The sequence below is a fragment of the Acidovorax sp. GW821-FHT10E04 genome, from assembly GCF_059415185.1.
The window spans coordinates 57672-170135 of the sequence record NZ_JBWKMT010000004.1 but is presented as its reverse complement, the minus strand read 5'-3'; the positions used below and the strand labels follow the sequence as shown (position 1 = coordinate 170135).

General features: G+C 67.1%; 102 protein-coding genes, 1 tRNA gene and 1 pseudogene (2 of these 104 running past the window's edge). 43 read left to right on the top strand and 61 right to left on the bottom strand.

Going from position 1 to position 112464, the window contains the following annotated elements; all coding sequences use genetic code 11:
- Together AC07OC_RS14250 and AC07OC_RS14245 are read right to left on the bottom strand one after the other, a co-directional pair.
- Nucleotides 1–611, bottom strand: partial view of a beta strand repeat-containing protein gene (locus AC07OC_RS14250; protein WP_494601561.1) — the beginning only. 2968 nt of this gene lie to the left of the window's left edge; 611 of the gene's 3579 nt are visible here — the first part of the coding sequence; the start codon lies at nucleotides 609–611; the stop codon falls past the left edge of the window.
- An 85-nt stretch (nucleotides 612–696) separates the two neighbouring features.
- Nucleotides 697–1056 (bottom strand): hypothetical protein, encoded by a 360-nt coding sequence (locus AC07OC_RS14245; protein ID WP_218295692.1) that lies wholly within the window; start codon nucleotides 1054–1056, stop codon nucleotides 697–699.
- Nucleotides 1057–1432: 376 nt separating this feature from the next.
- Between AC07OC_RS14245 and AC07OC_RS14240 the strand changes: the two genes are divergently transcribed.
- A complete protein-coding gene (locus tag AC07OC_RS14240) occupies nucleotides 1433–2026 on the top strand; it encodes a hypothetical protein (RefSeq protein ID WP_255591087.1) in 594 nt (197 codons plus the stop codon).
- Here AC07OC_RS14240 and AC07OC_RS14235 read toward each other — a convergent pair.
- Together AC07OC_RS14235 and AC07OC_RS14230 are read right to left on the bottom strand one after the other, a co-directional pair.
- Nucleotides 2023–2568, bottom strand: a complete 546-nt coding sequence (locus tag AC07OC_RS14235) for a P-loop nucleotide/nucleoside kinase family protein (RefSeq protein ID WP_218340034.1) — start codon at nucleotides 2566–2568, stop codon at nucleotides 2023–2025. The two genes, AC07OC_RS14240 and AC07OC_RS14235, sit on opposite strands and share 4 nt — an antisense overlap.
- The gene (locus tag AC07OC_RS14230; RefSeq protein WP_218340033.1) at nucleotides 2569–5019 is read right to left on the bottom strand and encodes a UvrD-helicase domain-containing protein; all 2451 of its coding nucleotides are present in this window, start codon (nucleotides 5017–5019) and stop codon (nucleotides 2569–2571) included.
- Between the two features lie 42 nt (nucleotides 5020–5061).
- Between AC07OC_RS14230 and AC07OC_RS14225 the strand changes: the two genes are divergently transcribed.
- Together AC07OC_RS14225 and AC07OC_RS14220 are read left to right on the top strand one after the other, a co-directional pair.
- The gene (locus AC07OC_RS14225) at nucleotides 5062–5778 is read left to right on the top strand and encodes a hypothetical protein (RefSeq protein WP_218340032.1); all 717 of its coding nucleotides are present in this window, start codon (nucleotides 5062–5064) and stop codon (nucleotides 5776–5778) included.
- Between the two features lie 213 nt (nucleotides 5779–5991).
- The gene (locus AC07OC_RS14220; RefSeq protein ID WP_218340031.1) at nucleotides 5992–6969 is read left to right on the top strand and encodes a GMP reductase; all 978 of its coding nucleotides are present in this window, start codon (nucleotides 5992–5994) and stop codon (nucleotides 6967–6969) included.
- A gap of 143 nt (nucleotides 6970–7112) precedes the next feature.
- Here the strand turns inward: AC07OC_RS14220 and AC07OC_RS14215 are convergent, their stop codons facing one another.
- Nucleotides 7113–7994 (bottom strand): alpha/beta hydrolase, encoded by an 882-nt coding sequence (locus AC07OC_RS14215; protein WP_218295697.1) that lies wholly within the window; start codon nucleotides 7992–7994, stop codon nucleotides 7113–7115.
- A gap of 129 nt (nucleotides 7995–8123) precedes the next feature.
- Between AC07OC_RS14215 and AC07OC_RS14210 the strand changes: the two genes are divergently transcribed.
- Both AC07OC_RS14210 and AC07OC_RS14205 read left to right on the top strand, forming a co-directional pair.
- A complete protein-coding gene (locus AC07OC_RS14210; protein WP_218295698.1) occupies nucleotides 8124–9008 on the top strand; it encodes an NAD(P)-dependent oxidoreductase in 885 nt (294 codons plus the stop codon).
- A gap of 81 nt (nucleotides 9009–9089) precedes the next feature.
- Nucleotides 9090–9165: transfer RNA gene (locus AC07OC_RS14205), tRNA-Lys, on the top strand.
- Between the two features lie 127 nt (nucleotides 9166–9292).
- Here AC07OC_RS14205 and AC07OC_RS14200 read toward each other — a convergent pair.
- From AC07OC_RS14200 to AC07OC_RS14175, 6 genes and pseudogenes are all read right to left on the bottom strand, one after another.
- Nucleotides 9293–9844 (bottom strand): annotated as a pseudogene (locus tag AC07OC_RS14200) (DDE-type integrase/transposase/recombinase); the annotation flags it as partial.
- 298 nt (nucleotides 9845–10142) lie between these two features.
- Entirely contained in the window at nucleotides 10143–10835 is a 693-nt protein-coding gene (locus AC07OC_RS14195) for an SGNH/GDSL hydrolase family protein (RefSeq protein ID WP_218295699.1), read from the bottom strand.
- 474 nt (nucleotides 10836–11309) lie between these two features.
- Nucleotides 11310–12065 carry a hypothetical protein gene (locus AC07OC_RS14190; RefSeq protein ID WP_494595502.1) on the bottom strand — a complete coding sequence of 252 codons (756 nt, stop codon included), beginning with the start codon at nucleotides 12063–12065 and terminating at the stop codon, nucleotides 11310–11312.
- Nucleotides 12066–12844: 779 nt separating this feature from the next.
- The gene (locus AC07OC_RS14185) at nucleotides 12845–13705 is read right to left on the bottom strand and encodes a glycosyltransferase family 2 protein (RefSeq protein WP_218295701.1); all 861 of its coding nucleotides are present in this window, start codon (nucleotides 13703–13705) and stop codon (nucleotides 12845–12847) included.
- Entirely contained in the window at nucleotides 13702–14634 is a 933-nt protein-coding gene (locus AC07OC_RS14180) for a Gfo/Idh/MocA family protein (protein WP_494601555.1), read from the bottom strand. Before AC07OC_RS14180 ends, AC07OC_RS14185 begins: the two co-directional genes overlap by 4 nt.
- Nucleotides 14628–15185 (bottom strand): dTDP-4-dehydrorhamnose 3,5-epimerase family protein, encoded by a 558-nt coding sequence (locus AC07OC_RS14175; protein ID WP_218295703.1) that lies wholly within the window; start codon nucleotides 15183–15185, stop codon nucleotides 14628–14630. The genes AC07OC_RS14180 and AC07OC_RS14175 overlap by 7 nt, the downstream gene beginning before the upstream one ends.
- A 309-nt stretch (nucleotides 15186–15494) precedes the next feature.
- On the opposite strand from AC07OC_RS14175, the gene bcsZ reads away from it, so the two are divergent.
- The 3 genes from bcsZ (at nucleotide 15495) to AC07OC_RS14160 (ending at nucleotide 19211) form a co-directional block, all read left to right on the top strand.
- Nucleotides 15495–16664: a cellulose synthase complex periplasmic endoglucanase BcsZ gene (gene bcsZ / locus AC07OC_RS14170; protein WP_218340029.1), complete on the top strand. Its 1170-nt coding sequence runs from the start codon at nucleotides 15495–15497 to the stop codon at nucleotides 16662–16664.
- Nucleotides 16665–16733: 69 nt separating this feature from the next.
- On the top strand, nucleotides 16734–17966 hold the full coding sequence (locus tag AC07OC_RS14165; RefSeq protein ID WP_218295705.1) for a multidrug effflux MFS transporter: 1233 nt from the start codon (nucleotides 16734–16736) through the stop codon (nucleotides 17964–17966).
- 114 nt (nucleotides 17967–18080) lie between these two features.
- Entirely contained in the window at nucleotides 18081–19211 is a 1131-nt protein-coding gene (locus AC07OC_RS14160) for an HD-GYP domain-containing protein (protein WP_218340028.1), read from the top strand.
- 33 nt (nucleotides 19212–19244) lie between these two features.
- Here the strand turns inward: AC07OC_RS14160 and AC07OC_RS14155 are convergent, their stop codons facing one another.
- The 3 genes from AC07OC_RS14155 to orn all read right to left on the bottom strand — a co-directional run bounded on the left by AC07OC_RS14155 (nucleotide 19245) and on the right by orn (nucleotide 23648).
- On the bottom strand, nucleotides 19245–20672 hold the full coding sequence (locus tag AC07OC_RS14155; protein WP_218295833.1) for a sensor domain-containing diguanylate cyclase: 1428 nt from the start codon (nucleotides 20670–20672) through the stop codon (nucleotides 19245–19247).
- Between the two features lie 177 nt (nucleotides 20673–20849).
- Complete coding sequence (locus AC07OC_RS14150) at nucleotides 20850–22715, bottom strand: DEAD/DEAH box helicase (protein WP_218340027.1); 1866 nt, start codon at nucleotides 22713–22715, stop codon at nucleotides 20850–20852.
- Nucleotides 22716–23069: 354 nt separating this feature from the next.
- On the bottom strand, nucleotides 23070–23648 hold the full coding sequence (orn, locus tag AC07OC_RS14145) for an oligoribonuclease (RefSeq protein WP_218340026.1): 579 nt from the start codon (nucleotides 23646–23648) through the stop codon (nucleotides 23070–23072).
- Nucleotides 23649–23726: 78 nt separating this feature from the next.
- On the opposite strand from orn, the gene AC07OC_RS14140 reads away from it, so the two are divergent.
- From AC07OC_RS14140 to rsgA, 3 genes are read left to right on the top strand one after another with little or no spacing between them, the layout of a single operon-like run.
- The gene (locus AC07OC_RS14140; RefSeq protein WP_494601552.1) at nucleotides 23727–25037 is read left to right on the top strand and encodes a M48 family metallopeptidase; all 1311 of its coding nucleotides are present in this window, start codon (nucleotides 23727–23729) and stop codon (nucleotides 25035–25037) included.
- Complete coding sequence (locus AC07OC_RS14135) at nucleotides 25034–25369, top strand: 4a-hydroxytetrahydrobiopterin dehydratase (protein ID WP_218295710.1); 336 nt, start codon at nucleotides 25034–25036, stop codon at nucleotides 25367–25369. The genes AC07OC_RS14140 and AC07OC_RS14135 overlap by 4 nt, the downstream gene beginning before the upstream one ends.
- Nucleotides 25370–25407: 38 nt before the next feature.
- Entirely contained in the window at nucleotides 25408–26352 is a 945-nt protein-coding gene (gene rsgA, locus AC07OC_RS14130; protein WP_218295711.1) for a ribosome small subunit-dependent GTPase A, read from the top strand.
- 181 nt (nucleotides 26353–26533) lie between these two features.
- Here rsgA and AC07OC_RS14125 read toward each other — a convergent pair whose 3' ends face one another.
- The 6 genes from AC07OC_RS14125 to rpsP form a co-directional block, all read right to left on the bottom strand.
- Entirely contained in the window at nucleotides 26534–27520 is a 987-nt protein-coding gene (locus tag AC07OC_RS14125; protein ID WP_218295712.1) for a CobD/CbiB family protein, read from the bottom strand.
- 178 nt (nucleotides 27521–27698) lie between these two features.
- Nucleotides 27699–28421: a CoA pyrophosphatase gene (locus AC07OC_RS14120; RefSeq protein WP_218295713.1), complete on the bottom strand. Its 723-nt coding sequence runs from the start codon at nucleotides 28419–28421 to the stop codon at nucleotides 27699–27701.
- 81 nt (nucleotides 28422–28502) lie between these two features.
- Nucleotides 28503–28886 carry a 50S ribosomal protein L19 gene (gene rplS / locus AC07OC_RS14115; protein WP_218295714.1) on the bottom strand — a complete coding sequence of 128 codons (384 nt, stop codon included), beginning with the start codon at nucleotides 28884–28886 and terminating at the stop codon, nucleotides 28503–28505.
- A gap of 128 nt (nucleotides 28887–29014) precedes the next feature.
- Complete coding sequence (gene trmD / locus AC07OC_RS14110) at nucleotides 29015–29773, bottom strand: tRNA (guanosine(37)-N1)-methyltransferase TrmD (RefSeq protein ID WP_218340024.1); 759 nt, start codon at nucleotides 29771–29773, stop codon at nucleotides 29015–29017.
- 28 nt (nucleotides 29774–29801) lie between these two features.
- Nucleotides 29802–30371 carry a ribosome maturation factor RimM gene (rimM, locus tag AC07OC_RS14105; protein WP_218295716.1) on the bottom strand — a complete coding sequence of 190 codons (570 nt, stop codon included), beginning with the start codon at nucleotides 30369–30371 and terminating at the stop codon, nucleotides 29802–29804.
- A gap of 74 nt (nucleotides 30372–30445) precedes the next feature.
- A complete protein-coding gene (rpsP, locus tag AC07OC_RS14100) occupies nucleotides 30446–30697 on the bottom strand; it encodes a 30S ribosomal protein S16 (RefSeq protein ID WP_008904984.1) in 252 nt (83 codons plus the stop codon).
- Nucleotides 30698–30843: 146 nt separating this feature from the next.
- On the opposite strand from rpsP, the gene AC07OC_RS14095 reads away from it, so the two are divergent.
- Together AC07OC_RS14095 and AC07OC_RS14090 are read left to right on the top strand one after the other, a co-directional pair.
- Complete coding sequence (locus AC07OC_RS14095) at nucleotides 30844–31365, top strand: GNAT family N-acetyltransferase (protein ID WP_218340023.1); 522 nt, start codon at nucleotides 30844–30846, stop codon at nucleotides 31363–31365.
- Nucleotides 31366–31455: 90 nt separating this feature from the next.
- Nucleotides 31456–31902 (top strand): TM2 domain-containing protein, encoded by a 447-nt coding sequence (locus AC07OC_RS14090; protein ID WP_218295718.1) that lies wholly within the window; start codon nucleotides 31456–31458, stop codon nucleotides 31900–31902.
- Between the two features lie 114 nt (nucleotides 31903–32016).
- Here the strand turns inward: AC07OC_RS14090 and AC07OC_RS14085 are convergent, their stop codons facing one another.
- From AC07OC_RS14085 to AC07OC_RS14050, 8 genes are all read right to left on the bottom strand, one after another.
- Nucleotides 32017–33027, bottom strand: coding sequence for an inorganic phosphate transporter (locus tag AC07OC_RS14085; protein ID WP_218295719.1), 1011 nt, complete (start codon nucleotides 33025–33027; stop codon nucleotides 32017–32019).
- A 19-nt stretch (nucleotides 33028–33046) separates the two neighbouring features.
- Nucleotides 33047–33694, bottom strand: a complete 648-nt coding sequence (locus AC07OC_RS14080; RefSeq protein WP_010463500.1) for a DUF47 domain-containing protein — start codon at nucleotides 33692–33694, stop codon at nucleotides 33047–33049.
- 116 nt (nucleotides 33695–33810) lie between these two features.
- Nucleotides 33811–34173, bottom strand: a complete 363-nt coding sequence (locus AC07OC_RS14075; RefSeq protein WP_218340022.1) for a DMT family protein — start codon at nucleotides 34171–34173, stop codon at nucleotides 33811–33813.
- 225 nt (nucleotides 34174–34398) lie between these two features.
- Nucleotides 34399–35127 carry an ABC transporter ATP-binding protein gene (locus AC07OC_RS14070; protein WP_218295721.1) on the bottom strand — a complete coding sequence of 243 codons (729 nt, stop codon included), beginning with the start codon at nucleotides 35125–35127 and terminating at the stop codon, nucleotides 34399–34401.
- Nucleotides 35128–35129: 2 nt separating this feature from the next.
- Nucleotides 35130–35912 (bottom strand): ABC transporter ATP-binding protein, encoded by a 783-nt coding sequence (locus AC07OC_RS14065; protein ID WP_218295722.1) that lies wholly within the window; start codon nucleotides 35910–35912, stop codon nucleotides 35130–35132.
- A 25-nt stretch (nucleotides 35913–35937) separates the two neighbouring features.
- Nucleotides 35938–37014: an ABC transporter permease subunit gene (locus AC07OC_RS14060; protein WP_218295723.1), complete on the bottom strand. Its 1077-nt coding sequence runs from the start codon at nucleotides 37012–37014 to the stop codon at nucleotides 35938–35940.
- A gap of 13 nt (nucleotides 37015–37027) precedes the next feature.
- A complete protein-coding gene (locus AC07OC_RS14055; RefSeq protein ID WP_218295724.1) occupies nucleotides 37028–37957 on the bottom strand; it encodes a branched-chain amino acid ABC transporter permease in 930 nt (309 codons plus the stop codon).
- Nucleotides 37958–38271: 314 nt separating this feature from the next.
- Complete coding sequence (locus AC07OC_RS14050) at nucleotides 38272–39612, bottom strand: replication-associated recombination protein A (RefSeq protein WP_218340021.1); 1341 nt, start codon at nucleotides 39610–39612, stop codon at nucleotides 38272–38274.
- 386 nt (nucleotides 39613–39998) lie between these two features.
- On the opposite strand from AC07OC_RS14050, the gene AC07OC_RS14045 reads away from it, so the two are divergent.
- Complete coding sequence (locus AC07OC_RS14045) at nucleotides 39999–40355, top strand: DUF1304 domain-containing protein (RefSeq protein ID WP_218340020.1); 357 nt, start codon at nucleotides 39999–40001, stop codon at nucleotides 40353–40355.
- 132 nt (nucleotides 40356–40487) lie between these two features.
- Here the strand turns inward: AC07OC_RS14045 and lolA are convergent, their stop codons facing one another.
- The 3 genes from lolA to AC07OC_RS14030 form a co-directional block, all read right to left on the bottom strand.
- Nucleotides 40488–41120, bottom strand: a complete 633-nt coding sequence (lolA, locus tag AC07OC_RS14040; protein WP_218295727.1) for an outer membrane lipoprotein periplasmic chaperone LolA — start codon at nucleotides 41118–41120, stop codon at nucleotides 40488–40490.
- Nucleotides 41121–41168: 48 nt separating this feature from the next.
- Nucleotides 41169–43502 carry a DNA translocase FtsK gene (locus tag AC07OC_RS14035; RefSeq protein WP_218340019.1) on the bottom strand — a complete coding sequence of 778 codons (2334 nt, stop codon included), beginning with the start codon at nucleotides 43500–43502 and terminating at the stop codon, nucleotides 41169–41171.
- Between the two features lie 72 nt (nucleotides 43503–43574).
- The gene (locus tag AC07OC_RS14030; RefSeq protein ID WP_218295729.1) at nucleotides 43575–44252 is read right to left on the bottom strand and encodes a Crp/Fnr family transcriptional regulator; all 678 of its coding nucleotides are present in this window, start codon (nucleotides 44250–44252) and stop codon (nucleotides 43575–43577) included.
- A 185-nt stretch (nucleotides 44253–44437) separates the two neighbouring features.
- Here AC07OC_RS14030 and trxB point away from each other — a divergent pair, with 185 nt between their 5' ends.
- From trxB to rpmG, 3 genes are all read left to right on the top strand, one after another.
- Nucleotides 44438–45391: a thioredoxin-disulfide reductase gene (gene trxB, locus AC07OC_RS14025; protein ID WP_218340018.1), complete on the top strand. Its 954-nt coding sequence runs from the start codon at nucleotides 44438–44440 to the stop codon at nucleotides 45389–45391.
- A 185-nt stretch (nucleotides 45392–45576) separates the two neighbouring features.
- Nucleotides 45577–45810, top strand: coding sequence for a 50S ribosomal protein L28 (gene rpmB, locus AC07OC_RS14020; protein WP_007859763.1), 234 nt, complete (start codon nucleotides 45577–45579; stop codon nucleotides 45808–45810).
- 11 nt (nucleotides 45811–45821) lie between these two features.
- Nucleotides 45822–45992, top strand: a complete 171-nt coding sequence (rpmG, locus tag AC07OC_RS14015) for a 50S ribosomal protein L33 (RefSeq protein ID WP_008904999.1) — start codon at nucleotides 45822–45824, stop codon at nucleotides 45990–45992.
- 113 nt (nucleotides 45993–46105) lie between these two features.
- Here the strand turns inward: rpmG and AC07OC_RS14010 are convergent, their stop codons facing one another.
- Nucleotides 46106–47614, bottom strand: coding sequence for an aminotransferase-like domain-containing protein (locus AC07OC_RS14010; protein WP_218340017.1), 1509 nt, complete (start codon nucleotides 47612–47614; stop codon nucleotides 46106–46108).
- Nucleotides 47615–47853: 239 nt separating this feature from the next.
- Between AC07OC_RS14010 and AC07OC_RS14005 the strand changes: the two genes are divergently transcribed.
- On the top strand, nucleotides 47854–48264 hold the full coding sequence (locus tag AC07OC_RS14005) for a hypothetical protein (protein WP_218295732.1): 411 nt from the start codon (nucleotides 47854–47856) through the stop codon (nucleotides 48262–48264).
- 92 nt (nucleotides 48265–48356) lie between these two features.
- Here the strand turns inward: AC07OC_RS14005 and AC07OC_RS14000 are convergent, their stop codons facing one another.
- The 3 genes from AC07OC_RS14000 to AC07OC_RS13990 all read right to left on the bottom strand — a co-directional run bounded on the left by AC07OC_RS14000 (nucleotide 48357) and on the right by AC07OC_RS13990 (nucleotide 52936).
- Nucleotides 48357–49571: a DesA family fatty acid desaturase gene (locus AC07OC_RS14000; protein ID WP_218295733.1), complete on the bottom strand. Its 1215-nt coding sequence runs from the start codon at nucleotides 49569–49571 to the stop codon at nucleotides 48357–48359.
- 131 nt (nucleotides 49572–49702) lie between these two features.
- Nucleotides 49703–50977 (bottom strand): RsmB/NOP family class I SAM-dependent RNA methyltransferase, encoded by a 1275-nt coding sequence (locus AC07OC_RS13995; protein WP_218295734.1) that lies wholly within the window; start codon nucleotides 50975–50977, stop codon nucleotides 49703–49705.
- A 105-nt stretch (nucleotides 50978–51082) separates the two neighbouring features.
- Complete coding sequence (locus AC07OC_RS13990; RefSeq protein ID WP_218340015.1) at nucleotides 51083–52936, bottom strand: M48 family metallopeptidase; 1854 nt, start codon at nucleotides 52934–52936, stop codon at nucleotides 51083–51085.
- Between the two features lie 45 nt (nucleotides 52937–52981).
- Between AC07OC_RS13990 and AC07OC_RS13985 the strand changes: the two genes are divergently transcribed.
- A complete protein-coding gene (locus AC07OC_RS13985; RefSeq protein ID WP_218340014.1) occupies nucleotides 52982–53236 on the top strand; it encodes a DUF1653 domain-containing protein in 255 nt (84 codons plus the stop codon).
- Nucleotides 53237–53527: 291 nt separating this feature from the next.
- The gene (locus AC07OC_RS13980; protein ID WP_494601545.1) at nucleotides 53528–54082 is read left to right on the top strand and encodes a hypothetical protein; all 555 of its coding nucleotides are present in this window, start codon (nucleotides 53528–53530) and stop codon (nucleotides 54080–54082) included.
- A 40-nt stretch (nucleotides 54083–54122) separates the two neighbouring features.
- Here the strand turns inward: AC07OC_RS13980 and purN are convergent, their stop codons facing one another.
- A complete protein-coding gene (gene purN / locus AC07OC_RS13975; protein WP_494601543.1) occupies nucleotides 54123–54704 on the bottom strand; it encodes a phosphoribosylglycinamide formyltransferase in 582 nt (193 codons plus the stop codon).
- A 39-nt stretch (nucleotides 54705–54743) separates the two neighbouring features.
- Between purN and AC07OC_RS13970 the strand changes: the two genes are divergently transcribed.
- The 4 genes from AC07OC_RS13970 (at nucleotide 54744) to AC07OC_RS13955 (ending at nucleotide 59286) form a co-directional block, all read left to right on the top strand.
- Complete coding sequence (locus tag AC07OC_RS13970; RefSeq protein ID WP_494601541.1) at nucleotides 54744–55448, top strand: YceH family protein; 705 nt, start codon at nucleotides 54744–54746, stop codon at nucleotides 55446–55448.
- Between the two features lie 46 nt (nucleotides 55449–55494).
- On the top strand, nucleotides 55495–56676 hold the full coding sequence (locus AC07OC_RS13965) for an acyl-CoA dehydrogenase family protein (RefSeq protein WP_494601539.1): 1182 nt from the start codon (nucleotides 55495–55497) through the stop codon (nucleotides 56674–56676).
- A 24-nt stretch (nucleotides 56677–56700) separates the two neighbouring features.
- Entirely contained in the window at nucleotides 56701–57816 is a 1116-nt protein-coding gene (locus AC07OC_RS13960; RefSeq protein ID WP_494601537.1) for an acyl-CoA dehydrogenase family protein, read from the top strand.
- Between the two features lie 75 nt (nucleotides 57817–57891).
- A complete protein-coding gene (locus AC07OC_RS13955; RefSeq protein ID WP_494601535.1) occupies nucleotides 57892–59286 on the top strand; it encodes an alpha/beta fold hydrolase in 1395 nt (464 codons plus the stop codon).
- Between the two features lie 97 nt (nucleotides 59287–59383).
- Here AC07OC_RS13955 and AC07OC_RS13950 read toward each other — a convergent pair whose 3' ends face one another.
- The 3 genes from AC07OC_RS13950 to AC07OC_RS13940 form a co-directional block, all read right to left on the bottom strand.
- The gene (locus tag AC07OC_RS13950) at nucleotides 59384–59917 is read right to left on the bottom strand and encodes a DUF3617 domain-containing protein (protein WP_494601533.1); all 534 of its coding nucleotides are present in this window, start codon (nucleotides 59915–59917) and stop codon (nucleotides 59384–59386) included.
- An 85-nt stretch (nucleotides 59918–60002) separates the two neighbouring features.
- Nucleotides 60003–63101, bottom strand: coding sequence for an IPTL-CTERM sorting domain-containing protein (locus AC07OC_RS13945; RefSeq protein WP_494601531.1), 3099 nt, complete (start codon nucleotides 63099–63101; stop codon nucleotides 60003–60005).
- Between the two features lie 166 nt (nucleotides 63102–63267).
- Nucleotides 63268–63951, bottom strand: coding sequence for a response regulator transcription factor (locus tag AC07OC_RS13940; protein ID WP_218340007.1), 684 nt, complete (start codon nucleotides 63949–63951; stop codon nucleotides 63268–63270).
- A gap of 234 nt (nucleotides 63952–64185) precedes the next feature.
- Here AC07OC_RS13940 and AC07OC_RS13935 point away from each other — a divergent pair, with 234 nt between their 5' ends.
- Nucleotides 64186–66126, top strand: coding sequence for a sensor histidine kinase (locus tag AC07OC_RS13935; protein ID WP_218340006.1), 1941 nt, complete (start codon nucleotides 64186–64188; stop codon nucleotides 66124–66126).
- Between the two features lie 54 nt (nucleotides 66127–66180).
- Here AC07OC_RS13935 and AC07OC_RS13930 read toward each other — a convergent pair whose 3' ends face one another.
- Nucleotides 66181–66738, bottom strand: a complete 558-nt coding sequence (locus tag AC07OC_RS13930) for an HNH endonuclease (RefSeq protein ID WP_218295747.1) — start codon at nucleotides 66736–66738, stop codon at nucleotides 66181–66183.
- Nucleotides 66739–66906: 168 nt separating this feature from the next.
- Here AC07OC_RS13930 and AC07OC_RS13925 point away from each other — a divergent pair, with 168 nt between their 5' ends.
- From AC07OC_RS13925 to AC07OC_RS13910, 4 genes are all read left to right on the top strand, one after another.
- Entirely contained in the window at nucleotides 66907–67965 is a 1059-nt protein-coding gene (locus tag AC07OC_RS13925) for a bifunctional riboflavin kinase/FAD synthetase (protein WP_218340005.1), read from the top strand.
- A 109-nt stretch (nucleotides 67966–68074) separates the two neighbouring features.
- Entirely contained in the window at nucleotides 68075–70948 is a 2874-nt protein-coding gene (gene ileS / locus AC07OC_RS13920) for an isoleucine--tRNA ligase (RefSeq protein WP_218340004.1), read from the top strand.
- Nucleotides 70948–71475 carry a signal peptidase II gene (gene lspA, locus AC07OC_RS13915; RefSeq protein WP_218340276.1) on the top strand — a complete coding sequence of 176 codons (528 nt, stop codon included), beginning with the start codon at nucleotides 70948–70950 and terminating at the stop codon, nucleotides 71473–71475. The genes ileS and lspA overlap by 1 nt, the downstream gene beginning before the upstream one ends.
- 408 nt (nucleotides 71476–71883) lie before the next feature.
- The gene (locus tag AC07OC_RS13910) at nucleotides 71884–73539 is read left to right on the top strand and encodes a Na/Pi cotransporter family protein (protein WP_218295750.1); all 1656 of its coding nucleotides are present in this window, start codon (nucleotides 71884–71886) and stop codon (nucleotides 73537–73539) included.
- 68 nt (nucleotides 73540–73607) lie between these two features.
- Here AC07OC_RS13910 and AC07OC_RS13905 read toward each other — a convergent pair whose 3' ends face one another.
- Entirely contained in the window at nucleotides 73608–74441 is an 834-nt protein-coding gene (locus tag AC07OC_RS13905) for an NUDIX hydrolase (RefSeq protein ID WP_218295751.1), read from the bottom strand.
- Nucleotides 74438–75421 (bottom strand): quinone oxidoreductase family protein, encoded by a 984-nt coding sequence (locus AC07OC_RS13900; RefSeq protein WP_218340003.1) that lies wholly within the window; start codon nucleotides 75419–75421, stop codon nucleotides 74438–74440. Before AC07OC_RS13900 ends, AC07OC_RS13905 begins: the two co-directional genes overlap by 4 nt.
- A 214-nt stretch (nucleotides 75422–75635) precedes the next feature.
- Between AC07OC_RS13900 and AC07OC_RS13895 the strand changes: the two genes are divergently transcribed.
- Nucleotides 75636–76535 carry a DMT family transporter gene (locus AC07OC_RS13895; RefSeq protein ID WP_218295753.1) on the top strand — a complete coding sequence of 300 codons (900 nt, stop codon included), beginning with the start codon at nucleotides 75636–75638 and terminating at the stop codon, nucleotides 76533–76535.
- 16 nt (nucleotides 76536–76551) lie between these two features.
- Here the strand turns inward: AC07OC_RS13895 and AC07OC_RS13890 are convergent, their stop codons facing one another.
- From AC07OC_RS13890 to AC07OC_RS13875, 4 genes are all read right to left on the bottom strand, one after another.
- Complete coding sequence (locus AC07OC_RS13890) at nucleotides 76552–77145, bottom strand: hypothetical protein (RefSeq protein WP_492245902.1); 594 nt, start codon at nucleotides 77143–77145, stop codon at nucleotides 76552–76554.
- 70 nt (nucleotides 77146–77215) lie between these two features.
- Nucleotides 77216–79927 (bottom strand): bifunctional diguanylate cyclase/phosphodiesterase, encoded by a 2712-nt coding sequence (locus AC07OC_RS13885; RefSeq protein WP_255591084.1) that lies wholly within the window; start codon nucleotides 79925–79927, stop codon nucleotides 77216–77218.
- A complete protein-coding gene (locus tag AC07OC_RS13880; protein WP_370627786.1) occupies nucleotides 79924–81030 on the bottom strand; it encodes a TRAP transporter substrate-binding protein in 1107 nt (368 codons plus the stop codon). Before AC07OC_RS13880 ends, AC07OC_RS13885 begins: the two co-directional genes overlap by 4 nt.
- A 406-nt stretch (nucleotides 81031–81436) precedes the next feature.
- Nucleotides 81437–82267: an SDR family oxidoreductase gene (locus AC07OC_RS13875; protein ID WP_492253717.1), complete on the bottom strand. Its 831-nt coding sequence runs from the start codon at nucleotides 82265–82267 to the stop codon at nucleotides 81437–81439.
- 68 nt (nucleotides 82268–82335) lie between these two features.
- Between AC07OC_RS13875 and AC07OC_RS13870 the strand changes: the two genes are divergently transcribed.
- Both AC07OC_RS13870 and AC07OC_RS13865 read left to right on the top strand, forming a co-directional pair.
- Nucleotides 82336–82947 (top strand): SH3 domain-containing protein, encoded by a 612-nt coding sequence (locus AC07OC_RS13870; protein ID WP_494601527.1) that lies wholly within the window; start codon nucleotides 82336–82338, stop codon nucleotides 82945–82947.
- An 11-nt stretch (nucleotides 82948–82958) separates the two neighbouring features.
- A complete protein-coding gene (locus AC07OC_RS13865; RefSeq protein ID WP_494601525.1) occupies nucleotides 82959–84005 on the top strand; it encodes a M48 family metalloprotease in 1047 nt (348 codons plus the stop codon).
- A gap of 152 nt (nucleotides 84006–84157) precedes the next feature.
- Here AC07OC_RS13865 and AC07OC_RS13860 read toward each other — a convergent pair whose 3' ends face one another.
- From AC07OC_RS13860 to AC07OC_RS13820, 9 genes are all read right to left on the bottom strand, one after another.
- Nucleotides 84158–85087: a DMT family transporter gene (locus AC07OC_RS13860; protein ID WP_218339997.1), complete on the bottom strand. Its 930-nt coding sequence runs from the start codon at nucleotides 85085–85087 to the stop codon at nucleotides 84158–84160.
- A gap of 16 nt (nucleotides 85088–85103) precedes the next feature.
- Entirely contained in the window at nucleotides 85104–86726 is a 1623-nt protein-coding gene (locus tag AC07OC_RS13855; protein WP_218339996.1) for a gamma-glutamyltransferase family protein, read from the bottom strand.
- Nucleotides 86727–86777: 51 nt separating this feature from the next.
- Nucleotides 86778–88076, bottom strand: coding sequence for a DUF3422 family protein (locus AC07OC_RS13850; protein ID WP_218295760.1), 1299 nt, complete (start codon nucleotides 88074–88076; stop codon nucleotides 86778–86780).
- 120 nt (nucleotides 88077–88196) lie between these two features.
- Nucleotides 88197–89708: a tripartite tricarboxylate transporter permease gene (locus AC07OC_RS13845; RefSeq protein WP_218339994.1), complete on the bottom strand. Its 1512-nt coding sequence runs from the start codon at nucleotides 89706–89708 to the stop codon at nucleotides 88197–88199.
- A 15-nt stretch (nucleotides 89709–89723) separates the two neighbouring features.
- On the bottom strand, nucleotides 89724–90212 hold the full coding sequence (locus AC07OC_RS13840; protein ID WP_218339992.1) for a tripartite tricarboxylate transporter TctB family protein: 489 nt from the start codon (nucleotides 90210–90212) through the stop codon (nucleotides 89724–89726).
- A 124-nt stretch (nucleotides 90213–90336) separates the two neighbouring features.
- Complete coding sequence (gene tfpB, locus AC07OC_RS13835; RefSeq protein ID WP_494601523.1) at nucleotides 90337–92130, bottom strand: type IV pilus assembly ATPase TfpB; 1794 nt, start codon at nucleotides 92128–92130, stop codon at nucleotides 90337–90339.
- A gap of 39 nt (nucleotides 92131–92169) precedes the next feature.
- Nucleotides 92170–92937, bottom strand: a complete 768-nt coding sequence (locus AC07OC_RS13830) for a class I SAM-dependent methyltransferase (protein ID WP_218339990.1) — start codon at nucleotides 92935–92937, stop codon at nucleotides 92170–92172.
- Nucleotides 92938–92946: 9 nt separating this feature from the next.
- Nucleotides 92947–93519, bottom strand: a complete 573-nt coding sequence (locus AC07OC_RS13825; protein ID WP_255591083.1) for a DNA-deoxyinosine glycosylase — start codon at nucleotides 93517–93519, stop codon at nucleotides 92947–92949.
- Between the two features lie 95 nt (nucleotides 93520–93614).
- The gene (locus tag AC07OC_RS13820; RefSeq protein ID WP_218339989.1) at nucleotides 93615–94460 is read right to left on the bottom strand and encodes a TatD family hydrolase; all 846 of its coding nucleotides are present in this window, start codon (nucleotides 94458–94460) and stop codon (nucleotides 93615–93617) included.
- Between the two features lie 104 nt (nucleotides 94461–94564).
- On the opposite strand from AC07OC_RS13820, the gene AC07OC_RS13815 reads away from it, so the two are divergent.
- From AC07OC_RS13815 to AC07OC_RS13795, 5 genes are all read left to right on the top strand, one after another.
- Nucleotides 94565–95509, top strand: a complete 945-nt coding sequence (locus tag AC07OC_RS13815) for a S1C family serine protease (protein WP_218339988.1) — start codon at nucleotides 94565–94567, stop codon at nucleotides 95507–95509.
- Between the two features lie 121 nt (nucleotides 95510–95630).
- Nucleotides 95631–96626, top strand: coding sequence for an AAA family ATPase (locus AC07OC_RS13810; RefSeq protein ID WP_218339986.1), 996 nt, complete (start codon nucleotides 95631–95633; stop codon nucleotides 96624–96626).
- Nucleotides 96607–97644, top strand: a complete 1038-nt coding sequence (locus AC07OC_RS13805) for a DUF58 domain-containing protein (RefSeq protein WP_494601519.1) — start codon at nucleotides 96607–96609, stop codon at nucleotides 97642–97644. The genes AC07OC_RS13810 and AC07OC_RS13805 overlap by 20 nt, the downstream gene beginning before the upstream one ends.
- A gap of 26 nt (nucleotides 97645–97670) precedes the next feature.
- On the top strand, nucleotides 97671–98717 hold the full coding sequence (locus tag AC07OC_RS13800) for a VWA domain-containing protein (RefSeq protein WP_218295769.1): 1047 nt from the start codon (nucleotides 97671–97673) through the stop codon (nucleotides 98715–98717).
- 124 nt (nucleotides 98718–98841) lie between these two features.
- The gene (locus AC07OC_RS13795; protein WP_218339983.1) at nucleotides 98842–99090 is read left to right on the top strand and encodes a PA2433 domain-containing protein; all 249 of its coding nucleotides are present in this window, start codon (nucleotides 98842–98844) and stop codon (nucleotides 99088–99090) included.
- Nucleotides 99091–99172: 82 nt separating this feature from the next.
- Here AC07OC_RS13795 and lolD read toward each other — a convergent pair whose 3' ends face one another.
- Nucleotides 99173–99928 carry a lipoprotein-releasing ABC transporter ATP-binding protein LolD gene (gene lolD / locus AC07OC_RS13790; protein ID WP_492245911.1) on the bottom strand — a complete coding sequence of 252 codons (756 nt, stop codon included), beginning with the start codon at nucleotides 99926–99928 and terminating at the stop codon, nucleotides 99173–99175.
- Entirely contained in the window at nucleotides 99921–101174 is a 1254-nt protein-coding gene (locus AC07OC_RS13785) for a lipoprotein-releasing ABC transporter permease subunit (RefSeq protein ID WP_218295771.1), read from the bottom strand. The genes lolD and AC07OC_RS13785 overlap by 8 nt, the downstream gene beginning before the upstream one ends.
- 80 nt (nucleotides 101175–101254) lie before the next feature.
- On the opposite strand from AC07OC_RS13785, the gene AC07OC_RS13780 reads away from it, so the two are divergent.
- Nucleotides 101255–102211, top strand: coding sequence for a phosphoglycerate mutase (locus AC07OC_RS13780; protein WP_494601516.1), 957 nt, complete (start codon nucleotides 101255–101257; stop codon nucleotides 102209–102211).
- Nucleotides 102208–104010: a single-stranded-DNA-specific exonuclease RecJ gene (recJ, locus tag AC07OC_RS13775; protein WP_218339979.1), complete on the top strand. Its 1803-nt coding sequence runs from the start codon at nucleotides 102208–102210 to the stop codon at nucleotides 104008–104010. The genes AC07OC_RS13780 and recJ overlap by 4 nt, the downstream gene beginning before the upstream one ends.
- 16 nt (nucleotides 104011–104026) lie before the next feature.
- Here recJ and AC07OC_RS13770 read toward each other — a convergent pair whose 3' ends face one another.
- The 3 genes from AC07OC_RS13770 to AC07OC_RS13760 all read right to left on the bottom strand — a co-directional run bounded on the left by AC07OC_RS13770 (nucleotide 104027) and on the right by AC07OC_RS13760 (nucleotide 108365).
- The gene (locus AC07OC_RS13770) at nucleotides 104027–104236 is read right to left on the bottom strand and encodes a tautomerase family protein (protein WP_218339977.1); all 210 of its coding nucleotides are present in this window, start codon (nucleotides 104234–104236) and stop codon (nucleotides 104027–104029) included.
- 185 nt (nucleotides 104237–104421) lie between these two features.
- Nucleotides 104422–106203, bottom strand: a complete 1782-nt coding sequence (locus AC07OC_RS13765) for a methyl-accepting chemotaxis protein (RefSeq protein WP_218339975.1) — start codon at nucleotides 106201–106203, stop codon at nucleotides 104422–104424.
- A gap of 359 nt (nucleotides 106204–106562) precedes the next feature.
- Nucleotides 106563–108365, bottom strand: coding sequence for a methyl-accepting chemotaxis protein (locus AC07OC_RS13760; protein WP_218339973.1), 1803 nt, complete (start codon nucleotides 108363–108365; stop codon nucleotides 106563–106565).
- 152 nt (nucleotides 108366–108517) lie between these two features.
- Here AC07OC_RS13760 and AC07OC_RS13755 point away from each other — a divergent pair, with 152 nt between their 5' ends.
- Together AC07OC_RS13755 and AC07OC_RS13750 are read left to right on the top strand one after the other, a co-directional pair.
- Nucleotides 108518–109387 carry a 3',5'-nucleoside bisphosphate phosphatase gene (locus AC07OC_RS13755; protein WP_218295777.1) on the top strand — a complete coding sequence of 290 codons (870 nt, stop codon included), beginning with the start codon at nucleotides 108518–108520 and terminating at the stop codon, nucleotides 109385–109387.
- Between the two features lie 13 nt (nucleotides 109388–109400).
- On the top strand, nucleotides 109401–110036 hold the full coding sequence (locus AC07OC_RS13750) for an L-threonylcarbamoyladenylate synthase (RefSeq protein ID WP_218295778.1): 636 nt from the start codon (nucleotides 109401–109403) through the stop codon (nucleotides 110034–110036).
- Nucleotides 110037–110219: 183 nt separating this feature from the next.
- Here the strand turns inward: AC07OC_RS13750 and AC07OC_RS13745 are convergent, their stop codons facing one another.
- Nucleotides 110220–111410, bottom strand: a complete 1191-nt coding sequence (locus tag AC07OC_RS13745) for a methyl-accepting chemotaxis protein (RefSeq protein ID WP_369643118.1) — start codon at nucleotides 111408–111410, stop codon at nucleotides 110220–110222.
- 225 nt (nucleotides 111411–111635) lie between these two features.
- Here AC07OC_RS13745 and AC07OC_RS13740 point away from each other — a divergent pair, with 225 nt between their 5' ends.
- Both AC07OC_RS13740 and AC07OC_RS13735 read left to right on the top strand, forming a co-directional pair.
- Entirely contained in the window at nucleotides 111636–112304 is a 669-nt protein-coding gene (locus AC07OC_RS13740) for a site-2 protease family protein (RefSeq protein WP_218295780.1), read from the top strand.
- Between the two features lie 36 nt (nucleotides 112305–112340).
- Nucleotides 112341–112464, top strand: partial view of a tryptophan--tRNA ligase gene (locus tag AC07OC_RS13735; protein WP_218339971.1) — the beginning only. The gene runs 1181 nt beyond the window's last position; 124 of the gene's 1305 nt are visible here — the first part of the coding sequence; it begins with the start codon at nucleotides 112341–112343; the stop codon falls past the right edge of the window.

Below are 112464 nucleotides of genomic sequence, written 5' to 3'. Positions count from 1 at the left end.
CCACGGGCCTCGTTGCCGACCAGCGCCACCTCGGAATTGCGCACGTCGGTCGCATCCAGCAGCACGCTGTTGGCCGTGGCGCGGCCGGGCATCTGCAGCGAACCGGTGCCCAGCAGCACCTCGGACTTGGCGCCGAAGGCCGCGACGTCGGCCGCGCGGTTGCCTTGCACGATCAGGCGGCTCGCCGTGAGCTGCTTCGTACCCGTGGCGCTGGCCGCCAGCACCATGTTGGCGGTGGCGGCACCGCCCAGGGCGTGCACGAAGCCCGTTACCTGGTTGCCCAGCACCTGCACCTGGGACTGGCGCACATCCATCGCTGCCAGGCCGATGCCGTTGGCCTGCGCGGTGCCCGCCAGGTCCACGCGCATGCCGACATTGGCCAGGGCGGAGCCCTTGCCGCCGGTGGAGATCACCGGTCCCGTGGAGCGGTTGCCGAGCACCTGGATCTGGCTGCCCGCGTCCACCTGCGTGCCGGCACTGTTCTTGTGCCAGCCCACCCCGGCGAGCATGGACTCCTGCGCCTGACCGCGCAGCGGCGCCAGGGCCACGGAAAGACCGAGCAGCCAGAGCGCCGCGGCTTCATGGCGTTGCGTCTTGCGCGTTGTGTGCACTCACAGCCCCTTTTCTGGATGGACAGGATGGTCGGACGGCTTGCGGTCCGGCCGGCGGCTGCCGGACGGACCCGCGGCACGCCGGTCAGTTGATGTTGACGCTGTTCACGTTGGCCGTGCCGCCGATGGCCTTGATGTCGGTGGCTTCGTTGCCGCTCACGGTGATGTCCGAGTTGCGGATCTTGGAGCCGGTGATGTTGACGCTGTTGACGTTGGCCACGCCTTCCATCGAGATCTCGGCCACCTTGATGCCGGCCTTGCCGCCGCCAGCGATGACGTTGGTGGCCTTGTTGTTGGTGACGGTAATGCGGCTGTTGGTCACTTCGGAGCCAGCGGAGCCCTTGCCCGAGATCAGGCCGGGAATCGCGACGTTGCCGCTCTGGGCGAAAGCTGCGCTGCAGGTAAATGCGAGTGCTGCGACGGTGGTAATGGCAAGTTTGCGCATATCAATAATCCTTCGAAGGGTTGAAATTAATTGACGAAGCAGCCGCTTGCGGCCTGCGAACGAATTCTTGAGGCGCGCACCCGTCCACACCGTAAAGAAATGTAGGCCCGGCCCGGGCTGGCATTTTCCGAGTTATCCACAGGTCGTACCTCCCAGGATCCGCGCTCTGAGCCGCACGGGGTTTTGGCATGTAGGACAAGCACTTACTCCGCCAGCGGGTGCATTCCCACATTTGAACGATGCCGCCGCACTTCCATAATCCACCGCAAAAACCAACAAGTCTTTACACTTCAAATCATCATGAAACCCGCAATAACATTCAGAAATCCATACTTTCAAGAAAATGAATGGAATCTCCTGTTTTATTGTCACAAATATGAAATCAATTATCTTTCGTGGCTTTTTGTATATGGGGGCCGTGGGCGCCCTGGCGGCCTGCTCGCCCGCGGCCATCACCTATCCCAGCGATGCGCAGATTTCGGCGGCCCTGGAGACGCAGTTCGCCAGCGACCGCCACAGCGCCGCTGCGCGCGACCTGATCCGCACGCTCGGGGGCGAGAAGGGCAAGCTGCGCTATCAGATCCACCAGGTGATCTACCGCCAGGGCTCGTATGAGGCCCGCTACGACGCGGTGCTGGTGATGGGGCAGCCGGGGACCCAAAGCCTCCTGGGGCTGTACGGCAGCATGATCCCCGAGGCCGAGCGCGCCAAGCTGCCGCAGGCCAGCCTGGAGGCCTATGAAGGCTGGCTCAGGCAGCAGGCCGAAACCCTCCGGAAAACCTCGGCACAGCAGGCGGGTGCGCTGGAGGCGACCCTGGAACTGCTGGGCAAGTGCTACCGGGACCGGCAGGCCGGGGCCGAGGTCACGGTGATGCAGGGCCTGGGGGCGCTGATCTCGCCCGAGCGCAGCGGGCTATACGCTGAAAAGCTGGCGCTGCCGGACACCACGGCGCGCTGCCTCCCCGCCTAGCCGGCCGTGCGTTCGCGCAGCGCGGCCAGGATGTGCCTGGCCGCTTCGCCCGGGCTGCGGTGGGCGGTGTCGACCACCAGCTGGTTGTTGTCCGCCGCCCAGGGCACGTAGTCGTGCCGGCACACGGCATCCCAGAGGGGCGGCACGAGACCGGGTACGTCGCTCACCCGCTGCTCGACCCGCCGGCGGTGCTCGGCGGGATCGCCGCAGACCACCTCCACGGCCAGCATCGGCGCCTGCGCGTCCAGGGCCACGCGGTGCCAGGACGCGCGCGTCTCGGCCCAGGGGTTCACGCAGTCCGCCAGCACGGACAGTCCTTGCGAAAGATGGGTACGCGCCAGGGCATATGCCACCACATAGCCCGCGGCCCCCACGCCACTGCCCCCCAGCGCGCCGCAATCCCGCAGCGCCTGCTCGATGGTGTCGATGCGCAGGTACACCGCCGGCCACTGCCCCAGCAGCGCGCGGGCGATCGTGCTCTTGCCCACGCCCGGCAGCCCGCCGAGCACCACCAGCGCGGGAGCGGCGGGCGATGATTTCAATCAGTCCACCACCGTGAGCTTGGCCACCGACAGCGCCAGCCACTTGGTGCCATGGCGCGGAAAATTGACCTGCGCGCGCGCGTCGTCGCCCGTGCCTTCGATGGCCAGCACCTTGCCTTCGCCGAACTTGGTGTGGAACACCGCGATGCCCACCCGCAAGCCGTGGGCGGGCGCGGTCTTCTGCACGGGCACCGGCGGGCTGGCGAAGGTCTCGGACTTGAAGCCAAATGAGCCTCTAGCGCTTGACCCATAAGCGCCAGAAGCTCCTGAATTAGGAGCAAATGAGCCAAACCCCTGCTGCTTGGGCGTGATCCACTTGAGCGCGCCCTCGGGCAGTTCGTCAAAGAAGCGGCTCTTGATGTTGTAGCGCGTCTGGCCGTGCAGCATGCGCGTCTGCGAATGGCTCAGGTACAGGCGCTTCCTCGCACGGGTGATGGCCACGTACATCAGGCGGCGCTCTTCCTCCAGCCCGTCGCGCTCGCTGGCGGAGTTTTCGTGCGGGAACAGGCCCTCTTCCATGCCGCCGATGAACACGCCGTCGAACTCCAGGCCCTTGCTGGCGTGCACGGTCATCAGCTGTACCGCGTCCTGCCCGGCCTGGGCCTGGTTGTCGCCCGCTTCCAGCGCGGCGTGCGTGAGGAAGGCGGCCAGGGGCGAGAGGGTTTCGCCCGTGTCCGCGTCCACGATGCCCGGCACGGGCTTGAGCGGTTCGTCGACGACCGGGGCATCGGGATCCAGCCCCTGGCTGACCGTGCTCTGCGTGAGCGGCGTGCCATGCTCGTCCAGCGGCAGGGCCACGGCATCGCGGCCAAACCCCTCCTGCGTGACGAAGCTCTCGGCCGCGTTGACCAGTTCTTCCAGGTTCTCGATGCGGTCGGCGCCTTCCTTCTCGGTGCGGTAGTGCTCCACCAGCCCCGAGGATTCGAGCACCTGCTCGATGATGCCGCGCAGGTTCAGGCCCTGCGTCTGCTCGCGCAGCACGTCCACCATGGCGACGAAGGCGCCGAGGTTGGCGCCCGCCTTGCCGGGCACGGCGCTCACGCCGTCGTGCAGCGAGCAGCCGGCGGCGCGCGCCGCGTCCTGCAGCACCTCGATGCTGCGCGCCCCGATGCCGCGCGGCGGAAAGTTGACCACGCGCAGGAAGCTCGTGTCGTCGTGCGGGTTCTCCAAGAGGCGCAGGTAGGCCAGCGCGTGCTTGATTTCGGCGCGCTCGAAGAAGCGCAGGCCGCCGTACACGCGGTAGGGCACGCTGGCGTTGAACAGCGCCGATTCGATCACCCGGCTTTGCGCATTGCTGCGGTAGAGCACGGCGATCTCCTTGCGCTCGAAGCCGTCGCTGCGCACCAGCTGCTTGATCTCGTCGACCATCCACTGCGCCTCGGCCAGGTCGGTGCTGGCCTCGTACACGCGCACGGGCTCGCCGGGCCCCTGCGTGGTGCGCAGGTTCTTGCCCAGGCGCCGGCTGTTGTGGCTGATGAGCGTATTGGCCGAGTCGAGGATGTTGCTGTAGCTGCGGTAGTTCTGCTCCAGCTTGATCTGCTGCTGCACATCGAACTCGCGCACGAAGTCGGCCATGTTGCCCACGCGCGCACCGCGAAAGGCGTAGATGCTCTGGTCGTCGTCGCCCACGGCGATCACGCTGCCGCGCGCCTCGAAGCGCCCGCCCACGTCGTTGCCCGCCAGCTGCTTGAGCCAGGCGTACTGCAGCTTGTTGGTGTCCTGGAACTCGTCCACCAGGATGTGCGCGAAGCGGCGCTGGTAGTGCTCGCGGATCGGGTCGTTGTCGCGCAGCAGCTCGTAGCTGCGCAGCATCAGCTCGCCAAAGTCCACCACGCCTTCGCGCTGGCATTGTTCTTCGTACAGTTGGTAAATCTCGACCTTCTTGCGGGCGTCGCTGTCGTGCGTGGGCACGTCGCCGGGGCGCATGCCCTCTTCCTTGCAGCCGGCGATGAAGTACGACAGCTGCTTGGGCGGAAAGCGCTCGTCGTCCACGTTGTGCTGCTTGCACAGGCGCTTGATGGCCGAAAGCTGGTCCTGCGTGTCCAGGATCTGGAACGACTGCGGCAGGCCGGCCGCCTTGTGGTGCGCCCGCAGCAGCCGGTTGCACAGGCCGTGGAAGGTGCCGATCCACATGCCGCGCACGTTCACCGGCAGCATGGCCGACAGGCGCGCCACCATTTCCTTGGCGGCCTTGTTGGTGAAGGTGACGGCCAGGATGCCGCCGGGCGTGGCGTAGCCGTTTTGCAGCAGCCAGGCGATGCGCGTGGTGAGCACCCGCGTCTTGCCCGAGCCAGCGCCCGCCAGGATGAGCGCATGCCCCGCCGGCAGGGTGACGGCGGCGAGCTGCTCGGGGTTCAGATGGGCCAGGAGGGGCGACGCAGCCGAGGGCGCATCAAGGGAGGTGGGCGCCAGCACATCTGGCCCCCCCGGGAACGGGTCTTGTGGGAACATCCAGCCATTGTAGAAAGCGCCCCGCCGCCCTCCCATTCTTTTATGAAAAACACTGCCCGCACCCTGGCCAGCCTCGTGGCCCTTGTACTCGCCCATGCACCCGCGGCCACCTGGGCCCAGGCCAGCTGCAGCAGCGACGGCACCCCACGGCCCACCGCCCTCTTCGAGCGCTTCCTCAGCGCGGACTGCGAGGCCTGCTGGACGGACCGCGCAACCCCCGCGCCGACCGCCGGCGCCGGCACGGCGGTGCTGGACTGGATCGTGCCCGGCGCGGCGGGCGAGGATGCACCGCTGGCCGCCGCTGCCGCCCGCGACGCCCTGGTCCGGCTGGAGGCGCTGGGCCGCAAGCCGCCCCGGGCCACCGACGTGCACACCGCTGCGGTACAGGCAGCCCGGCCTGCCGGACTGCGGGTAGCCCACGGCATGCCGTTCAACGACTACCTGGGCACGGCGATCGCGTTCACCCCGGGCCGGACCGCCGCGCCTGGCCCCCTGGAGTTCTACCTGCTGCTCGTGGAGGCCGTGCCAGCGGGAACCGATGGCACGGCCGTGCCCCGGAATATCGTCAGGAACATGCTCCACGGCGCATGGGGCAAGCCCGGCCAGCGGCCGGGGTCGGGATTGGGGCCATCGAAATGGATGGAAACACGGTCCATGCGCATCCCCGAAGGGGCGCAGGCCGAGCGGCTGCGCATGGTGGGCTGGGTGCAGGATGCCCGGGGGACGGTCATCGCCGCGGCGCAATCCACCTGCCGGTGATACCGGTAATACCACCATCGTTATAGGGTGGAACGGACAGGCGGGTAGAATCAATCACCGGGCCCAAGTTTCTTGGCGTCCGGTTTTTTTGTGCCCGCGCACCGCGGGGTTCGGAGCGGCCTGAACGGCCCCGCCCACAAAGCCGGTCCCAAGCCAAGCGCCCACCGCCGCTGAAATTGTTTGGCTGCGTCCCTTTATGGAGCTTGGAATCTCATGGAAATCTTCGACTACGACAACGTTCTCTTGCTGCCGCGCAAGTGCCGGGTGGACAGCCGCTCGGAATGCGACGCCAGCGTGGAACTGGGCGGACGCTCGTTCCGGCTGCCCGTGGTGCCCTCCAACATGAAGACGGTGGTGGATGAAAAGATCTGCACCTGGATGGCACAGAACGGCTACTTCTATGTCATGCACCGCTTCGATCTGGACAATGTCCAGTTCGTCAAGGACATGCACGCCCAGGGCTGCTACGCCTCGATCTCGCTGGGCGTGAAGCAGCCCGACTACGACACCGTGGACCAGCTGGTGGCACTGGGGCTCACCCCCGAATACATCACCATCGACATCGCGCACGGCCATGCCGACAGCGTGCGGAACATGATCGGCTACCTCAAGCAGCACCTGCCCAAGGCCTTCGTGATCGCCGGCAACGTGGCCACGCCCGAAGCGGTGATCGACCTGGAAAACTGGGGGGCCGATGCCACCAAGGTCGGCGTGGGCCCGGGCAAGGTGTGCATCACCAAGCTCAAGACGGGTTTTGGCACGGGCGGCTGGCAGCTCTCGGCGCTCAAGTGGTGCGCGCGCGTGGCCACCAAGCCCATCATCGCCGACGGGGGCATCCGCAGCCACGGAGACATCGCCAAGAGCATCCGCTTTGGCGCCAGCATGGTGATGATCGGCTCGCTGTTTGCGGGGCATGAGGAATCGCCGGGCCAGACCGTCGAGGTGGACGGCGCGCTGTACAAGGAATACTACGGTTCCGCGAGCGACTTCAACAAGGGCGAGTACAAGCACGTCGAAGGCAAGCGCATCCTGGAGCCCGTCAAGGGAAAGCTGGCCAGCACCCTGATCGAAATGGAGCAGGACGTGCAAAGCTCCATCAGCTACGCGGGCGGCAAGAAGCTGATGGACATCCGCAAGGTGAACTACGTGATCCTGGGCGGCGACAACGCAGGCGAGCACCTGCTGATGTAGCACGGGCGGCCGGCACGGCAGCGCCGGCCCCTTGCGCCGCCACGGCACATGCAGATGGCGCAGCCCAGGCCAGCGGGCGCCACCCCAGCGCGAAGCCCGAGGGGCGGGAAACACGGGCAGCGCCGCAGGGGATTGCCCCCACTTCAGGCGCGCAGCAGGTTTTGCGCCATGTGGTGCAGGTCATGCCCCGGCCTGGCCAGGCAATCCACGATGCTGAAATGGTGCAGGCCCGGCAGTGCCTGGCTGCGGGGGACGAAATGGCTGCCCCAGGCGTCCTGCATGAGCTGGTTCTGCCGCAGGAACTCCGTACTTTCATCGGCCCCCACCACGCAGTAGAGCGTGCCCGCCGGCGGCTCCAGGAGCCGCGCGGGGCTGCACTGAAGGACCTGCTGCTCCGTCAGGTTCAGCACCGACTGGTACATGGGGGTGTGCATGATGGGCTCCAGATCGTGGATCCCGGAAATCGACAGCGCATTGCGCACCAGCCCATCGGGCAGCCCCTGGCCGACCAGGGGCCACACGCCGGTAAGCAGCATGGCGGCCAGCTGCCCTCCCGCCGAGTGCCCGGCCACCGTGATGCGCCGGGGGTCCCCGCCGTGGCTGGCGATGTGGCGCCACACCCATTCCAGTGCCTTCTCCATCTGCCGCACGATATGGGGAATGGTGACCGGCGCCTCCGGCGTGCCGGGGCACAGCGCGTAGTTCACCACCACCACACAGAAACCGGCCTGCGTGAAGGACGGGGCAATGAACGAATGATCGGACTTGTCCAGCGAGCGCCAGTACCCGCCGTGCACGAACACCAGCACGGGAACACCGTCATCCGAGGCACGTGCGGACGGGAAAATATCCAGCGCCTCTCCCGTCCCGGTACCGTACGCCACGTCCAGCACGCACGGGTGGCTCGTCCGCACCCGGGCGGAATCGTCGGCCCAGCGCTGCAGATAGGCCATGTGGTCGGGCACCAGCGCGCGGTTGTTGTACATGCGCTCGAGCCAGGCGGGGTCGTGCAGGGGCAGGCTCATGGATGAAGTCTCCTGTGGCGGTGCGGCATCATCATTCCAATCCGACCATGCTGCAAGCTCCGTGACAGGGTGACGCACCAAAAAGGCACATGATGCACAGAGAGACAACCTTCCTGGGTGAATGACGCCATGACCACCACACCGCTTCGCATTGCAGTCCTCGGCATCGGAATGATGGGCCTGCCCATCGCGCGGCGCCTGAAGGACGCTGGACATCAGGTGCACGCATGGAACCGCACCCGCGCCAAGGCGGAGCCCCTGGCTGCATCCGGCATCACCGTGCATTCCCTGGCCGCCGATGCCGTCCAGAACGCCGACGTGGTGGTCAGCCTGCTTGAAAACGGCCCCGTGGTCGGCCAGGTGCTGTTCGAGGCCGGCGCGGCCAAGGGCATGCGCAAGGGCGCGCTGTTCATCGACATGGCCTCCATCCAGCCCCGCGAGGCCCGGGACCATGCCGCTCGCCTGGGCGAAATGGGGCTGTCCCACCTGGATGCGCCGGTGTCCGGCGGAACCGTGGGTGCGGAAAACGGCACGCTCGCCATCCTGGTCGGCGGTCGCCCCGAGGATTTTGCGCGGGCCCAGCCTCTCTTCGCCGCCTGCGGCCGCGCCACCCACGTCGGACCGCATGGCGCTGGCCAGCTCACCAAGCTGGCCAACCAGATGATCGTGGGCATCACCATTGGCGCGGTGGCGGAGGCTCTGCTGTTCGCCGCCAAGGGCGGGGCCGACATGGCCAAGGTGCGCGAGGCCATCCAGGGAGGCTTCGCCGACAGCCGCATCCTGCAACTGCACGGCCAGCGCATGGTGGAGCGCGACTTTGCCCCGCGCGGCCGCATGGCGGTGCAGCTCAAGGACATGCGCAACGCCCTGGCCACCGCCGGCGAGATCGGCTTCGATGCCCCCATCACGGCCCTCTTCGAGACCCTCTATGCCGAAGGCGTCGAGCATGGCCTGGGTGAACTGGACCACAGCGGCCTTTTTGTGGAACTCGCAAGCCGCAATGCGATGCAATAATTTTTTGCGGCGCTTGCTAACTCGCAGAAAATTGGTGCATAATTCGAGGCTCTGCAGCAATGCAGACAGATTAACAAGTTTGGGTTCTTAGCTCAGTTGGTAGAGCAGCGGACTCTTAATCCGTAGGTCGAGTGTTCGAGTCACTCAGGACCCACCAAACTAAAAAAGCCGCTACAGCTATCAAGTTGTAGCGGCTTTTTTCATTCATTCCCAACACGGGAGCCGGGTAGATCAACGGATTCCATCATCCACTTTGTGGCTTGAGGCGGTCGACCCGGATCCATGGCTTTGCCATTGGTCTGCGGCCGGCAGGGCCGCGTGAAGCCGTGCTTGATACCCAGGTCGACGCATGCCGCTCGGAAGTCACGCGAGCAGAACGCCAACCCTCTGTCCGTCAGCAGGCGCTTCACGGTGATGCCCAATCGGACGTAGCAGGTCACCGCATTGCGCAGAAACGGTACCGCATGTACCTGCTTTTCGTGCGGGTGAATGGCGGTGAACACCAGCTTCGCGTGACCATCGATGGCCACGAACAGCGCCTCTCAGCCTGCACCGTCAATAGCGTCTTTTCGATTGCCGGTGACGCGGTGGCTGGGCCGCACCATGCACCCGAGCTCCTTGGTGTCGAAATGCAGCAAGTCACCAGGAGCTTTGCGCCCATCGGCCAAGGCGACTTCGCCACCGGCCCGGTAGTGACCGAGCCACTTCCTGGCTGTTGGTGCAGTCAGGCCATACATGGTGGCCGCTCACACGGCACCCCAGCCTCCCTGCGCCATCTGCTTGAGCATCTCGATTCGGCGGGCAAAGGTAAGTCGGGCGTGCCTATGGAGGTTCATCCGGTTGGACATCCTGAGTCGATTGGGTATTTGGCGACTTCCCAATACAAGGCCAACTCGAGCCCACCCCAGCCATCGCGGCTCCGCGCACTGTACTTCAAGGATGCAGCGCCGCTGTGGCAGCGAGTACGACAACAGGCACCACCGCGTTAAATCCAACCTCCAATTCTCCCAACGAGATAAGCCCACCCCCCGATGTCATCGTGCCGCGAGTACCGTTTTAGCCAAACGCACTGGCCAGAGTGCTATCGCACTCCGTGCTCGGCCCCCTTCGCCGTCCGCACTATGTACGGCATTCTTAGTAAGGCAACATGCAAATATAGGCCGCCACATACCGAAGATTTTCAGCAATGCCATTACTACTTGCCTGATCAAGGTGAACTGTGTCTGTCCACCCAAGAGGATTCGTGTCAAAGCTTGCATAGTGAACATTCTTTTCAACAGCAACCTCACGAACCGCCTGCTGAATCGCCACTACCGTGTCATATTGACTTTGAGTGAAATACTGAAGAACTTGCGGATATTGCAAGTCAGTAATTCCAGAAATGACCGGAATTCTATTGATCGACCTGACATAGTCAACCATTTGACGATAATCCTGTTTCACCCCTTGCACCGTAGGCGTACCAAAAGGGCCAGCCTCATACTCTTTTCTGAGATCATTTATGCCCGTTTGAATTACAACGATTAAGCTATGCGGGACACCATAAAATCCTCCGTTTCGAGCCAACTGAAATGTACTCTGCCCATTTATAGCATTATTTGGATTCACCGTATAACCATAATTTCTAAGCCAGGTCGCAGGGGTTGTATATAGAGTCCCTCCAGAATCATACCCAAATCCATGCAAGATGCTATCCCCATTGAACTCAATAGAGCACTGAGCAGGACTGCCAACTTGTTGGCGTTCATAAGAAAAAGCACTACCTGAGCTCAAAAGTGCAGCAATAGCAAAGTTAACCGCAAAAAATGCACCAGACATTCTCTTCATATTCAATCCTCTCGATAATCAAATAGCAATCCCTATAGACCGAGTGTGATCGTAGTGAAAAAAATGCACTATCCTGGATTTTTTACAATCTCTTTCTTTTTACTTCCAATAGCACTCCATCCACGATGAGCGCCAAAGCGTTTTTCTAACCACCCCATCCATCCACAACGACCAGGTCAATCTCACCGTCGCAATTCAACTGACGCAACATGTCCTGACCCGCACACAGCGCCACCTCTCGCCTCCCTGCATGGCGCGATTGAGCACATTACCCAGGATGCAGCATTCGATGTTGACGCCTGTTGCAAAACTCTGGTCGCTCATACGTCTCGCATGGACCGCCGCAACACGCCATCCACCAACAGAAGACGACCAGCTGCACCAACAACCTGAACAAAGAGGCCCGAGCAGTGCGAGCCTTTCCAAGGATTTCAGGAGCGAATAGGATCAGATAGCCGTACGAATAAAGGCCACCTAGAAATAGTCATAACCAAACCATGTGATGTTGGCGCCTGATCCGGGCGCCCGCGCAAAAGTCCCGGAGGCGGAAGAGCTCAAAGGCAGGAAAGCGGATTTTTGAAGCCCAATTTGAGCTCGCTGCACGACCTTAACCGAGGTTGAACTTTCGTGGATCAACTCCGCATAAAGGTTCAACCAGTCTCCGGTGGTTGGCGCAAGAGATATTTTCACCCAATAATGATCACCAGGCACGAAACTCCAATCAGCAGGGAGTGGCTCAACATACGCACCGCCAGCCGAATAAGTACTTCCAACACATACACTTATTGGCGCCGTATTCACCGCCTGCCCACACAAATTAGCAGCATTCCACACATACGCGCTGCCGTTCGTGGCAGTCGTTGGATTAAACCACAACTCCAGATTAAGTCCGTTCGCGGCGACAAATGCTCCTGCTCCATAGGTCCATAAGGGGCTCTTAAAACCGATAGGTGCAGAGTTCATATACGCGGGATTCGCGCCTTGCACATAAGCCACAATTGCATGATCGCTCATTGGGCTAGTGGGCGATCCCCATGTGAAGCGACTTTGAAGTTTTATAGGTGCCGCTCCAGGAGTTGGAATTGGCTTTGTGAATCCACTTGGATAGAAAAAATCGAACCCCGCTGTCCCCCCGGTTGCGGAAAGGATCCCGTTGTCAGAAGCAGCGGATGCTCCCACAACAGCCCCGGACAGAGCAAATGCCGTGACCAATGCTTTCTTAGACCACATTGAAAACTCCTATATTGAAAAAGAATATCGATACACTCAACTGTCGGCCAATCCCAGACCTGTTTGCATACATGTCCGGGGCGCCCAGCATATATCAATCAAAACCCTGATGCCTATCAACGGTTTAAAAGGCTGAGTGCAGTCCATCGGCTACGCGCGGCTTGCTCTTGGCTGAGATGGCTCTGGCGAACGGAACGGAACCGTGGCGCCCAACGAAGAGCCATCCGTGGATGGGTTTCTCGCATCTCCACGGGCTCGCCAAGATTTGCGCGCGCAAATAATGGCCTTTGCGGCTCAACTTCGGGCACCGGGGAACGATAGTCCGGCACATGCAGCGCCCCTCTTGAATTCGAGTGCGCCGGGGTCGTACTTTGGATGGGGGCGAGGGCCCGCCATGGGCTACTGACCTCTCACCGGAGATCGAGGCTTGCCTCAAGAAGCCGTCATTGTCACGCTCGAATCACCGGACCATCTCGAACAGCACCGCTCTAGCGCTCATCTCAGATTGGGACTTGGGCTGCAATCCGACACCGTGCAAGGCATTGATACGAAGCCCCTTGAAGTTCCACAGATTCCATGAGCACGGCGACCGAGGCTTGCAGTAGCCTATCCACCATCGCATTTTATTACCCGGCAGTGCTGCAAGCTCTTTGTCGATTGACCGGAAACGGCATCCAGTCGAGCCGGCGCGTGGGGCGAGAGATACGGTGGAATGTCGAATTTAAATAGCTTCCTGGCTGACCATGCCATGTTAGAAAACCAACAACTTTCCGTCGGTACTACTTCATTCGCCGCGCAAGCGCGCGCAAAGGTGCCGTGATCCGCCAGGACAGGCTGGCCCTGAGTGATTCGATTTCTGCTCGTAGCTTGGGTTGTGCGTAGCAATAGAAATTTACCGGAAACAACACCTTTTTCAGCAACATCAACCGTTGCTCGGCAGTTTGCATGCGTTTCCACCATTCTTCCAATTCGGCCACTCTTTCAGCATTGGACAGCGTTTTGCGCGTGACAGATGAGAAATGAAGGACGGTCGGCCACTTCACCGACGAGTATCGCCCCCCCACTTGTTCAAGCACCTGCAACCAAAAGTGAATATCTGTGTGGATGCCAAGGGGTGCCGGGCTCCACCCCAACGGCAGAGCGCGGTAGGCCCGAAGCGTGTGCGCGCCCGACGCCAAGCCAAAGCCACCAGCCGATTTCCGCATGCGGTCGATTTGGAGATCATCCTCGAAAGCATCAAAAGGCCATGTCGCGGTCTCGCCTGCCGGCGATACGTCGATCTGCATGGTGTGGACCAGGTCATGGTCTTCAAGTGCCGCCGCCAGGATGTCAAGATGGTCTGGAAGCCACAGGTCGTCATCGGATTGGTAGGCGACAAAACGGCCTCGCGCCTCCTGCAAGGCCCGGTGCCTGTGCGCTTCGCCGTGCCGCGCCCCCTTGGGGTTGTCAAAGTAGCGAATCCGGGGATCGCGCTCCGCCAAGGACTGGGCAATCGAGCGGGTGCGCTCAGGCGCACCGTCGCCCACAATGAACACTTCAAAGCTCTGGCAGGTCTGCCACTGCACACTGGCAACCGAATGCCACAGCGTGTCCGCGTGGTCGTGGGTTGGAATCACGACCGTGAAAAGCGGATCGCTCATTCGGGCAGTCCTGCCAGCGCCCGCAGCGACGCGATGCGCTCCACCACCATCAAGCCCTCCGCCGCGCTGCTCTTGGGGGGTGGACCACGATGGCAAAGATAGTCCAGGAACGCCGTCAGTTCCCGCAAAAGGGGCATGGCGGTGTCCACGGAACGCAGCTCGGTGCCGGGCACGGGTCCGTCGGAGAGGCAACTCGAAGTGCGCTGCACGGCGACATGGGCGTCGTAGGCGTCGCTGAGCGATGCAATGCCGTCACGACAGCGCAGTTCGATGGTCCGCCGGTGGGAAGGAGAGCGCACGCCGATTTCAAACTGCATCCACGGTTGACTGCGATCCTTCAGACCCAGCACGCCCGAGAGCGCGACCAGGCCCTCTGCGCTGGTTTCCGCCCAGGCCGCGGCGGGCTCGGGCAAGTCGCCCAGGATTTCGATGGCGATACTGAGATCATGTGGAAGCAGAATCCAGTCCGCGCTCACATCTGCATGGGGATTGCCCCATCCGAGGCGGGTGGTCTTCAGTCCCAGCACCGGGCCCAGTTCTCCGGACCGCGCCAGCGCGGCCAGTGCGAGCACGCCCCCGTGATAGCGCCACTTGTCCATGATGAAGATCCGGTCACCCGCCAGCTGGGCGATGGCCTTTGCCTCCGCAGCGCTGGACGTGAACGGTTTTTCGCAGAACACCGGCTTGCCGGAGGGCACCAGTTGGCGAAGGAAGGCGGCGTGCTGGGCGGTGGGCACGGCCACCACATACCCGTCGACCTCAGGGAGATCTTCCAGGGAGGATGCCACCACGTCGGCATTGCCTTCGCATGCACGGGCCCGGCTGGCCTCTCCCACCGCCAGCACCGCCACGTAGGCCCCCAGTTGCTTGAGATCACGCAGAATCAATCGCCCCCAGCGGCCACACCCCAGAAGTCCTATCCTCACCATGATTTGTCCTTGCTGCCGCGCAACTCCTCCAGCAATCCGTCGAGGGACGTTGCGGCCTGATCCCTTGGGGACAGTACCGGGGCACTGACCGGCCAGTCCAGCCCCAGGCCAGGGTCATCCCAGCGGCAGCCAAGCTCATCCGTCACGGGATCCCAGTAGTGGGTGACGCTGTACAGCATGTCCGCAGCTTCCGGAAAGTAAAAGCCGTGCGCGACCCCCGTAGGAATGCTGACCATGGTGGGTTCGGCACCGGTCAGCTCGATCACCGTGCTCTGCCGGAAATGGTCGGTGCCCTCGCGCAGGTCGATCAGGCCCAGCAGCATGGTGCCCGTCAGCACCAGCAAATGGTCGGTGTGCCGCACGTGCACATGAACCCCTCGCAAGACGTTGGGCCGGGATTTGACATGGTTCCATTGCAACGGCAGGCTGCCCGGGTGCCACTCGTTGCGGAAGACTTCCGTCAGCGTTCCGCGCTCGTCTTTTCTGGGATGCAGTCGCCTGACCTGGACTCCCGGGATATCTTCAACCCGGCCCAATAGATGTTGTTCCATTTTGATCCACGACTTTGAGCGAATTGGCCACGAAAAGGCCTTGTGGCTATATTTCTGGGGTCAGGGCACTCTGCATTTTGTAGCCCTTCAGGCCTTGCACCCAAAGGGCACGGCACCTTCATGCAAACAATGCCGCCAGAACCCGCCCGGGATTTCCTTGGCTAGTATAGGCAACCCTTGCGCCCGCCACGCTGTCCAGGCCCGTGGCAGCCCGTGCTTTCCCCGGGTGCCTCCAATGCGCTGCATTGACAGAACGGCGGAAAGAAGAAGGCGCTCCACCACAGTATGCGAAACGAAAACTCTCCCGACATGACTGCTGCATTGCTCTTACGGCGGACGGCCCTGCTCACGGGGCTGGGTTTCCTCGCACCCACGGCGTTCCTGGGCGCCAACGGACAGGCACGTCCCTCCGCGGGCCTGGCCAGCGGCGGCCAGTGGCCCGCATGGGACCGCTTCAAGGCGCAATTCGTCAGCGACGAAGGCCGTGTGATCTCCGACGATGGCGAAGGCGGGCGTACCTACTCCGAAGGCCAGGCATACGGGCTTTTCTTTGCCCTGGTGGCCAATGACCGCAAGGGGTTCGATGTCCTCCTGCGCTGGACTGAAAACAACCTGAGCGGCGGCGACCTCGGCGCCCGCTTGCCCGCGTGGCTATGGGGCCGCCGGCCTGACGGTACCTGGGGCATCCTCGACAGCAACGCCGCATCGGACGCGGACCTCTGGATTGCCTATGCCTTGGGTGAGGCGGCCCGCTTGTGGCAAGTGCCGCGCTACCACGCACTGGGAGCCCGGCTGGCCGCACGCATCATTGCCGAAGAAACAGCCGACCTGCCAGGCCTGGGCCTGTGCCTGCTGCCCGCGCCACGCGGCTTTGTGGAAGCCGGCGACCGATGGAAGCTCAACCCCAGCTACCTGCCTTTGCAGGCAATGCAACGGCTCGGCGCGCTGTACCCGCAGACCGCCTGGAAGCAGCTGGTACAAAGCTCCGAGAAGGTCATCGTGGGCGCATCCCCCCAAGGCTATGCCCCGGACTGGGCCATCTACGACGCGCGGCAGGGCTTTCTCATCGACGAAAAGGGCAAGGAAAAAGGCCAGGGCACCTACAACGCGATCCGCGTCTACCTGTGGGCCGGCATGCTGCACCCGGCCGCCAGCGGCCGCAAGGCGCTGCTGTCGGCACTGGCCCCCATGGCCCGCTACGTGCGGGAACAGGGGCACCCCCCCGAATCCATCGATGTACGGAGTGGACAAGCCTCCGGGGCAGGCCCGTCAGGCTTCTCTGCCGCGATGCTGCCCTTCCTGCAGGCGCAAGGAGACAGCGCCGCGCTGCAAGCGCAACGCAACCGCCTGGCAGCAAGCCCAGTGCGCACCACGGCCTACTATGAACAGACCCTCTCACTCTTCGGGCTGGGGTGGATGGAGGGCTGGTACCGGTTTTCGCCCGGGGGCCAGCTCCTGCCCAGGCGGCCCAGGCCCTGACGATCCCGCGGCAGCCCCACCGCCCTCCATCCCACGACGCCCCCTTCCACCGCCCTTCGAAATTCATCCATGAACCCTAACGCCCACACGCTCTGGCGCGCTCCCCAATGGGCCCTGGCCGTCCTCCTCGCCGTGCTGGGCATGCTGGGGCCTTTCTCCATCGACACCTACATCCCCGCGTTCACCGGCATTGCGCAGGCACTGGGCGCCACCCCCGTGGAGATGCAGCAGACCCTGTCGGCCTATCTCTTCGGTTTTGCGTTCATGAACCTCTTCCATGGCGCACTGGCGGACAGCTTTGGCCGGCGCCCCGTGGTGCTGTGCGGCATCGCGATGTTCACGCTGGCCTCCGCGGGCTGCGCGCTGTCGCAAAGCATCGGCCAGCTCATTGCATTCAGGGCGCTGCAAGGGCTATCGACGGGCGCCGGCATCGTGGTGTCGCGCGCGGTCATCCGCGACATGTTCCCCCCGGCACGCGCGCAGCAGGTGATGAGCCAGGTGACGATCTACTTTGGCGTGGCCCCGGCCATCGCCCCCATCGTGGGCGGCTGGCTGTTCGTGCACACGGGCTGGCACAGCATCTTCTGGTTCCTGACGCTGGTCGGCGTGGTCCTGTGGATCGCCAACTTCCGCCTGCTGCCCGAAACCCTGCAGCCCGAGCTGCGCCAGCCCTTCAACGTGCCCCACCTGATGCGCGGCTACTGGCAGCTGGGGTCCAGCCCACGCTTCGTGCTGCTGGCGCTGGCCAGCGGCGTGCCCTTCAACGGCATGTTCCTGTATGTGCTGGCGGCGCCGGCCTTCCTGGGCGAGCACCTGGCGCTGGCGCCCACGCAGTTCTTCTGGTTCTTCGTCCTCACCATCTCCGGCATCATGGGCGGCGCCTGGCTCAGCGGCCGCCTGGCCGGCAAGATCGCGCCGAAGCGGCAGATACGCCATGGCTTCGTGATCATGTTCACCGTGGCCATCCTCAACCTGGGGGCCAATCTGCTGTTCCCGGTGCATGCGGCGTGGGCACTCGCGCCGATCGCGGTCTTCGCGTTTGGCTGGGCCCTGATGGTGCCCGTGGTCACCTTGCTGGTGCTGGACCTTCACCCCGAGCGCCGCGGCATGGCCTCGTCCATGCAGGCGTTTGTAGGCTCCACCGCCAATGGCCTGGTGGCAGGGGTCGTGGTGCCGCTGGTGATGCATTCCACCGTCTTGCTGGCACTGGCCTCGCTGTTGATGATGTGCGTGGGCATGGCCGCATGGATCTACCTGCACCATCGCTGGCCCGATATTGGACGGACCGCCACGCCAGGCTGACCCGCCTGTTTGTGGAACCCCACGCATGCTGCAACAATGGGGCGAAATTTCATTCTCGACAGAACCCGTGTGCTCGCGCAGCGGACGAGGAGGCTCAGGCACTGGAGGACGACCATGCAGCTGCTGAAACTGGTTGAATCCAAGGTACGGGTGGGCGTGCCGCTGCCTTGGAATGTGCGCAACCAGGATTGCACCCTGCTGCTCGCCCGTGGGCACGTGATCCGCAACGACAGCCAGCTGGAAGCACTGCTCGAGCGCGGCATGTTTGTCGATATCGAAGAATTCAAGGCGGTGCAGGCGCTGGCGGCCCCTGCGGCAAAACCACTGGAAAGCATCTATACCCGCTGGGCGCTGGCCATTGACGCACTGGAATCGGCGCTGCCGCACCTGGGTGAAACCTCCGACAGCCTGGATGCGATCCAAGCACTGGCGGACGAGATACTGGAGCTTGCCGACGCGGACCCCGACATCGGCCTGTTCATGGCCGTGCGGCAGGACCATGCGAAGCATCTGCGCTACGGATACAGCCATGCGGTCTACACAGCGCTGCTGGGCATATTGATGGCGCGGCAGCTCGGCTGGGCCGCCGTGCGCATCCGGCAGATCGCACTGGCGGCGCTGACGATGAACGCCAGCATCGCCGAGCTGCAGGGCCAGATGGCCGCGCAGGACTATCCGGCCCTGGACCGGCAACGCACCCAGATCCGCGCACACCCTGCCCTGAGTGCCGCGCTGCTGGAGAAAGCCGGCGTTACCGACGCCGAATGGATCGCCGCAGTGATGCAACACCACGAGCAGCCGGATGGCAGCGGCTATCCACACGGCATCTCATCGGTGAGCGACACCGCGCAGGTATTGCGCATGGCGGACCTGTTCATGGCACGCATCAGCCCCCGGCAGTTGCGCCAACCGCTCTCCATCCAGGACGCCGCCCGGCTGATGTTCAGGGATGACAAGGGGGGCCCCTTCTCCACGGCGACCATCAAGGTGCTGGGCATCTATCCACCTGGCGACTTCGTGAAACTCGCGTCCGGAGAAATGGGGGTCGTGATGCGGCGGGGGGCCGAAGCACGCACCCCGCTTGTGGCCGCCGTGACGGACTCCCAAGGCAAGAGCGTGACCAGCACCCTGCAGCGCGACACGTCACAGGCCGCCTACGCCATCACGGGCCCGGCCACGGATCGCAGCCTGCTGGCCAGAGTGCCTCCCGAGCGGCTGTACGGCTACGCGGTGCACACGGGCTGAATCCAGCCAGGGGCGGGCGTTTGCGCGGTGCGGCTAGCTGGCGTGCCGCCTGTCCAGGCCATTGTCCTGGTAGTAGCGGTTCTTTTCGGCATACATGGCCTGGTCGGCGCGGTTGATCGTCGCCTCCACCTGATCGCCGGATCGACACGACGCGACCCCCATGGCCAGGCTGATCGGCTGTCCCGGATAGAACTGGTTGTTCAGGTCCAGCATCGAGAGGATGCGGTCCTGCAACGCAAAGGCACTGCGCTCATCCATGCCCGGCAGCAACACGGTGAACTCGTCGCCGCCAATGCGCGCTGCGCATGCCGGCGGATCCACCGCCTTGGCCAGCACTTCACCCACCCTTCGCAGCATCGAATCGCCCGCGGCATGACCTTGCTCATCGTTCACGGCCTTGAGCCCGTTCAGATCGATCGCAATGATGGACAAGGGCCAGGGCCCCTTGCGCGTGACCCGGTTGAGCTCCTCGGCATAGAAGGCCCGGTTGCGAAGCTGGGTCAGCACGTCATGTTTGCCCAGGTACTCCAGGTAGGCCTCGGCCTTCTTGCGCGCGGTGATGTCCACCAGCGAGAGCAGCACCAGCCCCCAGTCCGCCAAATGGTCCGCCAGCACCGAGAACTGCATGTGGATGTGCACCGCGTCGCCCGACAGGGCGTAGTTGACGACTTCGCGCTGCTGAAAGGTCTTGCCCTCCCACAGATCCAGCAACTGGTCGGCGAAAGACTCGTGCATTTCCCCCCGAAACACCCGGCCGATGTTGTTGAGCAGCATCTCCTTGCTGGATGCTCCGAACATGCGCAAGGTCTGCTGGTTGACATCCACCACCCGGATCTCCTGCATGCAGCGCGTGACGAACTCGGGATGCACCGTGATGAAGGTCTTGAAGTCGTCGATGCCTTGCGCGCGCACGCCATCGAGCAGGTTCTTCACGGCGCTAAAATCCTCCACCCACAGGGAGACGGGCGAATGCTCGAACAGATCCCGGGCATATTGTTCGCTGCGCCGCAGCTGGCGCGCGCCCCGCATCTGGGCCGTTATGTCTTCCAGCGAGAGCAGGACGCGGCTCCAGTCGTCCTCATACCCTGGCAGGATGCGCGCGCGGATCTGCACATCGAGCCGCCGGCCGTCGAGCGCGTAGTTCACGGTCTGGTTCGAAAACTCCAGCTGCCCCGACCAAAGCGCCGCCAACTCATGGGAGACCGCATCGTGCATGTCATCCCTGAAGACCTTGTCCAGATTCGCCTCGAGCACCTGCTGGCTCGGGGCAGCGAACAGCTCCAGCGTGCGGCGGTTCACCTTCAGAACCTGGAGCGCGGCACTGCATTGCCGCACCCGTGCCGGGTCTTGCGCGAGGTGGGCACGGATATCCGTGACTCCGGTGGCGCGCCAGCCGTCCAGAATCTGCTTGAGTGCGCTGTAGTCCTCCAGCCAGAGGGACACAGGGGCCAGCTCGAACATGTGCTCAAAGTCCGCACCCGACGATAACGAAGACGACACTGCAGATTCCTCCCGGAAGGATTATTGTCGAGCCTCTCTCTATATTCTCGCGCCCGGCAGGCGGCGGCAACAAAAAAAGGCTGGCACCTTGCGGTGCCAGCCTTTCAGGGCTCGCGTCGAAACGACGGGGCGGCCGAATCAGCGCGCGGGGCGCGCAGGGCGCTTGCGCGCATCATGGGCCACGAAGGGCTTGCCGCCGCCACCGCCTGCGGGCTTGGCGAAGCCGGGCTTGCGGGGTGCGAACTCGCCACGGGGCGCGCCAGCGTCGCCTCGGGGGGCAAAACCACCCCGGCCTGCATCACCGAAACCGGGCTTGCGGCCATAGCCGTCACCGTCGCGGCGGGGAGCGAAGCCCCGGTCATCACGGGCACCAAAACCACCACCCTCGCCGCCACGGGCAGGGGCTGCTCGCTGGCTGTCGCGGCCGGCGAATCCGCCGCCAAAGCCACCACCAAATCCGCCGCGGTCGTTGTTGCCGCGTGCGGGGCCGCCGAACTTGCGGTCACGGCTGTCGCGGTCGTAACCGCCACCGGGGCGGCCACGGCCACCAAAGTCACCACCGCGCGGTGCCTGGGGAGCACGTTGCGAAGGCTCCATGCCGGGAATCACATCGGCCTTGAACTGCTGGCGGCTGTACGACTCAATGTCGTAGATCTTGCGGCGGTCGCGGAACTCGGCAAACGTGATGGCCAGGCCATCGCGGCCCGCACGGCCGGTGCGGCCGATGCGGTGGGTGTAGTCCTCGGCCTTCATGGGCAGGCCGAAGTTGAACACGTGGGTGATCGTGGGCACGTCGATGCCGCGCGCAGCCACATCGGTGGCCACCAGGATCTGCACCTGGCCGGCACGCAACGCCATCAAGCGGCGGTTGCGCAGGCCCTGGCTCAGCGCGCCGTGCAGCGCCACGGCCGAGAATCCTTCCTGCTGCAGGTCGTTGGCCAAACCATCGCACTCCACCTGGGTGCTGGCGAAAACGATGGCCTGATTGATCGTGGTGTCGCGCAGCCAGTGGTCCAGCAGCTTGCGCTTGTGCTGGGCGTTGTCGGCCCAGTACAGCATCTGCTTGATGTTGGCGTGCTTCTCTTGCGGAGAATCGATGGTCACCTTCTGCACCGACGAACCGCCGTCGTGCATCACGCGCATCGCCAGTTGCTGGATGCGCGGCGCGAACGTGGCGCTGAACATCATGGTCTGCTTGCGCTGGGCGGTCAGCTGGTTCAGTTCGGCCAGGTCGTCCGAGAAGCCCAGGTCCAGCATGCGGTCGGCTTCGTCGACGACCAGGAACTGCACCTTGTCGAGCTTGATCTGCATCGAGCGCTGCAGGTCCAGCAGGCGGCCGGGGGTGGCGACCACGAGGTCGGCGTTCTGCAGCTTGGCGATCTGCAACTGGTAGGGCATGCCGCCCACCACGTTGGCCACGCGCAGACCACGGCAGTGCTTGACCAAGTCGATGGCGTCGTGCGCCACCTGCTGGGCCAGTTCACGCGTGGGGCACAGGATCAGGGCGCCCGGGGTGGCGGCCTTGAAGTTGCGCGAGCTGGTGGGGTCCTTGCGCTTGGCTCGCTTGGGAGCGGGTTCGCCACGCGCAGCGGCTTCGGCCACGGCGCGCTCGAAAGCGGCGCGTTCCTCGGCTTCGGCGGCGGCTTGCTGGTTGATCAGCGTGTGCAGCACGGGCAGCAGGAAGGCGGCGGTCTTGCCGGAGCCGGTCTGGCTCGAGACCATCAGGTCGATGAACTTGGTGGAGTCGTTGCCACCGCCCATGGCCAGGGGAATGGCCTTGAGCTGCACGCTGGTGGGCTGGGTGTAGCCCAGGTCAGCCACGGCTTGCACCAGTTCGGGCGCCAGGCCCAGTTCGACGAAGCCATTGGGTTCGGCGGTGACGGCGGCATCGCCTTCAGCGGCGGCCACCACGGCGTCCAGGGGGGAAGACTGCACGGAAAGGTCGGCAGCAAAGGAAGTTTCTGCAGGCGCGAATTCGCCCTGCACCAAAGAGGTGTCGGTCATGATTTTTCTCTCACGAAGACGATCGCAGGCGCAGCCTGCGAGTGGCTTCGTCAATGGTTAAAAAACATCAACCATCAAACGAAACCTGCATTGCTCTGGGCGAATGCTGGTGGGCGTTGTTCGCTAGTCCTGCACTGCACGAAGCAGTCGGCTGGCAAGCCCGGTGTGTGAGGGGAGATGCACAATCTGCGAGGAACCGTTTCCTGCGCAGCCGCTGATTATGGCATGAATAGGGGTTTCCCCGCAAGCCCCTTCACCTTGCAGCACGCTTCATGCCTCAGCGCGGCCACGGTCTCGAAGGGATCGCAAGCCGGTCTCGCACAGGTGCAGCCCGGCCCGGCCCCGCGCAACGGATCACACCGACAGCAGATGCCTGCGGTAGTGCGCCAACTCGTCGATGGACTCATGCACGTCGGCCAGGGCCGTGTGCTTCTGGGCCTTCTTGAAGCTCGTGTAGGCCTCGGGTTTCCAGCGCTTGGCCAGCTCCTTGAGGGTGCTCACGTCCACATTGCGGTAGTGAAAGAACCGCTCCAGCTTGGGCATGTAGCGCACCAGAAAGCGACGGTCCTGCCCGATGCTGTTGCCGCACATGGGTGCCGTGCCCTTGGGAACATACTGGCTCAGGAAGGCAATGATCTGCTGCTCGGCCTCCGCTTCGGTCACGGTGGAGGCCTTGACCTTGTCGATCAGGCCGCTGCGGCCATGGGTGCCCTTGTTCCAGGCATCCATCTTGTTGAGGAGTTCGTCAGGCTGGTGGATCGCAAACACCGGGCCTTCAATGCGCGGCTCCAGGCTGGGGCCGGTCACGATGACGGCGATTTCGAGCAGACGGTCGGTATCGGGCTCCAGGCCGGTCATTTCGCAGTCGAGCCAGACGAGGTTCTGGTCGGACTTGGCAAGCGCCTGGGGGGTGGGATGGTTGGCTTCTGGCATGGCGCGCATTGTCGCCGATGGCCCGCAGCCCTTGCACCACAGTCCCAGGGGCTTCCCCATTAAACTCCCCCCACCACCATGCCCACCTCCTCCGACGCCCTCTCTCCTTCCTCGGTGCTGACGTTCGCCTTCGCAGCGGCACTCCTGCTGGGCCTGGCCCTCAAGCTCTGGCTGGCCACGCGCCAGATGCGGCACGTGGCCCGCCACCGTGGCGCGGTGCCGGCGCCGTTTGCCGAGCGCATTGCGCTGGCAGCCCACCAGAAGGCCGCCGACTACACCATCGCCAAGGGGCGCCTGGGCCTGCTGGAGATGGCGCTGAGCGCCGCCGTGCTGCTGGGGTGGACGCTGCTGGGCGGCCTGGATGCCCTGAATCAGCTCCTGCTGGACGCACTCGGAGGCGGCATGTGGCAGCAGTTGGCGCTGCTGGCGGTGTTTGCGGCGATCAGCGGGCTGATCAACCTGCCCCTGTCGCTGTACCAGACCTTCGTGGTGGAGGAGCGCTTCGGTTTCAACAAGATGACCTGGCGCCTGTGGCTTGCGGATGCCGCCAAGGGCTTGCTGGTCGGTGCGGCCATCGGCCTTCCGATCGCCGCGCTGATCCTGTGGATCATGGGCGCTGCCGGCCCGCTGTGGTGGCTGTGGGCCTGGTGCTTCTGGATGGGGTTCAACCTGCTGCTGATGGTGGTCTACCCCACCTTCATCGCACCGCTGTTCAACAAATTCCAGCCACTCGAGGACGAATCCCTCAAGACCCGCGTGACGGCCCTCATGCAGCGCTGCGGCTTCTCGGCCAAGGGGCTGTTCGTGATGGACGGCAGCCGCCGCAGCGCCCACGCCAACGCCTACTTCACGGGCTTTGGCGCCGCCAAGCGCGTGGTGTTCTACGACACGCTGCTGCGCCAGCTGTCGCCGGGCGAGGTGGAGGCGGTGCTGGCCCATGAGCTCGGGCACTTCCGGCATCGCCACATCATCCAGCGCATCGTGGCCATGTTCGCGCTGAGCCTGGCCGGATTCGCGTTGCTCGGCTGGCTCTCCACCCAGGTATGGTTCTACACAGGCCTGGGAGTGCGCCCCAACATCTCCTTCGACCCGGCAATGGCCGCCGCGCCGAACGACGCGCTGGCGTTGCTGCTGTTCATGCTGGCGGTGCCGGTGTTCACGTTCTTCATCTCGCCCGTGTTCTCCCGGCAATCGCGCCGCCACGAGTTCCAGGCCGATGCCTATGCCGTTGCCCAGGCCAGTGGCGCCGACCTCTCCTCGGCCCTGCTCAAGCTCTACGAAGACAATGCCTCCACGCTCACCCCCGACCCGGTGTACGTGAAGTTCTACTACTCGCACCCACCCGCCACCGAGCGGCTGGCGCGCATGCACACCCCCGCCCACCCATGACGACTATGCTGAAGAAAAAAGACTGGTCCACGCAGACCCGCCGTGCGCTGACAGCTACTGAAGTTGTAGCAAACCTGGCCAAACTCGAAGGCTGGAGCCTGACCGGAGATGGCGCCGACGTGGCCATCGAGAAGACCTACCGGTTCGCGAACTACTACGAAACCATCTCGTTCGTGAATGCACTGGCCTTCATCGCCAACGCGCAGGACCACCACCCCGACCTGTCGGTGCACTACAACCGCTGCGTGGTGCGGCTGAACACGCACGACGTGCACGGCATCTCGTCCACCGATTTCGAATGCGCGACCCAGTTCGATGCGCTGGTGGCGTGACCCCATGACGCCGCGCACCACCACCAACACAACATCCCATGGCTGAACGCAGCGCGCTCATGGAAGGCACCGTGGTGGCCAGCCATGGGCGCCACTGCATGGTGGAGACGCCCGACGGCGAACGCCGCATCTGCCATCCGCGCGGCAAGAAGAGCCAGGCCGTGGTGGGTGACCACGTGCTGTGGCAGGCGCCCCCGCCTGGCCAGGGCGAAGAGGGCACCATCGAAAAGGTCCAGGAGCGGCGCAACCTCTTTTACCGCCAGGACGAGATCCGCACCAAATCGTTTGCGGCCAACCTCGACCAGGTGCTGATCCTCATCGCGGCGGAACCCGTGTTCTCGGAAAGCCAGCTCTCCCGCGCGCTGATCGCCGCCGAGGCCGAAGGCATCACGCCCCTCATCGCGCTCAACAAGAGCGACCTGGTGGAACCCTTCGCCCGGGCCTGGGAGCGCCTGCTCCCCTACCGCCACATGGGCTCTGGCAAGCACTACGGCGTGCTGCCGCTGTCCCTGGCGCTATCGAGCGATGTGGACCGCGCGCTGCTGATGGAGCACCTGCAGGGCAAGACCACGCTGGTGCTGGGGCCCTCGGGCTCGGGCAAGAGCACCCTCATCAACCTGCTGGTGCCGGGCGCCTCGGTGCTGACCGGCGAAATTTCGCAGGCCCTCAACTCAGGCAAGCACACCACCACCAGCACCCACTGGTACTGGATGGACAAGGCCCGCACCACGGCCCTCATCGATTCGCCGGGTTTCCAGGAATTCGGGCTGCACCACATCGCCCCGATGCAGCTGGCCGCCTGCATGCCCGACATCGCCCAACACGCGACCCACTGCAAGTTCTACAACTGCACCCACCTGCACGAGCCGGGCTGCGGCGTGCTGGACGCAGTGAAACTGGGCCCTTCCGCAGGCGGGATCAGCCCTACACGCTACAAAATATATAGCGATTTATTCGAAGAGCTGAGCCATACGCGGTATTGACCGGTGTTGATCAGTGCTGATCAGTGCTGATCAGTATCGATGCATGCGCAGCGCCGACGGCCGCGAACCGCCCTCCGCATGGCATGTACCACGCCAGCGCACCCGTGGAACTGGCTTTGCATGGCCACCGGGTGCGCCCCCTCCGGGGGAAGGCGCCGAAGGCTACTAGGGGGATTTCCAGCTACCCCAGCAAACGCGCCAGCGTGAGCAGCGCCAGCAGCAGCATCCACACCACCACCGAGCGCCACACCAGCCCCACCACGCTGCGCAGGTGGCCCACCTCGGGCTCCCGGCCCGGCGTGGAATCGCTGTCGCCCATGTCGGCGTCGATCTCCAGGCCCTGCGGCGCATGCAGCTCGGTGCGCGCCTTCAGCGCCTCGCCCCCCAGGCGCACATTGATCGCGCCCGCGGTCGCCGCCAGCACCACGCCGTCGTTGTCATTGGGAAAACGCTGCGCATGGAATCGCCAGCCCTCGATGGCTTCCTCAAAGCTGCCCACCACGGCAAAGCTCAGCGCGGTGAGCCGGGCCGGAAGCCAGTCGATGGCCGTCCACGCCTGGGCAGAAGCCTGCTGCAGCGAGGCACTGGCGGGCTGGGCGCCCGTGCGCTGCTTGTAGTGCCAGTAGCGCGATACGAATTCGGCCAGCCGGTACAGCACGGCACCCGTGGGCCCCAGGCCCAGCGCGGCCAGCACCGAGAACCAGGCCAGCACCCCGAACACATGCCGGTGGGCCGCCAGCACCGAGTACTCGATCACGTGGCGCACGATCTCGCTGCGTGGAAGCGCACCCACGTCCACCTGCTGCCAGTGGGCCAGGCGCTCCCGGGCGCCATCTTCATCGCCCTCTTCCAGCGCATCGCGGATGCCGGTGAAATGGTGGCTGAACTGCCGAAAGCCCAGGGTGATGTAGAGCACCGCCACGCTCCAGAGCACCGCGAAGGGCCAGCCCAGGCCCCACAGCAACAGCCAGTGGATGGCCAGCGTGAGGAGCGCGGGCACGACGACTGCGAGGCCCCAGGCCACCCAGCCATGGTGCGGCTTGCCCGCATCGAAATTGCGGCTGACGGACAAGGCCCACGCACGCAGACCTGCATGGATGGGATTGCTGCGTGCCAGCGGGCGGGCCTGCTCGATCAGCAGAGCGAACAGGATGGCGAAGAAACTCATGGGGGGCAATGATACTGGCGCCAAGCCGCAGGAGCGCGTGTTTGCGCCGAACCTCAGCGATACATCCACCATGAACAGCGCGACACACCCGCAGCCCGCGGAACTAGCGCGACCCAGGCCTGCCCTCCCGCGCAAGGTCCGCCCGCCGCACCGGGGACAGCCCCCGGCCGGGGAGGCCTCACTCGGCCATCATGAAGCGGTAGAAGTTGCGCAGCATGCCCGCCGTGGCACCCCAGATGTAGTGGTTCTTGCCACCATCCTGGTACGGCATCGAGAACCACTCGCGGTGCACGCCATCGCGGTCGAACACATGGCGCCGGTGGTTGGCGGGGTTCAGCAGGAAATCCAGCGGCACCTCGAAGAGGTCCGCCACCTCGTAGGGATTGGGCTGCAGGACACAGTCGGGCCGCACCAGCGCCACCACGGGGGTGATGATGAAGGACGACCCCGTGACATAGGTCGGCAGGGTTCCGAGCACTTCCACGAACTCGCGGCCGAGCCCCACCTCTTCCTGCGCTTCGCGCAAGGCCGTGTCGGCGGGGGAGGCATCGCCAGCGTCTGCCCGCCCTCCTGGAAAGGCCACCTGCCCCGAATGTGTGGACAGATGGGCCGTGCGCTCGGTCAGCAGCACCATGGGCTCTTCGCGCAGCACGATGGCGAGCAGGACCGACGCGTGGGCCGGCTCGCGGTTCATGAACTTCTTCTCCAGCAGCACCTCGGGCTCCCAGCGGGGCGGGTGCGCGAAGCGCGCGCGCAGCGCCTGCGGCGTCTGCGCGGCCGCCGGCACCGCGGGCAGGTGCGCATCCACCCCCACCACCGGCACGAGGCGGGGGTCGAAGTCGGGCAGGCTCGACAGCGGCGCAATGACCGACGAAACGGCAGGGATGGAAGATGGGTTCACGAAAGGGGGTTCAACGGACCAGAAAACAAAAAGCCGCTACAGGCAGATGCTGTAGCGGCCTTGTCAGGACGAGCCCGCGCCTTATGCGGCGGTGGCTGCAACCTTGACGCGCGAAGGCAGCTTTTCCTTGATACGTGCCGACTTGCCGCTGCGGTCACGCAGGTAGTACAGCTTGGCACGGCGCACGTCGCCGCGGCGCTTGACTTCGATGCTGGCGATCAGCGGGCTGTAGGTCTGGAACGTACGCTCCACGCCTTCGCCGCTGGAGATCTTGCGCACGGTGAAGCCGCTGTTCAGGCCGCGATTGCGCTTGGCGATCACCACGCCTTCGTAGGCCTGCACGCGCTTGCGGGTACCTTCCACCACGTTCACGCTCACGATGACGGTGTCACCAGGGGCGAATTCGGGGATGGTCTTGTTCAAGCGGGCGATTTCTTCCGCTTCCAGGGTCTGGATCAGGTTCATGTGAGTTTCCTAGCGATCTTGTCCGCGCCAAAAATGGCTGCGTCGGGATTGACGTCTCAGTGTTTCGCGGGAGAACTCCCTGTCAAAACGGCCGGCCAGAGGATCGAAAAGCCTTTGATTATAGCAATTCAGGCGAGCTTGGCCAATACCGCCTCGTCAGCGGGCGCCAGCCGCCCCGCCTTTCGCGCGGCGTCGATGAGGTCGGGCCGGTGCCGGGCCGTGATGGCCAGGCGCTGGTCGCGCCGCCAGCGCTCGATGTGCGCGTGGTGGCCGGACATCAGCGCGGCCGGCACCTGCTGCCCTGCCCATTCCTCGGGGCGCGTGTAGTGGGGGCAGTCCAGCAGGCCATCGAGCGCCGGATTGAAGCTGTCGAGCTGGTGGCTACCCTCGTCATTGAGCACGCCGGGCTGCAGGCGCGCCACGGCGTCCAGCAAGGCCATGGCTGCGATTTCGCCCCCTGACAGCACGAAGTCGCCCAGGCTCATCTGCACATCGACATGGGCGTCGATGAATCGCTGGTCGATGCCCTCATAGCGCCCGCACAGCAGGATGGCCCCCGCGCTGGCCGACCAGCGCTCCACGGCCGCATGGTTGAGCGACTCGCCAATGGGCGAAAAAAGGACCAGCGGCGCCTGGCTGCCCTGGAGCTCGCCGCGCTCGGCCCGGATGGCCGAGAGGCACCGCGCGAGGGGCTCCGCCATCATCACCATGCCCGGGCCGCCGCCAAAGGGGCGGTCGTCCACACGGCGGTAGTTGCCGTCGGCATGGTCCCGCGGGTTCCACAGGCGCACATCGACCTGGCCGCTGGCGTAGGCGCGCCGGGTCACGCCGCTGGCCAGGAAGGGCGCGAACAGCTCGGGAAACAGGGTGATGAGGTCAAAGCGCATGGTGCGCGGCGCGGTCCGTCAAGGCCGATCAGTAATCAGGCTGCCAGTCCACCGTGATGCGCTTTTCCGGCAGGTCCACCTTGTCGACGAAGGCCGAGACAAAGGGAATCATGCGCTCCAGCGCCTTGCCGTCCTGCTCGTAGGCCAGCACCAGCACCGTCTGCGGACCGGTGGACATGAGCTCCCGCACCTCGCCGAGCGCCACGCCTTCGCGGTTGAGGACCGCAAGGCCGATCAGGTCGACCCAGTAGTACTCGTCGTCCGTGGTGGACGGAAAGCTCGATCGCGGCACGAAGATGCGCGCGCCGCGCAAGGCCTCCGCGGCATTGCGGTCGTCAATGCCCTGCGCCCAGGCCACCACGGTGTCGGAATGGTCCTTGGCCTGCCGGATGGGCAACAGCACGGTCCCGGTGAACGTCCTGGCCCCGCGCTCGGACGGCTGCAGGTACCAGCGCTTGGAGGAAAACAGTGCCTCGGGGCTGCTGCTGTGGGGCAGCACCTTGAACCAGCCCTTGACCCCCCAGGCGTCGGCGATGCGGCCCACTTCGATGGCATCGGGGGGCAGCTCGGCGGGTTCGAGGGTCAGGGTGGCGGCCATGGTGGTGATTCCAGAATAGGAAAAGGGCGGGTTCCGCGCGGCAAGCCGACGGAACCCGCCCTTTTCAGGGAGCTTTAAGCAGCCTTCTTGGCGGCTTGCTTGATCAGGCGGTCCACGGTAGGCGAGGACTGGGCGCCCACGCTCTTCCAGTACGTCAGACGGTCTTGCACGATGCGCAGGCCTTCTTCGGATTCCTTGGCGGTGGGGTTGTAGAAGCCGATGCGCTCGATGAAGCGGCCGTCACGGCGCACGCGCTTGTCAGCAACGACGATATTGAAGAAAGGACGGCCCTTGGAGCCGCCGCGGGAGAGTCGAATGACGACCATGATTTATCCTTCGGGTGGTGAACTCCGGCAACATTTGCCTTGAGCCACAGTGTTCGCAACCATATTCGCAACGCTTGAGACACGCGACATGGCCACCCGGCCAGCGACACGCTGCAAAGCCCACGATTATATCCACTTCCCCGCAAATGCCTACCATCCGCCCCAGCCGCGACGAAGATATCGCGGCCATCACCGCCATTTATGCCCACCACGTCCTGACCGGGACAGGCACTTTCGAGATCGATCCGCCCACCGAAACCGACATGGCGGGCCGCCGGGCCGACGTGCTGGCGCGCAATCTGCCGTACATCGTGGCCGAAAAGGACGGGCGGGTGATGGGCTTTGCCTATGCCAACTGGTTCAAGCCACGCCCGGCCTACCGCTTTTCGGCCGAGGACTCGATCTACGTGGCCGACGACGCCCGCGGCATGGGCGTGGGCCGCAAGCTGCTCGCCGAGCTGGCTGTCCAGGCCGAGGCGGCCGGGGTGCGCAAGTTGCTGGCGGTGATTGGCGATTCGGCCAACCTGGGCTCGATCGGCGTGCACCGGTCGCTGGGGTTCACCGACGTGGGCGTCATGCGCTCGGTGGGCTGGAAATTCGGCGCCTGGCGCGACATCGTGCTCATGGAAAAGACCCTGGGTGCGGGCGATACCAGTTCGCCTGAATAATCGGGGCATGGAACATACCCCCCACGCTCTCCCGCTTCGTGTGACCACGGCCCCCGAGGCAGCCGCATTTTTTCCCGGGACGGCCCGGCGATGAAGAACAAGACCCTGGCCGCCTGGCTGGCCTTCCTCGGCGGCCCTCTGGGCCTGCACCGCTTTTATCTTCACGGCCTGGGCGACCTGCTCGGCTGGCTGCTGCCGATTCCCACGGCGCTGGGCATCTACGGCATCCAGCGCGTGCAGCAGCTCGGCCAGGACGACCACTACAGTTGGATGCTGATTCCCCTGCTGGGCTTCACGATCGCCGGCTGCGCATTGCAGGCCATCCTGTTCGCGCTGAAAACACCCGAGGCGTGGAACGCGCGCTACAACCCAGCCGCCGCACCCGACGCCCCGGCCGGCAGGACGCAATGGATCACCATCGGCGCCATCGTGGTCTCGCTGATGGTCGGCACCGCCGTGCTGATGGCCAGCCTCGCGTTCAGCTTTCAACGGTATTTCGAGTACCAGATCGAGGAAGCCCGCAAGATCTCGCAGTGATCCCGCTGGCACCAGGACAAACGCCCCATTGAATTTGCATTCAATTGGGGCGTTAGCGCTTATCTGAATTGCCTTGTTAGCTACATATCCAATAGCAAATCAAGGATTCCAGGCTCAGAACATCTGCAGGCTGATCCAGTACGCCACGGCCGCGACGAACGCGCTGGCCGGGATGGTCAGTATCCAGGCCCAGACGATGTTGCCCGCCACACCCCAGCGCACAGCGCTGGCGCGCTGGGTGGAGCCCACGCCGACAATCGCACCCGTGATGGTGTGCGTGGTCGAGACCGGGATGCCCAGCGTGGTGGCAAGAAACAGCGTCATCGCCCCACCCGTCTCCGCGCAGAAGCCGCCCACGGGCTTGAGCTTGGTGATCTTCTGGCCCATGGTCTTGACGATGCGCCAGCCGCCGAACATGGTGCCCAGGCCGATGGCCACATAGCAGCTCACGATGGCCCAGGTCGGTGGTGATGCGTCGGACGCCGAAGAATACCCCGTCGCAATCAGCAGCAGCCAGATGATGCCGATGGTCTTTTGCGCATCGTTGCCGCCGTGGCCCAGGCTGTAAGCGCCCGCAGACACCAGCTGCAGCCGGCGGAACCATTTGTCCACCTTGCTCGGCCGCGTTCGCCGGAAGATCCAGGCCACCGCCACCATCATGATCGAGCCCAGGGTGAAGCCCAGCAGCGGCGAGACGAAGATGAACGCCACGGTCTTGAGGATGCCGGCGGAGATCAGCGCACTGGCGCCCGCCTTGGCGATCACCGCGCCCACGATGCCGCCGATGAGCGCATGCGAGGAACTGCTGGGAATACCGTAGTACCAGGTGATCACGTTCCAGGTGATGGCGCCCACCAGGGCGCCAAACACCACGTGCGTATCCACCACGCCGGGCTGCACGATGCCCTTGCCCACCGTGGCGGCCACGCTCAGGTGAAAGACGAAGATCGCCACGAAGTTGAAGAATGCCGCGAACAGCACCGCCTGCGCGGGCTTGAGCACGCCGGTGGAGACCACCGTGGCAATGGAGTTGGCGGCGTCGTGGAACCCGTTCATGAAGTCGAACAGGATCGCCAGCGCCACGAGCAGGACCACAACCCAGAGGGCCGTTTGTACGGTTTCCATGCTGGTCAGCCCGCGGGGATCAGGAGTTCTCGAGGACGATGCCCTCGATGCAGTTGGCCACATCCTCGCACTTGTCGGTGATCGTCTCGAGCAGCTCGTAGATCGCCTTGAGCTTGATCACCTCGCGCACATCGGGCTCCTCGCGAAAGAGCTTGCTCATGGCGCTGCGCATCACGCGGTCGGCGTCGGACTCGAGCTTGTCGATCTCCTCGCAGGTCTTGAGCGCGGCCTCGGCCACGGCCGGGTCGGCGATCTTGTCGAGCAGCTTGACGGCGTCGCGCAGGCGTTCGCAGCACTTGAGGCTCAGGTCCGTGAGGCGCGTGATCTCCTCGGTCATGTGGCGCACGTCGTAGAGCGCCATGGTTTCGGCGGAATCCTGGATCAGGTCGGCCACATCGTCCATGGTGTTGATGAGCGTGTGGATCTGCTCACGGTCGATGGGGGTGATGAAGGTCTTGTGGATGGCCTTGTTCACCTCGTGCGTCACGCGGTCGGCGGCACGCTCGGCGTTGTCCACGTCCTGGTTGTACTTGTCGCGCAGGTGCGGGTCGTTGTAATTGGCCACCAGTTGCGAAAAAGCGCGGGCCGCTTCCACGATGCGGTCCGCATGCTGGTTGAACATTTCAAAAAAATTGCCTTCGCGTGGCAACAGCTTGGCAAACAGCATGGGGGCTCCTGGAGGGGGATCGGATTTCTGAAAAGAGGGACGGCGTCATGACAGAAACATGACTGTTCCGTGACCCGGGGAGTTTAACCGTCCGCCCCGCCGGGGCGCGGGCGGGCTCAGGCGCTTCGGAAGATGAAGTACACCGCACCCACCAGGCACAGGCCCGCCCACAGGTAGTCCCACTTCAGCGGCTGGCCCATGTAGAACACCGCGAACGGCACGAACACGGCCAGCGTGATCACCTCCTGCATGATCTTGAGCTGGCCCACATTGAACTGCGTGAAGCCGATGCGGTTGGCCGGCACCTGCAGCAGGTACTCGAACAGGGCGATGCCCCAGCTCACCAGCGCGGCGGTGTACCAGGGCGACGTGGCCAGGTTCTTGAGGTGCCCGTACCAGGCAAAGGTCATGAAGACATTGCTGGCGATCAGGAGCAGGACGGTCTGGAGCGAGATCGGCAGGGATTGCAGGGCGTTCATGGCGGTGCAGCGTGGACGGCAGAAAGACGGCAAGGGGCCAGATTATGGACAAAACAAGCCCATGGCGCCTGACGCATCACCCCTTTTGGCTACGAAATAGATAGCATATCAAGCACAGATGCCTTCCTGCCGCAGGCGGTTCGTGCCGCCATGAAAAAAGGCACTGCGGCTGGGCAGTGCCTTTTTTCCGGTGGCGCCCACGGCGCCCAATGCGCGGCAGGCGGGTTATTCGCCCAGGTAGGCCGCCCGCACTTTGGGGTCGCTCAGCAGTTCCTGGCCGGGGCCCGTCATCGTGATGAGGCCCGACTCCATCACGTAGCCGCGGTCGGCAATGGCCAGCGCGCGGCTCGCGTTCTGCTCCACCAGCAGGATGGTCACGCCCAGGGCGTACACGTCGCGCACCACCTCGAAGATCTTGTCCACCATGATGGGCGACAGGCCCATGGAGGGCTCGTCCAGCAGCAGCACCTTGGGCTGGCTCATGAGCGCGCGGCCCATGGCCAGCATCTGCTGCTCGCCGCCCGACATGGTGCCGGCCAGTTGGTCCTTGCGCTCGCGCAGGCGCGGGAAGATGGTGAACATCTTCTCGATGTCGGCCAGGATGCCCGCCTTGTCCCTGCGCGTGTAGGCGCCCATCTGCAGGTTCTCGGTGATGGTCATGCGCGCGAACACGCCACGGCCTTCGGGCACCATCACCAGACCCTTCTTCACCAGGTCCCAGGCGCCCTTGCCCTTGATGCTTTCACCCAGGTACAGGATGTCGCCATCGTTCATGCCCAGGGTGCCGGTGATGGCCTTCATGGTGGTGGTCTTGCCGGCGCCGTTGGAGCCGATCAGCGAGACCAGCTCGCCTTCGCGCACTTCGAAGTCCACGCCCTTGACGGCCTGGATACCGCCGTAGGCCACTTTCAGGCCCTTGACCTGCAGCAGTACCTTGTTGGATTTTTCGGCCATTCTCAATGTCCTCCGGTGCCCAGATAGGCCTCAATCACTTTTTCGTTCTTCTGCACTTCGGCGGGGTTGCCTTCGGCGATCTGCTTGCCGTAGTCAAGCACCGTCACGCGGTCGCACAGGCCCATCACCAGCTTCACGTCGTGCTCGATGAGCAGGATGGTGCGGTTGTCGTTGCGGATGCGGTCGATCAGCTCGCGCAGCAGCACCTTCTCGGTGGCGTTCATGCCGGCGGCGGGCTCGTCCAGGGCGATCAGCTGCGGGTCGGTGGCCAGGGCGCGGGCGATTTCCAGGCGGCGCTGGTCACCGTAGCTCAGGGTGCGCGCCTTGTAGTCGGCGAACTTGCCGATGCCCACGTAGTCAAGCAGCTCCTGCGCGCGCTTGGCGATGGCGGCTTCTTCTTCCTTGAAGCCCTTGGTGCGCAGCACGGCGCCGAGCAACCCGGACTTGGTCCGGATGTGGCGGCCGACCATCACGTTCTCCAGCGCCGTCATCTCGGCGAACAGGCGAATGTTCTGGAAGGTGCGGGCGATGCCTGCCTTGGCCACTTCATGCACGGCGGTGGGCTCGTAGGCCTTGCCGGCCAGCTCGAACGTGCCGCTGTCGGGGGTGTACAGGCCCGTGATCACATTGAAGAACGTGGTCTTGCCCGCTCCGTTGGGGCCGATCAGGCCATAGACCTGGCCGCGCTGGATGGTGATCCCGACGTCGGACAGGGCCTGCAGGCCGCCAAAGCGCTTGGAAATGCCGGCGACCTTCAGCACCACTTCATTGGATTTCTCTGTCATTGCTAACTTTCGGTGGTGTTCTGCTTCAGGTCTTCTGCGTCAGGCTCTTGCCGTGCTCAGGCGAGGGCCACAGGCCGCGGGGGCGAATCAGCATGATGACGATCATGGCCAGCGCGATCAGCAGCTGGCGCAGGATGGCGGAGTCCAGGCGGCCGTCCGTCATGGCCTGCAGCGGACCGGCGACGTAGCGCAGCACCTCGGGCAGGGCCGACAGCAGCACGGCCCCCAAGATCACGCCAGGGATGTGGCCGATGCCGCCCAGCACCACCATGGCGACGATCATGACCGACTCCATCAGGCTGAACGACTCGGGCGACACGAAGCCCTGGAACGCACCGAACATCGCACCCGACACGCCGCCGAACGAAGCGCCCATGCCGAAGGCCAGCAGCTTCATGTTGCGGGTGTTGATGCCCATGGCCTTGGCGGCGATCTCGTCCTCGCGGATGGCCATCCAGGCGCGGCCGATGCGCGAATCCTGCAGGCGGTAGCAGATCACGATGGAGATCACCACCAGGATCAGGAACAGGTAGTAATACAGCGTGACCGAGTTGATGTCGTAGCCGAACAGCTCCAGCCGCTTGCCCAGGTCCAGGCCAAAGACCTTGACCGAGTCGATCTGGCCCAGGCCCTTGGGGCCGTTGGTCAGGTTGACGGGGTGGTCCAGGTTGTTCAGGAAGATCCGGATGATTTCGCCGAAGCCCAGCGTGACGATGGCCAGGTAGTCACCCCGCAGCTTGAGCGTGGGGGCTCCCAACAGCGCCCCGAAGAACGCCGCGAGCAATGCCGCCAACGGTATGACCAGCCACAGCGAGGTGTGCAGGCCGGTGGGGAACATGGCGGCAAAGGCCGCAAAGTTGTCCGCGAGGTGCGGCGAAGCCATCAAGGCAAACAGGTAGGCGCCCACGGCGTAGAACGCCACGTAGCCCAGGTCCAGCAGGCCGGCGTAGCCCACCACGATGTTCAGGCCCAGGGCCAGCAGCACATACAGCAGGGCCAGGTCGGCGATGCGCACCCAGGCGTTGCCGAAGGATTGCAGGATCAGCGGCAGCACCAGCAGCGCGACGGCGCCGATGATCCAGTTGGTTTTGGTGTTCTTCATGGTCCTAGGCTCCTCAGGCGCGATCCGCCACACGCTCACCCAGCAGGCCCGAGGGGCGCAGCGTCAGGATGATGATGAGCACGATGAACGCAAAGATGTCGGTGTAGTGGCTGCCCAGCAGGCCGCCCGTGAGCGTGCCGATGTAGCCCGAGCCGATGGCTTCGATGAGGCCCAGCAGGATGCCGCCGACCACCGCGCCGGCCAGGTTGCCGATGCCGCCGAACACGGCTGCCGTGAAGGCCTTGAGCCCGGGCAGGAAGCCCATGGTGTGCTGCGCCGTGCCGTAGTTGGAGGCATACATGATGCCGGCCACGGCCGCCAGGATGGCGCCGATGATGAAGGTGGCGGAGATCACCATGTCGGGCTTGACGCCCATGAGCGAGGCCACGCGGGGGTTCTCGGCCGTGGCGCGCATGGCGCGGCCCAGGTTGGTGTGGTTCACCAGGTACACGAGGGAAGCGAGGGCCACGGCCGTCACGCCCAGGATCAGTATCTGCGTGGGGGTGATGAAGGCGCCGCCGACCTGGAACGGCGTGCTAGGCAGCATCGTGGGATAGGGCTTGTAGTTGGGCTTCCAGATGATCATCGCCAGCGTCTGCAGCAGGATCGACATGCCGATGGCGGTGATCAGGGGTGCCAGGCGCGGACTGTTGCGCAGGGGCCGGTAGGCCACCTTCTCGATCACGAAATTGAGCGTCGCGGCGACCACGCAGGCAATGAGGGTCGCCAGCAGCAGGATCAGCCAGCCAGGCGCGCCCGGCATCGCGGCCTGCATCATTCCTATGCAGCTCCAACTGGTCAGAGCCCCGATCATCAGCACCTCGCCGTGGGCGAAATTGATCAGCTGAATAATGCCGTACACCATGGTGTAGCCCAAGGCTATCAAGGCGTACATGCTGCCGAGTACCAGACCGTTGATGATCTGTTGCAGCAAAATGTCCATAAGAGAAGTCCTTCGTTTGTAACGTACCCACCGCTTTGGCACCGGAATCGGTACAGCCTTGTGGGCCCGACTGCCATCTAGCAAAAAACCCGCCAGAAGTGCAGCTGTGCGGGTTTGTGGACGGGATTGTAGCGAGTAGTCACAAGCGGCCCCCGCCAAGCCGGGCGGGGTTTTCCCTCGGGTTGGGGCCACATCAGCGGGCAACGCAATTCATAAGCGCACATGATGCAAGCAGGAAAATTGATGTGCGAACTTATTACCCAATTCATGCCAAATCGGCATGAAGGGGGCGCGCCCCCGCCCCTGCCGGCCGATCAGGTGCCGCCCTGCCCGTCCCCGGAATCGGCCGACACATTGCGGTCCCGCAGTTCACGCAACTTCTGTGCGATCTTGATTTCGAGCCCGCGCTCCACCGGCGCGTAGAAACCGGGCTCCGGCATGCCTTCGGGCAGGTAGTTCTCGCCCGCCGCGAAGCCGCCCTCCTCGTCGTGCGCGTAGCGGTAGCCCTTGCCGTAGTCCAGCTGCTTCATGAGCTGGGTTGGTGCATTGCGCAGGTGCATGGGCACGGGGCGGGTCCCGTCCTTCTTCACCCAGGCGCGGGCCGCGTTGTAGGCCTTGTAGACCGCGTTCGACTTGGGCGCGACGGCCAGGTACACCACGCATTCGGCCAGGGCCAGTTCGCCCTCGGGGCTGCCCAGGCGCTCGTACACCTCGGTCGCATCCAGCGCCAGGCGCAGCGCGCGCGGGTCGGCCAGGCCGATGTCCTCGCTGGCCATGCGCACCAGGCGGCGGGCCATGTAGCGCGGATCGGCACCACCGTCGAGCATGCGCACCAGCCAGTACAGCGCGGCGTCGGGGTCGGAGCCCCGCACCGACTTGTGCAGCGCGCTGATGGTGTCGTAGAACTGCTCGCCGCCCTTGTCGTAGCGGCGCATGCGCTCGCCCAGCACCTTGAGCAGCCAGGCATCGGTGATCTCGGGCAGCTTCTCCTGGGCCGCCGCCATCGCCAGGGTTTCGAGCGTATTGAGCAGGCGGCGGGCATCGCCGTCGGCGTAGGCCACCAGGCGCTCGATTGCTACATCTTCAATAGCTGGAAGCGCCTGTTCCGCCTGGGCCAGGGCCACAATCTGCTTCAAATCCTGCTCGGACAGCGGCTGCAGCACATAGACGGCGGCGCGCGACAGCAGCGCGGAGTTCACCTCGAACGAGGGGTTTTCGGTGGTCGCGCCGATGAAGGTGAACAGCCCGCTCTCCACATGCGGCAGGAAGGCATCCTGCTGGCTCTTGTTGAAGCGGTGCACCTCGTCGACGAAGACGATGGTGCGCTGCTGCATCAGCCCGTCGCGCGCTGCCTCGGCGCGTTCCACGGCCTCGCGGATGTCCTTGACCCCGCCCAGCACGGCGCTGATGCTGATGAACTGCGCATCGAACGCATCGGCCATCAGGCGCGCGATGGTGGTCTTGCCCACGCCGGGCGGCCCCCAGAGGATGCAGCTGTGCGGGCGGCCCGACTCGAACGCGAGCCGCAGCGGCATGCCCGGGCCCAGCACATGCTGCTGGCCGATCACCTCGCCCAGCGTGCGGGGCCGCAGGCGCTCGGCCAGGGGGCGGTGGAGCGCCTGCGAGGTTTCTGGGGGGGCGTTGCGGGCGGCCATCTCAGCCCTCCGCGGCGCGGGCGCCACAACGGGCGGCCGGGGCGCGCGGCCCGGTGGCGAGGGCATGCAGAGAGGGCAGTTGGCGCGACAGGGCGCCAGGAACGCAAGGATCGGCTGGCTGCGCGGCCCGGGTGCGCAGGCGGAAAACGGTCTTCATGCCGCCATTCCAACACAACCGGCCGCCGCGCTCCGGCAAGGGCACCGTCGGGAACCAGGCCGCTGGCAGCACTCCTTCTTTCTTCGCCGCGCGCGCAAGGGGAGGCACGCCCACCACCTGGCGCGCCCAGGTGACTGTGCCGGGAAACACCCGCGGCCTGAAATGGATTACCGTGGTGCCCTCGCACCGCACCCGCGGCCCTTGCCTGCCACCACCCCATGGAGTTTTCATGTCCCTTGCCGCCAATATCGTCGTCGGTCTGATCGGCCTCCTGCACGTGTACATCCTGGTGCTGGAGATGTTCCTCTGGGAAAAGCCCGCCGGACGGCGCGCCTTTGGCCAGTCCCGCGAGCAGGCCGCCGCGACCAAGGTGCTGGCGGCGAACCAGGGGCTCTACAACGGATTCCTGGCGGCAGGCCTGTTCTGGGGGCTGACGCTGGGAGACGCCGGTCTGGGCGTGAAGGTGTTCTTCCTGCTGTGCGTGCTGATCGCCGGCCTGTATGGGGCGGCCACGGCCAGCCGCAAGATCCTGTTCATCCAGTCCGTGCCGGCCGCCATCGGCCTTGCCTTGCTGCTGCTGGGGTGAGCCGCGCCCGGGCAGCCAGCGCCACCCTTGCGGTCCCTTGCGGCCGCTGGCGTCCTGCCAGAAAGCGCCAATAGCTATCTATTCAATAGCAGGTCGGCAATCCAGGCACCGGCAACCGGCCGCCGCAGAACGTTACTGCTTGACCACGTCCGCCCCGGCCGGGGGCTTGAACTGGAACGTGCCGGCGGGCAGCGCGGCATTGGCCTGCATGCCGGTAAAACGGATCAGCGAGCGCTGGCCGAAACTGTCCAGGATGTCCAGCGCCGCGAGCTGCTCGCCGGCAAAGCCCACGCGCACGCTCCTGAGCTGGCCGTCCTTGGCCTTGGGGCTGGCGAGCACCCACTGCAGGCCATCCTGATCCGGCGCGGACTCCAGCGTGAATTCGGCCTTCAGCGCCGACAGATCGGGCGCCGAGGCCAGCAGCGCCGCCGGGGTGGTGCCCAGGGCCTGCGCCTGTGCGCGCTGGGTGACCTGGTTCAGGTCCACGTCGTAGAGCCACAGGGTCTGGCCGTCGGCCACGATGGTCTGCTCGAAAGGTTTCTTGTAGACGAACTTGAAGCGCCCGGGGCGCTGGAACTCGAAGCTGCCGCTGGAATTCTTGGTGCGCGCGGTCTGCCCGTCCTTGGGCGGCGAGGTCACCGTCTGGCTGAAATCCGCCCGGCCGGTCTGCGTGCCCTTCATGAAGGACTCAAGGCTTTTCAGGCCATCAGCGCTTGCCAGTGTTGCGCTGGCAGCTATCAAAATTGCAGTGGCGATCTTTTTCAACAAAAACTCCTGTAAGGGGCATGGGCCGGGCTTGGCGCCCCGCCCGGGTCACTCGCTGCGCGCCGGCACCAAAACCTCGCGCTGGCCGCTGGTGGTCAGGCCACTGACGAGGCCCGCCTTTTCCATGTCTTCCAGCAAACGCGCAGAGCGGTTGTAGCCAATGCGCAGCTTGCGCTGCACGTACGAGATGCTCGCCTTGCGGTCCTTGAGCACCACTTCGACGGCCTGGTCGTACATGGGGTCCTTCTCACCCCCGTCGCCGCCGCCCTCCCCTGACAGATCCCCCTCGCCATCCACAGTTCCGCCTTCGAGCACGCCATCTATGTAGTCCGGCTCCCCTTGTTCCTTGAGGTAGCTGACGACACGGTGTACTTCCTCGTCCGACACGAAGGCGCCATGCACCCGGATCGGCAGGCCGGTGCCGCTCGCCATGTAGAGCATGTCGCCCATGCCCAGCAGGGCTTCTGCGCCCATCTGGTCCAGGATGGTGCGGCTGTCGATCTTGGAGCCCACCGAGAACGCGATGCGGGTCGGGATATTGGCCTTGATCAGGCCGGTGATCACATCCACGCTGGGCCGCTGCGTGGCCAAAATCAGATGGATGCCGGCCGCCCGCGCCTTCTGCGCCAGGCGGGCGATCAGCTCCTCGATCTTCTTGCCCACCACCATCATCAGGTCGGCCAGCTCGTCGATGATGACCACGATGTGCGGCAGGCGCTGCAGGGGCTCGGGCTCTTCGGGCGTCAGGCTGAAGGGGTTGTAGATGAACTCCTCGCGCGCCTTGGCTTCGTCGATCTTGACGTTGTAGCCCGCCAGGTTGCGCACGCCCAGTTTGGACATGAGCTTGTAGCGCCGCTCCATCTCGGCCACGCACCAGTTCAGGCCGTGCGCCGCCTGCTTCATGTCGGTCACCACGGGCGCCAGCAGGTGCGGAATGCCTTCGTAGACCGACATTTCCAGCATCTTGGGGTCGATCATCAACAGGCGCACATCGCGCGCCTCGGCCTTGTACAGCAGCGAGAGGATCATGGCGTTGATCCCCACCGACTTGCCCGAGCCCGTGGTACCAGCCACCAGCACGTGCGGCATCTTGGCGAGGTCTGCCACCACCGGATTGCCCACGATGTCCTTGCCCAGGCCCATGGTGAGCATGCTCTTGGCCTCGTGGTAGACCTGCGAGCCGAGGATCTCGGACAGGCGGATGGACTGGCGCTTGGCGTTGGGCAGCTCCAGCGCCATGTAGTTCTTGCCCGGGATGGTCTCCACCACGCGGATGGACACCAGGCTGAGCGAACGCGCCAGGTCCTTGGCCAGGCCCACGATCTGCGAGCCCTTCACGCCCGTGGCGGGCTCGATCTCGTAGCGCGTGATCACCGGACCGGGCATGGCGGCTACCACGCGCACCTCCACGCCGAAATCCTTGAGCTTCTTCTCGATGAGGCGGCTGGTCATCTCCAGCGTCTCGGGCGCCACGGTCTCCTGGCGCTGCAGCGGGCCGTCGAGCAGGTCCACCAGCGGCAGCTTGCTGTCGGGCATCTCGGTGAACAGGGGCTTCTGGCGCTCCTTCACCACGCGGGTGCTCTGCGGCACCTCCACCAGCACGGGTTCGATGATCTGGATGGGCTCGGGATGGTGCACCTCGCTCTCGGTGCGCTCCTCCAGCACCACCACCTCGCGCTCGCGCGCGGCCTTGCGGCCCACGGCCACGTCCTTGGCCACCTCGCGCTGGGCCAGGCGCGACTGCACCAGCGCGTCGATGCGGCCGCCCACGAACTCCGCGACGTGGCCCCACGAGAAGCGGAACACCAGCGCCGCGCCCAGCACCGCCAGCACGATGGCCAGCAGGCCCGAGCCCGTGAAGCCCAGCCACTTCACGCTGGCGGGCCCCATGATGTAGCCCAGCACGCCACCGGCATGCCCGGGCAGGAAGGATTCAAACCGGTACAGGCGCGACCATTCCAGCGCGGTGCTGGAGCACATCAGCACCACCAGGCCGGCCCAGAAAAGTGCCCGCCGCCGCATCGGGCCCGCGGCCCCCGCAACGGACTCTCCGCCGCGCATCCAGCGCGCCAGCGACGAAAGCCAGGCGCGCACGCCGGCCGCCACGCACCACCACACCGAAAACCCCAGCGCGAAGTAGCTGCCATCGGCCAGCCACGCGCCGAACCGGCCCGCCCAGTTGGCGACCATGCGCCCGCCCCGGGCGCCCGAGGTGGACCAGGCGGCATCCTGCGCCGAATAGCTGAACAGGGCCAGAAGCCAGAAAACCAGGGCCAGCAGCCCCACCATGAGGCCGATTTCATGGCCAAAACGGGCAGCGCCCGTGCGGGGCGGCGACTTGGCCGCCGCCGATGCATTCAGGGTATTGAGGGAATAGGTCATATGCGTGCCGGGCGAGCTTACCCCAAGCACCGCAGAGGGTGTGTGCCGAAAGGCAGCCACACCGCGGCGCCGTCAACCCAGGGCGTTCAGCCGCTCCTTGAGCAGGGTGGCGCCGCTGGGCAGGACCTCGACGAAGCCACGCTCTTCCAGGTCCTTCATCACGCGGCTGACCATCTCGCGCGAGGCGCCCACCATCTTGGCCAGGTCCTGGCGCGAGATCTTGTCCTTGATCACGAGCTGGCCCTGGGCATCCGGCAGCGCGAAGTCCAGCAGTGCATGGGCCACCCGGCCGTACACGTCCAGCAGAGCCAGCGACTCGATCTTGCGGTCGGCATGGCGCAGGCGCTTGACCAGGCCGCGCATCACGACCAGCGACATCGAGGCGTTCTCGGTCAGGCAGCGGGCGAACTCGGCGCGGCCGAGCATGAGCACGTCGGTCTGCACCTCGGCACGCACCGTGGCCGAATGGGGTTCGTTGTCGATGATGCTCATCTCGCCCAGGTAGTCGCCCTGCGAGAGCGTGGCCAGGATCACCTCGCGCCCCCGGCTGTCGGAGGTCATCACCCGGGCGCGTCCCGTGAGCAGGATGAACAGCGCATTGGACTTCTGCCCCTGCTCCACCAGCGCCTCGCCCCGCTTGAAGCGGCGCTTGATCACCGCGCCACTGATCACCTCGGCCTGCGTCACCGTCAGCAGCGAGAACAGCGGAACCCGGCGCAGCAGGTCCAGGTTGGACAACATCGTCGACATGAAAACTTCTCCTCTCAGGTGCGCGACCCAACCGGAGTCGCAACGGGTCATCAATGGGTTCTTACAATCGCCGTGATTGAAAAAGGGGCCGCTTGCACCCACGGCCGCCGGTTGATACTCGGCGGCTCAGCCCCAGCTTTCCCAACAGCGCCCCATGTAGCGGGCGCAAAACACAGGCTTTTACCATGTCCACCACCCAACACGCGAAAGTTCTGATCCTTGGCTCTGGCCCTGCGGGCTACACCGCTGCGGTTTATGCCGCCCGCGCCAACCTGAACCCGGTGCTCATCACCGGCATGGCCCAGGGCGGCCAGCTGATGACCACGACCGAGGTGGACAACTGGCCCGCCGACGTGCACGGCGTGCAAGGCCCCGAACTGATGCAGCGCTTCCTGGAGCACGCCGAGCGCTTCAAGACCCAGATCATCTTTGACCACATCAATAAGGTCGATTTCAGCCAGCGCCCCTTCACGCTCACCGGCGACAGCGGCACCTACACCTGCGACGCGCTGATCCTGGCCACGGGCGCCTCCGCCAAGTACCTGGGCCTGCCTTCGGAAGAGGCCTTCATGGGCAAGGGCGTGTCCGGCTGCGCGACCTGCGACGGTTTCTTCTACCGCGAGCAGGACGTCTGCGTGGTCGGCGGCGGCAATACGGCGGTGGAAGAAGCGCTGTACCTGTCGAACATCGCCCGCAAGGTCACCCTGGTGCACCGCCGGGACAAGTTCAAGGCAGAGCCCATCCTGGTGGACAAGCTCAACGAGAAGGTCGCGGCGGGCAAGATCGAGCTCAAGCTGTTCCACACGCTCGACGAAGTGCTGGGCGACAACACCGGCGTGACCGGCATCCGCGTCAAGAGCACCAAGGACGGCAGCACGCAAGACATCCAGCTGCAAGGCTGCTTCATCGCCATCGGGCATGCGCCCAACACCGAGATCTTCCAGGGCCAGCTGGAGATGGAAAACGGCTACATCATCACCCAGGGCGGCCTCAAGGGTTTTGCCACCCAGACCAGCGTGCCGGGCGTCTTCGCCGCGGGCGACGTGCAGGACCACGTGTACCGCCAGGCCATCACCAGCGCCGGCACGGGCTGCATGGCCGCGCTGGACGCCCAGCGCTTCCTGGAACAGGAGAGTTGATCAAAAACTGGGCATCAGGCTATAATCTGCGGCTTTGCTGAATTCGGCCCGTTTTTGCGGTCCTTTCGAAACAGGCAAATCGGGTTACCGCCACCCTTTATTCTGGCGAGGTGAGGCCGCAAGCCAACCTGGGGAAACAACCCCAGGGCCCAGCGAACGGCCGTTAAAAGTATCGGAGTGTCCTCATGGCACGCGTCTGCGACGTAACGGGCAAGAAGCCCATGGTCGGAAACAATGTTTCCCACGCCAACAACAAAACCAAGCGCCGGTTCCTGCCGAACCTGCAATACCGCCGTTTCTGGGTCGAGACCGAAAACCGCTGGGTTCGCCTGCGTGTTTCGAGCGCTGCCCTGCGTTTGATCGACAAGAACGGTATCGACTCGGTGCTCGCAGACCTGCGCGCACGTGGTCAGGCTTAAGGAGAAGCACCATGGCAAGCAAAGGCGGACGCGACAAGATCAAGCTGGAATCCACTGCGGGTACCGGCCACTTCTACACCACGACCAAGAACAAGAAGACCATGCCCGAGAAAATGCTGATCATGAAATTTGATCCAAAAGCTCGCAAGCATGTGGAATACAAGGAAATGAAGCTGAAGTAATCGTTCAGCCTCGTTTTCTCCCCAAAGAACCGCCCGGACCCAGGGCGGTTTTTTTATGCCTGTTTCCGCCTGCGCCTGCCCAGAGCCGGGCGGAGGGCAGCGCTGGTGGCCCCCTAGGCAACCTTGCGCGAGGCGGGCGCCCGCACGGCCAGCTGGTCCGCCATCAAGGCACCCAGCGTGCGGTAGCCCTCCTCCACCTGCGCGGTGAAGGGCATGCCGCAGCTCAGGCGCAGGAAATGTTCATAGCGCCCCGTGTTGGTGAACATGGGCCCGGGGGCGATGCGGATGCCGTTTTGCAGCGCCTGGTCGTACAGCAGCGTGGACGAAATGCCGGCCGGCAGCTCCAGCCACAGGCTCAAACCTCCCGGAGGCAGGCTCAGCCGCGTGCCGGTCGGAAAGTAGCGGGCCACGGCCCGCGCGGACTGCTCCCGCTGCAGGCGCAGCTGCACACGCATGCGGCGCATGTGGCGTTCATAGGCCGGGGAATCCACGCTGCGCGCGGCCAGCAGCTGCGACCACGTCTGCATGTTGCGCGTGCGGGCGAACTTGAGCATCTGCACCCGGGCCTGCCAGCGCCCCGCGCTCATCCATCCCTGGCGCAGGCCGGGGGCGAAGCTCTTGCTGAGCGAGGCGCAATAGATCACCTGCCCTGCATCGCCCGGCCGGTCCCAGGCCTTGGCGGGGCGCAGCATATGCGGCGACTCCACGAATTCGCGGTAGATATCGTCCTCGATGAGGGCCAGGCCATGCTCCACGCACAGCGCCACCAGGCGCTCCTTGTGCGCGTCGGGCATCACGCTGCCCTGCGGCATCTGCAGATGAGGAACCACCACCACGCCCTTGAGCCGCGGCTCGTTGCGCGCGGCCAGTTCCAGCGCCTCCAGCGATATGCCGGTGTGGGGGCTGCAGGGAATCTCCAGCGCGCGCAGCCCGCGCACCTCGATGGCCTGGAGGATGCCGAAGAAGGTGGGCGATTCGACGGCAATCACATCGCCCGGCTCGGCCACCGCATCCAGGGCCAGGTTGACCGCCTCGGAGTTTCCGTGGGTGGCGCCGATGTCCGCCGGGGCCACGCACACGCCAAAGGTGAGCGCATGCCGCGCCATGGCCTGCTGGAACTCGGGATGCGTCGTGGGTGCCGAAGGGCCATACACCAGGATGTCCGGCTGCTCCCGCAGCAGGCCATGGGCAAGCCGGTTGAGCGCCTTCGCATCGAACAGGCTGGGCGCCGGCATCGCGCTGCCCAGGTCCAGCGGCAGAGGGCCTGCACGGCGGGCCTTGTCCAGAAAAACCGAAATGCGCTCATTGATACCCGCAAAGGCTTGGGGGTCGCTGGCCAGCGGTTCATGCACCTCGGGTTCGCGCGCCTCCGGGAGCGCCACGCCGCCCAGTTCGCGCACGAAGTAGCCCACGCGCTCGCGCGCCTCCACGCACCCCTGGGATTCGAGGTGGCGCAGCACCTGCAGCGCCGTGGTCAGGCTCACCTGATGGCGCTGGCACAGTTCGCGCACGGACGGCATGCGCATGCCGGGCTTAAGGCTGCCCGCGGCGATCGCCTGCTCGTACAAGGCCGCCAGTTGGCGGTAGAGGGGAGGTTCCCGGGTGTCGGAGGAGCGTGGCATGGCTGGAGAACGAAGGATGCCGCTGCGCCATGGGATGGGCGCCGCAGCCGGTCTGTGGATGGTGCCTGAACGCCATCCACGGGTACAGATACAGGAAAGGGCAGAAGCAACCATAACAGCATGCCCGCTATCGCTGCTGTTCTACCTCCTCACGGGGGAGCGTGTACCTGTTGCGGCGGGGCGGCATTTCCTACGCTCAAGCCCTCGCTACAGCCTTTTGTCCCCGGAGGACCCGCACCATGAAACCGCGCCCCCAGCCCACCGCCATCCCCACCCCTTTCCTCACCCTGCATATCGCGCCCGGCCAGAGCCTTTGGGCCTGCCTCGCACCCGGCAGCCGGGTGCACGCGACCCGGGGGGACGTGGCCATCCGCCTTGCGCCCCGCTCTCTCGGGCACGCGCTGCACTCGCCACCATTGGCGCGGTTGAAGGCGGGCGACCACCTGCCGTGGGTGGTGGAGCACCGCCAGGCCACCTGGGTGCAGCTTGGCAGCGCCACGCAGGGCCCGGCGGAAGTCAGGATCGTGGAAGGCACACCCGTGTCCGGACTGGGCCAGAAAGCCTGGAGACGCCTGCTCAGGGCTTTCTCGGCGGGCGGGAAGGCCCGCAAGGAGGGGACACTTGGCGGCGCCTTGCACGCCGCACGGTGAAGCGGCAAGGCGGCAGAAAAGACAAAGGCCTTGCCGGACGGCAAGGCCTTTTTCCTTCGCATCCGGGCGCCGCGGCAGGCGGCCGGCTGTCTCTAGGCCTGGGCCGCACGCAACCGCAGCGAGAACTCGCGCAGCGCCGCAATGCCGCTTTCCTCGGCGCGGCGGCACCATGCCTGCAGATCGGCCGTCAACTGCTCGCGGGAGTGCGAGGTATTGAGCCACAGTTGGCGCAATTCTTCCCGCATGGTCACCATCTTGTCGAGGGCCGGGTGCGCGGCGCGCGCCTGGGCCAGTTGCGGCAGGGCCACGGCAGGCACCTTCTCCGCATCGCGGTGAAGCCAGCGCTTGGCGGCCTTGAGCACCGACGCATCGGCCTGGCGCGCCTGCAATGCGGCAATCTCCTCCTTGCAGGCCTGGCGCACACCGCGCGCATAACCGGCCATCACCTCGTAGCGGTTGGCGATGAGGGCCTCCAGCGTCTTTTCGTCCGCCACGGGCTTCACATCGCCCAACTGCAGCTTGGGTGGAACCTTCTTGACGGTGGCCCAGCCGATCTTCTTCATCAAACTGATGTAGACCCAGCCGATATCGAACTCATAGGGCTTGACCGAGAACTTGGCCGAGGTGGGGTAGGTATGGTGGTTGTTGTGCAGTTCCTCGCCGCCAATGATGATCCCCCAGGGCGCCAGGTTGGTGCTGGCATCCTGCGCCTCGAAGTTGCGGTAGCCCCAGTAGTGGCCCACGCCATTGACCACGCCCGCCGCCCAGAAGGGAATCCAGAGCATCTGAACCGCCCACACGGCAGCGCCCAGGGCACCGAACAGGGCGAGGTTCAGGATCAGCATGAGGCCCACGCCCTGCCAGCCGTAGCGGGTATAGACGTTGCGCTCCATCCAGTCATCCGGCGTGCCGTGGCCGAACTTCTTCATGGTCTCCATGTTCTTCGACTCGGCGCGGTACAGCTCGGCACCACGCCACATCACGGTATCGAGGCCCCGTGTCTGGGGACTGTGCGGGTCGTCCACCGTTTCGCACTTGGCGTGGTGCTTGCGGTGGATCGCCACCCATTCCTTGGTGACCATGCCCGTGCCGATCCACAGCCAGAAGCGGAAGAAGTGCGAGGGGATGGCATGCAAATCCAACGCGCGGTGCGCCTGGGCGCGGTGCAGGAAAATCGTGACCGCCGCGATGGTGATGTGGGTCGTCGCCAGGGTGTACAGGATGATCTGCCACCAGGCCAGGTTCCACAAACCATGGCCGAGCCAGTCAATGGCGGCGTTCAGCACAGCCCAATCGGGTAACAGCATATTCGGGAAGCCTTACTACAGAGAACCCGCTCGCCAGCGGAGCGGGTACCTGATTTTAGAGGGAGTACCCCGTGCAGAGTTCAGGGGTATCCACAGTATTTACGCGTATTTAGAAACTTTAGAGCGGTAACTCAGCTCTTTTTGGACCAGATGGCGGCGAAAAAGCCGTCCGTCTGGTGCAGGTGGGGCCACAGGCGCAGAAAGCCACTGCCTGTCTCGCCGCCACTGCACAGGCCCTTGGCCCCCTCGACCTTGAGCTGCTCCAGCAGTTCGCCGGCGTCTAGCAGTTCGAAATCAGGGTGCGAGGCGCTGAACGCGTCCGCGATGGCCTCGTTTTCCTGCGGCAGGATGCTGCAGGTGGCATACACGAGGCGGCCGCCGGGTTTGAGCAGGCGCGCCGCGCTGTCCAGGATGGCGGTCTGCTTGGCCACCAGCTCCTCGACGGCCTTGGGCGACTGGCGCCATTTGAGGTCAGGATTGCGGCGCAAGGTACCCAGGCCCGAACAGGGGGCGTCCACCAGCACGCGGTCGATCTTGCCCGCCAGCCGCTTGACCCGGTCATCGCGCTCATGGGCGATGGCGGCGGGGTGCACGTTCGACAGGCCGCTGCGTGCCAGGCGCGGCTTCAGCGCATCCAGGCGATGCGCCGACACGTCGAACGCATAGAGGCGCCCCGTGCTGCGCATGCCCGCGCCGATGGCCAGCGTCTTGCCGCCCGCCCCGGCACAGAAATCCACCACCATCTCGCCGCGCTTGGCGTCAAGCAGCAGGGCCAGCAGCTGCGAGCCTTCGTCCTGCACCTCGATGGCGCCGCGCGTGAACGCATCGAGCTTGGTCAGCGCAGGCTTGTCGTCAATGCGCAGGCCCCAGGGCGAATACGGCGTGGGGCTGGCCTTGATGCCGGCCTTGGCGAGCTCCTTTTGCACATCGGCGCGCTTGTCCTTGAGCGCGTTGACGCGCAAATCCAGCGGCGCGCTCTGGGCCAGGCTTTCCACCAGCGGCCAGAAGCCTTCGCCCAGCTGGTCCTTCAAGGGCTTGACGAGCCATTCGGGCAGGTTGTGGCGGTGGCGCTCCATCAGGTCATCGACCGTGACGGCGTCGCACTGGTCGAGCCAGTTCTTCTCCTGGTCGGTCAGTGCGCTCTTGAGGAAATCGCGCGGGCCGTAGAAACCCAGGATGGCCAGGCGGCGTTCCTTGGGGCCCGAGCCGGAAGGCGCCATGTGGTCGAACAGCAGCTTCTTGCGCAGCACGGTGTAGACCGTTTCGGCCAGCGTGGCCCGCTCGCGGGGCCCCAGGCCCCGGTTGTCGCGGAAGAACCGTGACACCACCGCGTCGGCGGGGTGTTCAAACGTGAGGGTGAGCCTGACCAGTTCGGCGCAGGCGTCGAGAAGAACTTTGGGATGCATCCCCGTATTGTCCACCCCCTGAGCTGCTTCCCGTCACCCCCCGGAGGGGTACGCCGTGTGCAACTCACCGTGCAGACGAGAAAGGGACGAGCAAAAAGTTGGCCATCAACGGGTATAGATCGGATCGAACGCATGGCGCTCGATTTCCTTGAGCGAAGGAGATTCGCCCGCCCACAGCGCCAGCGCGGGGCCCGGAAGGCTCAGATTGCGCTCCAGGGCGCGGCACAGGTGGTAGCGGCTTTCGTCGTCCATGCCTGGCAGCTCCAGGAACACCAGGTACGCACGACGCTGCGGATGCTCGCGCAGGTTTTTGCGCACCAGCCAGCAACGGGCGAGGGGCGCACAACGGGCCAGCTCCGATTGCAGCTCGGCCAGCTCGAAGGAGCTCAGGTCGTGCCGCACGATCTGGCTGAAGAACGAGGTGCCCGACAGCTCTTCCCAGGCCCGCTCCTCCGACTCCTGGGCGCGCTCCAGCCGTTTGCGCCACTGCTTGAAGGCGGCGGCATCGTGGTCCAGACCCAGGCGGGGTGTCTCCAGCTCGGCCAGGGCGGTGCGTGCCGCCCAGTAGCGGTCGCTGCTGCCCGCCTCCCACACCCGGTGCAGCAGCTGGAGCTTGCTCTCGCGGTCATCGTCGGGCAGGCAAGGCACCAGCCCGCGCAGGGCGGCGGGGTATTCGGGACTGCGTTCCAGCGCCAGCTCGTAGAGGGCACGCACATCGGCACGGGGGTCCAGATGGCGCTGGAGGCGCGCCAGCTCCACCAGGTCGGCGGCGCTGCTCTGGGCGGTCGATGCACCCAGGGCCTCGGCACGTGCGCGCACGCGCCCCAGCCACGCATGGTGCTGCTTCCACTCCGTGGCGTTGTCGCGGCACCACTGCTTGTCGAAGTGGGCCACCCAGCGCCTGGCCTCCGTGCCCAGCAGGGCCAGCGCGTTGCCGCGCGACCAGTCCGGCAGCGTGGGCGTTGCGTCCAGCGCCTCGATGCGGTCGCGCAGGCCAGGGTGGGTGTCGTCCACGCTGCTCAGGCGCTTGAGCGCCTGGCGCAGCGCGTCGTTGGCGAACGCCGGGTCGGGGGCTTTCGCCAGGCAGCGGCGCATGGCGCGATAGGGGCCCACGGGAAGCGGGTTGCCCGCGGCCTCGCACCAGTGGTTTCCCCAGAATTCCGCCTGCAGCCACGCGCCACGGATCTCGATTTCAGCCAGCGCGGCGGCCGCCACCTCTCGGCCCAGCAGCTTGCCCGCGATGCGATCGGCCTCGTACTCGTCCTGGCGCGCCAGCGCGAAGGTCTTGGCGGAAAAGCGCGGAAAGTACCACCGCATGAAGGCCTGCGTGGCGGCGGCCACCGGGCCTTCGTCGTCCGCCAGGCTGTGGTTCAGGCGCATCCAGGACAGCCGCGTGCGGTAGATCCACGCCGCAAACCGGCCATGGTCGCCGCGCAGATGCCCGTATTCATGCGCCAGCACGGCCAGGAAACGCGGCCGATCCAGTGCCATGAGCAGGGGCAGCCCGATGCTCAGATGGTTGACCGCGCCCCCCAGCAGGCCAAAGCGGGGCAGCTGCTGGATGCTCGCGTTGAACTCGTCGTTCAGCGTGACCTTGTGGATGGGCGGGCCCTTGATCTTGCGGCGGATGCGGTCGAGCGCCTCGAACAGTTCGGGCGCTTCCAGCACCGTGATCTCCACGCCGGCGGGTGCGTCAAAGCGCACCCACAGGGCCCGCAGGCTCACCCACAGCAGGCCGCCAGCCCCCAGCAGCAGCCACACCATGGCAAAACGAAAGCGACCGTGCAGGAGCTGCGGCACCACCCACGCCAGGATGCCCACGGCCAGGGCCAGGCAGCCGAGCACCCACGCATAGCCCAGCGCCGCGAACGCGGCCACGCTGCGGCGGTACGCTCGGCTGTTGTCGGCACTGGCATGCTCGCTCATGCGCACCATGTGCACAAAATCTGCCTGATCCACTGGCGTCCCCCCACTCTTGGTTGATTTTCAGCCGCCATCCTAACCATGAACGACAACGACCTCCCCGCGCTCATCCGCACCCCGCCGGGCCTGTACCGCCACTACAAGGGCATGCTCTACGAGGTGATCGACACCGTGCGCCACAGCGAGACCCTGGAGCCCATGACGCTGTACCGCGCACTCTATGGCCAGCGGGGGCTGTGGGTACGCCCCGCCGCCATGTTCGAGGAGCAGGTGCTCATCGATGGCGTGGCGCGGCCCCGGTTCGAGAAATGCGGCGACGAGGCCGGTCCCGGCTGAACCCGGTCCGGCCACGCCACGGCACGGCACGCGCGAAGGCGGTATCGGCCAGCTGGAACGCGTTGCGCTGGCGCCACGGGTTTCTGGTCGCGCAGGGCGACATGCCCCCGAACGCAGGGCACCTACCCCGACGGCCCGCCGCGTCCTACAGCGCCCCGGCCAGATGCGGCCTACCGTGGGCTCTGGGCCCGCATGCCCTGGCACCCGGTGGGAGGCTGCCAGCTCCCTGCAGCATTCCTCCCACCCCCACCGCCGGGCACGGAGGGCCCGGCTTGATCCCAGGAGGTTCCCATGGGCTATCTACTCCAAGGGCTGTTCGGAGAACGCTCACTCACCAAGGTCGCCGGCCTGTTTGCCCAGCAAAGCCAGGCCGAGACCTCCATGGCGCAGATGCTGCGCATCGGCGGCCTGCAGGCCGGACAGGTCCGGCTGCTGGGCCCGCAGGATGCGCGCGCATCGCGCCGCGACCTGTTCGCGCGCTCGCTCGAGCCGGAACCGCGCGGCATTGCCCGCACCTTCTTCCAGACCCACATCGTGGTGGGCGCCGTCGGGGCCGTGGCAGGCCTGGCGCTCTTTGCATGGTTCTATAACGCAGGCCACCCCATGATCGTGAGCAGCTCCCTGCTGGCCTTCATCGCCCTGGTGGGTTTTGGCACCACGTTCGGCATGCTGGGCGGGGGGCTCCTGTCGATGCGGCCCGACCACGTCCTGTTCATCACCAAGGTGCGCTCGGCGTTGCGCCACAACCACTGGGCTGTGGTCGCCCACCCCACCAGCGCGGAGCAGGCGGCCAGGGTCAAGGAGGTGCTGCAGGGCCACTCGGCCGAGGTGGTCAGCACCCTCTAGCCCGCTCACCACGGCGCATCCCCGCGCAACGGCGGGTGCGCTACAGGGCCCGCACCAGCGCCCGCACGGCGCGGGGGTAGATCACGTGTTCCTGCGTGAGCACGCGGGCAGCCAGGGTGTCTGCCGTGTCGCCCGGCAGGACTGGCACCACCGCCTGGTCCAGGATGGGCCCGACGTCCAGCTCCGCCGTCACCTGGTGCACCGTCACCCCCGCAAACCTGCAGCCCGCGTCGATGGCGCGCTGGTGCGTGTGCAGCCCCGTGAAAGCCGGCAGCAAAGAGGGGTGGATGTTGATCAGCCGCCCCGCATAGTGCGCCACGATGCCGGGCGTGAGGATGCGCATGAACCCGGCCAGCACCACCAGCGCCGGGGCGTGGCGGTCGATGGTGGCGGCCAGTGCGGTGTCAAATGCCTCGCGGCTCGCGAACGCCCTGTGGTCCAGCGCCTCGGCGGCGATGCCCTGCTCGCGCGCGAAGGCCAGGCCGGCGGCCTCCGGCTTGTTGCTGACCACGGCGGCCACACGGGCGCCATGGCGCTGCTCCCAGTTCTCCTGCTGCGCGGTCCGCACGATGGCGGCCATGTTGGAGCCGCTGCCGGAGATCAAAATCACGATGTTCTTCATAAATTGCACTGCGACGCTCAACCCCGGATTATCCCTGCCATGCCATTCGACCCCGCAAACCACCCCCTGACCCCGAACGAGGCCCGCGTGCTGGCCACGCTGATGGAAAAAGCCCGCACCGTGCCCGACAGCTACCCCATGTCGCTCAACGGCCTGCTCACGGGCTGCAACCAGAAGACCAGCCGCGACCCGGTGATGCACCTGAGCGACGCCGACGCCCAGGAGGCCTTGGACTCGCTCAAGCTCCTCACGCTGGCCTTCGAGACCACCGGCAACCGCACCACGCGCTGGGAGCACAACTTCCAGCGCGGCGTGGGCGTGCCCGAGCAGTCGGCCGTGCTGCTGGGCCTGTTGATGCTGCGCGGGCCGCAGACGGCGGGCGAGCTGCGCATCAACGCCGAGCGCTGGTACCGGTTCGCCGACATCTCCTCGGTGGAGGCCTTCCTCGACGAGCTGCAGGAGCGCAGCCCCGAAAAAGGCGGCCCGCTGGTGGTGCTGCTGCCCCGCGCGCCTGGCGCGCGCGAGCAGCGCTGGGCGCACCTGCTGTGCGGGCCGGTCGATACCCACAGCGCCGCCGTTCCCGCCCCGGGCAGCGGCGGTGGCGGCACGCCGGCCGCACTGCAGGCGCGGGTGGAGGCGCTGGAAGCCCAGGTGGCGGGCCTGCGCGCCACCGTGGAACGGCTGTGCGCCGAGCTGGGCATCGCCCCCGCGCCGGATGGAATGTCGCCACCCGGACAGGAATAAAACGAACGACCGTGCTACAAACAGGACTTCTCAGGAGACAAGCCGCATGGATCTCGCATTCACCCCCGAAGAACAGGCCTTCCGCGAAGAAGTTCGCGCATGGGTCCACGCCAACCTACCCCAGGAAATTTCCCACAAGGTCCACAACGCCTTGCGCCTGACCCGTGCAGACATGCAGGGCTGGGCCAAGATACTGGGCAAGAAGGGCTGGCTCGGCTTCGGCTGGCCCAAGGAATTCGGCGGCCCTGGCTGGACCGCCGTGCAAAAGCACCTGTTCGAAGAAGAGTGCGCGCTCGCCGGCGCGCCGCGCATCATCCCCTTCGGCCCCGTGATGGTGGCCCCGGTGATCATGGCCTTCGGCAATGCCGAGCAGCAAAAGCGCTTCTTGCCCGGCATCGCCAGCGGCGAAGTCTGGTGGAGCCAGGGCTACAGCGAACCGGGCTCGGGCTCGGACCTGGCCTCGGTCAAGACCCGCGCCGAGCGCGTGGGCGACAAGTACATCGTCAACGGCCAGAAGACCTGGACCACGCTCGGCCAGCACGGCGACTGGATGTTCAACCTGGTGCGCACCAGCACCGAGGGCAAGCCCCAGACGGGCATCTCCTTCCTGCTGCTGGACATGAAGTCCAAGGGCGTGACCGTGCGCCCCATCAAGCTGCTGGACGGCGAGTGCGAGGTCAACGAGGTGTTCTTCGACAACGTCGAAGTGCCCGCCGAGAACCTGATCGGCGAAGAGAACAAGGGCTGGACCTACGCCAAGCACCTGCTCTCCCACGAGCGCACCAACATCGCCGACGTGAACCGCAGCAAGCGCGAGCTGGAGCGCCTGAAGCGCATCGCCAAGACCGAGGGCATGTGGGACGACCAGCGCTTCCGCGACCAGATCGCCTTGCTGGAAGTGGACGTCGTGGCCCTCGAAATGCTGGTGCTGCGCGTGCTCTCGGCGGAAAAATCGGGCAAGAACTCGCTCGACATCGCCGGCCTGCTCAAGATCAAGGGCAGCGAGATCCAGCAGCGCTACGCCGAACTGATGATGCTGGCCGCCGGCCCGTTCAGCCTGCCCTTCATCGAAGAAGCGATGGAAGCCGGCTGGCAAGGCGACTTCCCCGGCGGCGTCATCGCCAACGCGCCCCTGGCGTCCACCTACTTCAACCTGCGCAAGACCACCATCTACGGCGGCAGCAATGAAGTCCAACGCAACATCGTGGCTCAGACCGTCCTCGGCTGAACCCAAGTTCCAGGAGACAAGAACATGGATTTCGATTTTTCTGACGACCAGGAACAACTGCGCGATGCGGTGCGCAAGTGGGTGGACAAGGGCTACACCTTCGAGCGCCGCCGCGCCGCCGTGGCCGCTGGCGGTTTTGACCGCGCAGCGTGGGGCGAGCTGGCCGAGCTGGGCCTGACCGCACTCACCGTGCCCGAAGCCCACGACGGCATGGGCCATGGCGCCATCGACGCCATGGTGGTGGCCGAGGAACTGGGCCGCGGCATGGTGCTCGAGCCCATCGCGCAGGCCTTCATCGCCAGCAGCGTGCTGTCGCAATACGGCACTGCCGCCGTGCAAGCCGCCTGGCTGCCCCGCGTGGCCAGCGGCGAGGCGCTGGTGGTACTGGCCTACCAGGAGCGCAAGGCGCGCTACCGCCTGGACGTTTGTGAAGCAAAAGCCACTCAAGCGCAATCAGGACATGCGGTAACAGCTACAAAAAGCATAGTAGCCGCCGGTGACCAGGCCGATGCCTTCATCGTGCCGGCGCAGCTGGACGGCAAGATCGCCCTCTTCCTCGTGGAACGTTCGGCCGCTGGCGTGAGCACGCGGGGCTACGTCACGCAGGACGGCAGCCGCGCGGCGGAAGTGCAGCTGGCCAACGCCCCCGCCACGCTCATCACCACCGACGGCCTGGCCGCGCTGGAGCTGGCCGTGGACACCGGCATCGCCGCCACCTGCGCCGAGGCCGTGGGCGTGATGGACAAGACGGTGTCGCTGACCGTCGAATACATGAACCAGCGCAAGCAGTTCGGTGTGTTCATCGCCAGCTTCCAGGCGCTGCGCCACCGCGTGGCCGACATGAAGATGCAGCTGGAGCTGGCCCGTTCGATGAGCTACTACGCCAGCCTCAAGCTGGGCGCCCCGGCCGCCGAACGCCGCGCCGCCATGGCGCGCGCCAAGGTGCAGCTGGGCCAATCGATGCGCTTCGTGGGCCAGCAATCGGTGCAGCTGCACGGCGGCATCGGCGTGACCGACGAGTACATCGGCAGCCACTACTTCAAGAAGCTCACGCAGCTGGAAATGACCTTTGGCGATACGCTGCACCACCTGGGCGAGGTGTCGAGCCGCATGCAGGACACCGCAGGCGTGTTTGCCTGAAGAGGACTGTCACGCAACCATGCAATGCTCGTGGGCCCACCGGTCCACGGGCATTTTTTCTTTCTGGAGCCCCCCATGAACAACACGCACTTGCTGCCACGCCGCTCCCTTCTGGTGGCCGCCGCTGCCGCCGCCAGCCTGGCCCTGGCGGGCTGCGCCACCCGCAGCCCCAGCCTGGCGGAGGCGCCGCCCATCGTCTTCGTGCATGGCAACGGCGACACCGCCGCGCTGTGGCAGACCACCGTGTGGCGGTTCGAGTCGAACGGCTGGCCGCGCGAACGCCTGCACGCCATCGACGTGCCCTACCCGCTCTCGCGCGACGAGGACGGCAAGCCCCAGCCCGGCCGCACCTCGGCGGCGGAGCACATGGCCTACCTGAAGGCCGAGGTGGACAAGGTGCTCCAGGCCACCGGCGCCCGGCAGGTCGTGCTGGTGGGCAACTCGCGCGGCGGCAATGCCATCCGCAACTACGTCTACAACGGCGGCGGCGACCAGACCGTGAGCCACGCCATCCTCGGCGGTACGCCCAACCACGGCGTGTGGGCGGTTCCAGGCTTTCGGGAAGGCAACGAGTTCTCGGGCACCGGCCCGTTCCTCAAGGCCCTGAATGCCGCCAAGAACGCCGCAGGGGACGAGGTGAGCGGCCCGGTGAAATGGCTGACCGTCCGCTCGGACAACAACGACAAGTTCGCCCAGCCCGACGGCGTGTGGATCGGCGCCAAGGGCACGGCCACCAACGTCACGGCCGCAGGCCCCGAGCTCAAGGGAGCCACCAACGTGATCATCCCGCGCATCGACCACCGCGAGACATCCTATTCACCCGCCGCGTTCGAGGCCACCTACCGCTTCATCACCGGCAAGGCCCCGGCACGCACCGAGATCGCCGCCGAGAAGGCCGTGGTGCTGAATGGCAAGGTCACCGGCCTGGGCGTGGATTCCACCGACCCCAGGACCGGCAATTTCAGCAACAACCTGCCCCTGCCGGGGGCGCAGTTGGAGGTGTACACGACCGACCCCGCCACCGGCGCCCGCACCGGCGGCGCCTTGCTGCGCAAGGCCGTGGGCGCGGATGGCCAGTGGGGCCCGCTCGCCGTCCCCACCGGCTCGCCCATCGAGTTCGTGATCACCGCGCCCGGCTACGCCACCACCCACATCTACCGCAGCGGCTTCCCGCGCGGCAGCGACCTGATCCACCTGCGCCCTGAACGCATGGCCGACGCGGACAAGGGCGCGGACAGCATCATCACCCTGGCCCGCCCCCGCGGCTACCTGGACCCGGCGCGCGACAGGATGCTGCTGGACGGCGCCCCGCCCGCTGGCGTGCCCCCCGGAGCGGGCGTGGCATCCGCCAAGGTCAAGCCCGCTGGCGGCGTGCGCAGCATCGCGGCCGAATTCAACGGCGAACGGGTAACGGGCCAGACCTGGCCGGCGGCGCAAGGGCATGTGGTGATGCTGGAAATCAGCCAGTAAGCAAGGCGCCGGCAGCGGCATGCATGAAAAAACCCCACGGGCGGCAAGCGCCCGTGGGGTTGTTTTTTTGTCCTGGGAGGGAAAGCACGCACGGGCGTCAGTGCGAGTGCCCCCCATGGCCTTCGCGCTGCTTGAGGCTGTCGACGATGTTGACGGTCACGCCGTTGGGCAACACCATGTCCGAGGGCTTCATGCCCGGCCTGCAGTCTCCCAGGCGGCGCCCGCTGAACTGCGTCACGCCGGCGTTGCCGTGGGGAACGGGCGGGGAATAGGACACCTCGAACTGCCCTTGGTAGGACTCCTGGAAGTCGCCCGACAGCTGGATGCGCGCGGTGACCCGGTTGTCGTGCACGAAACACACCGTCTGGACGTCGAACCGGATGCCGTTCTCTCCCTTCTTCACGCGTGTTTCATGGCAATGCTCCTGCCCCGGAACCACGGCAAGCAGGGTCACCGCGTCCACCTGGGGCGTCGTGCACTGCAGCACCTTCTGCTGGCGCATCACCGACTGGCCGGCAGCGGCGATGGAGACCTCCCACAGGCCCGGCTTGCGCGCCGGCAGGGTGTCGGCCTGGGCCAGCGGCAGGCCCAGCGAGAGGGACAAAGAGGCGGCTACAACGAGAGGTTTCATGGATTCAGGGGGGTAACGGTGGAGCGCCAGGCTCCGCGGGGGCCTGGCGCATCCCGGTTGCCGTATCTGTCTATCTGTCAGCGCATCAGCGGCCCAGCCGGCGGCGGTGCATCCACACCATGGCGGCGAGCAGGGCCGACAGGAGGACCATGCCCCACTCCGACAGCGTGGGAATGGCATTGGCGTCCACCGGGGCGGGTGCGAACCGGAACACGGCCGCGCAGTCCGCCGCCACGGACGGGATGGTGTAGGCGGTGAAGTTCGCGTTGAAGCTGCCGCCACCGCAGGTGCTGGAGGCATCCCATGCAGCGCGCATGCCCTTGACAGGCGACAGCACGATCACCGCGTTCGTCCCCGGCATGACGGACTGCGTCGCAGGGCTGACGGTTCCGCCGCCGGAAAGGACGGAGGCCGCCACCACCGGGTTCGGCACGAAGGCAAATACCGCGGAGCAGTTGGCCGCCACGCCGGGGACGGTGTACACCGTGCTGTCGGCATTGAAGCTGCCGCCCGTGCAGGTGCTGGAGCCATGCAGCGTCGCATGCAAACCCGCGGCGGGAGACAGCGTGACCACCGCGCTGGCGCCGGGTGGCACGGACTGCGCACCGGGACTGACGGTACCGCTGCCAGAAAGCACGGAGGCCGTCACCACCGGGTTCGGAACGAAGGCGAACGACACGGAACAGGCTGCCGCCACGCCCGGGACGGTGAACACCGTGCTGTCGGCATTGAAGCTGCCGCCCGTGCAGGTGCTGCCTGCCGCCAGGGTGGCGCGCTGGCCGGCGCCTGGAGTGAGCGTGACGACGGCCGTGCCCCCCACTGCCACCGATTGCGACGCAGGCGTGACGCTGCCGCTTCCGGATGCCACGGAAGCCGTCACCGCCACGGGCGCCAGGAAACCGAAGTTCACCGTGCAGTCGGCAGGCACCGGGGCAATGGTATAGGTGGTGCCGGACCAGGTGCCTGCGGGGCAGGAGCCCGTGGGCGGGGCGCTGGTGTAGCCGGTGGTCGGCGTCACCACGTAGGACACGGAGCCCCCGTTCAGCACCGTCTTCGGCGCATTCGGCGTGATGGCGCCGCCGGTGCCCACCGACGGCGTGACCGTGGCCACGCCGGAGTTCACGAAGCTGAAGTTGACCACGCAGTTTTGGGCAATCGCGTTGGTCGTGTAGGTGCTGCCCACCAGCGCGCCGCCAGTCTGTGCGCCGCCGGCGGCGCAGTTGTCGGTGATGACCGGTGCGTAGCCCGCATTCGGCATGACCATGAACGAGGTGGTGCCGCCCGGTGCGACAGGCTGCGTCACGGCAGGGGTCACGGAGCCGTTGGCGCCCACCACGGGCGTCACATCCAGGGGGATGGTGAAGCTCGCGGTCACGGTCTTGGAAGCATCCATGGACACGGTGCAGCTGGTGGCCGCGCCCGAGCAGCCGCCGCCGCTCCAGCCCGTGAAGATGGAGCCGGCCGGCGCCGTGGCGTAGAGGATGACCTCGGCGCCGCCAGGCTGGTCGGAGGCGCAGCTGGCTCCGCAGGAGATGCCCAAGGGCACCGAAGTGACCGTGCCCGTGCCGATCGTGTGAACCTGCAGGTTGAACAGCCCCGCCCCCACGGGATCGGAGTCGGTGGCCGTGTTGTTGGAGCTTTCACGGTCCCGCACGCCAGCCGGTGCCGTCACCGTGGCCGTGTGCCGGATCGTGCCTGCGCCGCTGGCGGACGGGTCGGCCTGGGCCGCGATGGTGTAGGTGAGCGTTCCACCCACCGGCACCGGGTCCGGCAGGGTCTGGCTCACGGGCCCCGTGCCCGAGGCCAGCGGGCACACGGCCCCGCCCGATGCCGCGCAGGTCCATGCGATGCCGGTCAGCGATGCCGGGGCCAGCTCCTGGACCATGGCGCCAGCCGGCACCGCGGTCGGGCCGAGGTTGGTCACCGTCATGGCGTAGGTGAGGGCCTGCCCCCAGATCACGGCGTTCTGTCCGTCGGACAGGGCCACGCTCAGGTCGACCAGGGGGTCCGTGGTGATCTGGCTCTGGACCAGCGGCCCGAGCAACGGCGATATCGCATCGCCCACGATGGAATAGTTGCCGTGGTTGATGGGGCCGGTGGTGAGCGCCGGCGCCACGAACGACAGCTGGAGCATGCCGCTGCTGCCCGGGTTCAGGGTTCCCAGGGGGCAGGAGATGCTATCGATCTCGTTGCCCGCGGTGCCGGACACACTGGTCGTGCACGCGGCGGGCACGGAGCCCGGATCGATGCGCAGATTCCTGGGTGTTCCCGGCGTGTTGTCTTGCGGGGACACGATGGTCACCACGGTGCTCGTGAGAGGTACGTCACCCTGGTTCGAGTACGAATAGGTGTAGTCCACGCTGCCGTTGGCAGCCGCGTACTCCGGCGCATCGGCCTTGATGCCAGGGCCCGGCAGGTTGGTCAGGCCGGCCCCCGAATCCACGTAGATGTGGCCCGAGTGCCCGCTCTGGCTGCAGCCCGCCGCGATCACGGTGACCTTGACCTGATCGCCCACATCCAGCACGCCCTCCCCGGGCGCGATATCGATGGTCTGCCAGTTGGTGTACTGGAAGCCCCCCACGGTCTGCCAGGGCACGCCGGACTGGCCCGAAAAGTTGAACGTGTAGAACAGCTGCTTGTTCTTGGTGACGTTGTACACCTCGACAAAGAAGTAGGGCTGCTCGTGCCCGGAGTGTCCGGGGTTCTGCAGCACCGGGGCGATGGCGAAACGCACGTGCGCCTTGCCGTCCGTCGGGTCCACGTCGGCCAGCGTCATCACGGCCGTCTGGTCGATGGCGGCGGCGCGGTTCTGGGCGCCCAGGTAGTTGACGCGCGCGCTCTTGGCCCCATAGAGCGGGAAACGCACTTGCCCACTGACGTTGATGTCGGAGTCATTGCCCACGGCATCGGTCGGCGCGGGCGTGGAGGTGGTGTTGGGCGTCAGCCCCAGATCACTCTCCGAGCCGGGCGGGAAATTGGCCAGCGCAATGCCGGCACCGGGCACACGCAGGTGCCGGATGTTCCAGCTGTCCAGGTCGCTCTCGAAGCCGCCATTCACGAACGCCGCGTGCGCGGAGCCTGCGGCGGCGAGCAGGGCGAGCCCCCCCAGCCACAGCAGCGCCAGGCGGCGCAGGAAGCGGGACATGCTGCCGCGCAGCCCGCCCAGGAAAATCTCAGTGGTCAATTTGCCGTCTCCTCTTGAATCAGATCTCTGTCGTCGAAACCTGCGGGCCGAGTTCGGCCCAGGCTGCGCCCTGCCGGGACGGCATGCGCAACCATGAAATGGGTGGGGTGGTGGTGGACCGAGGCTCGGGGCACCCGGTCAGCGGGCTTGCGCCAGGGGGGTCAGCTCATGGTGCGAACACGAGCCCTTTTCCAAAGACCGCCCTGACCGGCAGGGCCAGGCCGGTGTCGTCCAGCGTCTTGCGGCGCAGCCGGGTCAGTGCCGATTCGATGCGGTGGAAGTCATCGTCGAGATTGCGTCCGCCCACGGCCTGCGCGAGCGCCTGCTTGCTCACGACCACGCCGGGGTTCTCCAGCAGGCAGGACAGCAGCTCCAGCTCCCGCGTGGTCAGCGAGACGACCTGCTGGTTGGGGGCCCGCAGCGCGCCGCCCACGGTGTCCAGTTGCCACGGCACCGCCGCCAGCGCATCCCCGCCGCCCTGCAGCCGCTTGTTGCGCAGCTGCGAACGGATGCCGGCCACCAGCTCCTGCATGTCGACGGGCTTGACGAAATACTGCAGCGCGCCAGCCTCCAGCCCTTCGATCCGGCTGTCCAGGTCTGCGCGCGCCGTCATCAGCACGGTGGGCACCCCTTGCGCCGCCAGGCGGGTGAGCAGGCTCAGCCCATCCTCGCCAGGCAGGCCGATATCCACGACCACGAGATCGGCGCGGGCGCGCAGCAGGCGCACGTAGAAATCCTCCGCCGACTCGGCCCCCCAGGACTGCAGGCCCGAGCGCGCCAGATAGCTGCATACATTGCTGCGGATGTCCTCGTCGTCTTCGACGACTGCGATGGTGGGTTGAGCGGACATTGAGACGGTCAATTGGGGTGCGAAACAGTTTGATACGTACTATTGTGTCAGTGCCTTTTGCACCGAGCCATGCACGAATACTCACGAATACTCACAAGCCCCAGGCGCCGCACGGCGGTGCCTTGGCACGCCAGGGCGCTTGCCGCGTGCCTTCTCCTGTTTTTCTCCTGCGTGCTGGCGCGCGCGGGCGAGCTGCCGCCGGATTTCCGCTTCCAGCTGGGATGGGACATCCCCATGGACCGGATCGACGATCCGCTCGGCCGGATGGGGCCGGGCGATGCGGCCGCGGCACCCGTCGGCGAAGGGTCGTCGCGGCTGCACCATTCGTTGAATGCGGGCTACCTCGGCCATCCGGTGTGGCTGCGTTTCCAGGTGCCGTCCCTGCCCCCGGATGCCGAACCCGGGGCACTGTGGCTGCTGGCGCAGCCCACCTATCTCGACACGGTCACGCTCTACCAGCGCAGCGCCACGGGGGACTGGTCGGCGCAGGAGAGCGGCGACCATGTGCCGGCCCCCCGGAAAGCCGGCGTCCGCCAGCACCTGTTTCGCCTGGCACCCGGTGCCATGGCGCTCATCCGCATCCAGACCAGCAGCGCCATGCAGTTCCAGGGCAGCGTGCTCGGCGCGCAGGCGCTGGGCGCCAGCCTGGCGGATGCGGAACGCGGCATGGGCCTGCACTTTGGCGCCGTGGCGGCCTTGCTGCTGGGCATCTGGGCCGCGGCGGCCATCTTTCGCACCCGCGCGCTCTTTGCCCTCGCCGTTCTGGGCTCCGTCAGCGTGATCCACATCTTCAACGTGCGCGGCTACTCCAGCCTCTGGGTTCCTGCGCCGTGGACGCTGTGGGCCAGCCATTCGGTCGGGATCGGTGCATTTGCCCTGGCGGCCACGCTGGCCTGGCAGATCAGGGAGCAGCTGGCGAACACCGGCCGCCACCGCCGCACCGGCAGGTGGCTGATGGCGCTCGCAGCCCTGAACCTGGCGGGCATGGCCAGCGTTCCGCTGGGCTTCTACGGGTCCGTGGCATGGGTCAACCTGCTGTCCCTGCTGGCCAGCGACGTGATCGCCATCGTCCTGTGCGTGCTTGCCCTGCGCACGCGCGAGCGGCGGGCCCTGCACGCGCTGCTGCTCTCGGCCTATGGCCTGCACGCGATGGCCGGAGTGCCCATCGCCATCATCATGACCGGCGCGCTGCACTGGAACATCGACGCGACGGCACTGTGGCAATGGGAGGTGATCCTCTTTACCGCGATGATCGCGTGCGCCGTCTTCGTGGGCATGGTCCTGCGCTACCGCGACATCCAGCGCACCAAGGACCTGGCCATCGAACGGCTGGCCCAGTCCGAGCAGTCGCTCGAAGAGCGCATCGGACAGCGCACGGCGGAGCTGTCGCAGGCGCAGGACGCCCTGGGCCAGGCCCTGGAAAACGAACGCGCCCTGCGGCTGGAGCAGCGGCAGTTCTTCCACATGATCAGCCACGAGTTCCGGACCCCGCTCGCGGTGGTGGACAGCGCTGCCGCGGAACAGCAGGCCTTCCCCTCCGCGGATATCAACGCGCAGAAGGACCGGGCAGCGCAGATACGGCGCGCCTGCCGGCGCCTCGCCTCGCTGGTGGACAGCTGCCTGATCAGCGAACGGATGGACACGGCGGGTTTCTCTCTCCAGGCGTCGCCGGTCAACACGGCCGACCTTCTGGAGCATGCGGCGCAGCTGGTCCACTGGTCTCCGCGCCACCACCTTCGCCTCTTCACCGACCTCGCTCCGCCGGAGTGGGTCTGCGACGGGACACTGGTGCGCATCGCGCTGTCCAACCTCGTGGACAACGCGGTGAAGTACGCATCCGCAGGGGAAATCTTCATTGCGGCGCGCAAGGGCGAATCCGGGCTGCTGGAAATCTCCGTGGCGGACGAAGGCTCGGGCATGTCGCTGGAGGTCATGAACCGCATCTTCCAGCGCTTCGAACGCGGAGACCGCACCGACCAAAGCAAGGGTTTCGGCCTGGGCCTGTGGGTGACCCGCCGCATCGCACGGCTGCACGGGGGCGACATCACCGTGGAATCGCGGCTGGGCGAGGGGACCTGCTTCACGCTGACCCTGGCCACACAGCCCATGGCCTCCGGCAGCGCCCACCACCAGCGGCAGGTCCGGGCCCGGGGCGAATCATCCTGGGCAACCTGACCCCCGCAGGCGAGCCGCGCCCGGGCGGCCCCCGCAAAGACCTGGAGCTGGTTCTCAGGCCAGCAGGCGCGAGGACTTGGGCACGTGCGCCATCAGGAACTCCATCTGGTCGGCCAGGATCCGCCGGTTGCGCAGGATGAAGTCCTCCCACAGGCTGGGCACGTAGGGCGCGTACAGCAGTGGCATATGCGCCTGTTCGGGGGTGCGCGGCCCCTTGCGGTGGTTGCAGGGACGGCAGGCCGTGACCACGTTCATCCAGTGGTCCTGCCCGTTGCGCGCGAAGGGCACGATGTGCTCGCGCGTGAGGTTGTCTTCGTGGAAATGCCCGCCGCAGTAGGCGCACACATTGCGGTCGCGGATGAAAAGCTTGCTGTTGGTCAGGCCGGGCTTGAGGTCGAACGGGTTGATCGTGGGCACGCCCTTGGTGCCGATGATGCTGTTGACGGCAATCACCGACTGTTCACCCGTCACGGCGTTGTGCCCGCCGCGGAACCGGGCGATCTGGCCGCCGGATTCCCAGCGCACCTCACCGGCGGCGTAATGAATCACCGCCTGCTCGAGCGAAATCCACGATTGGGGCAGCCCTTGGGCCGACAGCTTCAAGACCTTCAAAACACGCCTCCTGGAACGGTAAGTACACAAGGATTCGGAACGCTGATGTCTCGCGGGCAGCCCCGTAGCGGGCCGTCCGTGGGTCACAATATACTCCGTTTTCATGACAAATTGGCGTCTTGCGCTTGATGCACCTGCGCATGCTGCTATCAAAAAGATAACAAACCGATGAAGATCTTTCGCGGATTCCACCATCCTGGCATCGCCCGCTCGTGCGCGCTGACCATCGGCAATTTCGATGGCGTGCACCGGGGCCACCAGGCCATGCTCGCCCTGCTCAACAGCGAGGCCGCCCACCGGCAAGTGGACAGCTGCGTGCTGACCTTCGAGCCCCATCCGCGCGACTACTTTGCCGGGACGCTGCACAAGCCCGAGCTGGCGCCCGCGCGCGTCGGCACGCTGCGCGACAAGCTCACGGAGCTGGCGCGCTGCGGCGTGCAGCAGACGGTGGTGCTGCCTTTCGACGCGGCGCTGGCCGCGCAGTCGCCCGAGGCCTTCATCGACGAGGTGCTGGTGCAGGGGCTGGGCGCCCGCTACGTGCTGGTGGGCGATGACTTCCGGTTCGGGCGCCAGCGCGCGGGCGACTACGCCATGCTGGACGCGGCCGGCCAGGCCCGGGGCTTTGACGTGGCGCGCATGAACAGCTACGAGGTGCACGGTTTGCGCGTCTCCAGCTCCGCCGTGCGGCAAGCGCTGGCCCAGGGCGACATGGACGCGGCCGCGCGCCTGCTGGGACGGCCATACACCATCTCGGGCCATGTGGTGCATGGCCGCAAGCTCGGGCGCGAGCTGGGCGCCACGGCCGAGGGCGCGGGCGACGGCTTTCGCACGCTGAACCTGCGCTTTGCCCACTGGAAGCCCGCCGCCAGCGGCATCTTCGCCGTGCTGGTGCACGGCCTGGGGCGCGAGGGCGATGCCCCGCTGCAGGGCGTGGCCAACCTGGGCGTGCGCCCTTCGCTCGACCCCGACGACGTCAACGGCGGGCGAGTGCTGCTGGAGACACATTGCCTGCAATGGCCCGCCGAGCTGGGGGCCGAAGGGGCGTACGGTAAAATCGTGCGCGTGGAACTGCTGCACAAACTGCACGACGAGCTCAAGTACGACGGTCTGGCTGCCCTGACGGCGGGCATCGCCAAGGACTGTGCGGATGCGCGCGCCTACTTCGCGTCGGCCCAGGCACCCAATCACACCGAGACCCGGCGCCAGACCACGCGCGACCGAATTTGAGGGGGCTGCCTGCGCAGCGCCTGCCCGGCAGGCCCGACACCTCTTCACGCCTCCTCTTTTCCCGTTTTCTCCGGGCCTGCCCCGGAATGCCCCGTTTTAAGGCTCCCTCATGTCCGACAACGCCAGTACCACCGAATCCACCGCCACGGACTACCGCAGCACCCTGAACCTGCCCGACACCCCCTTCCCCATGCGCGGCGACCTGCCCAAGCGCGAGCCGGGCTGGGTCAAGGAATGGGAAGACAAGGGCCTGTACAAGCGCCTGCGCGACGCTCGCTGCGGCGCGCCCAAGTTCATCCTGCACGACGGCCCGCCCTACGCCAACGGCCAGATCCACATGGGCCACGCGGTCAACAAGATTCTCAAGGACATGATCACCAAGGCGCGCCAGCTCGAGGGCTTCGACGCGCTGTACGTGCCCGGCTGGGACTGCCACGGCCTGCCGATCGAGAACGCCATCGAGAAGAAACACGGCCGCAACCTGAGCCGCGACGACATGCAGGCCAAGAGCCGCGCGTTTGCCACCGAGCAGATCGCGCAGCAGATGGTGGACTTCAAGCGCCTGGGCGTGCTGGGCGAATGGGACAACCCCTACAAGACCATGAACCCCGCCAACGAGGCGGGCGAAATCCGAGCGTTCAAGCGTGTGATGGAGCGTGGTTTTGTCTACCGCGGCTTGAAGCCCGTGTACTGGTGTTTTGACTGCGGTTCGTCGCTGGCCGAGTTCGAGATCGAATACCAGGACAAGAAGAGCACCACGCTGGACGTGGCCTTCAAGGCGCACGAGCCCGCCAGGCTGGCGTCCGCGTTTGGCCTGCCCGCGTTGACCAAAGACGCCTTCGTCGTCATCTGGACCACCACCGCCTGGACCATCCCCGCCAACCAGGCGCTGAACCTGAACCCCGAGATCAGCTACGCGCTGGTGGACACCGGCGAACGCATCCTGCTGGTGGCCGAGCCGCTGGTGGCCTCGTGCCTGGAGCGCTATGGCCTCACGGGCAGCGTGCTGGCCACCACCCTGGGCAAGAACCTGGGTGGGCTGGAGTTCGAGCACCCGCTGTACGACGTGAAAAGCGAGGACGGCAGCCAAGGCTACCAGCGCCTGTCCCCCGTGTACCTGGCCGACTACGCCACGGCCGACGACGGCACCGGTATCGTGCATTCCTCGCCCGCCTACGGGCTGGAGGATTTCAACTCCTGCGTGTCCCACGGCCTGGCGCTGGACGACATCCTGAACCCCGTGCAGGGCAACGGTACCTATGCGCCGGACTTCCCGCTGTTCGGCGGCCAGCACATCTGGAAGGCCGTGCCCGTCATCATCGAAGCACTGCGCGATGCCGGCCGCCTGATGGCCACCAAGGAGATCACGCACAGCTACCCCCACTGCTGGCGCCACAAGACGCCGGTGATCTACCGCGCGGCCGCGCAATGGTTCATCCGCATGGACGAAGGCGAAGGCGTCTTCACCCAGCCCGGCATGAAGCCTGCCAAGACGCTGCGCCAGATCGCGCTGGACGCCATCGAACACACCAGCTTCTACCCCGAGAACGGCAAGACCCGCCTGCACGACATGATCGCCGGGCGGCCCGACTGGTGCATCTCGCGCCAGCGCAGCTGGGGGGTGCCCATCCCGTTCTTTTTGCACAAGGATTCGGGCGAACTGCACCCGCGCACCATGGAAATCATGGACCAGGCGGCCGACATCGTGGAAAAGGGCGGCATCGAGGCCTGGAGCCGCGTGACGCCCGAGGAAATCCTGGGCGCCGAGGACGCGGCCCGCTACACCAAGAGCACCGACATCCTGGAGGTGTGGTTCGACTCGGGCTCCACGTTCAGCCATGTGCTGCGCGGCACGCACCCCGACGTGCACCACGACACGGGCCCCGAGGCCGACCTGTACCTGGAAGGCCACGACCAGCACCGCGGCTGGTTCCACAGCTCCCTGCTCTTGGCATCGGCGCTGGAAGGCCGCGCGCCCTACCGGGGCCTGCTGACCCACGGCTTCACCGTGGACAGCCAGGGCCGCAAGATGAGCAAGTCGCTGGGCAACGGCATCGATCCGCAGGAGATCAACAAGAAGCTGGGCGCCGAGATCATCCGCCTGTGGGTGGCCGCCAGCGACTACTCCGGCGACATCGCGGGGGACGAAAAGATCCTGGCCCGTGTGGTGGATGCCTACCGCCGCATCCGCAACACGCTGCGCTTCCTGCTGGCCAACGTGAGCGACTTCGACCCGGCCAAGGACGCCGTGCCGTTCGACCAGATGCTGGAGATCGACCGTTACGCCCTCACCCGCGCATCCGAGTTCCAGGCCGAGGTGCTGGCGCACTACAAGGTGTATGAGTTCCACCCCGTGGTCGCCAAGCTGCAGCTGTACTGCTCGGAAGACCTGGGCGGGTTCTACCTGGACGTGCTCAAGGACCGCCTGTACACCACCGCGCCCAAGAGCCTGGCGCGCCGCAGCGCGCAGACCGCGCTCTACCAGATCACGCATGCCATGCTGCGCTGGATGGCGCCGTTCCTGTCCTTCACGGCCGAAGAGGCCTGGAAGTTGTTCGGCCAGTCCGACTCCATCTTCGTGGAAACCTATGGCTCCATCGCCGGGGCCGACGAGGGCCTGCTGGCCAAGTGGGGGCGCCTGCGCGAGATCCGCGATGCGGTGAACAAGGAGATCGAGGCGCTGCGCGCCGCCGGCCAGGTGGGCTCTTCGCTGCAGGCCGTGGTCACCCTCACGGCCGCGCCCGAAGACCATGCGCTGCTGGCCAGCCTGGGCGACGACCTGAAGTTCATCTTCATCACCTCTGCTATTGAATTGGTAGCTGGTAGCGCACTGCAGATCAGCGTCAAGCCCAGTTCTGATGCCAAATGCGAGCGCTGCTGGCACTACCGCCCCGACGTGGGGCAGGATGCCGCGCACCCCACCATCTGCGGCCGCTGCACCAGCAACCTCTACGGGGACGGCGAAAGCCGGGCGCACGCGTGATGGCGCGCGGCGCGGCACTGGCGGGGCGCTCCGGCGCGGGCATGTGGCCCTGGCTGGCCTGGGCCGTGGTGCTTCTGGTGGCCGACCAGATCACCAAGACCTGGATCATCCAGAACTACCAGCTGGGCGATGCCACGTTCATCACCAGCTTCTTCAACATCGTGCGGGCGCACAACACCGGCGCGGCGTTCTCCTTCCTGCGCGACGCGGGCGGATGGCAGCGCTGGCTGTTCACCGGCATCGGCGTGGCGGCCACGATCTTCATCGTGTGGCAACTGCGCGCGCACCCCGGCCAGAGGCTGTTCAGCTTCGCGCTGTCCAGCATCCTGGGGGGCGCGGTGGGCAACGTGGTGGACCGGCTGATGCACGGCTACGTCGTGGACTTCCTGGATTTCCACTGGAATTTCCTCGCCGGGATCTTCCACGGCGGCCATTTCCCGGCCTTCAACCTGGCGGACACGGCCATCAGCGTGGGGGCCGCCTGCCTGATCCTGGACGAGCTGCTCAGAGCGCGGCGCGCGCGCTGAAGCAACACCCCCGCTCCCTGCATCCCAGGCCCGCCGCGCGCGGGCCTTTTGCCAGGCGAAAGGCGGGGAGCGGATTCACCGGCAGGGGCCTGCCCCACCTGTGTAGTGCCCGTGCGGCAGGCGCCACACGCCGTGCCCCGCCCGGCAAAACCCGGACTGCTATCCATGCTATGGAATCGGGAGTATGCTTATATGTCAGTTTTGTGACAAATGACGGAGGGGTGCCTTGCCCGCGCCCGCCCCGCCCCGGAAGCCGCGCCGCCCGGCACCGCAGACCCGTCTGCCCTGGCCTCCGGGCACAAAAGTGAACACGCCACCCTGGCCAGGGGCGCATGATGTGCCCTGCGTCCGCCGTGGGCCAGGCGCCGCGTTTGCGCACGTCACAAGAAGAAGAAACAACGGTTTTCCATGAAGCATCTCTTGAATCTCCTGGCAGCGGTGTCGCTGCTGATCTGGGGCACCCACCTGGTGCGCACCGGCATCCTGCGTGTATTCGGCGCCAACCTGCGCCAGCTGATCGCGCACAGCGTCAGCAACCGGTTCACGGCCGTGCTGTCGGGCATCGGGGTGACCGCCGTGGTGCAGTCGAGCACCGCCACGGCGCTGATCGTGTCGTCCTTCGTGGGCCAGGGCCTGGTGGGCCTGCCCGCCGCGCTGGCCGTGATGCTGGGCGCCGACGTGGGCACCAGCGTGATGGCCGTGGTGTTCTCCATGGACCTGTCCTGGCTCTCGCCGCTGTTCATCTTCGCGGGGGTGGTGCTGTTCATCTCGCGCAAGGACACGGCGGCCGGCCGCGTGGGCCGGGTGCTGATCGGCCTGGGCCTGATGCTGCTGGCGCTGCGCCTGATCACCGAGTCCACCACCGTGCTGACCCAGTCGCCCACCGTGCGCACGCTGCTCTCCGCGCTCACCAGCGACCTGCTGCTCGAGATTTTCACGGGCTCGGTGCTCGCCATCGTGGCCTATTCCAGCCTGGCCACGGTGCTGCTCACCGCGGCCCTGGCGGGCTCGGGCGGCATCCCGCCCGACGTGGCGCTGGGCCTGGTGCTGGGCGCCAACCTGGGCAGCGGCGTGCTGGCGGTGCTGACCACGCTCAAGGCCGACGTGCAGACGCGGCAGGTGCCGCTGGGCAACCTGATCTTCAAGATCATCGGCGTGGTCATCATGACGCCGCTCACGGGGCTGTGGCTGCAGCACGTGCGGCCCTACGTGCCGGAAATCGCGACGCTGGTGGTGCTGTTCCATCTGGCGTTCAACATGGTGGTGGGCATCATCTGCATCGGCCTGACCGGCACGGTGGCCCGCGCGGTGCAGCGCCTGCTGCCGCAGGAGAAGACCCAGGCCGCGGCGGGCACGCGCCCCCAGCACCTGGACCCTTCCGCCCTGGCCACGCCCTCGCTGGCCATCTCCTGCGCCGCGCGCGAGGCCCTGCACCAGGCCGACGTGGTCGAGTCCATGCTGCTGGGCCTGCACAAGGTGATCCGCACGGACGACCTCAAGCTCGCACAGGATCTGCGCAAGCTCGACGACGAGGTGGACGGCCTGTACTCGGCCATCAAGTACTACATGACCAAGATCTCGCGCGAGGCGCTGGATGAGCGCGAAGGCCGCCGCTGGGCCGACATCATCAGCTTCACGATCAACATGGAACAGATCGGCGACATCATCGAGCGCGTGCTGATCGACATCGAGGACAAGAAGATCAAGAAGGGCCGCCAGTTCTCCGAGGCCGGCATGGAAGAGATCAACGAGCTGCACGCGCGCCTGATCGACAACCTGCGCCTGGCGATGAGCGTGTTCCTGAACGGCAGCGTGCGCGATGCGCAGAAGCTGCTAGAGGAGAAGGCCCGCTTCCGCGACCTGGAGCACGCGTATTCGGCCACCCACCTGGCGCGCCTGTCCGACAACACGGTGCAAAGCATCGAGACCAGCTCGCTGCACATCGACCTGATCAGCGAGCTCAAGCGCATCAACTCGCTGCTGTGCTCGGTGGCCTACCCGATCCTGGAGTCGGCGGGCGCGCTGGCGCCCAGCCGCCTGAGGGCCATGGTGGACCAGGCCTGAGGCGGCGGCTTGCGCCCCGGCGGCCCGCCGCCCTGGCACAGGGGGCAGCGCCTGCAAGGGCCGCCGCGTCAGGCGCCCAGAAAGCCCGCGATCACCAGCCCGGCTTCCAGGGTGAACGCCCCTTGCGCCACCTGTTCGCGCAGGCTGTCGAGGGAAAGCAGATCGAACCGCTCGACCTCCCCGTCCTGGTTGCAGGGCTCCAGGCCATCGGGCACCTGGGCGCGGAACCAGTCGATGCGCTCCACCATGAAGCCCACGCCCCCGCCCTCGCGGCTGGGCCGGCTGAACAGCACGTGGCCGCCGTGCGCCACGCCCGCCAGGGCTTCGATGCGCAGCCCGGCCTCCTCCCAGGTCTCGCGCGCCAGCGCCTGCGGCAGGGTGTCGGCGGCCGCCACCATGCCGCCCATCAGCGTATCCCACAGGCCCGGGTTGTTGGGCTTGGTCAGCGCCCGCTTTTGCACCCACATGCGGCCGTCCGGGGCCAGCCCCACCAGGTGCACGGCCCGCGTGGCGATGCCCAGCACGCGCACGGCGCCGCGCTCCACGGTGGCCACCACGTCGCCCTGCGGATTGCACACGGCCAGTTGCTCATTGCGCCAGGGGCCGCACCGGCCGGCGCCCCGCAGCACCGCCGCCAGGGCGTTGAGCGCCTCGGTGGCCCCTCCCGGGGGCGATTGCAGGTGCCAGGCGGGTGCCCCCTGATGCTCTGTTTTTGATAGCTCGAAGCGCTTGTCGATGGCGCGCGAGGCACCAATCTGCTCCAAGAACCCTTCGGCCACCGAGCCCACCACCTGCCCGGCCGCCAGCAAGGCTTGGCGGGACTGGGCGGCGGGCTGCCGCGCGGCCTGCCGGGCGCCCGCCAGCCAGTGCCCGAACGGCGTGCTGCCGTGCGCCGCGCTCACAGCGTGAGGATGGTGGAGCCGGTGGTCTTGCGCGCCTCGAGGTCGCGGTGCGCCTGCTGCACCTGCGCGAGCGGGTAGCGCTGGTCGATGTGAATCACGACCTGCCCGCTGGCCACCACGCTGAACAGATCGTCCGCCATGGCCTGCGTGCTCTCGCGCGTGGCGATGTGGGTGAACAGTGTCTGGCGCGTGACGTACAGCGAGCCCTTGGCGCCCAGCGCGCCCGGAGCGAACGGCGGCACGGGGCCCGATGCATTCCCAAAGCTGGCCATGAGGCCAAAGGGGCGCAGGCAGTCGAGGGACTTGTCCCACGTGTCCTTGCCCACCGAGTCGTACACCACCTTCACGCCCTGGCCGGCGGTGATCCCTTTCACGCGGGCCGCGAAGTCCTCGGTGTTGTAGTTGATCGCATGGGCCGCGCCATTGGCCAGCGCGAGCTGGCACTTGGCGTCCGAGCCCGCCGTGGCGATGAGGGAGAGCCCGAGCGCCCTGGCCCACTGCGTGGCGATCAGCCCCACCCCGCCGGCGGCGGCGTGGAACAGCACGTGGTCGCCGGCCTGCAGGCCTTGCACGGGCAGCGTCTTCTTGAGCAGGTACTGCGCGGTCAGGCCCTTGAGCATCATGGCCGCGCCGGTTTCGAAGCTGATCGCGTCGGGCAGCCGGCACACGCACCTGGCGGGCATCACGCGCTGCTCGCAGTAGCTGCCGGGCGGCTGGCTCGCGTAGGCCGCGCGGTCGCCCACCTTCAGGTGCGTGACACCTTCGCCCACGGCCTCGACCACACCGGCGGCCTCCATGCCGATGCCCGCGGGCATGCCGAGCGGGTACAGGCCCGTGCGGTGGTACACGTCGATGAAATTCAGGCCGATGGCGTGGTGGCGGATGCGGATCTCGCCGGGGCCGGGCTCGCCCACGGCGACGTCAACGATGTGGAGTTCTTCGGGACCACCGTGCTGGCGGATCTGGACGGCAAGGCTCATGGCTAACGCTCCTGTAACGGTGAGACAAACGGCGGCCATCCTGCCACGAATCCCGCGAGCCTGCCGCAGGCCGGGCTACTTGCCGGCGGGCACCGCCACGCCGCGATGAGAAGGCCCTGGGCGATGGCGGGTGGGCGTGTGGACGGCCGCGCCGCCCTGGGGCCTTGTGGCCGCGCGCAGCGGGGCGGCACGCGCGCCGTTACAGTCCAGCCCCATGACACAAAAACTCACGCCCGGCACGGCGGCGTTGCTGGTGGTACCGCCGATGCTCTGGGCCGGCAATGCCGTGGTGGGGCGGCTGGTGCACGACCTGATCCCGCCCCTCACCCTCAATTTCATCCGCTGGGTGCTGGCCTTCGGCATCCTGCTGCCCCTCGCGCACGGTGTGCTGCGCAAGGACAGCCCGCTGTGGCCGCACTGGCGCCGCTATGCGCTGCTGGGGCTGCTGGGCATCGGGCTGTACAACGCGTTCCAGTACATGGCCCTGCAGACCTCCACGCCCATCAACGTGACCCTGGTGGGCTCCAGCATGCCGGTGTGGATGCTGGGCGTGGGCGCGCTGTTCTTCGGCGCGGGCGTCACGCGGCGGCAGCTGCTGGGGGCGCTGCTGTCGATCTGCGGCGTGCTGCTGGTGCTCAGCCGTGGCGAATGGGCGCAGCTGATGGCCTTCCGGCTCGTGCCGGGCGACCTGTTCATGCTCCTTGCCACGATTTCATGGGCGTTCTACAGCTGGCTGCTGTCGCGCACCACCGAGCCCACCCGCATCCGCGGCGACTGGGCAGCGTTCCTGATGGCGCAGATGGTGTTCGGGCTCGCATGGTCGGGCAGTTTCGCCGGGGCGGAATGGGCCTCGGGCCGCTCGCACGTCGCATGGGGCTGGCCGCTGGCGGCCGCGCTGGCATTCATCGCGGTGGGGCCCGCGGTGCTGGCCTACCGCTTCTGGGGCGTGGGCGTGCAGCGCGCGGGGCCCGCCGTGGCGGGCTTCTTCGTGAACCTGACACCCCTGTTCGCCGGCATCCTGTCGGCCGCGTTCCTGGGGGAGACGCCCCAGCTCTTTCATGGCATCGCGTTCGCGCTGATCGTGGGCGGGATCGTGGTGTCCTCTCGCCGATAGCGCCGCTGCGGCGGCTCTACTCCTGCACCCGCAAGGTGCCGGCAGAGGACCCAAAACCCGGTTCTTGCGCCGGGAAGTCCGCCACGGTGGCGTTGTAGTTCACGCCCACCATGTGGCCGTTCAGGTCCGTGAGGTACATGAGGTTGCGGACGTCGGTATCGGCGGCCGGCGCGGTGCTGTCCATGCGCACCCAGGCACGCCCGCCAATGGTGACCAGCGAGGCGTCGCGCATCACCAGGCCCGGGGTGAGCCTGGGCAAGGTTGTTTCCATGGCGGACATGAACGCGGGCAAGGCATCGGGCGTGAGCGGTTTTTGCGCCATGCGCGACCAGGTCACGGCAACAGTGCTGCTGCGCCGGGCGTTGCCCCAGGCGGCCAGCGGCCTGCGCCCGTGCCGGCCGAACTTGGTCTGCAGCTCCTCGTCGGTGAGCGCGGTGTAGCCCGCCGGCGCCTGCAGCCGCAGCGTCCCGCTGGGGGTCTGGACGGCGACGGGCTCGGCGGCGGCCAGGGTGCAGGCAGCGGCTGCGGCACATGCCAGGGTGGCCCATGCAGCCAAGCGCCCGCGCGCCGTGGCGCTGGCGGCGGGGCGGGTGTGCGGAGAAGGGTGCATATCGGACCTCGCCATCAGCACAATGGAAAGAGCGAACGGAAGGAACACCATGCGGCCGGCGACTGGCGGCTCAGTCCGCTGCGCCGCCGGCGGCCGGGGGCGAGGTGGCGGCCTGGGCGGCCTGGGTGGCCTCGGCGGCGTTCTGCAGCAGGACTTCCAGGTCGGCTACGGGCCCGGGCATCCCGAGCAGGTAGCCCTGGAAGAGCTGGCAGCCATAGTCCGCCAGCAAGGTCTTCTGCGCCGGGGTTTCCACGCCTTCGGCGATCACGTCGAGCTCCAGGTTGCGGGCCATGCCGATGATGGTCTGCACGATCACGTCGTCGGTGTGCCGCACGCCCAGGTTGTGCACGAAGGACTGGTCGATCTTGAGCTGGTCCAGAGGCAGGCGCGTGAGGTAGGCGAGCGACGAGTAGCCCGTGCCGAAATCGTCCACGGAGAAGCGCACGCCCTTGGTCTTGAGCAGGCCCATCTTGGCGACGGTGTCGTCCACGTTGTCCAGCACCAGCGACTCGGTGAGTTCCAGCTTGAGCAGGTGGGGCCGCGCGCCGGTTTCCCGCAGCACCTCGACGACGCGGGCCACGAAATCGCGCTGGCGGAACTGGCGGGCGCTCACGTTGACCGACAGCTGCACATGCCGGTAGCGGGCATCGTTCTGCCACGCCGCCAGCTGCTCGCAGGCGGTGCGCAGCACCCAGTGGCCCATCGGCACGATGAGTTCGCTTTCTTCCGCCACGCCAATGAAATCGCCCGGGGCGATCAGCCCGCGGTCGGGATGGATCCAGCGGATGAGCGCCTCGGCGCCCACGATGCGGCCGTCCAGGTGGAACTGGGGCTGGTAGTGCAGCACGAACTGCCGCGCCGTCAGCGCCGCCTGCAGGTCCCCTTCCAGCTGGGCGCGCACGCTGATGGCGATCTGCATCTGCGGATCGAAGAAGCACAGCGCGTTGCGCCCCTGCGACTTGACCTGGTACATGGCGATGTCGGCCTGCTTGAGCAGATCGACCGAGGGCTGCAGCGCTCCTCCCATCAGCGTGGCGCCGATGCTGGGCGTGCTGTGGTGGGTGTGCCCCCCCAGCGAATACGGCGCGTTGAGCGTGCGCAGGATTTTTTCGCCCACGCGCCGGGCATGGGCAGCCGCCTCCTCGCTGTGCTGCGACAGCTCGTGCAGCATGACGACGAACTCGTCCCCGCCCAGGCGCGCCACGGTGTCCTCCCGCCGCACACAGGTCTTGAGCCGCTCGGCGACCTGGCGCAGCAGCAGGTCGCCCACTTCGTGGCCCAGGGTGTCGTTCAGGGTCTTGAAGTGGTCGAGGTCCAGGAAGAGCAGCGCGCCGTACTGCCCGCTGCGCAGGCTGGCCGCGATGACCTGCTGCATGCGGTCCATGAGCAGCCGGCGGTTGGGCAGGTTGGTGAGCGGGTCGTAGAAGGCCAGGCTTTCGATCTCGGCGCTGGCCCGGCGCAGGGCGGTCACATCGTGGTACGTGATGACCAGCCCCCCTTCGGGCGTGGGCCGTTCGGTGATCTGGATCGTGCGGCCATTGGGCAGCACCTGTTCATGGGGCTCCTGGTGCTGCTTTTGCTTGAGCAGGCGCAGCTCCACCCAGCGCATGCGCTCGTCCTCGCTGGCGCGCGGCAGGTGGTGGCGGGAGGTTTCCTCCATCACGCGCCGGAACGGCACCGTCGGCGCGATCACGCTGCGCAGCCACGGAAATATCTCCTCGAACCGGCTGTTCCACTGCACCACGCGGTACTCGCCGTCGAGCAGCAGGAAGCCGCTCACCATCGACTCCAGCGCCTGGTCCAGCGTGGCCTTGGACTGCGCGATCGCGATGCGGGCCTGGGAGATGCGGTCCAGGTAGCGCAGCGCCAGATTGCCGGCCGCTGCGATCATGGCCACGAACAGCAGCCCCGTGAGCGCGATGGCGTTGCGCTGCTCGCGCCAGCCCGCCAGCGCATCGCGCAGCGGGATGCTCGCGGAAATGCGCAGGTCCTGGTACAGGATGGGCCGGTAGACCACCAGCGCGGGCTCCCCGCTGAGGCGGGCCGGCGCTTTCCATTCCTGGCCCTTTTCCGCGAGTTCGTGGAGCGGCGGACTGAGCGTGGGCGTGATGGATTCCTCCCGGTTGGGCACGCTCAGCAGCAGCAGCCCTCCCGCGCGCTCCAGCGTGACCTGCAGGCCGCTGATGTCCACCCCCTGCACCAGCACCGAACTGAGCGCGCCGACGGGCACCTCCGCCACCGCGACCACGCGGGCGCTGTCGGCCATGCGCAGGTGGCGAGCGAAGTACAGCACGCGCTCGGACGTGGCGAAGCTCACCACCGGCGGGCTGATCATGAGGGTGGAGACGGGCTGCTCCAGCACCGTCGCCAGGAAACCGGGCGGCAACTGCACGGGCAGCGCGCTGCCGGCGGCGTCGGAGGACGCCATCGACTTGCCGTTGGCGTCCAGCAGGGCCACGTAGCGCACCATCAGGTTCTGCCGCGCCGAGCTGCGCAGCCGCTGGCTGGCCAGCTCGGGATCGATCCAGTCGCGCATGGCGCCGGACAGCCCGAGCAGTTCATCCATGCTGGCCAGCAGCACATCCACCGCTAGCAGGGACCGGTTGAGCGCCGCCTCGGCGCCCGCCACGAAGCGCGTGGCCTGGGCTTCGTTGTCGTCCAGCGCCACCTTGCGGGCGTTCCATGCCAGCGCGGCGGAGACCAGCACCACCGCCGCCATGAACACCGCCGCCCCGGCCCATACGAAGGCCTTGATCCGCAGCGGGGTGTTGGACTCACTCATTTCGCGGGGGCCGCCGCCAGGCCGCGGACGGGGCCGATCGTCTGGTTCCACACCTGGGCGCAGCGCACCCCGCAGCGCTGCACCCAGCGCGGCAGCACGGTGGAGGCGAGGATCTCGTGCCGGTTGCGCTCGTCCTGCGACGACACCGGCACCACCACCATGCTGCCCTTGCGGCCCCCCACGCAGGCAGGGGCCCCACGGTTGCAGGCCATGCCATCGGAGGTCTCGCGCTCGGACTCTTCCCAGATGGCAGCCTCCAGCCTGGGCAGCTCGCGCCGCAGCAGCGCACGCAGGTCGGGCGGCAGCGCCTCCCAGGCGGCCTGGTTGGCGCCGAAGATGGCCAGCCCCCAGGTCACGGGCAGCGCATGCATGTGCGAGGTGATCGCGGGCAGGCCCAGGGTGTTGCCCGACATGGTGCCGGTGATCGCGCATTCCGTGTTGCCCGCGGTGAGGCTGGGCACGATCTGCGCGAAACCGGTGAGCACCGGCACGCCGCCCAGCGCCCCGACGAAATCGGCCTGAGTGGAGGAGGACACCCGGGTGCGGCGCCCCGCCAGGTCGGCCAGCGCGCGCAGCGGCTTCTTGCAGAACACCACCTGGGCGGGGTACACGTACACCGCCAGGGCCTCCACGCCATGCTGGTCGCGCAGGACCTTCTCCAGGTAGGGCCGGAATGCCGCCAGCGTGGACTTGAGCGTGGCGATGTCGGGATTGAGGCCGGCCAGGTCGGGCGCGGTGTACTCGGGGTACTGGGCCGTGAATGAGCTCATGAGCGTCGTGCCGAAAGGCACCACGCCCAGCTGCAGCAGGCGCAGCATCTCGGCGCCGGGCACGCCGGCCCGGTCAAAGGGCACGATCTCGGCGTCGAACCGCCCGCCGCTCATGCGCAGCAGCTCCTTCGTCCAGAACGGCTCTTCCTGGCGGGTGTACTGGTTGATGCCCGCCAGGCCGCCCACGATGCGCAACTTGTAGGGCGCTGCGGCGGCCGTCGCCGGGGGCGCGGCCGTCTGGCCCATGGCCTGGGGCAGGCCGCCCAGCGCCGCGCATGCCGCGCACAGCAGCACCGCGGCGCGGCGGCGAAGGCGAAACCTCAGAGCGGGCATGGGCTGCATGGGGGGTTCTGGTACTGCAGCCCGCACGCGGACCGAGGCCATGAACGGAGCGCCTTCGCGCCCTGGGCGCGGCGAAACCCACAGCGGTATCGGCGGATACCGCATGGATTCGCAACGCTGCCCGGGAGGGGAGTGCGCAGTGTCATGTTCCGGTGCTTTCGGGTTGGAGGACTGGGGGCCCCATTCTTCACCAAGTTTTTCCACCCGGAGGAAAAGCTGTCGGCAAAATGCCACGAGGTACCACCGCAGAACCTGCCGCGCGCACAAGAACCCACCGCCCGCGGGTGGCCGGAAAGCACCCCGCGCCGCCCCCTCCAGCACGCAGCCCGGGCGCGCCAGCAGCGTTTTCGACGCGCAGGCTCAGGCAGGCGCCTGCGCCGCCGCCCGGATCAGAAGGTCAGAAAGTGCCCGGGTAGGCGCCGCCGTCCGCCAGCACGTTCTGCCCCGTCATGTAGCCCGCCTGCTGGCTGCACAAGAACGCGCAGATGGCTCCGAACTCCTGGGCCGTGCCGTAGCGCCCGGCCGGAATCTGCGCCTGCTGGGCGCTGCGCACGTCGTCCACGCTCTTGCCGGCCTTGCTGGCGGCCGCGTTCACGGTGGCGGCGAGCCGGTCGGTGTCGAACTTGCCGGGCAGCAGGTTGTTGATGGTCACGCCGCGCGCGGCGATCTTGCTGCGCGAGACGCCGGCCACGAAGCCGGTGAGCCCGCTGCGCGCGCCGTTGGACAGGCCCAGGATGTCGATGGGCGCCTTCACGGCACTGGAAGTGATGTTGACGACGCGGCCAAAGCCCCGTGCGGCCATGCCGTCCACCGTGGCCTTGATCAGTTCGATGGGCGTGAGCATGTTGGCGTCCACGGCCTTGATCCATGCGTCCCGGTCCCACTCGCGGAAGTCGCCCGTGGGGGGGCCGCCGGCATTGGTCACCACGATGTCGAAGTCACGCCCTGGCCCGCCGGCCACGGAGAACACGGCCTCCCGTCCGGCGGCGGTGGTGATGTCGGCGGCCACGGCCAGCACCCGTGGCTTTGGCTGATTCTGCCCGCCAGCGCTAGAACACTGTGCGGCTTCAGCTATCAATTGAGTAGCAGCCTGATCGAGGGCGTCCGCATTGCGGGCGTTGATGACCACATTGACGCCCTCGCGCACCAGGGCCAGCGCACAGCCATAGCCCAGGCCCTTGCTCGCGCCGCACACCAGCGCCCATTTGCCTGCGATACCCAAATCCATAACAATCTCCGGTTCTGACGGCTGCACCCTGCGGCCTTTGAAAACCATCATACGTGGAGAGTTGCAAGATGAACTGGCTGCACCGCGGAGCCCTTGCCGCCTGGCTGGCATTGGCCGCATTGGCGCCCCTGGGCGCGCAAGCGCAGGAGTCCGCCGTGGTCAAGCGCGCCACGCAACTGCGCGACACCCCCGCCGACACTGGCGCGAGCGTGGCGCCCCTGGAGGCCAACACCGTGGTCACCCGCAGCAACGAGCGCAAGGGCCCCTGGACCCGGGTGAGCACGCCGCAGGGCGCGACGGGCTGGGTGCACATGTTCGACCTGGGTCCGCAGTCGGGCTCGGCCGCGCCTTCCAGCAACGCGGCCACGAGCGGCCTGCGAGGCCTGGGCGGTCTGTTCGGCGGCAACAGCGGCCCCACGACCACGGCCACATCCACCGTGGGCATCCGCGGCCTGGGCGCCGAAGACATCGCCAACGCGCAGCCCAACCCGGCCGCCGTCGGCCAGGCGGAGGGCCTGCGGGTGAATGCGGACCAGGCACGCCAGTTCGCGACCACCGCCTCCCTGCAGCCACGCACCGTGCCGCCACTGGCGGCGCCCCAGCGTCCGTCGTCCAGCGGCAGCCCGGGAGCGACGGGCTCCTCGGCCAATCCTTCCGACCCCAACTTCAGCCCCAACTGAGGAAAGCCGCCATGCGACTGCCCTTTTCCCATGCCTGCACGCGGCCGCTGGCCGCTGCGTGCGCCGCCCTGGCGCTCACCCTGGTGCCGGTCTGCGGCCATGCCCAGAACGTGATGAACCTGCTCAACTCGCTGGGCGGAGGCACCAGCAGCAGCGGTGGCGGCCTGCTGGGCGCCGTCACCGGCGGCGGCGGCAATGCCGCCCGGGGCGACGACCTCATCAGCCTGCTCACGCGCTCGGTGGAGAGCATCGACGAGCCGAAAGAGATTGAAATCGGCCGCCAGCTCGCCGCCGTGCTGCTGGGCAGCAAACCGCTGCACCCGGACATGGCCCTGCAGCGCTATGTGAACAACCTCGGGCGCTGGATCAGCCTGCAGTCCGAGCGCCCCCATCTTCCCTGGACCTTCGTCGTGCTGGACGATCCCGGGTACAACGCATTCGCCGCGCCGGGGGGCTACGTGTTCGTGACCAAGGGGCTGATCGACCGCTGCGCGGACGAGGCCGAACTTGCGGGTATCCTCGCCCACGAAATCACGCACGTCACCGCCAGGCACCACCTGCACGCCATGCGCAAGACCGCGCAGTCCGGCATGTTCACGCAGCTGGTGGCGTCGCAGATCAAGACCAACGCCGTGGGGAACCTGGTGGCCTCGCAGTTCCTCGCCCTGGGCCGCAACCTGTATGCGCGCGGCCTGGACCAGGCCGACGAGTACGACGCGGACCGCACCGGCGTGGCCCTGGCCACGCGCGCGGGCTTCGATCCGTATGGGCTGGTGGCGGTGCTGCAGCAGCTGCGCACGGCCGCGCCCGACAACCCCATGTTCACGCTGGCCCTGGCCACCCATCCGCCCGCCCAGGCACGGCTGGAGCAACTGGAGCTGGCCATGGGCAAGAACCTGGATGGCTTCATGGGCGTGGCGCCCGTCACGGTGGCGCAGCGCCTCAACCCCCAGCCTTCGGCGGCCTCTGGCCCCGCCGCCGCGGTGCCAGGCGCGGTGAATCCGGCGGCGGCGCCCGCCCGCAAGCCCGCGCCGCCCGCGCGGAAAAAGACCTCGTAGCGGAGCGGTGCCCGGGGCCCCCAAAAGGTGTGCCCGCGCGGCGGGACAACAAGAAAAAAGGGCAGCGCGCGCTGCCCTTTTTCATGCCCGACAGCGCCCCTCCCCCCCGGCCGTATGGCGTGGCATTCGGAGCACCACGGCAAGGGCCTTCATCAGGCCTGCTGGCGGCGCGCGAGCTGCGTGAACACGAAAATGCCGGCGATGACCAGCGCCGTGCCCGCGGCCACCCACACCGTGAAGGGTTCGCCCAGGATCCAGACACCCATGAGGATGGTGGACAGCGGCCCCACCATGCCGGTCTGCGCGGTCATGCCGGCGCCCACGCGCTCGATCGCCATCATCACCATGAGCACGGGCGCGGCCGTGCACAGCGTGGCGTTGAGCACCGACAGCCAGATCACCTCGGGCGCCACCACGGCCGCGCTGAAGGGCCGCAGCACCACGAACTGCAGCAGGCAGCACAGGCACGCCACCGTGGTGGCCAGCCCCACCAGCCGCAACGACCCCAGGCGCCGCACCAGCTCGCCGCTGTAGACCAGGTAGATGGCATAGCTCACCGCGCTCAGGAACACCAGCAGGGTGCCCCAGGCCGCATCGGCGCCCTGCAGGTTGGCCTCGTGGCCGAACACCAGCACCACGCCGCAGTAGCTGATCAGCATGCCCACGGCCTGGCCCCAGTGGATGCCGCGCCGGTACAGCACCCAGCCGAGCATCACCACCAGCGTGGGGTTCAGGTACAGGATGAGGCGCTCCAGGCTGGCGCTGATGTAGGCCAGCCCCGCGAAGTCCAGAAAGCTCGCCAGGTAGTAGCCCGTGAGCCCCAGGCCCAGCACGCCCAGCCAGTCCTTGCGCGACAGGGGCGGCTTGCCCCGGCTGGCCCACCAGGCCATCACGGCGAAGATGGGCAGCGCAAACAGCATGCGGTACATGATGAGCGTGACCGCGTCCACTCCGTAGCGGTACGCGAGCTTGACGATGATGGCCTTGCCGCTGAAGGCGATGGAGCCCAGCAGGGCGAGCAACAGGCCGGTTGCTACATTTTTTCTAGCTGCTAGCGCTTGTACTGATTGGGCTGGAGGCACTTTTTCTCAAATCTCATCAATAGCCGGCCACCTGGCCATCGCGGCGCGGATCGCTGGCGGCCAGGTAGCCCTGCACCTTGGGGTCGCCCATGCGCCAGATGAACTGGCCGGCACCGAAGTCCTGGTAGGAGTCCTGCAGCACCTCCATCTGGTGCCCCAGGCCGAGCAGCCCCTGCACCGTGGCGGCGGGCATGGCGGCCTCGACGTTGATCGACAGCCCTTCGTTGAAGCGCCAGCGCGGCGCATCACAGGCCGCCTGCGGGTTCTGGCCATAGTCCAGCATGCGCACCAGGGTCTGCAGGTGGCCCTGGGGCTGCATGTTGGCCCCCATCACGCCGTAGCTCATCACGGGCTGGCCGTTTTGTGTCAGGAAGGCGGGGATGATGGTATGAAACGGCCGCTTGCCCGGCGCCACCAGATTGGCGGAATTGGGGCCATCGGGGTCGGTGCTGAACGCCTGGCCCCGGTTCTGCAGACTGATGCCGAACGTGGGCTCCACGCAACCCGAGCCAAAGCCCATGTAGTTGCTCTGGATGAAGCTCACCATCATGCCGTTCTCGTCGGCCGCGGTCAGGTAGATCGTGCCGCCCTTGGCCGGATTGCCCGCCCCGAAATCCTGCGCCTGGTTCATGTCGATCAGTTTGGCACGGGATGCCAGGTACGCGTCATCGAGCATTTGGGCGGGTGTCACCTCCATGGACGATGGCTCGGCCACGTAGCGGTACACATCGGCGAACGCGAGTTTCATCGCCTCGATCTGCAGGTGCTGGGACGCAGTGCCATCCACGGGCAGGCCCGCCAGATCGAACTGGTCGAGGATGCCCAGCGCGATGAGGGCGGCGATGCCCTGCCCGTTGGGCGGAATCTCGTGCAGCGTGTGGCCCCGGTAGTTGCGGGCCATGGGGGTGACCCATTCGGGCCGGTGCGCCGCCAGATCCGCCAGCGCCAGGCTGCCGCCCTGGGCCTGCGAGAAGGCCACCAGCGCCTGGGCGATTTCGCCCGTGTAGAACGCCTGCCCCCGCGTGGCGCCGATGGCGCGCAAGGCACGCGCAGCCGCCGCGAACTGGAACAGCTCACCCACCCGCGGCGCGCGCCCCCAGGGCATGAAGCTCCGCGCAAACCCTGGCTGCGACTGCAGCTCGGGCACGGCGGCGGCCCATTTCTGCTGCACCACCACCGGCACCAGGTAGCCGCGCTCGGCGATCTCGGCGGCGGGCTCCATCAGGTCGGCAAAAGGCAGCTTGCCAAAGCGCTCGGACAGGGCCACCCAGGCGCTGACGGCGCCCGGCACGGTGACGGCATCCATGCCGCGCCGGGGCGGCGTCGCCTGCCCCCTGCCGTAGCGGCTGTGAAAGTACCCGGGCGTCCAGGCGGCGGGCGCGCGGCCCGAGGCGTTGAGCCCCTGCAAGGCCTGCCCGTCCCAGAGGATGCAGAACGCATCGCTGCCCAGGCCATTGCTCACGGGCTCGCAGATCGTCATGGCAGCGGCCGCCGCCACGGCCGCATCGACGGCATTGCCGCCCTGCTGCAGCATGCGCAAGCCCGCCTGGGCAGCCAGCGGGTGGGACGTGGAAACGACATTGCGCGCAAACACCGGCAGGCGGGTGCTGGCATAGGAAGAGGTGTAGCTGAACGGCATCGGGCCATTATCTGCCGCTGCCGGCGGCTGCGCCCCGCCCCCTGCGCGGCTTCAATGGCGCTTGCGGAACACCTTGTGGTGCAGCCTTCGCAGAGACCACCAGACGCCCACGGCCACCACCGGAATCGCAATGGCGGCCGTCGTCTCGGGGGAAAGCGGCCAGCCCAGCTTCTGCGCTCCCTTGGCCAGGTAGCTCACCAGGCCAACGATGTAGTACGTGATCGCCGCCACCGAGAGGCCTTCCACCGTGGACTGCATCTGGAGCTGCAGGTCCTGGCGGTGGTTCATGGTGGTCAGCAGCGCCTGGCTGCTTTGCTGCTGCTCGATCTCCACCCGGGTGCGCAGAAGGTTGCTCATGCGCGAGACGCGCTGCGACAGCGCATCCTGCCGGCGGGTCGCCCACTCGCAGGTGCTGCGCGCGGGCGTGAGGCGCCGGTCCATGAACTCCCGGATGGTCTGCATGCCCGCCAGGCGCGATTCGGCGATGTCCTCGATGCGGCGGTCCAGCAGCTCGAAGTAGGCGCTGCTGGCCGAGAAACGCGAGTGCGTGGCGGCGTACTGGCTTTCCACCTGCCCGGCCAGCCGGGTCAGGCGGTCCAGCAGCACGGGCTCGGCATCGCGGTTGGCGGTGCGGATGGCGTCGGCCAGCTCGGCCAGCTCACGCTCGGCGAACGCCAGCACGCTGGCCGCCTCGCGCGCCGCGGGCAGGCCCAGCAGGGCCGCCATGCGGTAGGTCTCGATTTCGAGCAGGCGCTGCACCAGCCGCCCCAGGCGGCGCTGCGTCATGCCCCCCGCAAGCAGCACCATGCGCGAGAAACCGTCGGCATGGATGGCGAAGTCGGTGTAGACCTCGCCATGCCCGTCGGCCACGGTGGAGGCCACCAGCGTGTCCTCGTGCAGCACGTGCTTGACCAGCGAGCCCGAGCCAAAGGTGTGCGTGGGCAGCACCCAGAGATTCAGGCTGCACAGGCATTGCCCGGGCAGGGCCGCCAGCCACTCGCGGGGCACGGCATCCACCGCGCTGGCGGGCTCCCGCTCGCCGAAGGCATCCGCCGTCGCGGGCACCATGAAAGTCCAGGAGACGAACTCGGTGTGCAGCTCCCACCGCATGCGGTAGGCGCCCAGGTCCATGCGCAGGTGGGTGGTGTGCGCATCGGGCAGGGCCATGTGGTGGTCGCGCAGGAGGGCGGCGACATGGGCCCGGCTCGCTTCGCGCCCGGCCGCATCGGCCAGCATCACGATGTGCGCGATGGCCAGGGGGGCCGTCATGGCCTCGGGCGGGCGGGCGTGGATTTCGTTGTGCAGCATCGCCCGGTGGGGATGCTGCGGCAGATGGAATGGAGTGGACATGCGGACCTCTGCCCGCGATTGTCCACTGGCGCCGAGGGTGCGCAGGCCCCCGGGCTCTCCAAAAAACAACGGCACCCGAAGGTGCCGCTGTTCTGGAGTCGGATGGAAAAAGAGGTGCGATCAGTCTTCCACGAACGCTTCCTCGCGCTTGTTCTTCACCGAAGGCAGCAGCACGATGACGAGCAGCAGCGCAGCGGCAGCGAGCAGGCCGGCCGACAGCGGACGCGTGACGAACACGCTCCAGTCGCCACGCGACAGCAGCAGCGCACGGCGCAGGTTCTCTTCCATCATCGGGCCCAGGATGAACCCGAGCAGCAAGGGTGCGGGTTCCGTGCCCAGCTTGTGGAAGATGTAGCCGATCAGGCCGAATGCACCCACCATCCAGATGTCGAAGGTGTTGTTGTTGGTGGAGTACACGCCCACCGCGCAGAACAGCACGATGGAGGGGTACAGCCAGCGGTACGGCACGGTCAGCAGCTTGATCCAGATGCCGATCAGGGGCAGGTTCAGGATCACCAGCATGGCGTTGCCGATCCACATCGAAGCGATCAGGCCCCAGAACAGTTCGGGGTTGCTGGTCATCACCTGGGGACCAGGCTGGATGTTGTGGATGGTCATCGCGCCCACCATCAGCGCCATCACGGCGTTGGGAGGGATACCGAGCGTCAGCAGCGGGATGAAGGAGGTCTGCGAACCGGCGTTGTTGGCCGACTCGGGAGCCGCCACGCCACGGATGTTGCCTTGGCCGAAGGGGACTTCACCGGGCTTGAGCTTGGTCTTCTTCTCGACCGTGTAGGCCGCAAACGCCGCCAGCAGCGCACCGCCACCGGGCAGAATGCCCAGCGCCGCGCCCAGTGCCGTGCCGCGCAGCACGGCAGGAATCATGCGCTTGAAGTCTTCCTTGGTGGGGAACAGGCCCTCGACCTTGGCAGTGAACACTTCGCGCTCGTCATCGGGGCGCGAGAGGTTGGCAATGATTTCGCCGTAGCCGAACACGCCCATGGCGATGGTCACGAAGCCGATGCCGTCGGTCAGTTCAGGGATGTCGAAGCTGAAGCGGGCCACGCCCGAGTTCACGTCGGTACCCACCAGGCCCATCAGCAGGCCCAGCACGATCATGGCCACGGCCTTGAGCAGCGAACCCGAGGCCAGCACCACGGCACCGATCAGGCCAAGCACCATCAGCGAGAAGTATTCGGCGGGGCCGAACTTGAAGGCCACTTCGGTCAGCGGGGGCGCGAAGGCCGCCAGGATCAGCGTGCCCACGCAGCCGGCGAAGAACGAGCCCAGCCCGGCCGCCGCAAGCGCCGGCCCCGCTCGGCCCTTGCGCGCCATCTGGTAGCCATCGATCACGGTCACCACCGAGGACGATTCACCCGGCAGGTTCACCAGGATGGCGGTGGTGGAGCCGCCGTACTGGGCGCCGTAGTAGATGCCGGCCAGCATGATCAGCGCAGCCACGGGAGGCAGTGCATAGGTGGCGGGCAGCAGCATGGCAATGGTGGCCACGGGGCCGATGCCGGGCAGCACGCCGATCAGCGTGCCCAGCAGGCAGCCGATGAAACAGTAGATCAGGTTCTGGAACGTGAAGGCCACGCCAAAACCGAGCGAGAGGTTGTTAATCAAATCCATGGTCGGTGCTCCTGCTCAACCCGTGATGAAACTCGGCCACACAGGGAACTGCAGCTTGAGCGCCCAGACGAATGCCACGTAACTGCCGACAGCCAAGACCGTGGCCAGCACGAACACCGCCTTGGCGTTGAACTCATTGCCAGCCAGGCTGGAGATGAAGGTCAGCGCGTAGATGCCCACGATGAGGCCCATGGCCGGAATGCCCAGGCTCGGCAGGCCGCCCAGCAGGATGCCGAACGCGAAGTTGGCGGCCAGGATGAAGAACAGCGGCTTCCAGGCCCACTTTCCGATCTTGTCGCCATCCTGGGTTTCCACCGTGGTGGCCTTGAAGGTGATCGCGCTGCCGATGATGGCCAGCAGGATCCCCAGCAGCAGCGGGAAGTAGCCCGGGCCCATGCGGGCACCGTTACCGACGTTGTACGTGGTTGCACCCCACGCGAACGCCACACCGACACCCATGAACATGAGGCCGGCAAAGAAGTCTTTTTGACTTTTGATTTTCACGAATTGTCTCCTTGGCGGAAATCTCGACTGCGCGATTGTGGGGGCAACCAGAGCGCGCGCGGATGTGGATTCCACCTACATCCGGTAACGACTGGCCGCCCAGACCCCGCCCGCGCGGCGGACTTCACTCCAGGGGTGGCGTCGCGGTGATCACCTCGTCCAGCGTGGTCAGGCCTTCAGCCACCCGCAAGGCGCCCGCCAGGCGCAACGGCCGCATGCCGTCCTGCACGGCCTGGCGGCGCAGCATGTCGATGGAGGGCGCCTGGTTGATCTTTTCCTTGAGCGCCTCGCTCACCGTGAGCAGCTCATACAGGCCCATGCGGCCGCGAAAGCCGCTCATGCGGCAGTCCACGCAGCCCACGGGCTTGTACGGCTGGTAGCCGCCGCTGAGCTTCCAGGGCTTGACCACCGCCATCAGGGTCTCGCGGTCCGCCGCATCGTCCTTCTGCTTGCACTGCCTGCACAGGGTGCGCACCAGGCGCTGCGCCAGCACCCCGAGCAGGGTGGCGTTCAGGAGGTAGGGCGGCACGCCCAGCTCCATCATCCGGGTGATGGCGGACGGGGCATCGTTGGTGTGCAGGGTCGAGAACACCAGGTGGCCCGTGAGCGCCGCCTGGATGGCCATCTCGGCCGTCTCCAGGTCGCGGATTTCACCCACCATGATGATGTCCGGGTCCTGGCGCATCAGGGCGCGCAGGCCTTCGGCGAAGTTGAAGTCGAGCTGCGGCTGCACCTGCGTCTGGTTGAAGCTGGGCTCGATCATTTCGATGGGGTCTTCCACCGTGCTGACGTTGACCTCCTCGGTCGCCACCCGCTTGAGCGTGGAATACAGCGTGGTGGTCTTGCCCGAGCCGGTGGGCCCGGTCACCAGGATGATGCCGTGCGGGCGCTTGACCAGCCCTTCCCAGCGGGCGGCGTCGTGCTGGGCAAAACCCAGGGCATCGAGGTCCTTGACGGCGTTGTCCGGGTCGAAGATCCGCATGACCATCTTCTCGCCGAACGCCGTGGGCAGGGTGGACAGCCGCATTTCCACCTCGTCGCCGCGCTGGTTGCGCGTCTTGATGCGGCCGTCCTGCGGGCGGCGCTTTTCCACCACGTCGATGCGCCCGAGCAGCTTGATGCGCGAGACCATGGCGTTGTGCACCCCCATGGGCATCTGGTAGACGGGGTGCAGCACGCCGTCGATGCGAAACCGGATCACCCCCTGGTCGCGCCGCGGCTCCAGGTGGATGTCGCTGGCGCGCTGGTCGAACGCGTACTGCCAGAGCCAGTCCACGACCTTGACCACGCCCTGGTCATTGGCGTCGAGCTGCTTGTTGCTCTTGCCCAGCTCGACCAGCTGCTCGAAGCTGCTGCCCCCGGAATTGCCCCCCGCCTTCTGGGCGGCGCGCACCGACTTGGCCAGCGCGAAGAACTCCGCCGTGAACCGATGGATGTCCAGCGGGCTGGCCACCACGCGGCGCACGGTCCGCCGCGACTGCCGCTCCACCTCCGCGACCCAGTCGTCAATGAAGGGCTCCGAGGTGGCCACCACCACTTCCTTGGGGGTCACCTGCACGGGCAGCACCTTGTGGCGCTCGGCATAGGTGGCGCTCATGGTGTCGGCCACGCGCCCCACGTCTACCTTGAGCGGATCGATGCGCAGGTAGGGCAGTCCTGCCCGCTTGGCCAGGTACTCGGACAGGGTCTCGATGTCCAGCGGCTTGCCGTCGCTGGCGCGCTCCATGGCCACGTTGGCCAGGCGCACCAGCGCATGCTGCGAGCTTTCGGCCTGCGAGCAGCGCGCGATGGTGCGCTGCGCCTCTTCCGGGAAGATCACCTGGTCATCGCTGAGCCACTGCACCACCCGGCGCCAGTCCACCGGCCCCGCATAGGGCCGGACCGCCACGCCATCCGGAGAAACAAGGGATGTTTTCATCGAGAACCTTTCCAGAATGAAGCCATGGGCCGGCGGTGGTCAGGCCACCACCGGCTTGAAGGCCCGCAGCCACTTGGCGGTGGGCAGATCCCAGCGGGCCTGGATGGCCTCGGCCCGCGCGGCCAGTTCGGTGCGCTTGGGGCGGGTGGGCGTGCGCTGCGCGAGCACCACGGTGTTGCCCTCGCGCGTGGGCTTGAACGACCAGAGCGCCTCTTCGCCGAAAGCGGCCGCCATGCTCTGCAGGCTGCGGCCGTAGCTCGAGGCCCGGCCAAACAGGTTGACGGTCATGCTGCCGGTATCGGTCAGCAGCGCGCGGCAGTCCGCGTAGAAATCCGGGCTGTCGAGCACGGGCGCGGCCGCCTCGTGGTCATACAGGTCCACGGCCAGCGCATCCACCGTGCCCAGCCACATGGGGTTCCTGATCTCCTGCGCGGCATCGGCCAGCACCACGCGCAGCTTGGGCCCGTCGGGCGGCAGCTTGAACCACTGCCGGCACACCGCCAGCACCTGGGGGTTGAGCTCGATGGCCGTGGTGCAGATGCGCAGCTTCTTGTGACAGAACTTGGTGATGGCGCCCGCCCCCAGCCCCAGCTGCATGGCATGCCCCTTGGACACCTGGGAGGGCTCGGCGAACAGCAGCCAGGCCATCATGCGCTGCACGTATTCCAGCTCCAGCTCGAAGGGCTCGGCCACGCGCATGGAGCCCTGGATCCAGGGCGTGCCCAGGTGCAGGTGCCGCACCTCGCCATCGTCGGAGACGCTGACTTCGGGCAGTTCGCGGGGGGTGGTGTTCTTTTTTCGTGTCATTCCAGGCAGTCAAAGCAGTCCGTGGGCGGCCATCAGCTCCGTCCAGGCGGCCAATTTACGTTCAAAGCTCCAGGAGGCGTTGGCCGGGCTGGTGGAGGGCAGGCGCACGGCATCGACCGGCGGCAGGCGCATCGGCCCCAGGCTTCGCAGCACCGCCGGGGCATGCCGGTAGCTTTCGGCACCGTTGTGGGCCACGGCCGCCAGCCGGGGGCAGCGCCCGTGCAGGCGCGCAAAGTCGTTGACCTTCGCGTTGCGGATGCTGGTGTCCAGGCTGCCTTCCCGCTCGCAGCTTTCATAGACATCCCACAGCCCCAACCCCCGCGCCAGCAGCCATTCGCAGCGCTGCGCGTAGGGATCGCCGCTCCCTGCGGGCGGCAGGGGGTGCCCTGGCCAAAGGGCCTGCAGAATCTTCCAGAAATGGTTCTGCGGATGGGCATAGTACTGGCGCGCCCGCAGCGAGGCCGCGCCCGGAAAGCTGCCCAGGATCAGCACCACCGTCCCTTCGCCAGCGATGGGCGGCAGCCCCTGCCACCGGGTGGTGGCGGGCACGGGCATGGAACCAGGTGCATGGACGTCAGGCATGCGCCGATTCTGGACTGAAACCGCGCCAGCCCCTGTGCGCGTTCACAAAAAAAGATAGCTGCAAACCGTGCACCACACAGCCGAAACCTCCAAAATTACTCCTCATTTGGAGCTTCCAGCGGCACCAGCGCCGCGATCCGGGGCAGCGCCGCGCGGGCATTCGCGGTGGTGGCCCGCGCGAGCATCCGCGCGGACTGGCCCCGCAGCTGCGCCAGCGCCTGGGCGATGCGCGGCAGCTCTGCCGGCGCGTTGCGGCCCTGGGGCCGGCCTTCGGCGCGCTGCGCCGCCGTGGTGTACAGCCAGTGGGGCGGCATGTCGGGCGCATCGGTCTCCAGCACCAGTGCATCCCCGGGTAGCTCGGCCGCTAGGCGGCGCAGCTGCAGCGCCCGGTCGTAGGTCATCGCGCCGCCGAAACCCAGCTTGAACCCCAGCCCGATGAAGGCCTGCGCCTGCTGCAGGCTGCCGTTGAAGGCATGGGCGATGCCGCCCTGCACGGGCAGCTCCCGCAAGCCCTTGAGCAGCCTGTCGGCGGAACGCCGCACATGCAGGATCACGGGCAGATCGAACCGGCGCGCCAGCTGGAGCTGCGCGCGGTAGAACCGCTCCTGCCGGACGGGGTCCAGGCCGCCCACGAAATAGTCCAGACCGATCTCGCCGATGGCGGCAAGGCGCGGGTCCGCGTGGTGCTGCTCCAGCTCCTGCGCCAGGAGATCCAGGTCCCCGTCGTCGGCGCGCCCCGTGCACAGGGGGTGGATGCCAAGCGCATAGCTGTCCCCATGCCGGTGCGCCAGCTCCCGCACGGTGCCCCAGTTGCCGCGCTCGACGGCCGGGATCACGCAATGCGCGACGCCGCGTGCACGCGCCTCCCAGCGGACCGCGTCGCGGTCGGGGTCGAACTCCGGGGCATCCAGGTGGCAGTGCGTATCGATCCAGGCGGTCATCCGGCCATGATGCCTGACGAAACCTTGGATGTGCATCCGGCCGCGATACGTGCTAACGTGAAAACCATGCGCTTTTCCCCGGCGCAGTAGAAAAGGTGACTAGGATGCCCCGGCCCGCCCTCTACAGCAGCTCCCGCCCTGCCCGCCACCCCCCCGCGCAAGCGGCGGCCACGCTCCCCGGACCCACGGCCGATGCCGATGGAGCCGCCCCCCTTGCGCCGCCGTCTCCTGCGCCTGCCGCCACCGCGGGCGGCACGACACTGTCCCGGCGCCACGTGCGCGGCCTGTGGACCATGATCGCGCTGCTTGGCGCCCTGCTCATCGCCAGCCTGTGGCTGCACCAGGGCCCCGCCCCCCGCAGGATCACCCAGGAAGACATCGATGCCGCCGTGCTGCGCACGCTGGAGACCACCACCCCGCCCTCCGCCGCTGCGCGCGCGGCGGAAGCGATTTCGCCCTCGGTGGTGCGTGTCGTGGGCTACGGCCGCGGCAAGAATGGCAAGGAGGAAGTCGAGCGTGGCGTGGGCACCGGCGTGGTCATCGTCGACAAGGGCATCATCCTGACCAACCTGCACGTGGTGGCGGGCTCCGACCGCATCGCCATCACCTTCCATGACGGCCTGGAGACCTCGGCCAGCATCACCGGCGCACAGCCCGAAAACGATCTGGCCGTGCTACAGGCCCACAAGGTGCCCGACGACCTGTTCGCCGCCCCGCTGCGCTCCACCCAGGACCTGCGCCCCGGCGACCATGTGGTGGCCGTGGGGTTTCCCTTCGGCATCGGCCCCTCCGCCTCGGCCGGCGTGGTGTCGGGCCTCAAACGCGAATTCACCTCGCCCGAGGGCAAGCGCCAGCTCAGCAACCTGATCCAGTTCGACGCCGCCGCCAACCCGGGCAACTCCGGCGGGCCGCTGGTCACGCTCGACGGCGAGGTCGTGGGCATCGTCACCGCCATCCTCAACCCCACCCCGGCGCGCACCTTCATCGGCATCGGTTTCGCGGTGCCCATCGAGAACGCGGCCTCGGCCGTGGGCATGCCGCCGTTCTAGCATGCAATACCCCCTGAGTCGCTTCGCGCCTTCCCCCTCTCCTTCGGGAGGGGAACGCACCCTGTGGCGTAGGCCGCGTACGGCTCGCAGCATCGTTGAACCCTGACAAGGAAGGAAAGCCATGGAAGCCACAACGAACACCGCCACCCTGATGGAACAGGTGCTCTACGAAGTCAAGCGCGTGGTGGTGGGCCAGGACCGCTTTCTGGAGCGCGTCATGGTCGCCATGCTCGCCCAGGGCCACCTGCTGGTCGAAGGCGTGCCGGGACTGGCCAAGACGCTCACCGTGAAGACGCTGGCCAGCACCATCCAGGGCAGCTTCAAGCGCATCCAGTTCACGCCCGACCTGGTGCCCGCCGACCTGGTGGGCACGCGCATGTACAACCAGAAGACCGGCGAATTCAGCACCGCGCTGGGCCCCGTGTTCACCCACCTGCTGCTGGCCGACGAGATCAACCGCGCGCCCGCCAAGGTGCAGAGCGCGCTGCTGGAGGTGATGCAGGAACGCCAGGTCACGATCGCGGGCGAGACCCACAAGGTGCCCGAGCCCTTCCTGGTGATGGCCACGCAGAACCCCATCGAGACCGAGGGCACCTACGCGCTGCCCGAGGCCCAGGTGGACCGCTTCATGATGAAGGTGCTGCTGGGCTACCCCACCGAGGAAGAAGAGTTCGTGATCGCCCAGCGCGCGCTGGACCTGCCCGTGCAGGTGCTGCCCGTGGCCACCACCGCGCAGCTGGCGGCGCTGCAGGCCGAATGCCGCACGGTGTATGTAGACCCGTCGATGCTGCAATATGCCGTGAAGCTGGTGGCCGCCACCCGCGAGCCCGCGCGGCATGGCCTCAAGGACCTGGCCGGCTACATCAGCTGCGGCGCAAGCCCGCGCGCCACCATTGCCCTGGCCGAGGGCGCCCAGGCCCTGGCCATGCTGCGCGGGCGCAACTACGTGCTGCCCGAGGACATGACCGCCCTGGCGGCCGACGTGCTGCGCCACCGCGTCGCCCTGTCGTACGAGGCGCTCTCCGAAGGCATGGACGCCGACGCGCTCATCCAGCGCATCATGGCCAAGATACCGGCGCCCGCGCGCCCGCTGCACCATGAGCAAAAAGCCGCCTGACCCCCCCGGCGCCACGGTCCACGTCCTGCCCACCCTGCCGGGGCAGGCCGACCGCCTGCTGCGCGAGCTGGAGTGGAAGGTCATCCGCCGGCTCGACGGCCTGCTGCAGGGTGACTACCGCACCCTGATGCGCGGCACCGGGCTGGACCTGGCCGACCTGCGCGAATACCAGCCGCACGACGACGTGCGCCACATCGACTGGAACGTGACCGCGCGGCTGAACACGCCGCACGTGCGCGTGTTCACCGAAGACCGCGAAATGACCGCCTGGTTCCTGCTGGACCTGAGCCCCTCCATCAGCTTCGGCCCCGAAGGCCATGCCAAGCGAGACATCCTCACGGGTTTCGTGGCCGTGCTCTCGCGCCTGCTCACCCGCCACGGCAACCGCGTGGGCGCCATGCTGTACGGCGGCGCCAGCGGCCAGGCCGAACGCGCGGTGGACGCCGTGCTGCCGCCGCGCAGCAGCCGCGCCCATGTGCTGCACCTGGTGCACCGCCTGCTGGCCCCTGAAAAGGCGGCCACGCCCACACGCGCGAAGGGCGGCGGCGCCGCCACCGAACTGCACCGGCTGCTGCAGGCGGGGCTTGCCAACCTGCGCCGCCGCGCCACCGTGTTCGTGGTGTCGGACTTCATCAGCGCGCCCGGCTGGGAGAAACCCCTGGCCCAGCTGGCGCAGCGGCACGACGTGGTGGCCGTGCGCCTGCTGGACCCGCTGGAGCTCGCGCTGCCGGACGTCGGCCTCATCACGCTGCGCGACGCCGAAAGCGGCGAGCAGCTGCAGGTGGACACGCACGACGCGGCCTTTCGCCGCCGCTTCGCCCGCCTGGCCGCCGAGCGCGAGGCCGCGCTGCGCGAGGGCCTGGCCCGCGCCGGCGCCGACACGCTGGAACTGTGCACCGACGACGACCTGATCGATGCGCTGCTGCGCTTCATGGACCTGCGCCAGCGCCGCGTGCGGGCGCCGCGCGCCCCCTCCGCCCCCGCGCCCTCGGAAGCGGCCCTGCCCACCGCCGCCTGAACCACCACGCCACCAAGGACCGCACCATGGTTTTTCTCTGGCCCACCCTGCTCTGGCTGCTGCTGGTCGCGCCCTTGCTGGTGCTGCTGTACTGGTGGCTGCTGCACCGGCGCAAGAAGACGGCGCTCAGCTACTCCAGCCTGTCGCTGGTGCGCGAGGCCATGGGCCCCGGCCAGCGCCTGCGGCGCCACATCCCGCCCGCCCTCTTCCTGCTGGCGCTGATCGCCCTGCTGCTGGCGGCCGCGCGCCCGCTGGCCGTGATCACCCTGCCCTCGCAGGACCAGACCATCATGCTGGCCATGGACGTGTCGGGCAGCATGCGCGCCGCCGACGTGGAGCCCGACCGGATCACCGCCGCCCAGAATGCCGCAAAGGCCTTCATCGCCGAGCTGCCGCGCCACGTGCGCGTGGGCATCGTGGCGTTCGCGGGCAGCGCGCAGCTGGCCCAGCTGCCCACGCAAAGCCGTGAAGACCTGGTCAAGGCCATCGACAGCTTCCAGCTGCAGCGCGGCACAGCCACGGGCAACGGCATCATGCTGTCGCTGGCCACCATTTTTCCGGATGCGGGCATCGACATCGCGGCGCTGGGGGGCCGCCAGGCGATGCGCCCCAAGCCCATCGACGAGATCGGCAACAAGCAGGACCCCGCCAAGCCCTTCACCCCGGTGGCACCGGGCTCCTACACCTCGGCGGCCATCATCATGCTGACCGACGGGCAGCGCACCACGGGCGTGGACCCGCTTGAAGCCGCCAAGTGGGCGGCGGACCGCGGCGTGCGCGTGTACACCGTGGGCGTGGGCACCGTGCAGGGCGAGACGATAGGGTTCGAAGGGTGGTCGATGCGCGTGCGGCTCGACGAAGAAACCCTGAAGGCCGTGGCCACGCGCACGAATGCCGAGTACTTCCACGCGGCCACGGCGGCCGACCTCAAGAAGGTCTACGAAACGCTCAGCTCGCGATTGACGGTGGAGAAGAAGGAAACCGAGATCTCTGCCCTGCTGGCACTGGCGGGCGCCGTGCTGGCTCTGCTGGCAGCAGCACTCTCGGTCTGGTGGTACGGGAGGGTGATGTAGGCCCCCGGCGCCACGCGCGAGCCCGCAGGCAGGCAGGCAGGCAGCCACGCCCGCGGGCATGCACGGATAGCGGCCCATGGCCGCCCGTGCCGGGGATCATGGCTTGAACCTGAGGAGACATTTCATGCGCTTCCTGACCCAGATCGCAGCCGTGGCGCTGCTCGCCATGGCCGCCGGCTCCGCGCTGGCCCACAACTGCCCCAACGAGATGAAGGCCATCGACGCCAAGCTGGCCACCCATCCGGCGCTGACGGCCGACAACGCCGCCAAGGTCAAACAGCTGCGCGCGGAGGGCGAGGCCCAGCACAAGGCCGGCAAACATGACGACTCGATGAAATCCCTGGCGCAAGCCAAGAAGATCCTCGGCATCTAGATCCGCCCCGCCATCCTCGCACCCCGCGCGGGCCCGTGGCCGCCGGCTGGCGAGGCGAGGAACGCCGGGCCCGGGCCAGATATCAGGTCAGGTGGCCGAGCACCAGCCGCACCACGCGGCTGCAGCGCACGGCCAGGGATTCGTCGTGCGTGACCATCACGAACGCCGTGCCCTGGTCCCTCGCCAGCTGCATCATCAATTCAAACACGCCGTCGGCCGTGGTGCGGTCGAGATTGCCCGTGGGCTCGTCGGCCAGCACGCAGGCCGGACGGGTGACCAGTGCCCGGGCGATGGCCACGCGCTGGCGCTCCCCCCCCGACAGCTCGGCCGGACGGTGGTGCAGGCGCTCCTTCAGCCCGACGGCGGCCAGCACCTTCGCGGCCTCGTGCTGGCACTGCTCGTACGGCATGCGGCGGATGCGCAGCGGCATGGCCACATTGTCCAGCGCGCTGAACTCGGGCAGCAGGTGGTGGAACTGGTAGATGAAGCCCAGGTGCTGGTTGCGCAGCTGGCCCTGCCGTTCGGCGGAGAGGGACGACATGGCCTCCCCCTTCAGGCGCACGGTGCCCGAGGTGGGCGCATCCAGCCCGCCCAGCAGGTGCAGCAAGGTGCTCTTGCCCGAGCCCGAGGCGCCGACGATGGCCAGCGTCTCGCCCGCGTGGACCCGCAGGTCCACGCCCTGCAGCACGGTCACGTCCAGGCGCCCTTCGGTGAAGCGCTTGGTCAGGCCGTGCGCCTCCAGCACCACCGGGCCATTCAAGCCCGCGTGGGCGGCGGGCGCCGCCTCGAAGGGCCGCGGGGACACGCCGGTGCCGAGCGTGGGGGTCGTATTACTCATAGCGCAGGGCCTCGGCAGGATTCACACGGCTGGCACGCCAGCTGGGGTAGAGCGTGGCCACGAAGGCCAGCACGAGCGAGATGATGCCGATGGGCAGGATGTCGCTGCTCTGCGGCTCGCTGGGCATCTTGCTGATCAGGTAAATGTCCTTGGGCAGGAAACTCGCGTTCAGCGCCCTCTCGATGGCCGGCACGATCACGTCGATGTTGAAGGCAATGGAGAGCCCCAGCAGCAGGCCCACGGCCGTGCCGATCACGCCCACCATGGCGCCCTGCACCACGAAGATGCCCATGATGCTTTTCGGGCTGGCGCCCAGCGTGCGCAGGATGGCGATGTCGGCGCGCTTGTCGGTCACCGTCATCACCAGGGTGGACACCAGATTGAACGCCGCCACCGCCACGATGAGCGTGAGGATGATGAACATCATGCGCTTTTCAAGCTGCACGGCCGCGAACCAGGTGCGGTTCTGCTGCGTCCAGTCGCGGATGAGCAGCTGGCCGCTTAAGGACCCCGCCAGCTGCTGGGCCACGTCGCGCGCCTGGTGCAGGTCCTTGAGCTTCAGGCGCACGCCCGTGGGGCCTTCCAGGCGGAAGATGCGCTGGGCGTCCTCATGGTGCAGCAGCACCAGCGCCGAGTCGTATTCGTAGTGGCCGGAATCAAACGTGCCCGCCACCGTCATCTGCTTGAGGCGTGGCACCACGCCCGCCGGGGTCACCTGGCCCGCGGGGGCGATCAGGGTGACCACATCGCCGGCGCGCACGCCCAAAGCGCGGGCCAGCTCGCCGCCCAGCACCACGCGGAATTCGCCGGGCACCAGCAGATTGAGCGTTTTTTCGTTGGTGGCGGCCAGGTCCGTCACCGCGCCTTCCAGCGCCGGGTCGATGCCGCGCACCAGCGCGCCCTTCATGTCCTCGCCACGCGCCAGCAACGCCTGCGCCGCCACGAAGGGTGCGGCGCCCACAACGTTAGGGTTCTGCTTGGCCTCGGCCAGCGTGCGCGCCGGGTCGGGCAAGGCAGCGCCCTGGGGCGCAAAAATCTCGATGTGCGAGACCACGCTGAGCATGCGGTCGCGCACTTCCTTCTGAAAGCCGTTCATCACCGACAGCACGATGATGAGCGCCGCCACCCCAAGCGCGATGCCCAGCATGGACACGCCCGAGATGAACGAGATGAAGCCATTGCGCCGCGTGGCGCGGCCCGCGCGCGTGTAGCGCCAGCCCAGGGCCAGTTCGTAGGGGATTTGCATGAATAAGGAAAGAAGGCACTGCAGGGTGCGGAATGCACGCCACAGGCCGGCAAGATTGTGGCATCCCGGACAATAGGCCCATGTCGGACACCACCCATTTGCTCATTCCCTACGCCGCCAGCGCCTCCCCGGGATGCCAGCAAGCCCTGCAGGGCCTGGCCCTGCCCCACCTGGACCGGCTTCTGGCCCGGCTCAGCCCCCATCCCGCCCAGAGTGACAGCGGCGAGGAAACAACCTTCTCCGCCCCCCACGAACGCGCCCTGGCGCGCGCCCTGGGCCTGCCTGCGCAGGACGGCCGCATCCCCTGGGCCGCGTGGCACCGCCACCAGCAGGGCCAGCCCGCCGATGGAGCGGCCTGGGCCTTTGTCACGCCCTGCCAGTGGCAGGTCAGCACCGACCACGTCACGCTGCGCGACCCTGAACTCCTGGGACTGGACGAGGCCGCATCGCGCGCGCTGCTGGCCATCGTGTCCCCCTGGTTCGCCGAAGACGGCATCACCCTGCACTACGACCAGCCCACGCGCTGGCTGGCCCGCAGCCCGCTGTTTGCCCTGCTTGCCACCGCCTCGCTGGAACGCGTGCTGCTGCGCGACGTGCGCGCCTGGATGCCGGATGCGCGCGAGGCCCGCACGCTGCACCGCCTGCACAGCGAGATGCAGATGCTGCTCTACACCCACGCCTTCAACGACGAGCGCACGGCGCGCGGGCTGCCGGTGATCAACTCGTTCTGGGTGCATGGCACCGGCCCCCTGCCTGTGCCCGCCCCCACCGCCGCCACTGCGCCGACGGTACCCACCACCCTGCGCGGCGCGGCGCTGAATGAAGACTGGCGCGCCTGGGCCGCCGCCTGGACCGCGCTGGACGCAGGCCCCGTGGCCGGCCTTCTGCGCAAGGCCGAAGACGGCGTGCCGGTGCAACTGACACTGTGTGGGGAGCGCAATGCGCTGGCCTTCCACAGCGCGCCCCGCACGCTGGCCCAGCGTTTTCAAAGCCTTTTCAAGCCCCAGCGCTTTACAGAACTGCGCGAGAGGCTATGAAAATAGTAGCAAGAGACATCCCCCCCCGCGCCGCCTGGGCGCTGGAGCAAGCCGGCGTGCACCCGCTGCTGGCCCGCCTGTATGCCGCGCGCGGCGTGCGTGCCAAGGACGAGCTGGACGACGGCCTGGGCCGCCTGCTCCCTCCCTCGGGTTTGAAAGGCATTGACACCGCCGCCCGCCTGCTGGCCGACGCCATGGCGCAAAACAAGCGCCTTGTCATCGTGGCCGACTACGACTGCGACGGCGCCACCGCCTGCGCCGTGGGCGTGCGCGGCCTGCGGTTGCTGGGCGCGCAGCACGTGGACTACCTCGTGCCCGACCGCGTGACCGACGGCTACGGCCTCACGCCCCCCATCGCCCGGCGCGTGGCCGAGCGCGGCGCCGACGTGCTCATCACCGTGGACAACGGCATCGCCAGCGTGGACGGCGTGGCCGAGGCCAAGGCGCTGGGCCTGCAGGTGCTCGTGACCGACCACCACCTTCCCGGGCCCGAACTGCCGGCGGCCGACGCCATCGTCAACCCCAACCAGCCCGGCTGCACGTTCGAGAGCAAGTCCATGGCCGGTGTGGGAGTGATGTTCTACGTGCTGCTGGCGCTCCGGGCCGAGCTGCGTGCACGCGGAATCTTTGATGCGCCGAGTGCCGCCGGGCCGCCCCAAGGCGCGAGCGCCCCCCTGGGGGGCAGCGAACCACACGTAGTGGGGAGCGTGGGGGCGCACCAGCCCTTGCAACCCAAGCTCGATCCGCTGCTCACGCTCGTGGCGCTGGGCACCGTGGCCGATGTGGTGAAGCTCGACGCCAACAACCGCCGCCTGGTCGCCCAGGGCTTGAAGCGCATCCGCGCGGGCCAGATGCCCGCAGGCATCGCCGCGCTGTTCCATGCCGCAGGCCGCAAGGCCCCGGTGGCCACCACGTTCGACTTTGGCTTTGCGCTGGGCCCGCGCATCAATGCCGCGGGTCGCCTGGCCGACATGACGCTGGGCATCGAATGCCTGCTGACCGACGACGCAGGCCGCGCCGCCGAGCTGGCGGGCCTGCTCGACGGCATCAACCGCGAGCGCCGCGAGATCGAGGGCGGCATGCGCGACCAGGCCATGCTGATGGCCGAGAGCCTGTTCCAGGAAGACGAGGAGCCGCCCCCGGCCATCAGCGTGTTCGACCCCGACTTCCACGAAGGCGTGGTGGGCATCGTGGCCAGCCGCATCAAGGACAAGCTGCACCGCCCCACCTTTGTCTTTGCCGCCAGCAGCGCGCCGGGCAAGGAGCACGAGCTCAAGGGCTCGGGCCGCTCCATCCCCGGCTTTCACCTGCGCGATGCGCTCGACCTGGTGGCCAAGCGCCACCCGGGCGTGCTGCTGAAGTTCGGCGGCCATGCCATGGCGGCGGGCTGCACCGTGGCCGAAGAAGCGTTCGAGGTGTTCGAGCGCGCCCTGGCCCAGGTGGCGCAGGAATGGCTCGATGCCTCCACCCTCACCCGCCGCATCGAAACCGACGGCCCCCTGGCCCCCGAATACTGCCGCGCCGACATGGTGGACACCCTGCACCACGAGGTCTGGGGCCAGGGTTTTGCGCCCCCCACGTTCAGCGAAGAAGTGCAGATCGTGAGCCAGCGCCTGGTGGGCGAGTCCAAGAACCATCTGTCGATCAAGCTCATGCACCAGGGCAACCCGGTGGATGCCATCTGGTTCGGCCACACCGAGCAACTGCCCGCGCGCGTGCTGCTGGCCTTCCGCCTCGATGTGAACGAGTGGAAGGGCGAGCGCAAGGTGCAGTTCCTGGTCGAGGGCGCGCAGCTCTGAGGACTGCGCGCGCGGGTCACTGGCGGCGCTGGCGGATCGCCGTCACCGGCTCCCCGCCCTGGCCCCAGTTTTCGGGGTCCACTTCGTCAATGATGACCGTCACGGTCTCGGGCCGCTTGTCCAGCACCTGCTGCATCAGCTGGGTGACGCCGGCGATGAGCGCCGCCTTCTGCGCAGCCGTGGTGGGCAGGTCGCGCCGGGCGAGGCGGATGTTGACGAGGGGCATGGGCAAGTCCTTTTCGGGGGTGCGCGGAAACGAACGGCGCACAAGGCGCCACAGGAACCAAGGCAGCGGGGCCGCCTTGATGGAGAAGGCGGTAGACGGCGCGATGAAATGGGCCGCCCGCGCACGGCTGGCAAGCGCTGGAAGCTATCTATTTAGCAGCAACCAGCCCAACCCAGTGGCGGCCGTCAGAAGCTCTCCCAGTCGTCATCGCCGCCACGGGAAGCCGCCGCCGGCGGTGGCGCGGGCCGGGCCGCCGGGGCTGCGGGCGGCGCAAGCCGGGCCGGGGCCGGTGCTGGAGGCCGTGCAACGGCGGGTTTGGCCCCCGCCACGCGCGGGTGGTGGGTGGCGGCCACCTTGGCCGCGGCCGGCCGGGGCGCGGCAGCGGGCGCCGGCCGGGGTGCTGCTGGCGCGCGCACCGCGACCGCGCCCACGTTGAACACCGACACCACCTCGGCCAGCCTCTGCGCCTGGTCGCGCATCGAGGCTGCAGCGGCGGTGGACTCTTCCACCAGCGCCGCGTTCTGTTGCGTCATCTGGTCGAGGTGCGTCACCGCCTGGTTCACCTGGGCGATACCGTCGCGCTGCTCTGTCGAGGATGCCGTGATCTCTCCAATGAGGTCGCTCACCCGCTGCACGCTCGCCACGATTTCCTCCATGCTCTGGCCCGCCTGCGCCACCTGGGCCGACCCCGATTCCACGTTCTGCACCGAGGCGCTGATCAGGGTCTTGATTTCCTTGGCCGCCTCGGCACTGCGCCCGGCCAGGCTGCGCACTTCGCTGGCCACCACCGCGAAGCCCCGGCCCTGCTCGCCCGCGCGGGCCGCCTCCACCGCAGCATTCAGCGCCAGGATGTTGGTCTGGAAGGCAATGCCGTCGATGACGCCGATGATGTCGTTGATCTTGCGCGAGCTGTCGGTGATCTGCTGCATGCTGGTGACCACCTGGCCCACCACTTCGCCACCGCGTGCCGCCGCCTGCGCGGCCGTTCCGGCCAGCTGGTTGGCCTGGCGCGCGGTGTCCGCCGACTGGCTCACCGTGGCCGTCAGCTCTTCCATGCTCGCCGCCGTCTCTTCCAGGTTGGAGGCCGTCTGCTCCGTGCGCGCCGACAGGTCATGGTTGCCGTTGGCGATCTGGATCGACGCCGACGACACCGAGTCCACCCCCGAGCGCACCTCGCTCACCACGCCGCGAAGGCGTGCCGACATGGCCGACAGCGAACGCAGCATGTGGCCGAACTCGTCCTTGCGGACGGATTGCAGCTCCTGGGTGAGGTCGCCCGCCGCGATGGCGTCGATGGTGTTCACCGCCTCATCCAGCGGAAGGGTGATGGAGCGCACCAGCTTCCAGGCCAGGAACAGCCCTACGGCCATCAGCACCAGCGAGGTGATGATTCCCCAGATCGCGTATTCCACGCGGCGCGCCGAGGCGTCGGCGCGGATGGCGTCGCGGCGCGTCTCGAGCGTGGCGACGAAGTCGTCCTGCGCCTTGAGGTACTTGGTGACCAGGGGGGCGAATTCGTTGTCGGCGAACCGCTGGGTCGCCACGGCGTCGCCGGCGCCCTTGAGCTCCCAGGTCTTGGCGGTGGCCGCCAGCACGGCCTTGCGGGCCTCCAGCACCTTGTCCAGCGCAGCCTTTTCCTCGGGGGCGGTGGCCGAGGCCACGATGCCTTCCTGCACCTTGTTGATGTTGCCGATGATCTCCTTGACCTTGGCGCCATACTGCTCGGCCAGCACGGCATCCGTGGTCACGGCGCCGCCCATGACCATGGTGACGGCCGTCTCGGTGGCGCCGCGCCAGCGCACGGCGGCGGAGATGCGCCCCTCGATGTCCACGACGGCGTCGATCGCCGAGGACATGGAGCTGTTGGCCCGGTTCTGGGCAAAGCCCGAGAGCAGCAGCATGCCGATCATCAGGCCCAGAAATGCGCCCCACAGCTTGCGGGAAACGCGGATATTGTCGAGTTGCATGGGTTGTTCTTCCTCGTGGATCTGTAGTGTTTTCATGCAAGGCGAGGTTCGCCAGGGAAACATCCGATTACATCAGCAAACAACCCATAGCCTACGCCAGCCCGGCGCGCCGCCACGCCAGCACCTCACCGGGAGAAACCCGCATTCCCCACCGGCGGCCACGCGGGCGCACGCCGGGCACGGACCGCGAGCGGCGCAAACGGGGCACAGAGGTGGAACGGGGGAGGCAAGAGTCAGGGCGCCAGCGCCTCCTGGCGCCTGTTCTTGCAAAAACGGCCTCCAGCGCTTGATGGTCAAGCGCCTTCAGCTATTATTTCGAGAGCAATCAGTTCGGTAGCGGCCAGGGCCTCCACCCCGGATCAGAAGCTTTCCCACTCATCGTCGTTGCCTCCCGAGGTGGCGCGTGGCGCCGGTGGGTGAGATGGTGCCGGGGCAGCCGCCTTGGGGGCGGCGGCCGGCGCGGGGGAAGACAGCCGCGCGGCCGCTGGCGCCTTGGCGCTGGCCGCGGGCTTGCCGCTGGCACTGGTACCCACGCGGGCCTTGGCGGCGGGGGCGGGCCTCGGCGCCATGGCGGGTGGCGCGGAACGGGCGGGCGCGGTGGGAGCCCGGCTGGCCACGGCCCCCACGTTGAACATGGCCACCACCTCGGCCAGCCTCTGCGCCTGGTCGCGCATCGAGGCTGCAGCGGCGGTGGACTCTTCCACCAGCGCCGCGTTCTGTTGCGTCATCTGGTCGAGGTGCGTCACCGCCTGGTTCACCTGGGCGATACCGTCGCGCTGCTCTGTCGAGGATGCCGTGATCTCTCCAATGAGGTCGCTCACCCGCTGCACGCTCGCCACGATTTCCTCCATGCTCTGGCCCGCCTGCGCCACCTGGGCCGACCCCGATTCCACGTTCTGCACCGAGGCGCTGATCAGGGTCTTGATTTCCTTGGCCGCCTCGGCGCTGCGCCCGGCCAGGCTGCGCACTTCGCTGGCCACCACCGCGAAGCCCCGGCCCTGCTCGCCCGCGCGGGCCGCCTCCACCGCAGCATTCAGCGCCAGGATGTTGGTCTGGAAGGCAATGCCGTCGATGACGCCGATGATGTCGTTGATCTTGCGCGAGCTGTCGGTGATCTGCTGCATGCTGGTGACCACCTGGCCCACCACTTCGCCACCGCGTGCCGCCGCCTGCGCGGCCGTTCCGGCCAGCTGGTTGGCCTGGCGCGCGGTGTCCGCCGACTGGCTCACCGTGGCCGTCAGCTCTTCCATGCTCGCCGCCGTCTCTTCCAGGTTGGAGGCCGTCTGCTCCGTGCGCGCCGACAGGTCGTGGTTGCCGTTGGCGATCTGGATCGACGCCGACGACACCGAGTCCACCCCCGAGCGCACCTCGCTCACCACGCCGCGAAGGCGGTCTGACATGGCCGACAGGGCCCGCGTGAGCATGCCCAGCTCGTCCTTGCGGTCGTCGTGGATGTTCTGCGTGAGGTCGCCCGCCGAGATGGCCTCGGCCAGGGCCACCGCGCGGTCCAGCGGCGCCGTGATGGAGCGCACCAGCATCGCGGCCAGCAGCATGCCCAGCAGCACCACGGCGACGGCTGCCACGGCACCGATCAGCACCAGGTTGCCGCGCGTGTCGTGCGCCGCACGGACGGCTTCGTCGCGCTGGCTTTGCTGCGCGGCCACGAACTTGTCGATGGCCTCCAGGTAGGCCACGGCCTTGGGGCGGTAGACGTTCGCCAGGTACGCCTGCTTGGCCGCCGCATCGCCCGCATCCGTCAGCTCCTTGAGCTTGTCGGTCTGGCCCCGGATATCCGCACGCGTCGCCGCCACCTGCGCGAGCGCCGCCTTGTCCTCGGGCGAGACGGAGGTCTTGTTGATCTTTTCCTGCACCGGCGTGATGCGCGCGGTGAGCGCGGCCACCCGGGTGTCGAAGTCGGCCTTGAGCGCCTGGTCGGTGGTGACGAAACTCGCCATCGACATCGTCACGGCCACCTCGGCCAGGCCGCGCCAGGTCACGGCGGTGGTGATGGCGGCTTCGTATTTTTCCACGGCCTCTTCGGTGGACGCCGTCACCTGCCGGCCGTACCACTGGGTCCAGATGGCCGAGACCAGCATGAGCGCCAGAAGGCCCAGGATGACGCTCCACATCTTGTGGGACACGCGCAGGTCGTTGAATTTCATGGTTGCTCCTTGGAACGCCTACGATGGTCTGAAAGGACTGCCCGGCACATGGCCCCGGCCGAGGTTGCCGGGCCGCCGGGCGCAATGCCCCTGACTGCAGTGTTGCTGGGTTCGGCAAGGCACGTTATCGGTACAAGCCCTAAAATGGCCTCGTGACAACCATACTCAACGCCGACCTGCACTGCCATTCCGTGGTATCCGACGGAACCATGACCCCCGAGGACCTGGCCGCGCGGGCCAGGGCAAACGGTGTCGAGCTGTGGGCGTTGACCGACCATGACGAAATCGGCGGCCAGCACCGCGCCCGCGCAGCCGCCCACGCACAGGGCATGGCCTATCTCACGGGTACCGAGATTTCCGTCACCTTCGCCGACACCACCGTCCACATCGTCGGCCTGGGGTTCGACCCCGACGACGCGCAGCTGGCCCAGGGCCTGGCCGCGACCCGGGGCGGGCGCGGCGAACGCGCCAAGGACATGGCCCAGCAGCTGGCCCAGGTGGGCATCCAGGGCGCGTATGAAGGCGCCCTGCAGTTCGTGGGCAACCCGGCACTGATCTCGCGCACGCATTTCGCTCGCTTCCTGGTGGAAACCGGGGTCTGCAAGGACACCTCCGAGGTGTTCCGCAAGTTCCTCACCGAAGGCAAGCCCGGCTACGTGCCGCACCGCTGGGCGTCGCTGGGCGACGCCGTGCGCTGGATCACGGACGCGGGCGGCATGGCGATCATTGCCCACCCGGCGCGCTACAAGTTCAGCGCCAATGAGGAATTCGCGCTGTTTTCCGAGTTCAAGACCCACGGCGGGCGCGGGGTGGAGGTCGTCACCGGCAGCCACAGCGCTGCCGAATACGTCACCTACGCCGGCATGGCGCAGGAATTCGGCCTGGCCGCGTCGCGCGGCAGCGACTTCCACAGCCCCGATGAATCGCACACCGACCTGGGCACCCTGCCGCTGTTGCCCGGCGCGCTGACACCCGTGTGGGAGCTGCTGTCCGACCGCATCCTCCATCCGGCCAACGCCTGAGGCGCACCCGTTCATGGCCCAGTATTTCGAAGTCCATCCCGACAACCCGCAGCCCCGCCTGCTCAAGCAGGCGGCGGCGCTGCTGCAAAAGGGCGGCATCGTGGCCGTGCCCACCGACTCCAGCTATGCCCTCGTCTGCCACCTGGACGACAAGGACGCCGTGGACCGCCTGCGCCGCATCCGCCAGGTGGACGACAGGCACCACCTCACGCTGCTGTGCCGCGACCTGTCGGAGCTGGCCAACTATGCGCGCGTGGACAACCGGCAGTACCGCCTGCTGAAGCTGGGCACGCCCGGCCCCTACACCTTCATCCTCGAAGCCACCAAGGAAGTGCCGCGCCGCGTGAGCCACCCCTCGCGCAAGACCATCGGCCTGCGCGTGCCCGACCGCAAGGGCCTGCAGCTGCTGCTGGAGCTGCACGGCGCTCCCTTGCTGGCCACCACGCTGATACCCGCTGGCGAGACGGAACCGCTGAACGACCCGCAGGAAATCCGCGAGCGCTATGAAAAGCTGGTGGATGCCGTGGTGGATGCGGGCGCCTGCCCGCTGGAGCCCACGACGGTGGTGGACCTGACCCCCATGGGCACCGGCGGCGAACCCGAAGTGATGCGCGAAGGCCGGGGCAGCTTGAAGGCTCTGGGGCTGTAAAAACTGCAGGCCCGGGGGCCCGCCCGGCGCCCGCGCAGAGCGGTCTTGAGGATCGGCAAAAGCGCCTTTCAGGCTACCGCGCCCAAAAACCGGCGCTGCCAAAACCAGCGCCACCGTGGAACTGGCTCCGCCAGGCCACCGGTGGCGTCCCCCGGAGGGGGAAGCGGCGCAGCCGCTCAGGGGCTACAGCTTGAACGCACCCACGGCCTGCTCCAGGTCCCGGGCCTGCGCGGTGAGCGAGGTCGCGGTGGACACGGCGCTCTGAACCAGCGCGGCCGTTTCCTGCGTGGAGCCATCCATGTGCGACACCGCCACATTCACGTGGCTGATGGCCTCGCTCTGCTCGCGCAGGGCGATGGAGATTTCCCCCAGCAGCGCGCTCACCTGGCCCACGGCGGTCACGATTTCGGCCATGGTCTTGCCAGCCTTGCCCACCTGGCCGGCGCCGCTCTCCACCTGCTCCACCGACGCGCTGATGAGCGCCTTGATCTCGCGCGCGGCGACCGCGCTGCGCTGGGCCAGGTTGCGCACCTCGCTGGCCACCACCGCGAAGCCCCGGCCCTGCTCGCCCGCGCGGGCGGCCTCCACGGCGGCGTTCAGCGCCAGGATGTTGGTCTGGAAGGCAATGCCTTCGATGACCTGGATGATGTCCACGATCTTGCGCGAGCTGCCGCTGATGGCCTGCATGGTCTGCACCACCTCGCCCACCACGGTGCCGCCGTGCTCGGCGATGGCCGAGGCCTTGACGGCCAGGCCGCTGGCGGAATGGGCGCGCTCGGCATTCTGGCGCACGGTGGCGGTCAGTTGCTCCATGCTGGCCGCCGTTTCGGTCAGGGAGGACACCTGGTCCTCCGCACGGCGGGACAGGTCGGTGTTCCCATGGTCGATGTTCACCGCGGAGGCGCTGATGGCATCCGCATCCTGCTTGATGCGCGACACCAGGTCGGTCAGCGTGTCTTCCATGGTGCCCAGCGCCCCCAGCAGCCGGCCGAAGTCCCCTTCCAGGTCCGAACTGAATTCCTGGCTCAGGTCGCCCGAGGCCACGGTTTCGGCGATCAGGATGGCCTGGTTGAGCGGGCTGACAATGCCGCTGCGCAGCGTGAGAAAAGCCACCAGCGAGAGCGCGAACACCGCCAGCCCGCCGCCCACGATCCAGCCGCGCGCGCCTTGCAGGTGCTCCTGCGCCTGCGTGGCCTTGGCCGTGCGCTCACCGTCCGCGGCGGCGTTGCTGGCCGTGGACACCGCGCCGCGGTAGGCGTCTTCGGCCCGGCCGATCCTGGACATCGCCATGCCCATGGTCAGCGCCACCAGCAGGGCGATGCCCCCGAACGCAAGAATGAGGCGGGTTCCGATTTTGAGGTGATCCAAGGGCACGGGAATGTCTCCGAAAGGGGTCTGCGTAGTATGAGTGTGGGCCAGAGCGCAAGAAAAGGGCTGGACGCGAGCCCAACAGATGCAATTCGTTACGCCATGCCACATGCTATCAACGATTTGTCCGCCACTCCCGATCTTGTCGTACCACTGGCCGTCACGCTGCCCGGCCGGCCCCTCCTCCCGCGCGGCCCGGGACCCATGCCACGCGTCTGAGACAATCGACAGGTGGACATCTCCAATCTCATCCAAACCGTTCTGATCTACGCCCTGCCGGTGCTGTTCGCCATCACCGTGCACGAGGCAGCCCATGGCTACGCCGCGCGCCACTTTGGCGACAACACCGCGTACATGATGGGCCGGATCACCCTCAACCCGCTCAAGCACATCGATCCGGTCGGCACCATCCTGATGCCGCTGCTGCTGTACTTCGCGACCTCGGGGGCCTTCCTGTTCGGCTATGCCAAGCCCGTGCCGGTCAACTTCGGCAACCTGCGCAACCCCAAGAAGCACATGGTGTGGGTGGCGCTGGCGGGGCCCGCCTCCAACTTCATCCAGGCCATCGTCTGGGCCGTGCTGCTGGTGTCCCTGGTGGGCTTTGGCGTGGACGAGCGCTTCTTCATCGAAATGGCCCGCGCCGGGGTGCTGGTCAACCTGGTGATGTGGGCGTTCAACCTGTTTCCGCTGCCTCCGCTCGACGGCGGGCGCATCCTGGTGGGCCTGCTGCCCTGGAAACAGGCCCACATGGTTTCGCGCATCGAGCCCTGGGGCTTCTTCATCGTGATGGGCCTCGTGATCGCGGGCGTGGTGGGCACGCTGTGGCTGCGCCCGCTGATGTCGCTGGGCTACGGCGCCATCAACCTGCTGCTCACGCCGCTCACCGCCTTGCTGCGTTGATCGCCTTTTCTCCCTCTTTTTGCTGACACCGTCTCCATGAGCACCACGCGCTTTCTCACCGGCATCACCACCACGGGCACGCCCCACCTGGGCAACTTCGTGGGTTCCATCCGCCCGTCCGTGGCCGCCAGCCTCACGCCCGGCGTGCAGAGCTTCTACT

Excerpts from the sequence above, each read along its gene's own strand:
- AC07OC_RS13985 (WP_218340014.1), top strand. The coding sequence starts at position 52,982 with ATGAACGACAACGACCTCCCCGCGCTCATCCGCACCCCGCCGGGCCTG.
- AC07OC_RS13800 (WP_218295769.1), top strand. The coding sequence starts at position 97,671 with ATGGTTTTTCTCTGGCCCACCCTGCTCTGGCTGCTGCTGGTCGCGCCC.
- AC07OC_RS13940 (WP_218340007.1), bottom strand. The coding sequence starts at position 63,951 with ATGTCCGCTCAACCCACCATCGCAGTCGTCGAAGACGACGAGGACATC.
- AC07OC_RS13935 (WP_218340006.1), top strand. The coding sequence starts at position 64,186 with ATGGACCGGATCGACGATCCGCTCGGCCGGATGGGGCCGGGCGATGCG.
- AC07OC_RS14075 (WP_218340022.1), bottom strand. The coding sequence starts at position 34,173 with ATGAACGCCCTGCAATCCCTGCCGATCTCGCTCCAGACCGTCCTGCTC.
- AC07OC_RS13760 (WP_218339973.1), bottom strand. The coding sequence starts at position 108,365 with ATGAAATTCAACGACCTGCGCGTGTCCCACAAGATGTGGAGCGTCATC.
- AC07OC_RS14045 (WP_218340020.1), top strand. The coding sequence starts at position 39,999 with ATGTCCCTTGCCGCCAATATCGTCGTCGGTCTGATCGGCCTCCTGCAC.
- AC07OC_RS13950 (WP_494601533.1), bottom strand. The coding sequence starts at position 59,917 with ATGAAACCTCTCGTTGTAGCCGCCTCTTTGTCCCTCTCGCTGGGCCTG.
- AC07OC_RS13885 (WP_255591084.1), bottom strand. The coding sequence starts at position 79,927 with ATGAGTGAGTCCAACACCCCGCTGCGGATCAAGGCCTTCGTATGGGCC.
- AC07OC_RS14065 (WP_218295722.1), bottom strand. The coding sequence starts at position 35,912 with ATGACAGAGAAATCCAATGAAGTGGTGCTGAAGGTCGCCGGCATTTCC.
- AC07OC_RS13900 (WP_218340003.1), bottom strand. The coding sequence starts at position 75,421 with ATGAGCCTTGCCGTCCAGATCCGCCAGCACGGTGGTCCCGAAGAACTC.
- AC07OC_RS13785 (WP_218295771.1), bottom strand. The coding sequence starts at position 101,174 with ATGCAAATCCCCTACGAACTGGCCCTGGGCTGGCGCTACACGCGCGCG.
- AC07OC_RS14215 (WP_218295697.1), bottom strand. The coding sequence starts at position 7,994 with ATGAGCCTGCCCCTGCACGACCCCGCCTGGCTCGAGCGCATGTACAAC.
- AC07OC_RS13845 (WP_218339994.1), bottom strand. The coding sequence starts at position 89,708 with ATGGATTTGATTAACAACCTCTCGCTCGGTTTTGGCGTGGCCTTCACG.
- lolD (WP_492245911.1), bottom strand. The coding sequence starts at position 99,928 with ATGAGTAATACGACCCCCACGCTCGGCACCGGCGTGTCCCCGCGGCCC.
- recJ (WP_218339979.1), top strand. The coding sequence starts at position 102,208 with ATGAAAATAGTAGCAAGAGACATCCCCCCCCGCGCCGCCTGGGCGCTG.
- AC07OC_RS13970 (WP_494601541.1), top strand. The coding sequence starts at position 54,744 with ATGCCATTCGACCCCGCAAACCACCCCCTGACCCCGAACGAGGCCCGC.
- AC07OC_RS14090 (WP_218295718.1), top strand. The coding sequence starts at position 31,456 with ATGAAGAACAAGACCCTGGCCGCCTGGCTGGCCTTCCTCGGCGGCCCT.
- AC07OC_RS13895 (WP_218295753.1), top strand. The coding sequence starts at position 75,636 with ATGACACAAAAACTCACGCCCGGCACGGCGGCGTTGCTGGTGGTACCG.
- rpmG (WP_008904999.1), top strand. The coding sequence starts at position 45,822 with ATGGCAAGCAAAGGCGGACGCGACAAGATCAAGCTGGAATCCACTGCG.
- AC07OC_RS14070 (WP_218295721.1), bottom strand. The coding sequence starts at position 35,127 with ATGGCCGAAAAATCCAACAAGGTACTGCTGCAGGTCAAGGGCCTGAAA.
- AC07OC_RS13875 (WP_492253717.1), bottom strand. The coding sequence starts at position 82,267 with ATGGATTTGGGTATCGCAGGCAAATGGGCGCTGGTGTGCGGCGCGAGC.
- ileS (WP_218340004.1), top strand. The coding sequence starts at position 68,075 with ATGTCCGACAACGCCAGTACCACCGAATCCACCGCCACGGACTACCGC.
- AC07OC_RS14220 (WP_218340031.1), top strand. The coding sequence starts at position 5,992 with ATGGAAATCTTCGACTACGACAACGTTCTCTTGCTGCCGCGCAAGTGC.
- AC07OC_RS14035 (WP_218340019.1), bottom strand. The coding sequence starts at position 43,502 with ATGACCTATTCCCTCAATACCCTGAATGCATCGGCGGCGGCCAAGTCG.
- AC07OC_RS14195 (WP_218295699.1), bottom strand. The coding sequence starts at position 10,835 with ATGAAGAGAATGTCTGGTGCATTTTTTGCGGTTAACTTTGCTATTGCT.
- AC07OC_RS13980 (WP_494601545.1), top strand. The coding sequence starts at position 53,528 with ATGGGCTATCTACTCCAAGGGCTGTTCGGAGAACGCTCACTCACCAAG.
- AC07OC_RS14165 (WP_218295705.1), top strand. The coding sequence starts at position 16,734 with ATGAACCCTAACGCCCACACGCTCTGGCGCGCTCCCCAATGGGCCCTG.
- AC07OC_RS14135 (WP_218295710.1), top strand. The coding sequence starts at position 25,034 with ATGACGACTATGCTGAAGAAAAAAGACTGGTCCACGCAGACCCGCCGT.
- AC07OC_RS13870 (WP_494601527.1), top strand. The coding sequence starts at position 82,336 with ATGAACTGGCTGCACCGCGGAGCCCTTGCCGCCTGGCTGGCATTGGCC.
- AC07OC_RS13925 (WP_218340005.1), top strand. The coding sequence starts at position 66,907 with ATGAAGATCTTTCGCGGATTCCACCATCCTGGCATCGCCCGCTCGTGC.
- AC07OC_RS13965 (WP_494601539.1), top strand. The coding sequence starts at position 55,495 with ATGGATCTCGCATTCACCCCCGAAGAACAGGCCTTCCGCGAAGAAGTT.
- trmD (WP_218340024.1), bottom strand. The coding sequence starts at position 29,773 with ATGCGCTTTGACCTCATCACCCTGTTTCCCGAGCTGTTCGCGCCCTTC.
- AC07OC_RS13890 (WP_492245902.1), bottom strand. The coding sequence starts at position 77,145 with ATGCACCCTTCTCCGCACACCCGCCCCGCCGCCAGCGCCACGGCGCGC.
- AC07OC_RS14240 (WP_255591087.1), top strand. The coding sequence starts at position 1,433 with ATGAAATCAATTATCTTTCGTGGCTTTTTGTATATGGGGGCCGTGGGC.
- AC07OC_RS14005 (WP_218295732.1), top strand. The coding sequence starts at position 47,854 with ATGAAACCGCGCCCCCAGCCCACCGCCATCCCCACCCCTTTCCTCACC.
- AC07OC_RS14140 (WP_494601552.1), top strand. The coding sequence starts at position 23,727 with ATGCCCACCTCCTCCGACGCCCTCTCTCCTTCCTCGGTGCTGACGTTC.
- AC07OC_RS13820 (WP_218339989.1), bottom strand. The coding sequence starts at position 94,460 with ATGACCGCCTGGATCGATACGCACTGCCACCTGGATGCCCCGGAGTTC.
- AC07OC_RS14085 (WP_218295719.1), bottom strand. The coding sequence starts at position 33,027 with ATGGAAACCGTACAAACGGCCCTCTGGGTTGTGGTCCTGCTCGTGGCG.
- AC07OC_RS13995 (WP_218295734.1), bottom strand. The coding sequence starts at position 50,977 with ATGCATCCCAAAGTTCTTCTCGACGCCTGCGCCGAACTGGTCAGGCTC.
- AC07OC_RS14190 (WP_494595502.1), bottom strand. The coding sequence starts at position 12,065 with ATGTGGTCTAAGAAAGCATTGGTCACGGCATTTGCTCTGTCCGGGGCT.
- AC07OC_RS14185 (WP_218295701.1), bottom strand. The coding sequence starts at position 13,705 with ATGAGCGATCCGCTTTTCACGGTCGTGATTCCAACCCACGACCACGCG.
- AC07OC_RS14155 (WP_218295833.1), bottom strand. The coding sequence starts at position 20,672 with ATGTTCGAGCTGGCCCCTGTGTCCCTCTGGCTGGAGGACTACAGCGCA.
- rsgA (WP_218295711.1), top strand. The coding sequence starts at position 25,408 with ATGGCTGAACGCAGCGCGCTCATGGAAGGCACCGTGGTGGCCAGCCAT.
- AC07OC_RS13855 (WP_218339996.1), bottom strand. The coding sequence starts at position 86,726 with ATGCCGTTCAGCTACACCTCTTCCTATGCCAGCACCCGCCTGCCGGTG.
- AC07OC_RS13955 (WP_494601535.1), top strand. The coding sequence starts at position 57,892 with ATGAACAACACGCACTTGCTGCCACGCCGCTCCCTTCTGGTGGCCGCC.
- AC07OC_RS13850 (WP_218295760.1), bottom strand. The coding sequence starts at position 88,076 with ATGTCCACTCCATTCCATCTGCCGCAGCATCCCCACCGGGCGATGCTG.
- orn (WP_218340026.1), bottom strand. The coding sequence starts at position 23,648 with ATGCCAGAAGCCAACCATCCCACCCCCCAGGCGCTTGCCAAGTCCGAC.
- AC07OC_RS14010 (WP_218340017.1), bottom strand. The coding sequence starts at position 47,614 with ATGCCACGCTCCTCCGACACCCGGGAACCTCCCCTCTACCGCCAACTG.
- AC07OC_RS13910 (WP_218295750.1), top strand. The coding sequence starts at position 71,884 with ATGAAGCATCTCTTGAATCTCCTGGCAGCGGTGTCGCTGCTGATCTGG.
- trxB (WP_218340018.1), top strand. The coding sequence starts at position 44,438 with ATGTCCACCACCCAACACGCGAAAGTTCTGATCCTTGGCTCTGGCCCT.
- AC07OC_RS13780 (WP_494601516.1), top strand. The coding sequence starts at position 101,255 with ATGTCGGACACCACCCATTTGCTCATTCCCTACGCCGCCAGCGCCTCC.
- AC07OC_RS14095 (WP_218340023.1), top strand. The coding sequence starts at position 30,844 with ATGCCTACCATCCGCCCCAGCCGCGACGAAGATATCGCGGCCATCACC.
- AC07OC_RS13825 (WP_255591083.1), bottom strand. The coding sequence starts at position 93,519 with ATGCCTGACGTCCATGCACCTGGTTCCATGCCCGTGCCCGCCACCACC.
- AC07OC_RS13805 (WP_494601519.1), top strand. The coding sequence starts at position 96,607 with ATGAGCAAAAAGCCGCCTGACCCCCCCGGCGCCACGGTCCACGTCCTG.
- rplS (WP_218295714.1), bottom strand. The coding sequence starts at position 28,886 with ATGAACCTGATCCAGACCCTGGAAGCGGAAGAAATCGCCCGCTTGAAC.
- rimM (WP_218295716.1), bottom strand. The coding sequence starts at position 30,371 with ATGGCCGCCACCCTGACCCTCGAACCCGCCGAGCTGCCCCCCGATGCC.
- AC07OC_RS13770 (WP_218339977.1), bottom strand. The coding sequence starts at position 104,236 with ATGCCCCTCGTCAACATCCGCCTCGCCCGGCGCGACCTGCCCACCACG.
- AC07OC_RS13810 (WP_218339986.1), top strand. The coding sequence starts at position 95,631 with ATGGAAGCCACAACGAACACCGCCACCCTGATGGAACAGGTGCTCTAC.
- AC07OC_RS14030 (WP_218295729.1), bottom strand. The coding sequence starts at position 44,252 with ATGTCGACGATGTTGTCCAACCTGGACCTGCTGCGCCGGGTTCCGCTG.
- AC07OC_RS14210 (WP_218295698.1), top strand. The coding sequence starts at position 8,124 with ATGACCACCACACCGCTTCGCATTGCAGTCCTCGGCATCGGAATGATG.
- AC07OC_RS14245 (WP_218295692.1), bottom strand. The coding sequence starts at position 1,056 with ATGCGCAAACTTGCCATTACCACCGTCGCAGCACTCGCATTTACCTGC.
- lspA (WP_218340276.1), top strand. The coding sequence starts at position 70,948 with ATGGCGCGCGGCGCGGCACTGGCGGGGCGCTCCGGCGCGGGCATGTGG.
- AC07OC_RS13830 (WP_218339990.1), bottom strand. The coding sequence starts at position 92,937 with ATGACACGAAAAAAGAACACCACCCCCCGCGAACTGCCCGAAGTCAGC.
- AC07OC_RS13765 (WP_218339975.1), bottom strand. The coding sequence starts at position 106,203 with ATGCAACTCGACAATATCCGCGTTTCCCGCAAGCTGTGGGGCGCATTT.
- AC07OC_RS13960 (WP_494601537.1), top strand. The coding sequence starts at position 56,701 with ATGGATTTCGATTTTTCTGACGACCAGGAACAACTGCGCGATGCGGTG.
- AC07OC_RS14060 (WP_218295723.1), bottom strand. The coding sequence starts at position 37,014 with ATGAAGAACACCAAAACCAACTGGATCATCGGCGCCGTCGCGCTGCTG.
- AC07OC_RS14180 (WP_494601555.1), bottom strand. The coding sequence starts at position 14,634 with ATGGTGAGGATAGGACTTCTGGGGTGTGGCCGCTGGGGGCGATTGATT.
- AC07OC_RS13865 (WP_494601525.1), top strand. The coding sequence starts at position 82,959 with ATGCGACTGCCCTTTTCCCATGCCTGCACGCGGCCGCTGGCCGCTGCG.
- AC07OC_RS13815 (WP_218339988.1), top strand. The coding sequence starts at position 94,565 with ATGCCCCGGCCCGCCCTCTACAGCAGCTCCCGCCCTGCCCGCCACCCC.
- AC07OC_RS13795 (WP_218339983.1), top strand. The coding sequence starts at position 98,842 with ATGCGCTTCCTGACCCAGATCGCAGCCGTGGCGCTGCTCGCCATGGCC.
- tfpB (WP_494601523.1), bottom strand. The coding sequence starts at position 92,130 with ATGAAAACATCCCTTGTTTCTCCGGATGGCGTGGCGGTCCGGCCCTAT.
- AC07OC_RS14000 (WP_218295733.1), bottom strand. The coding sequence starts at position 49,571 with ATGCTGTTACCCGATTGGGCTGTGCTGAACGCCGCCATTGACTGGCTC.
- AC07OC_RS13750 (WP_218295778.1), top strand. The coding sequence starts at position 109,401 with ATGGCCCAGTATTTCGAAGTCCATCCCGACAACCCGCAGCCCCGCCTG.
- rpmB (WP_007859763.1), top strand. The coding sequence starts at position 45,577 with ATGGCACGCGTCTGCGACGTAACGGGCAAGAAGCCCATGGTCGGAAAC.
- purN (WP_494601543.1), bottom strand. The coding sequence starts at position 54,704 with ATGAAGAACATCGTGATTTTGATCTCCGGCAGCGGCTCCAACATGGCC.
- AC07OC_RS14055 (WP_218295724.1), bottom strand. The coding sequence starts at position 37,957 with ATGGACATTTTGCTGCAACAGATCATCAACGGTCTGGTACTCGGCAGC.
- AC07OC_RS14150 (WP_218340027.1), bottom strand. The coding sequence starts at position 22,715 with ATGACCGACACCTCTTTGGTGCAGGGCGAATTCGCGCCTGCAGAAACT.
- rpsP (WP_008904984.1), bottom strand. The coding sequence starts at position 30,697 with ATGGTCGTCATTCGACTCTCCCGCGGCGGCTCCAAGGGCCGTCCTTTC.
- AC07OC_RS14125 (WP_218295712.1), bottom strand. The coding sequence starts at position 27,520 with ATGAGTTTCTTCGCCATCCTGTTCGCTCTGCTGATCGAGCAGGCCCGC.
- bcsZ (WP_218340029.1), top strand. The coding sequence starts at position 15,495 with ATGACTGCTGCATTGCTCTTACGGCGGACGGCCCTGCTCACGGGGCTG.
- AC07OC_RS14080 (WP_010463500.1), bottom strand. The coding sequence starts at position 33,694 with ATGCTGTTTGCCAAGCTGTTGCCACGCGAAGGCAATTTTTTTGAAATG.
- AC07OC_RS14225 (WP_218340032.1), top strand. The coding sequence starts at position 5,062 with ATGAAAAACACTGCCCGCACCCTGGCCAGCCTCGTGGCCCTTGTACTC.
- AC07OC_RS13880 (WP_370627786.1), bottom strand. The coding sequence starts at position 81,030 with ATGCCCGCTCTGAGGTTTCGCCTTCGCCGCCGCGCCGCGGTGCTGCTG.
- AC07OC_RS14175 (WP_218295703.1), bottom strand. The coding sequence starts at position 15,185 with ATGGAACAACATCTATTGGGCCGGGTTGAAGATATCCCGGGAGTCCAG.
- AC07OC_RS14050 (WP_218340021.1), bottom strand. The coding sequence starts at position 39,612 with ATGGCCGCCCGCAACGCCCCCCCAGAAACCTCGCAGGCGCTCCACCGC.
- AC07OC_RS14160 (WP_218340028.1), top strand. The coding sequence starts at position 18,081 with ATGCAGCTGCTGAAACTGGTTGAATCCAAGGTACGGGTGGGCGTGCCG.
- AC07OC_RS14230 (WP_218340033.1), bottom strand. The coding sequence starts at position 5,019 with ATGTTCCCACAAGACCCGTTCCCGGGGGGGCCAGATGTGCTGGCGCCC.